Annotated in this window: 96 protein-coding genes and 4 pseudogenes (1 of these 100 running past the window's edge); 51 read left to right on the forward strand and 49 right to left on the reverse strand. The window is 46.2% G+C overall.

All coding sequences use genetic code 11. The annotated features are described in order from the left end of the window. The coding region (locus tag ACFW2W_RS07015) for a helix-turn-helix domain-containing protein (RefSeq protein WP_378173165.1) at nt 1-75 on the reverse strand (75 nt) is incomplete at its 3' end. A 331-nt stretch (nt 76-406) separates the two neighbouring features. Here ACFW2W_RS07015 and ACFW2W_RS07020 point away from each other — a divergent pair. After that, complete coding sequence (locus ACFW2W_RS07020; protein ID WP_378175201.1) at nt 407-580, forward strand: hypothetical protein; 174 nt, start codon at nt 407-409, stop codon at nt 578-580. A gap of 51 nt (nt 581-631) precedes the next feature. Here the strand turns inward: ACFW2W_RS07020 and ACFW2W_RS07025 are convergent, their stop codons facing one another. Beyond that, nucleotides 632-1,420, reverse strand: coding sequence for an S-adenosyl-l-methionine hydroxide adenosyltransferase family protein (locus ACFW2W_RS07025; RefSeq protein ID WP_378175204.1), 789 nt, complete (start codon nt 1,418-1,420; stop codon nt 632-634). Between the two features lie 179 nt (nt 1,421-1,599). Here ACFW2W_RS07025 and ACFW2W_RS07030 point away from each other — a divergent pair, with 179 nt between their 5' ends. From ACFW2W_RS07030 to ACFW2W_RS07050, 5 genes are all read left to right on the forward strand, one after another. Beyond that, entirely contained in the window at nt 1,600-1,926 is a 327-nt protein-coding gene (locus ACFW2W_RS07030) for a hypothetical protein (RefSeq protein ID WP_378175207.1), read from the forward strand. A gap of 2 nt (nt 1,927-1,928) precedes the next feature. After that, entirely contained in the window at nt 1,929-2,153 is a 225-nt protein-coding gene (locus ACFW2W_RS07035; protein WP_378175210.1) for a hypothetical protein, read from the forward strand. A 179-nt stretch (nt 2,154-2,332) separates the two neighbouring features. Next, on the forward strand, nt 2,333-3,091 hold the full coding sequence (locus tag ACFW2W_RS07040) for a Nif3-like dinuclear metal center hexameric protein (RefSeq protein WP_378175213.1): 759 nt from the start codon (nt 2,333-2,335) through the stop codon (nt 3,089-3,091). A 19-nt stretch (nt 3,092-3,110) separates the two neighbouring features. Beyond that, on the forward strand, nt 3,111-4,952 hold the full coding sequence (locus ACFW2W_RS07045; protein ID WP_378175216.1) for an ABC transporter ATP-binding protein: 1,842 nt from the start codon (nt 3,111-3,113) through the stop codon (nt 4,950-4,952). A gap of 124 nt (nt 4,953-5,076) precedes the next feature. Then, nucleotides 5,077-6,138: a DUF3466 family protein gene (locus ACFW2W_RS07050; RefSeq protein ID WP_378175219.1), complete on the forward strand. Its 1,062-nt coding sequence runs from the start codon at nt 5,077-5,079 to the stop codon at nt 6,136-6,138. Nucleotides 6,139-6,324: 186 nt separating this feature from the next. On the opposite strand, the gene ACFW2W_RS07055 is transcribed toward ACFW2W_RS07050, so the two are convergent. Together ACFW2W_RS07055 and ACFW2W_RS07060 are read right to left on the reverse strand one after the other, a co-directional pair. After that, nucleotides 6,325-7,638, reverse strand: a complete 1,314-nt coding sequence (locus tag ACFW2W_RS07055; RefSeq protein WP_378175222.1) for an FAD-dependent oxidoreductase — start codon at nt 7,636-7,638, stop codon at nt 6,325-6,327. Between the two features lie 23 nt (nt 7,639-7,661). Beyond that, nucleotides 7,662-7,850: a hypothetical protein gene (locus ACFW2W_RS07060; protein ID WP_378175224.1), complete on the reverse strand. Its 189-nt coding sequence runs from the start codon at nt 7,848-7,850 to the stop codon at nt 7,662-7,664. Nucleotides 7,851-9,311: 1,461 nt separating this feature from the next. Between ACFW2W_RS07060 and ACFW2W_RS07065 the strand changes: the two genes are divergently transcribed. Continuing rightward, nucleotides 9,312-9,461 carry a hypothetical protein gene (locus tag ACFW2W_RS07065; RefSeq protein ID WP_378175227.1) on the forward strand — a complete coding sequence of 50 codons (150 nt, stop codon included), beginning with the start codon at nt 9,312-9,314 and terminating at the stop codon, nt 9,459-9,461. Nucleotides 9,462-9,732: 271 nt separating this feature from the next. Here the strand turns inward: ACFW2W_RS07065 and ACFW2W_RS07070 are convergent, their stop codons facing one another. The 3 genes from ACFW2W_RS07070 to ACFW2W_RS07080 all read right to left on the reverse strand — a co-directional run bounded on the left by ACFW2W_RS07070 (nt 9,733) and on the right by ACFW2W_RS07080 (nt 15,084). Beyond that, on the reverse strand, nt 9,733-10,614 hold the full coding sequence (locus ACFW2W_RS07070) for a hypothetical protein (protein ID WP_378175230.1): 882 nt from the start codon (nt 10,612-10,614) through the stop codon (nt 9,733-9,735). 38 nt (nt 10,615-10,652) lie between these two features. Further along, nucleotides 10,653-11,258: a DUF1517 domain-containing protein gene (locus tag ACFW2W_RS07075; protein WP_378175233.1), complete on the reverse strand. Its 606-nt coding sequence runs from the start codon at nt 11,256-11,258 to the stop codon at nt 10,653-10,655. A gap of 106 nt (nt 11,259-11,364) precedes the next feature. Continuing rightward, a complete protein-coding gene (locus tag ACFW2W_RS07080; RefSeq protein WP_378175236.1) occupies nt 11,365-15,084 on the reverse strand; it encodes a PAS domain S-box protein in 3,720 nt (1,239 codons plus the stop codon). A gap of 150 nt (nt 15,085-15,234) precedes the next feature. Between ACFW2W_RS07080 and ACFW2W_RS07085 the strand changes: the two genes are divergently transcribed. The 3 genes from ACFW2W_RS07085 (at nt 15,235) to ACFW2W_RS07095 (ending at nt 18,188) form a co-directional block, all read left to right on the forward strand. Continuing rightward, a complete protein-coding gene (locus tag ACFW2W_RS07085; RefSeq protein WP_378175239.1) occupies nt 15,235-15,912 on the forward strand; it encodes a response regulator transcription factor in 678 nt (225 codons plus the stop codon). A gap of 733 nt (nt 15,913-16,645) precedes the next feature. Further along, nucleotides 16,646-16,876, forward strand: coding sequence for a hypothetical protein (locus ACFW2W_RS07090; RefSeq protein WP_378175242.1), 231 nt, complete (start codon nt 16,646-16,648; stop codon nt 16,874-16,876). Between the two features lie 496 nt (nt 16,877-17,372). Further along, complete coding sequence (locus tag ACFW2W_RS07095) at nt 17,373-18,188, forward strand: protein rep (RefSeq protein WP_378175245.1); 816 nt, start codon at nt 17,373-17,375, stop codon at nt 18,186-18,188. Between the two features lie 44 nt (nt 18,189-18,232). Here ACFW2W_RS07095 and ACFW2W_RS07100 read toward each other — a convergent pair whose 3' ends face one another. The 3 genes from ACFW2W_RS07100 to pdxA form a co-directional block, all read right to left on the reverse strand. After that, the gene (locus ACFW2W_RS07100) at nt 18,233-18,694 is read right to left on the reverse strand and encodes a hypothetical protein (RefSeq protein ID WP_378175248.1); all 462 of its coding nucleotides are present in this window, start codon (nt 18,692-18,694) and stop codon (nt 18,233-18,235) included. A 544-nt stretch (nt 18,695-19,238) separates the two neighbouring features. Further along, a complete protein-coding gene (locus ACFW2W_RS07105) occupies nt 19,239-20,306 on the reverse strand; it encodes a phosphodiester glycosidase family protein (protein WP_378175251.1) in 1,068 nt (355 codons plus the stop codon). 55 nt (nt 20,307-20,361) lie between these two features. After that, entirely contained in the window at nt 20,362-21,531 is a 1,170-nt protein-coding gene (gene pdxA / locus ACFW2W_RS07110) for a 4-hydroxythreonine-4-phosphate dehydrogenase PdxA (RefSeq protein WP_378175665.1), read from the reverse strand. Between the two features lie 49 nt (nt 21,532-21,580). On the opposite strand from pdxA, the gene ACFW2W_RS07115 reads away from it, so the two are divergent. The 11 genes from ACFW2W_RS07115 (at nt 21,581) to ACFW2W_RS07165 (ending at nt 38,003) form a co-directional block, all read left to right on the forward strand. Beyond that, nucleotides 21,581-21,694, forward strand: coding sequence for a PetM family cytochrome b6-f complex subunit 7 (locus tag ACFW2W_RS07115; protein ID WP_378175254.1), 114 nt, complete (start codon nt 21,581-21,583; stop codon nt 21,692-21,694). A gap of 245 nt (nt 21,695-21,939) precedes the next feature. Beyond that, complete coding sequence (locus ACFW2W_RS07120) at nt 21,940-22,917, forward strand: SDR family oxidoreductase (protein ID WP_378175257.1); 978 nt, start codon at nt 21,940-21,942, stop codon at nt 22,915-22,917. 119 nt (nt 22,918-23,036) lie between these two features. After that, nucleotides 23,037-23,954 carry an NAD(+) kinase gene (locus ACFW2W_RS07125; protein ID WP_378175668.1) on the forward strand — a complete coding sequence of 306 codons (918 nt, stop codon included), beginning with the start codon at nt 23,037-23,039 and terminating at the stop codon, nt 23,952-23,954. 180 nt (nt 23,955-24,134) lie between these two features. Continuing rightward, complete coding sequence (gene glpX, locus ACFW2W_RS07130) at nt 24,135-25,172, forward strand: class II fructose-bisphosphatase (protein ID WP_378175260.1); 1,038 nt, start codon at nt 24,135-24,137, stop codon at nt 25,170-25,172. 142 nt (nt 25,173-25,314) lie between these two features. Beyond that, complete coding sequence (locus ACFW2W_RS07135; RefSeq protein ID WP_378175263.1) at nt 25,315-26,601, forward strand: glutamyl-tRNA reductase; 1,287 nt, start codon at nt 25,315-25,317, stop codon at nt 26,599-26,601. 74 nt (nt 26,602-26,675) lie between these two features. Beyond that, entirely contained in the window at nt 26,676-29,663 is a 2,988-nt protein-coding gene (locus ACFW2W_RS07140; RefSeq protein ID WP_378175266.1) for a UPF0182 family protein, read from the forward strand. Nucleotides 29,664-30,344: 681 nt separating this feature from the next. After that, entirely contained in the window at nt 30,345-33,140 is a 2,796-nt protein-coding gene (locus ACFW2W_RS07145) for a SpoIIE family protein phosphatase (protein ID WP_378175269.1), read from the forward strand. A 134-nt stretch (nt 33,141-33,274) separates the two neighbouring features. After that, nucleotides 33,275-35,218, forward strand: a complete 1,944-nt coding sequence (locus ACFW2W_RS07150) for a PAS domain S-box protein (RefSeq protein WP_378175271.1) — start codon at nt 33,275-33,277, stop codon at nt 35,216-35,218. 120 nt (nt 35,219-35,338) lie between these two features. Next, nucleotides 35,339-35,923, forward strand: a complete 585-nt coding sequence (locus ACFW2W_RS07155; RefSeq protein ID WP_378175274.1) for a DUF6272 family protein — start codon at nt 35,339-35,341, stop codon at nt 35,921-35,923. 40 nt (nt 35,924-35,963) lie between these two features. Next, the gene (locus ACFW2W_RS07160) at nt 35,964-36,308 is read left to right on the forward strand and encodes a hypothetical protein (protein ID WP_378175277.1); all 345 of its coding nucleotides are present in this window, start codon (nt 35,964-35,966) and stop codon (nt 36,306-36,308) included. A 75-nt stretch (nt 36,309-36,383) separates the two neighbouring features. Continuing rightward, complete coding sequence (locus ACFW2W_RS07165) at nt 36,384-38,003, forward strand: adenylate/guanylate cyclase domain-containing protein (protein ID WP_378175280.1); 1,620 nt, start codon at nt 36,384-36,386, stop codon at nt 38,001-38,003. A 150-nt stretch (nt 38,004-38,153) separates the two neighbouring features. Here the strand turns inward: ACFW2W_RS07165 and ACFW2W_RS07170 are convergent, their stop codons facing one another. From ACFW2W_RS07170 to trpB, 4 genes are all read right to left on the reverse strand, one after another. Next, nucleotides 38,154-38,903 carry an amino acid ABC transporter ATP-binding protein gene (locus tag ACFW2W_RS07170; RefSeq protein WP_378175283.1) on the reverse strand — a complete coding sequence of 250 codons (750 nt, stop codon included), beginning with the start codon at nt 38,901-38,903 and terminating at the stop codon, nt 38,154-38,156. Then, entirely contained in the window at nt 38,869-39,135 is a 267-nt protein-coding gene (locus tag ACFW2W_RS07175) for a hypothetical protein (RefSeq protein WP_378175286.1), read from the reverse strand. Before ACFW2W_RS07175 ends, ACFW2W_RS07170 begins: the two co-directional genes overlap by 35 nt. Nucleotides 39,136-39,248: 113 nt before the next feature. Continuing rightward, on the reverse strand, nt 39,249-40,526 hold the full coding sequence (locus ACFW2W_RS07180; RefSeq protein WP_378175289.1) for an ABC transporter substrate-binding protein/permease: 1,278 nt from the start codon (nt 40,524-40,526) through the stop codon (nt 39,249-39,251). Between the two features lie 249 nt (nt 40,527-40,775). Then, complete coding sequence (gene trpB / locus ACFW2W_RS07185) at nt 40,776-42,026, reverse strand: tryptophan synthase subunit beta (RefSeq protein WP_378175292.1); 1,251 nt, start codon at nt 42,024-42,026, stop codon at nt 40,776-40,778. Nucleotides 42,027-42,406: 380 nt separating this feature from the next. Between trpB and ACFW2W_RS07190 the strand changes: the two genes are divergently transcribed. Beyond that, nucleotides 42,407-42,775: a translation initiation factor gene (locus ACFW2W_RS07190; protein WP_378175295.1), complete on the forward strand. Its 369-nt coding sequence runs from the start codon at nt 42,407-42,409 to the stop codon at nt 42,773-42,775. 367 nt (nt 42,776-43,142) lie between these two features. Here the strand turns inward: ACFW2W_RS07190 and ACFW2W_RS07195 are convergent, their stop codons facing one another. Further along, entirely contained in the window at nt 43,143-45,314 is a 2,172-nt protein-coding gene (locus tag ACFW2W_RS07195) for an ATP-binding protein (RefSeq protein ID WP_378175298.1), read from the reverse strand. Nucleotides 45,315-45,714: 400 nt separating this feature from the next. Here ACFW2W_RS07195 and ACFW2W_RS07200 point away from each other — a divergent pair, with 400 nt between their 5' ends. Continuing rightward, nucleotides 45,715-45,873 (forward strand): YqaE/Pmp3 family membrane protein, encoded by a 159-nt coding sequence (locus ACFW2W_RS07200; RefSeq protein ID WP_378175301.1) that lies wholly within the window; start codon nt 45,715-45,717, stop codon nt 45,871-45,873. A gap of 40 nt (nt 45,874-45,913) precedes the next feature. Here ACFW2W_RS07200 and ACFW2W_RS07205 read toward each other — a convergent pair. Together ACFW2W_RS07205 and aroB are read right to left on the reverse strand one after the other, a co-directional pair. Continuing rightward, nucleotides 45,914-47,194: pseudogene (locus ACFW2W_RS07205) on the reverse strand (glycosyltransferase). Nucleotides 47,195-47,268: 74 nt separating this feature from the next. Next, nucleotides 47,269-48,369 (reverse strand): 3-dehydroquinate synthase, encoded by a 1,101-nt coding sequence (gene aroB / locus ACFW2W_RS07210; protein WP_378175304.1) that lies wholly within the window; start codon nt 48,367-48,369, stop codon nt 47,269-47,271. Between the two features lie 95 nt (nt 48,370-48,464). On the opposite strand from aroB, the gene ACFW2W_RS07215 reads away from it, so the two are divergent. Beyond that, nucleotides 48,465-48,560 (forward strand): cytochrome b6-f complex subunit PetL, encoded by a 96-nt coding sequence (locus ACFW2W_RS07215; protein ID WP_190411348.1) that lies wholly within the window; start codon nt 48,465-48,467, stop codon nt 48,558-48,560. Between the two features lie 131 nt (nt 48,561-48,691). Here ACFW2W_RS07215 and ACFW2W_RS07220 read toward each other — a convergent pair whose 3' ends face one another. The 3 genes from ACFW2W_RS07220 to ACFW2W_RS07230 all read right to left on the reverse strand — a co-directional run bounded on the left by ACFW2W_RS07220 (nt 48,692) and on the right by ACFW2W_RS07230 (nt 50,651). Then, nucleotides 48,692-49,210: a hypothetical protein gene (locus tag ACFW2W_RS07220; RefSeq protein WP_378175307.1), complete on the reverse strand. Its 519-nt coding sequence runs from the start codon at nt 49,208-49,210 to the stop codon at nt 48,692-48,694. Between the two features lie 239 nt (nt 49,211-49,449). After that, nucleotides 49,450-49,845, reverse strand: coding sequence for a hypothetical protein (locus ACFW2W_RS07225; protein WP_378175310.1), 396 nt, complete (start codon nt 49,843-49,845; stop codon nt 49,450-49,452). Between the two features lie 656 nt (nt 49,846-50,501). Further along, the gene (locus ACFW2W_RS07230) at nt 50,502-50,651 is read right to left on the reverse strand and encodes a hypothetical protein (protein ID WP_378175313.1); all 150 of its coding nucleotides are present in this window, start codon (nt 50,649-50,651) and stop codon (nt 50,502-50,504) included. A gap of 1,204 nt (nt 50,652-51,855) precedes the next feature. Between ACFW2W_RS07230 and ACFW2W_RS07235 the strand changes: the two genes are divergently transcribed. The 6 genes from ACFW2W_RS07235 to ACFW2W_RS07260 all read left to right on the forward strand — a co-directional run bounded on the left by ACFW2W_RS07235 (nt 51,856) and on the right by ACFW2W_RS07260 (nt 57,570). After that, the gene (locus ACFW2W_RS07235; protein WP_378175316.1) at nt 51,856-52,080 is read left to right on the forward strand and encodes a hypothetical protein; all 225 of its coding nucleotides are present in this window, start codon (nt 51,856-51,858) and stop codon (nt 52,078-52,080) included. A 311-nt stretch (nt 52,081-52,391) separates the two neighbouring features. After that, on the forward strand, nt 52,392-54,098 hold the full coding sequence (locus ACFW2W_RS07240) for a serine/threonine protein kinase (protein ID WP_378175318.1): 1,707 nt from the start codon (nt 52,392-52,394) through the stop codon (nt 54,096-54,098). Nucleotides 54,099-54,181: 83 nt separating this feature from the next. After that, nucleotides 54,182-54,859, forward strand: a complete 678-nt coding sequence (locus ACFW2W_RS07245) for a hypothetical protein (protein ID WP_378175321.1) — start codon at nt 54,182-54,184, stop codon at nt 54,857-54,859. A gap of 137 nt (nt 54,860-54,996) precedes the next feature. Next, nucleotides 54,997-55,695 carry a Uma2 family endonuclease gene (locus tag ACFW2W_RS07250; protein WP_378175324.1) on the forward strand — a complete coding sequence of 233 codons (699 nt, stop codon included), beginning with the start codon at nt 54,997-54,999 and terminating at the stop codon, nt 55,693-55,695. 340 nt (nt 55,696-56,035) lie between these two features. Beyond that, nucleotides 56,036-57,214, forward strand: coding sequence for a M20 family metallopeptidase (locus tag ACFW2W_RS07255; protein ID WP_378175327.1), 1,179 nt, complete (start codon nt 56,036-56,038; stop codon nt 57,212-57,214). Between the two features lie 101 nt (nt 57,215-57,315). Then, nucleotides 57,316-57,570 carry a hypothetical protein gene (locus ACFW2W_RS07260; protein WP_378175330.1) on the forward strand — a complete coding sequence of 85 codons (255 nt, stop codon included), beginning with the start codon at nt 57,316-57,318 and terminating at the stop codon, nt 57,568-57,570. A 222-nt stretch (nt 57,571-57,792) separates the two neighbouring features. On the opposite strand, the gene mgtE is transcribed toward ACFW2W_RS07260, so the two are convergent. Together mgtE and crcB are read right to left on the reverse strand one after the other, a co-directional pair. Continuing rightward, nucleotides 57,793-59,184 carry a magnesium transporter gene (gene mgtE, locus ACFW2W_RS07265; RefSeq protein ID WP_378175334.1) on the reverse strand — a complete coding sequence of 464 codons (1,392 nt, stop codon included), beginning with the start codon at nt 59,182-59,184 and terminating at the stop codon, nt 57,793-57,795. 217 nt (nt 59,185-59,401) lie between these two features. After that, the gene (crcB, locus tag ACFW2W_RS07270) at nt 59,402-59,800 is read right to left on the reverse strand and encodes a fluoride efflux transporter CrcB (protein ID WP_378175337.1); all 399 of its coding nucleotides are present in this window, start codon (nt 59,798-59,800) and stop codon (nt 59,402-59,404) included. Nucleotides 59,801-60,014: 214 nt separating this feature from the next. Between crcB and ACFW2W_RS07275 the strand changes: the two genes are divergently transcribed. Next, nucleotides 60,015-61,136, forward strand: a complete 1,122-nt coding sequence (locus ACFW2W_RS07275) for a WG repeat-containing protein (protein WP_378175340.1) — start codon at nt 60,015-60,017, stop codon at nt 61,134-61,136. 301 nt (nt 61,137-61,437) lie between these two features. On the opposite strand, the gene hisB is transcribed toward ACFW2W_RS07275, so the two are convergent. Continuing rightward, nucleotides 61,438-62,082: an imidazoleglycerol-phosphate dehydratase HisB gene (hisB, locus tag ACFW2W_RS07280; RefSeq protein ID WP_378175343.1), complete on the reverse strand. Its 645-nt coding sequence runs from the start codon at nt 62,080-62,082 to the stop codon at nt 61,438-61,440. A 133-nt stretch (nt 62,083-62,215) separates the two neighbouring features. Next, nucleotides 62,216-62,992 carry an enoyl-ACP reductase FabI gene (fabI, locus tag ACFW2W_RS07285; protein ID WP_378175346.1) on the reverse strand — a complete coding sequence of 259 codons (777 nt, stop codon included), beginning with the start codon at nt 62,990-62,992 and terminating at the stop codon, nt 62,216-62,218. Nucleotides 62,993-63,092: 100 nt separating this feature from the next. Between fabI and ACFW2W_RS07290 the strand changes: the two genes are divergently transcribed. From ACFW2W_RS07290 to ACFW2W_RS07305, 4 genes are all read left to right on the forward strand, one after another. Beyond that, on the forward strand, nt 63,093-63,278 hold the full coding sequence (locus tag ACFW2W_RS07290) for a hypothetical protein (RefSeq protein ID WP_378175349.1): 186 nt from the start codon (nt 63,093-63,095) through the stop codon (nt 63,276-63,278). A gap of 93 nt (nt 63,279-63,371) precedes the next feature. Next, nucleotides 63,372-64,043 (forward strand): global nitrogen regulator NtcA, encoded by a 672-nt coding sequence (ntcA, locus tag ACFW2W_RS07295; RefSeq protein WP_378175352.1) that lies wholly within the window; start codon nt 63,372-63,374, stop codon nt 64,041-64,043. A gap of 235 nt (nt 64,044-64,278) precedes the next feature. Then, a complete protein-coding gene (locus ACFW2W_RS07300; RefSeq protein ID WP_378175354.1) occupies nt 64,279-65,880 on the forward strand; it encodes a DUF3084 domain-containing protein in 1,602 nt (533 codons plus the stop codon). 66 nt (nt 65,881-65,946) lie between these two features. After that, nucleotides 65,947-66,339: a pre-16S rRNA-processing nuclease YqgF gene (locus tag ACFW2W_RS07305; protein WP_378175357.1), complete on the forward strand. Its 393-nt coding sequence runs from the start codon at nt 65,947-65,949 to the stop codon at nt 66,337-66,339. Nucleotides 66,340-66,380: 41 nt separating this feature from the next. On the opposite strand, the pseudogene ACFW2W_RS07310 reads toward ACFW2W_RS07305, so the two are convergent. Further along, nucleotides 66,381-66,446: pseudogene (locus tag ACFW2W_RS07310) on the reverse strand (DUF3146 family protein); the annotation flags it as partial. Nucleotides 66,447-66,490: 44 nt separating this feature from the next. After that, the gene (locus tag ACFW2W_RS07315) at nt 66,491-66,754 is read right to left on the reverse strand and encodes a DUF3146 family protein (protein ID WP_378175360.1); all 264 of its coding nucleotides are present in this window, start codon (nt 66,752-66,754) and stop codon (nt 66,491-66,493) included. Nucleotides 66,755-67,027: 273 nt separating this feature from the next. Here ACFW2W_RS07315 and ACFW2W_RS07320 point away from each other — a divergent pair, with 273 nt between their 5' ends. Continuing rightward, a complete protein-coding gene (locus tag ACFW2W_RS07320) occupies nt 67,028-68,434 on the forward strand; it encodes a GTP-binding protein (RefSeq protein ID WP_378175671.1) in 1,407 nt (468 codons plus the stop codon). 515 nt (nt 68,435-68,949) lie between these two features. Here the strand turns inward: ACFW2W_RS07320 and ACFW2W_RS07325 are convergent. After that, nucleotides 68,950-69,624 (reverse strand): A/G-specific adenine glycosylase, encoded by a 675-nt coding sequence (locus ACFW2W_RS07325; RefSeq protein ID WP_378175363.1) that lies wholly within the window; start codon nt 69,622-69,624, stop codon nt 68,950-68,952. A 174-nt stretch (nt 69,625-69,798) separates the two neighbouring features. Next, nucleotides 69,799-71,532: a mechanosensitive ion channel gene (locus ACFW2W_RS07330; RefSeq protein ID WP_378175366.1), complete on the reverse strand. Its 1,734-nt coding sequence runs from the start codon at nt 71,530-71,532 to the stop codon at nt 69,799-69,801. Between the two features lie 277 nt (nt 71,533-71,809). On the opposite strand from ACFW2W_RS07330, the gene ACFW2W_RS07335 reads away from it, so the two are divergent. Beyond that, nucleotides 71,810-72,265 carry an SRPBCC family protein gene (locus ACFW2W_RS07335; protein ID WP_378175368.1) on the forward strand — a complete coding sequence of 152 codons (456 nt, stop codon included), beginning with the start codon at nt 71,810-71,812 and terminating at the stop codon, nt 72,263-72,265. Here the strand turns inward: ACFW2W_RS07335 and ACFW2W_RS07340 are convergent. The 5 genes from ACFW2W_RS07340 to ACFW2W_RS07360 form a co-directional block, all read right to left on the reverse strand. Then, entirely contained in the window at nt 72,262-73,089 is an 828-nt protein-coding gene (locus tag ACFW2W_RS07340; protein WP_378175371.1) for a SirB1 family protein, read from the reverse strand. The genes ACFW2W_RS07335 and ACFW2W_RS07340 overlap by 4 nt on opposite strands. Nucleotides 73,090-73,197: 108 nt before the next feature. Next, nucleotides 73,198-74,508, reverse strand: a complete 1,311-nt coding sequence (locus ACFW2W_RS07345) for an HlyD family secretion protein (protein ID WP_378175374.1) — start codon at nt 74,506-74,508, stop codon at nt 73,198-73,200. A gap of 86 nt (nt 74,509-74,594) precedes the next feature. After that, nucleotides 74,595-74,810, reverse strand: a complete 216-nt coding sequence (locus tag ACFW2W_RS07350; protein ID WP_378175377.1) for a hypothetical protein — start codon at nt 74,808-74,810, stop codon at nt 74,595-74,597. Between the two features lie 67 nt (nt 74,811-74,877). Further along, nucleotides 74,878-75,171: a hypothetical protein gene (locus ACFW2W_RS07355; protein ID WP_378175380.1), complete on the reverse strand. Its 294-nt coding sequence runs from the start codon at nt 75,169-75,171 to the stop codon at nt 74,878-74,880. A 790-nt stretch (nt 75,172-75,961) separates the two neighbouring features. Further along, nucleotides 75,962-76,405 (reverse strand): retroviral-like aspartic protease family protein, encoded by a 444-nt coding sequence (locus ACFW2W_RS07360; RefSeq protein WP_378175383.1) that lies wholly within the window; start codon nt 76,403-76,405, stop codon nt 75,962-75,964. 258 nt (nt 76,406-76,663) lie between these two features. On the opposite strand from ACFW2W_RS07360, the gene ACFW2W_RS07365 reads away from it, so the two are divergent. The 3 genes from ACFW2W_RS07365 (at nt 76,664) to ACFW2W_RS07375 (ending at nt 80,511) form a co-directional block, all read left to right on the forward strand. Further along, nucleotides 76,664-78,229 carry an FAD-dependent oxidoreductase gene (locus ACFW2W_RS07365; protein ID WP_378175386.1) on the forward strand — a complete coding sequence of 522 codons (1,566 nt, stop codon included), beginning with the start codon at nt 76,664-76,666 and terminating at the stop codon, nt 78,227-78,229. A gap of 186 nt (nt 78,230-78,415) precedes the next feature. Continuing rightward, nucleotides 78,416-79,120 (forward strand): actin-binding WH2 domain-containing protein, encoded by a 705-nt coding sequence (locus ACFW2W_RS07370; protein ID WP_378175389.1) that lies wholly within the window; start codon nt 78,416-78,418, stop codon nt 79,118-79,120. A gap of 659 nt (nt 79,121-79,779) precedes the next feature. After that, nucleotides 79,780-80,511 carry a hypothetical protein gene (locus tag ACFW2W_RS07375; RefSeq protein ID WP_378175392.1) on the forward strand — a complete coding sequence of 244 codons (732 nt, stop codon included), beginning with the start codon at nt 79,780-79,782 and terminating at the stop codon, nt 80,509-80,511. Nucleotides 80,512-80,524: 13 nt separating this feature from the next. Here ACFW2W_RS07375 and ACFW2W_RS07380 read toward each other — a convergent pair whose 3' ends face one another. Continuing rightward, nucleotides 80,525-82,669 carry a peptidase domain-containing ABC transporter gene (locus tag ACFW2W_RS07380; RefSeq protein ID WP_378175395.1) on the reverse strand — a complete coding sequence of 715 codons (2,145 nt, stop codon included), beginning with the start codon at nt 82,667-82,669 and terminating at the stop codon, nt 80,525-80,527. 428 nt (nt 82,670-83,097) lie between these two features. Here ACFW2W_RS07380 and ACFW2W_RS07385 point away from each other — a divergent pair, with 428 nt between their 5' ends. Next, nucleotides 83,098-83,385: a hypothetical protein gene (locus ACFW2W_RS07385; protein ID WP_378175398.1), complete on the forward strand. Its 288-nt coding sequence runs from the start codon at nt 83,098-83,100 to the stop codon at nt 83,383-83,385. Between the two features lie 525 nt (nt 83,386-83,910). Then, complete coding sequence (locus ACFW2W_RS07390; RefSeq protein ID WP_378175401.1) at nt 83,911-84,120, forward strand: hypothetical protein; 210 nt, start codon at nt 83,911-83,913, stop codon at nt 84,118-84,120. 56 nt (nt 84,121-84,176) lie between these two features. Here the strand turns inward: ACFW2W_RS07390 and ACFW2W_RS07395 are convergent, their stop codons facing one another. From ACFW2W_RS07395 to cysS, 3 genes are all read right to left on the reverse strand, one after another. Then, nucleotides 84,177-84,995: a hypothetical protein gene (locus ACFW2W_RS07395; protein ID WP_378175404.1), complete on the reverse strand. Its 819-nt coding sequence runs from the start codon at nt 84,993-84,995 to the stop codon at nt 84,177-84,179. A 425-nt stretch (nt 84,996-85,420) separates the two neighbouring features. Continuing rightward, complete coding sequence (locus ACFW2W_RS07400) at nt 85,421-86,785, reverse strand: arsenic transporter (RefSeq protein WP_378175674.1); 1,365 nt, start codon at nt 86,783-86,785, stop codon at nt 85,421-85,423. Between the two features lie 397 nt (nt 86,786-87,182). Continuing rightward, on the reverse strand, nt 87,183-88,661 hold the full coding sequence (cysS, locus tag ACFW2W_RS07405) for a cysteine--tRNA ligase (protein WP_378175407.1): 1,479 nt from the start codon (nt 88,659-88,661) through the stop codon (nt 87,183-87,185). Nucleotides 88,662-88,983: 322 nt separating this feature from the next. On the opposite strand from cysS, the gene ACFW2W_RS07410 reads away from it, so the two are divergent. The 3 genes from ACFW2W_RS07410 (at nt 88,984) to ACFW2W_RS07420 (ending at nt 96,760) form a co-directional block, all read left to right on the forward strand. Further along, on the forward strand, nt 88,984-91,908 hold the full coding sequence (locus ACFW2W_RS07410) for a filamentous hemagglutinin N-terminal domain-containing protein (protein WP_378175410.1): 2,925 nt from the start codon (nt 88,984-88,986) through the stop codon (nt 91,906-91,908). Further along, a complete protein-coding gene (locus ACFW2W_RS07415) occupies nt 91,883-93,952 on the forward strand; it encodes a ShlB/FhaC/HecB family hemolysin secretion/activation protein (protein WP_378175413.1) in 2,070 nt (689 codons plus the stop codon). The genes ACFW2W_RS07410 and ACFW2W_RS07415 overlap by 26 nt, the downstream gene beginning before the upstream one ends. 123 nt (nt 93,953-94,075) lie before the next feature. Next, nucleotides 94,076-96,760 carry a CHAT domain-containing protein gene (locus ACFW2W_RS07420; RefSeq protein WP_378175416.1) on the forward strand — a complete coding sequence of 895 codons (2,685 nt, stop codon included), beginning with the start codon at nt 94,076-94,078 and terminating at the stop codon, nt 96,758-96,760. A 475-nt stretch (nt 96,761-97,235) separates the two neighbouring features. On the opposite strand, the gene ACFW2W_RS07425 is transcribed toward ACFW2W_RS07420, so the two are convergent. Next, a complete protein-coding gene (locus ACFW2W_RS07425; protein ID WP_378175418.1) occupies nt 97,236-99,488 on the reverse strand; it encodes a caspase family protein in 2,253 nt (750 codons plus the stop codon). Nucleotides 99,489-100,089: 601 nt separating this feature from the next. Here ACFW2W_RS07425 and ACFW2W_RS07430 point away from each other — a divergent pair. Together ACFW2W_RS07430 and dtd are read left to right on the forward strand one after the other, a co-directional pair. Continuing rightward, nucleotides 100,090-101,223 carry a CobW family GTP-binding protein gene (locus ACFW2W_RS07430; RefSeq protein ID WP_378175421.1) on the forward strand — a complete coding sequence of 378 codons (1,134 nt, stop codon included), beginning with the start codon at nt 100,090-100,092 and terminating at the stop codon, nt 101,221-101,223. Nucleotides 101,224-101,336: 113 nt separating this feature from the next. Next, on the forward strand, nt 101,337-101,792 hold the full coding sequence (gene dtd / locus ACFW2W_RS07435; protein ID WP_378175424.1) for a D-aminoacyl-tRNA deacylase: 456 nt from the start codon (nt 101,337-101,339) through the stop codon (nt 101,790-101,792). A 146-nt stretch (nt 101,793-101,938) separates the two neighbouring features. Here dtd and ACFW2W_RS07440 read toward each other — a convergent pair whose 3' ends face one another. Further along, entirely contained in the window at nt 101,939-103,297 is a 1,359-nt protein-coding gene (locus ACFW2W_RS07440) for a DUF2330 domain-containing protein (protein WP_378175427.1), read from the reverse strand. Between the two features lie 114 nt (nt 103,298-103,411). Further along, the gene (locus ACFW2W_RS07445; RefSeq protein ID WP_378175430.1) at nt 103,412-104,404 is read right to left on the reverse strand and encodes an RnfABCDGE type electron transport complex subunit D; all 993 of its coding nucleotides are present in this window, start codon (nt 104,402-104,404) and stop codon (nt 103,412-103,414) included. A gap of 786 nt (nt 104,405-105,190) precedes the next feature. On the opposite strand from ACFW2W_RS07445, the pseudogene ACFW2W_RS07450 reads away from it, so the two are divergent. Together ACFW2W_RS07450 and ACFW2W_RS07455 are read left to right on the forward strand one after the other, a co-directional pair. Continuing rightward, nucleotides 105,191-105,741 (forward strand): annotated as a pseudogene (locus tag ACFW2W_RS07450) (MBL fold metallo-hydrolase); the annotation flags it as partial. Nucleotides 105,742-105,746: 5 nt separating this feature from the next. Continuing rightward, nucleotides 105,747-106,091, forward strand: a complete 345-nt coding sequence (locus tag ACFW2W_RS07455; RefSeq protein ID WP_378175433.1) for a hypothetical protein — start codon at nt 105,747-105,749, stop codon at nt 106,089-106,091. A 124-nt stretch (nt 106,092-106,215) separates the two neighbouring features. Here the strand turns inward: ACFW2W_RS07455 and radC are convergent, their stop codons facing one another. From radC to ACFW2W_RS07470, 3 genes and pseudogenes are all read right to left on the reverse strand, one after another. After that, nucleotides 106,216-106,947: a DNA repair protein RadC gene (radC, locus tag ACFW2W_RS07460; RefSeq protein ID WP_378175436.1), complete on the reverse strand. Its 732-nt coding sequence runs from the start codon at nt 106,945-106,947 to the stop codon at nt 106,216-106,218. Nucleotides 106,948-107,096: 149 nt separating this feature from the next. Continuing rightward, a complete protein-coding gene (locus tag ACFW2W_RS07465; RefSeq protein WP_378175439.1) occupies nt 107,097-108,038 on the reverse strand; it encodes a phosphoribulokinase in 942 nt (313 codons plus the stop codon). 317 nt (nt 108,039-108,355) lie between these two features. After that, nucleotides 108,356-108,550: pseudogene (locus ACFW2W_RS07470) on the reverse strand (hypothetical protein); the annotation flags it as partial. Nucleotides 108,551-108,636: 86 nt separating this feature from the next. Here ACFW2W_RS07470 and ACFW2W_RS07475 point away from each other — a divergent pair. Together ACFW2W_RS07475 and ACFW2W_RS07480 are read left to right on the forward strand one after the other, a co-directional pair. After that, on the forward strand, nt 108,637-108,894 hold the full coding sequence (locus ACFW2W_RS07475; protein WP_378175441.1) for an HAD family hydrolase: 258 nt from the start codon (nt 108,637-108,639) through the stop codon (nt 108,892-108,894). 38 nt (nt 108,895-108,932) lie between these two features. Continuing rightward, nucleotides 108,933-109,967, forward strand: a complete 1,035-nt coding sequence (locus ACFW2W_RS07480; protein WP_378175444.1) for a polysaccharide pyruvyl transferase family protein — start codon at nt 108,933-108,935, stop codon at nt 109,965-109,967. A 241-nt stretch (nt 109,968-110,208) separates the two neighbouring features. Here ACFW2W_RS07480 and ACFW2W_RS07485 read toward each other — a convergent pair whose 3' ends face one another. From ACFW2W_RS07485 to ACFW2W_RS07510, 6 genes are all read right to left on the reverse strand, one after another. Beyond that, nucleotides 110,209-110,901 carry a DUF1796 family putative cysteine peptidase gene (locus ACFW2W_RS07485; protein WP_378175447.1) on the reverse strand — a complete coding sequence of 231 codons (693 nt, stop codon included), beginning with the start codon at nt 110,899-110,901 and terminating at the stop codon, nt 110,209-110,211. 84 nt (nt 110,902-110,985) lie between these two features. Continuing rightward, a complete protein-coding gene (locus ACFW2W_RS07490; protein WP_378175450.1) occupies nt 110,986-112,122 on the reverse strand; it encodes a hypothetical protein in 1,137 nt (378 codons plus the stop codon). 101 nt (nt 112,123-112,223) lie between these two features. After that, a complete protein-coding gene (locus ACFW2W_RS07495; RefSeq protein WP_378175452.1) occupies nt 112,224-113,099 on the reverse strand; it encodes a glycosyltransferase family 2 protein in 876 nt (291 codons plus the stop codon). An 11-nt stretch (nt 113,100-113,110) separates the two neighbouring features. After that, nucleotides 113,111-114,325: a glycosyltransferase family 4 protein gene (locus ACFW2W_RS07500; RefSeq protein ID WP_378175455.1), complete on the reverse strand. Its 1,215-nt coding sequence runs from the start codon at nt 114,323-114,325 to the stop codon at nt 113,111-113,113. 39 nt (nt 114,326-114,364) lie between these two features. Continuing rightward, entirely contained in the window at nt 114,365-115,180 is an 816-nt protein-coding gene (locus ACFW2W_RS07505) for a hypothetical protein (protein ID WP_378175458.1), read from the reverse strand. 30 nt (nt 115,181-115,210) lie between these two features. Further along, a protein-coding gene (locus ACFW2W_RS07510) for a hypothetical protein (protein WP_378175461.1) crosses the window boundary here: on the reverse strand, nt 115,211-115,343 show its final stretch. Its footprint extends 737 nt past the window's final position; the window shows 133 of its 870 coding nt (coding positions 738-870); its start codon lies off the right edge, out of view; it ends in the stop codon at nt 115,211-115,213.

A 115,343-nucleotide genomic window follows, 5' to 3' on the forward strand; every position in this document is an offset into this window, starting at 1 on the left:
GCCCATCGTCCTCTTGAGCAAGGTTTCTTGCTCAGGAGTCGGATAGATGCGGTACTTGAAGGCTTTCTGCGTCATGTCTCACAGTGTACCAGATATTTTGTGAGACGCTTAAGAGATTGGCGCTACCACGCCGTCGCTATCCCTCCCTGTGCTAAAGCAGCAGGGTTTCCCGCGAGGTTTCGATGATAATTCACCAGAGGCTATTTGCGATAGCCAAGATTTGTGAAAGCGATCGCCTTCTTCGCAGCGCTCACTCTTAACAGCTTCCTCGCTTCTTTAAAACTTAGTCGCTGTGAGAACATCTCCCCCTGTGATGATATTTAATTCAGCACAGAGAAGGGGACGCTACAACAAACCAGCTAGTTATGCTTTGAGAGTACACCTGAATCGGAAGGAAACAGCACCTATGAACAAGGCACTACTGACGATTCTATTATTCGCGTTCATCGTCTTATTCATTACCTCTCCCTTTGCTGGGCTGGCGATGTTGATGTTTGTTGTCTTAGGAGCGGCATTTATTTCGGCGTTTTGGAATTTGGTGCAAGCGCTGATCGGCAATGCTCCTAAAGAGCCGCTATAAAATTAGAAATGCCAAATTAAAAATTAACAAAGGGTAATTTTTAATTCCTTTTTAGAGTCGAGTCACTACTTGATTCACACGGGGTTTGCCGAAGCGTTCCCAAGCATTGCCGCCTCGCAAAAATAACTCCATCCAACGGATAGGCTTTCCATCATGTGCGGCATTCCAGCCGGAACTTCCCGGTGAAAACGCCAAAGTTCCTTGCGGTACGCGGAAACTGCCATCACAGTAGACGGCATCGCTCACGACATCCCCGACACGAATGACTACTTTTTCTTCCGGTTTTAGGTTGAGGGTATCGGCAGGGATTGTAGTTTTGATGTTACCGTAGCCATCGATCCAGGCAACGCGATCGCTCGGTGCATCGGGGATTTGACTGGCGTTCAAGACTTCCCCCAAATAGTTAGTGTCTCCCTGAGCGATCGCTGCCGCTGCATTAGGAAACACATCCCGCGAACGGAACTGCGATCCGCCTCTAGAAACTTTTACCGTTTGCAAAACTTGAGCATGATCTTTGATAAAAGAGAGGGTGTAACCAGCAAATACACCCACCACTTTGACGCCGTTAGGCAGCAGCGCATAAGTTAATCCCTCGCCTTCATTGTTTTGCCGTGCTTCCGGGTCGTCTTGGCGAGGAGCGCAGTTGTGATAAATGAGACGCTCTTGGGGACCGGGGTTGAGTCCGAGTTGAGCTATCCAGAAACCAGTCGCCAAGGTACTGAAGGGAGGAACCGAGAGGCAGTAAATCTGGGAGGAAGGTAGAGCCATCAAAAGACGTTGCGTGACCTCTGCAAAAGCTGGATCGCCGGTTCCGTAGTCTGCAATCAGGCTGATGAACATAGCGCCTCTCTATCGGGGTTTGCTACAGCAATGGTACCCTGTAGCTGGCTTTATTGTTGAACACAAAAGCGATCGCTTTTGTGGATGCTACTTTTAACCAATTTCTCCTTACCAGACCATCAAGCGATCGCTTTTGTTATCGGATACACTCATGACACTGGGAACAAAAGGCTGAGTAAATGTCCGATATTTATGTCACGATTCGCAATCAGGAGAATCATGCCCTGACTTCAATTGATGGCATTGCCTTTATTACTTTACTTGGGCAAGATGGGCAAGCGATCGCTCAAGAGACAGTTGACCTGATTCATGCAGATGCGGGCTTTGATGACCTGCCAATTGGGCAATACACTGTAGTTGTGAAGCATGAACGGGTTGTACCGCCAGCAGTCACTTATGATGTAACAATCAGTACTAACGACAAAGTAATCATACTGATATTTGTCTATCTAGAGCCAGCACGGGTACTTCTGGGCATTCAAGCTTCTGTAGAAAAGAGATTGTAACCATGACTGTTAAAGCCATCCCGTCATACTCCATTAAAATGTTCCGCTATCGAGTGCATTGTCTGTCGCGGGATCTTTGGCAAGCAAAAGATCCCGTATGTCGGGTGAATCTGGCTTTACAGCTAGCGGACGCTGCTACATCCCTGGCTAGGCTAGAAGTGCTGGAAGCGCAAAAATTGCAGCAAGTCTCTCCGATTCATCCGGTTTCCAGTTCTACTGAGCCATAACTGAGCCATAAGTGAGATAGGCTACCAGTTTAAGGGGGGACGGTGGAACCTTTGACTTTATATAGCAATCCTCTTTGATTTGTAAGACTTTTTTTGACGAACCGCCAAGGACGCCAAGGACGCCAAGAAAGAGAAAGCAGAGGATTTTATGAAGCACTTGTACAAGCTAGATTTTGCCCATGAGTACAGTTGCATGGACTGGAGACGCGATCGCGCTAAACGATCTTGCACAATTTTTAGATCGATTCTTTGCCGTTCATCGCTTTGGTGATGACCAAGGTGGCATTTATCAGCCCTCCTTGCGCCCTATCCGTCGGATTGGATTAGCGCTGGAACCTTGGGCGGGATTGCCTGAATGGGCGACATCTCAACACTTAGATGCCCTATTTTTCCATCGTCCCTGGAAGCTGGAGGCGGGACAACTAGCACCCGATGTCGGCGTGGTGGCGTATCATCTGGCTTTTGACGAACGTATGACACTGGGTTTTAATCCTCGACTTGCCGATGTGCTGGGGATGTCTGCATTGGAGGTGTTGGGTGAAAAGGAAGGACGACCGATTGGTACGATCGGGGAAATATCTGCACAGAGTTTTGTGAGTTACTGCGATAGCGTTCGTGAAATCTTTGGCGGATACGATAAAACACTTGCTAGTAGTGGAAGCGACATCCAGCGAGTGGCTGTCGTTGGGGCAATGACCGATGCGCTAATCCGCGAGGCGGCAATGCGGGGTGCCGATCTATACATTACTGGACAGTTGAGACAACCAGCGGCAGCTGCTGTGGAAGCAACAGGAATTCGCGTTATCGCCGTCGGTCATCGTCGCAGTGAAGAATGGGGATTGCGATCGCTTACGGGAGTGTTGCGCGATCGCTACTTCGATCTAGAAGTTGTTTTACCGCCTGTAGGGGCGATTGCATTTGCTCCTTCCGATGCCTAGACGACGTTATAAATAGATTATGAGTCGTCACCAGAAATTTAATGTCTTCAGGCTGATCGGGCACCGCTTACGCCAATCTCTAGCAGTTTTCCGATACAGCGATCGCGCGATTAGTTTAGTCTGGACTACTAGCCGCATCCTCACGATCGTTCTTGCCACTTTAACCTTATTTGCGGGTTTGCTACCAGCGGCTGTTGCCTATGTCAGCAAGTTAATCGTCGATGGGGTGGTTTTGGCTTCTCAAACCGGCTTGCAAAGCGATCGCCCGTCAGCGTTAGGTTATGTAGGATTGGAAGCGATCGCTGTCCTGTTGCTGGCAGGTAGTCAAAGGGGTCTATCCGTTTGTCAGTCCTTGCTGCGAGTGTTGTTAGGTCAGCGGGTGAATGTCTTAATTTTAGAAAAGGCACTCACACTCAACCTCACCCACTTTGAAGATTCCGAGTTTTACGACAAGATGAATCGGGCGCGACAAGAAGCATCCAGTCGTCCCTTATCGCTAGTCAGCCGTACTTTCAGCTTAATTCAGGGTGGTCTGTCGCTTGTCACCTACGGCAGTTTGCTGCTGCAATTCTCCATTTGGGCAGTCGTGGTACTGGTTGTAGCCGCCTTGCCTGCTTTTATCGCCGAAACGCGCTTTTCTGGAGAAGCTTTTCGCTTGTTCCGCTGGCGATCGCCTGAAACCCGCCAACAACACTACCTGGAAACACTGATTGCGCGGGAAGATTACGCCAAAGAGGTGAAATTGTATCAGTTGGGACCGATGTTACTGCAACGCTACCAAGACATCTTCTCTCGACTGTACGGCGAAGACCGGGATTTAACGTTACGGCGAGGATTCTGGGGTTACTTGCTGGGGAGTTTGAGTACCGCCGCCTTCTATCTCGCCTACGCCTGGATTGTCCTAGAAGCGATCGCGGGTCGGATTTCCCTTGGCGACATGACAATGTACCTGATGGTGTTTCGGCAAGGACAGTCTACCTTCTCCGCCGCCCTCACTTCCATTGGGGGAATGTACGAAGACAACCTGTATTTATCCAACCTTTACGAGTTTTTAGAACAAGACATCCCCAAATCCTGGGGAATGGCAACTAAGGGTGTACTTCCGAATGATGGGGTGCGTTTTGAGAATGTCTACTTCACCTACCCAGGAAGTCCTCAACCTGCCTTAAATGGAGTCTCGCTACACCTGAAACCGGGAGAAAAACTGGCGATTGTCGGTGAGAACGGTTCTGGAAAAACCACGCTAATTAAACTTTTAACTCGATTGTACGCACCCGATTCTGGGCGCATCTTACTCGATGGCTTGGATTTGCCGGAATGGGATATTGAAGTGCTGCATCGACGGATTGGCGTGATTTTCCAGAACTTCGTCCGCTACCAGTTCACGGTAGGAGAGAATGTGGGCGTTGGGGATGTCAACTACTTAGAAGACGAAAAACACTGGGAAATTGCCTCAGAAAAAGGCATGGCGAAACCTTTTATCGAAACGATGTCAGACGGGTTTCAGACTCAGTTAGGACGATGGTTTAGAGGAGGAACGGAACTTTCTGGCGGTCAGTGGCAAAAAATCGCCCTTTCCCGCGCTTTTATGCGAACTAAAGCAGATATCTTGGTATTGGATGAACCAACGGCGGCGATGGACGCAGAGGCGGAAGTGATGATTTTCGACCGCTTTCGGACAGTTACAAAAAACCAGATGGTTCTCCTAATTTCCCACCGCTTCTCGACGGTGCGAATGGCTGACAAGATTGTAGTTTTGGAAGCCGGAAAGGTGATAGAACAGGGAAGTCACGAGGAATTATTGAAAGCTGGGGGACGCTATGCTCGATTGTTCACGTTGCAAGCAGCGGGATACCAGTAGAAATAACTAATCCTCTTGGGGAATTCCGATCGAATTAGCAACTATCGCTGGCGATCGCTAGTCGAGGAGAACGGGCACAACCGATATTTGCCTTTCCCTTGAATTTTTCAGGTATCGCGTCATCATGAATTTTACTAATAAAGCGATCGCTATTTTAGGAATTATCACAGCACTGGGTGGATTGGTTGTTGCTGCCCGCGTCACCCTTCACTCATCAGGCAATGCCCAGCCATCACAGACACAAATTCCCGCAGGTCAACGCTACAGCATCGTCAATCTTGACACCCTCAATAGCCGTGCCAGCGTTGCCAAAAAAATTAATAATAACGATCAAGTGGTTGGATTTTTTAACCCTAACGACAGTACCCAAAAAGCCTTCATCTATAGCAATGGCAAAATGAGTGAAATTAACAGTCTTAAGAGCCGCTACAACGCCGCTACGAGTATCAATGAGAACGGGGAGATAGTCGGTGTAATGACTGCCAATGAAAATTATCACGCCTTCTTTTACAAAAATGGCAAAACAACCGACCTCGGCACCCTTGGCGGTAAAAGCAGCGATGCCAGAAGTATTAATAGTAAAGGTCAGATAGTCGGATTTGCCGACACTAGCAACGATAAGGCGCACGCCTTCCTGTACAGTAACGGCAAGAAGATTGACCTCGGCACCTTCGGGGGTTTGAACAGCTACGCGAACGACATCAATGAAAACGGGCAAGTAGTCGGTTTTGCAGAGAATCGCGATCGCATTCCCAAAGCTTTCCTCTACAGCGGCGGTCAAAAAACTGACCTCGGTACTTTAGGCGGACAAAGCAGCACCGCTAATGCTATCAACAACCAAGGTCAGGTGGTTGGGGTGGCAGACACTGCGAATCATCAACCTCAAGCCTTCCTCTACAGGAATGGCAAAATGATGGATCTCGGCACTTTAGGCGGACAAAGCAGCATCGCTAACAGTATCAACAATCGTGGGCAAGTGGTCGGTGAAGCGGAAAATGCCAGCCGCATTCCTCGCGCCTTCCTTTACAGTGGCGATCGGATGATTGATCTCAATCGCGTCATTCCGGCTAATTCGGGTTGGAATTTAACCAGTGCTACCGACATTAGCGATCGCGGAGTCATTGTCGGCATCGGTACTTATAACGGCAAAACTCAAGCTTTCCAGCTAACACCCTTTGCACGCTAATACCGTTTCCTCACATCTTCAGGACTTACGCAAAGCTTATACATATAGCGTTCTTGTCGGTTCAATCCCTCTGTGGTTGCCCTCAGATGTGGTGCTGTTGCGTAAGCCCCGATCTTGCACCAAGCCTCAGAATGGAATTCTAGGGCGATTGCATTCCCAGTCCCAAAAGCGCGGACTAACCGAAAATTAAGGGTTTTGTAACCTGTCGGGAGCAGGTTTCGTTTGTGTAGCTGCGGTTTCAACTGCTAGGATGCTTTTCTTGATGCGAACAGGCCATACGCCAAAGGCAATTAACCGCGCCGGAATGTCGCGCAAAATGGGTAAACGAAGGAAGAATGGCGGCTTAAATGCCTGGGTCGAGTCAATCGCCCTCGCAATAACCTGCTGCTGAACCAAAGACTGAAATGCTTGGATAATCCGCGTCGGTAACTCCCGTTGGCGCTGTACTTTCGCCAAGTCGCTTTCTTGCAATCCTTTTTTCAGCGGCTCACCCAGCACATTTGCAGCGACCACTGCATCCTGAATCGCGTAGTTAATGCCAACTCCACCAACTGGCGACATGACGTGAGCCGCATCGCCAATCAGCAGCAAACCAGGGCGATACCAACGCTTGACGCGGCTTGACTCAACTGTGAGCAGCGCCACTTGAGTCCAATCATGCAATTCTTGCATCCGGTCTGCAAACAGGGGTGCTATCTCAGCAACAGACTGACGCAAAGTTTCTAAACCTGCTTCCCGCAGCTGTTGATAGCTACCCTTGGGAATTACATAGCCAACCTGCCAATAATCAAAGCGGTTGAGCAGAACCAAAAGGCGACCGCCAGCAACGCGCCCCATTGTATCTTCGGGATCGTCGGCTTGGCGAGGTAAGCGAAACCAAAGCACATCCATTGGCGGCGAAGTCTTGATCGGCTCCATCCCGACTAATTGCCGAATGCGAGAGAAGCGTCCGTCTGCACCGACAGTCAGTTGACTTCGCACTTCATGCCAGCCGCCGTGTCCCCGGTAGCGTACACCCTGGATGACCCCGTTTTCCTCAATCAACTCCTGCACGTTCGCCCCCATCACCATCTGAAAATTTGGATAATGTTTCGCCTCTTCTGTGATGAATTGCAGGAAATGCACCTGGGGGAGCATGGTGATATAGGGGTACTTCGTCTTCAAATGACTGAAGTCAACAAATCGAAGCGGCCCCTCGGTCGTCATCAGGGTAAGGTTGGGAACCTTTGTGTGACGCATCTGCAACAAGCGATCGGCCAAACCGATTTGATCCATGATTTCCATCACCGATGGATGAATGGTGTCTCCCCGAAAATCGCGGTCAAAATCCTTGTGTACCTCCAGCAACATCACTGGGATGCCTTGACGGGCTAGGAGAAGCGCTAGGACAGCCCCCGCAGGTCCTCCACCGACAATGCAGCAGTGTGTTTGCTGTACATCAAGAATGTCGTGGGTTGTGGCGGGTGTCTCGGTCTGCAAAGAAGTTGGAATTGCGTTCATCTTGAACACCTCTTGAAATGAGTTCAACTAGAGGCGATCGCTTCTGTTTCTAAAATCGGCTGGGAAAGAACAGAGGCTTGCATTCCCATCGTTGCAACTAATTCTTTGGGTGCATTCACCCGACTGGGCGATTCTAAATATTCTCCAGTCACAATTGGCGACACCGGCTTCATTCGATGGGTAATATTGAGGCGAAAAGCACAAGGTCGCATCGGTAAAGATTGTGTTTAAGAAAGGGCAGTTTCGGCTCTGGGTGTAGAGGTTCCAGCGATCGCGTCTTTTAACCTCTGGGTTGGCAGGGCAAACAGCGATATACCTACCAAAGCAGTAAACTCATTGAGAGTCGATTATTTCATCTGAAAAACTTGTAAACGATAGCTGCTGTTCTAAATGCCAGCAGTTCATCAGATGTTTCCAGCTAGAGGTTAAGTTTCAGCGTCACCAAATCCAGCCCTAACAACCTAGACTGAGACTGGATTGGAGTTCGCTGTACAGGAAGACGCGGCATAAATTTATGGTCTTTTTACCTAAATTTGCTCTGATTTGGCACAGAAACCCGTCTAGTACTCGTTAAGACAAACATCAACAGCAAAAGCTGGACTTGCCAAGGTAAAAAGAGCAAACATAGAATCAAGCTGACAGATGCTGCTGATGCAGCAAGCAAGGCAACTTCATCGTGAGAATTCTCAAAGATGACGAAGGCCGATGCTATCGAGATTGCTAAAGGGATTAGAAACAGCAAGGACATATCCAAAACCTCTTGAAATCGAATATGTAGGCTACTTGGTTGTCAAGTTGCCTGGTTTAGGGTCACTACATCAAGCTATTACCATGTTTCCCTCCTCACCTCCTTTCCACATCACCCTAATGGGTAAACTTTTATTAGCAAAAATACAGGGAATCACCTGAGGGATTAGTATAGATCGGATTTAGAATTTACGCCCTAGGTAGTCGCCAATTTGTAGAAACAAATTTAAATAAGAACGATAACGGCTATCAAATATAGCATTGCTACGACCGAAACTGCTGATACTATTTTGGGCGAATTCCCTTTGGATAACAGCGACGCTGGAAAAATTCAACTAACTAAATGACAGGGATAGGAAGGCATTCACCGATTGGATGAAGGCGGTGCAGTTAGAAAGCCTGAAAGACTATCCTAATCTCGGTTGTGTCGGCTCCCTTTGAGATCGCGTTCCCCAGCACTGGTGCGATCGCTTGGTGTGTCTCTCAGGCATCTCTTTACTCTAGGCTGTAGCTAGGTTTCACGCGCATCGCTTTGTCTGGATTGACTGCAAGCATCCTTCAACCCTCCTGGTGGGTAAGATCCAATACGGTTCACTCCCAAATAGTTGTAGGTTGGGTTGAGGAACGAAACCCAACACGCATAAGCATTTGTTGGGTTTCGTTCCTCAACCCAACCTACTAGCGCGTCTACTCTAAAATGTTGGGGAAGCAAAGTTAAAAAGTGTTGGTTGCTATTGCTTTCATCAATACACAAGCCAGTAATTTAGGCTAGACGCGCTACTACGCAGATTTTGGATTTTTAGCTCTAAATGAACCGTATTGAGGTATATCGCCCTCTGCACTTCCCAGGAAATGTAAAGTTTTATAACAATCTCTCTTAGGGGTGGGGGGTCTAACCCCTCACTGGGGTATATTGAATTTAGTAGATGCACCCTGATGATCGACGCCCTCAAGTTTTTGTTGGGCGTTTTTTGTTTTTGGGGCTAGCGATCGCTCAGGGTATGCGCGGAGTGCAGATCGATTCTCAGAAGCTGCTAGACGCGCCTTCTGGTGGCAAAGAGGAATCACAGATGTAGCGTTAATAAACTGAAAAAGCTATTGTGAAGTTTTATAACAATCTTTTTTTGAGGTGAGGGGTCAGACCCCTCAGTGAGTTAAACTAATATTTAGTAGATGCACCCTGATGATCGACGCCCTCAAGTTTTTGTTGGGCGTTTTTTGTTTGGCTTAACTTCATCCCACAACCGCAGGGTCTGACCGAACATGAGATGAACGGTCAGACCCTGCGGCTGAGTCCCCCTCCCGGAAAAGCGGGGAGAGGTTTCGGGATGCCCATCCTCCCGCTAATTAGCGGCGTCTGCCACCAGAACCAAAAGCTCCCCGACTGCGACTGGGACGCGATCGCCCTCCGCTGCCAAAACTGGGACTTCGATTAGCGCGGCTGGGAGTCGATCGGTCAGACCGACGCAGCGTGCTGGAACCATAACCCGACCCAGTAGAACGGTTTCCGTTTTGCGGCACTCGACGAATGGTGGTCGGTTGACTGGATGAAGGCGATCTTAAGCGCCCGGTCGTCCGCAAGGTTTGACGATTTGTAACAGCAGGTGGCGGCGCTTGGTAGCGGGTTTGGTATTGCTGAACCGCTTGACCATAAGTGTTGCCATATCCGCCGTAACCTCTCAAAATTCCGCCTGGTTGATACACTGGCGGCACATAGTAACGCGGCGAAAACAACAAGCTGCCTATCGCTTGACCCGCCAATGCTCCTGCAAAAGGCGTCCAGAAGCTTGATTGCTGACGCACTACAACCGTTTGGGGTTGACCTGTTTGAGGGTCGGATCGAGTTTCAGTGACGTTGTGAACGTATTCTATTTTGAAGTCTTCTGGAATGTGTAGAGATGCCTGACCGTTAGCTGTTTTCAGATAACCCTTCTGACCCGACTTAATTTCTTCGTCTGTCAGACGCGCCATTTGCAAATCTGTACTGCGATAAACAGCCGGTGTGCCCGGAGGGGTATTGAGCAACATGACTGTGTATTCCCCATTGGCATCATTGTAGGTTGCCTGTTGCACTGGATATTGTCCTTCAGGCAGCCGAGTTTGAGCGGTCGTTGTGTTGAAGTCTCGATTCTGAGATGGGGCTTGGGTTGTCGTTGTAGGGCCACCACAAGCTACGGTGGTCAAACACAACGTCAGGGACATGAAAAGAATGGTCAATCTACGTAACATAAATTGATTAATAGTTTTGATGAGGAAGATATTAGCCATTAAAGGGGAATCAGTTCTGGAAAATTCAGCAACAATTGATCGTTTGTCAGTTCATCACCCAACTGCGCTGGAGAAAAGTGAACTTGTATTGCTCGCAGTTTTTCCTGATAGTGCAGATTAATCAAGGTTTTTAGACCTTCTTTGAGCGCACTAAGATTGGCGAGATCGCTTTCGAGTACGGGAACTTCTCCCTCGTAAGCCACCGTAATCATCACAATCAAGTTGCGAGTGACCGGCAATGATAAGGGTTCATCTTTTCCATGAGAGGATTGACTGAAGTCTGGTTCGCTCAAATAGCGTTCAGCAGAGTCTGTGAACAATTCATTCACGTAGTCTCCAGCTTCACCTTCATCCCAGAAAACGTCGCCTTCATTTGCTGCGGATTGCCAGTAAGTATCGTACTGTAAGAGGTTTTGGCAAATTTCAACCAGTCCTTCGCCCAAAATTTGCAGATCCCCGTCAGCTTCGACTGCTTCTCTAGCAGCACGATTCAGAACTCCCAACAGAGGCGCAACCTCTGCACCTGCTAGATGGATAAACAAACGACAGACTACAAAGCGGCTTTTGCCACTGATTTGATTGAAGCGATCGCGCCAAGAAGTCATGACTTATCTTGCTATTAAATGCCAATCTTAGTCAATTGAGCTACTTTTCTTACTTTACTAGGTGGGTGCGCTCGAAGCCGTCTACCCTCAGAATGGTATAACTGCTCTAGCCGAGATCGAGACTCCCCATCCCTACAGCGCCCTTTAAAGGCAATCTCACAGTGGAGGTGGTTCCCACCCCGACTTGACTCTTCACCGTAATTGTGCCCCCGTGTAAATTCACACACTTTTTAGTCACGGTTAGCCCTAATCCCGAACCAGCGATATTGCCAACATTTTCCCCTCGATAAAACGGCTCAAATAGATGGGGTTGGTCTTTTGGCGGAATGCCAATACCTCGATCGGTAATTTCGAGGATTGCCACTTGGCGATCGCAAACGAGGGAAAAATGAATCTGACTGCCTTGGGGTGAGTATCTAATCGCATTGGAGAGTAAATTGTTAACAATTGAGCGCAGAAGTTTTTCATCTATTGCTGATTCTGAACTATCCCCTTGGCTAACAAAGATTATTGAATTTTTACTGCCAGCAATTAACCGCATTTCTTCCGTTAAGTAGTAGCAGATTTTTTTGAGATCAATAGACGAAGGGTGGAATTCTAGTTTCCCGGCTTCCGCTCTATTAATTATCAGAATATCTTCTAATAGCTGAACCATGTGTTTAGCACTAGCTTGAATGCGAACAATATTCTTCACCACTTTTTCTTTTGACCATCGCTGGAAGGAATGTTCTAGGGATTGGGCAGAGAGTAAGATAGTGCTAATTGGAGTGCGAAATTCATGAGAAACCATCGAAAAGAAGCGCTGCTGAAGTTGACTCAGTTCTTTTTCTCTTTCTAGCGCCAGACGCATTTCTTCAGCCTTCTTAAGATCGGTGATGTCTACCCCTGTACCCAGGATCTGTTCGGGTCTGCCGTCAGCGGTTCTCGTAAAAACAACTTCACAGATATGAAACCAACGCCATTCACCCCTGACGTTTTTCATGCAGTATTCTTTTTCGACTACTTGACCCTCTTTAGTGGCGGCAAATTCTTTGTAGAATTCATCAAGTTTAGAAAAATCTTCTGGGTGTAAAAAATCTGATAAAATCCGCGAACCTAATGCTTGGATTTCTGCCTGGGTGCATTGAAAAAAATCTTCCGTTCGGCGATTGGCATAAACGTTACAATCTTGAATCAGGTCATAAATGTAGAGCCAATTGGGAGTTGTATCGGCAATCTTCTGGATGAAACGTTGGCTTTCTCTCAGGGCTTCCTCGTTAGCTTTGCGCTCAGTGATGTCGAGGCAGGTGCCGATATAACCAGCAAAATCTTCTTCTGTTGTAAACCGGGGAACTCCTTTATCTAAAACCCAACCGTATTCGCCATCAGCCTGTCTCAACCGATATTCTATACAAAAGGACATTCGGGCATTGAAAGCCGATAAGTAGGTATCTAAACAATGCTGAGTATCTTCAGGATGCACGCCTTCCAACCAACCATTACCGATTTCTTGCTCTAGAGTCCGTCCGGTAAAGTTTAGCCAAGTCTGGTTGAAAAACGTACAAAGTGCGTCATGATCGGACATCCAGATCATGACGGGGGCGCTATCAGCCATCATGCGGAAGCGAGCCTCGCTCTCCCGCAGCGCTGCCTCCGCTTGCTTACGCACGGTGATGTCGCGTAGCACCGATAGATGTCGCCCAGGAAGAAAATTGGCTTTAGCCGCATACTCAACTTCTCGCACGGTTCCATCCGGATGCAGGAGACGCAATTCTCCAGTTGCCTGCCCTTGTTTTTGGAAGTTGTGCCATGCCTGTTTAAAATCAAAACTAGGCTCCATAAAGTCTGCAATCCGCTTTCCCAGAAGTTCTGAAAGTTGCAGTCCCAACAGTTGACAGGCGGCTGGATTCCCTTCTACATATGTGCCCTCGTCATCTGTAATTAATATCACTTCGAGTGCGCTCTCGAAGATTGCTCGCAGTTGTTCTTCCCTGGAACGGATGTCGGTAATATCCATCGCTGAGCCGGTAATGCCAACAACTTCCCCCGTGGGATTACGCAACGGCTCTACGGTCAAATCGTAGTGGCGAATTTCTCCGTTAACTGTAATAAATGTCTGTTTGCGCGTTCCGATTCCGGTTGTCAACACTCGGCGCTTAATCGCTGCCAGCCGTTGGGCATCTTCAGGCGAAAGGGCTTCTGATTCTAATTTCCCGACTAAAATTTCCTCAACGAGCCTTGAAGTGGGATGATGTACCCAGGTGTAGCGTAAATCGGTGTCTTGATTGAAGACAACCATAGGTGAATTTTTGAGCGCAATCCGAAAGCGTTCCTCACTAATTCTCAGTGCTTCTTCAGCAGCTTTGCGATCGCTAATATTGGTGGAGATGCCGCAAATTGCGTAGGGAATCCCTTGGGAGTTATAAATGAGAAACTTCAGCGATAAGTAAGTGCGGATGCCGTCGCGGCAAGGAATGAGTTCTTCAAACTCAAAGGAACTTCCAGATTCAAGCACTATTTTGTCATTCGATACCAACCTATCTGCGATTTCCTGCGGAAATATATCGTAATCGTTCTTACCGAGAACTTGCTCTCTGGTGACGTGCAATAAATTTTCAAACTGGCGATTGACCAAAATGTATCGGCTAGAAGTGTCTTTAAGGTAGATAGCTGCCGGGGAGTTATCTAGAATTGCCTGTAACCGTTGTTCGCTCTCTCGGAGAGCTAATTCTGCTTGTTGGCGATCGCTAATATCGCGAGCAAAAAAACTAGCGTACTCTTTGCCCTTAAACTGCAAGTAATTGCCTGTTATCTCCACAGGGAATATCCTGCCATCTTTGCGACGATGATGAGACTCCAGAGAGAGAGAACCGCGTTGCTTGATCGCTTGCCAAATATCTGGACAGACTGCTGGGGCAATGTCCGGATTTACGTCAGGTAGGCTCATTGAGAGTAATTCTTCCCGTGAATAACCGACTGAATGGCAAAGGGCGTCGTTTACATATACAAACCGCGCCTGTAGATCGATCCAAGCGATCGCATATACCGCCCCATCGACACAAAATTGGGTCAGATGTAACGCCTCTTCGGCTCGCTGGCGCTCGATAATTTCAGCCAGCAGTAATTCATTGGTACTAGCTATCTCTGCGGTTCGTTCCTGAACTCTGATTTCTAGTTCCTCATTAACCTTTCGTAGCGCCTCCTCTGCGCGTTTGCGCTTCGTATTTTCGCTATAAAGAAGGAAGTAGACCCAGCATAAAAGCAAAAATATCGAGCCAGTGCCCATATAATGCATCAAGATTATATTATGGGCGTTGGTTGATACTGCTAGCGATCGCTGCTGTAAAAACTCTTGCTCGTCGTTCTGCATCTGCTGGATTAACTGGCGCTCACCCTGACGCTTTTGCTCCTGCTCGAATAGGGCAATCTGTAACGCCGGATCGTTGCCATTGTTCTGCCGCAGGGAAATCAACTTTTTGAATACAGCGAGTTTTTTCGCCACTAAGGATTCAAGCACATTTAGCTTAGTTTGTTGCTGGGAATTATCAACACTCAACTTTCGGAGCTTTGGGATTTTTGAGCCAATTTCCTGACTAGCAGCAAGCTCGACGTTCAGCCAATTTTCGTTGCCCGTTAGGATGTAGTTGCGTTCCTTTGCTTGAATATCCTTCAGCGGGGAAAAAATTTCTTCAAGGTTCTGCACAACTTCGTCAGTCTGCTGTACCCATTCATAGCTTTCAATCAGTCGAGTCATGCTCCAATATGAAGCTGTACTCGGTGCAACGAGTAGCAACAATGCCAACCCTAAACCGCCGATCGTAATTGTTTTTTTAGTAGACCCTTTCATAACAGGTACTTTCTGCTGAAACGACTGTTTATGTCGAGCTAATTTTTCCAACAATAAATGATATTGTATTTATAAGGCAGGTTTGTCAGCAAAAGACTTTTTGGGTCGTCTTTGTTTCCATTCACTATATAATTAAAAAAAATTTATGCAATGAGAATCCTTCTCATAGAAGATGATTTGCATCTTGCGGAAGCTTTAGTAGAAGCTCTTACTGACCAAATTTATGTGGTTGATGTGGTTACAGATGGAGAAACTGCTTGGGAGCAAGTCCAAATCCTTACGTATGACTTGATTTTGTTGGATGTAATGCTTCCTAAGCTAGATGGCATAAGCCTTTGCCGTCGATTGCGCTCTCATGACTACAACCAGCCAATCTTGATGATTACCGCCCGCGACACCAGCGCGGATAAAGTCACCGGCTTAGATGCTGGAGCGGATGATTATGTCGTTAAACCGATCGATTTGCCAGAGTTATTAGCCCGGATACGGGCTTTGTTGCGTCGAGGGAGTTCCTCCGCATCTCCGGTGCTAGAGTGGGGCAGCTTGCGCTTTAACCCTAGTACCTATGAAGTTAGCTATGCTGAGCAATCCTTGCACTTAACCCGCAAGGAGTATTCTTTATTGGAGCTGTTCCTTCGCAATGGTCGGCGCGTACTCAGCCGCAGTAGTATCATCGAACACGTATGGTCTCTTGAGGAACCCCCAGAGGAGGAGACTGTCAAAGCCCATATTAAAAGCCTTCGGCAGAAACTCAGGGCAACAGGAGCGCCTCCCGATTTTATTGAGACAGTTCACAGTATCGGGTATCGCCTTAAACAGCTATCGTAACCTGATGCTTTGTTGAACATCACTAGCAAAATTTTCTTGACATAACTTTACCTTTTTTTCCCGATTTCTTCCCGATTTATTCCCTAGTTTTTTACATTTGAAACGTAATCTTAAATTCAAAACAGGCTAGAGTCTGTTTCCCAATCTGACGACCTCCTTTTAATGCAGGCTGGGTTAGTCGGCATAGGCTAGAAGCGATTAATCCAGTATGCTCTCTCTGGACTTGATAAAATTGATATTAATCCAATTTAAGGTGAGTTTCATGTTAATACTCATGCCTTGAACTTACAAAACAGCCGATGTTAACAAAACCCTCTAATCAAGAAACTCTTAAATTTTATGTTTAGGGGAATTTATTACCTATTATCCAGCTTATAGGTACTATTTTGGTCTCTTCAAAAGCAACTGAATTTTATCTGCCTCTTTACTTAGAAACCTTTTAGAAAATGCGAGTGGGTATATTTAGTTTTAAAATCAGCAGTTTTGGACAAAACTTTGATATTTTAAAAGTAACAAACTGAATAAACTTAACTTTTAGCAATAGCCATAAGTTATAAAATTAATTAGACAAAACCAGAATGTTAATTTGAGAAAAAGTGAGGTTGAAATGGCTGATCGAACCATCAATTTAACAATGTTATGGGTTGCCGATGAAATTGCTAAAATTTTAGATAATGAACAAGAGTATTTTGAGTAAGGAACTTTTTTAAATTCTAGATTATATAAAGAATTAATGACCTATACCTTGAGTCGAGTTCCTAACGTATACGCTGTGATTGAGGATGGTCAAAAAATTTCAGAGCAATGCAATCGTCGTTACTGCTCTGGAGAAAGAAAGCTGCACATAGAAACAGTAATTCGCCAAGGAATTTTCGAGGTTATCCAAAAGAAGAGAGATTGGATTAAACATCAACTTTCTAACTCATCTGAACAGAGTTTTTCTCCATCTACTTGGTTTACCTAATTTGCAAAGGTTTAAGCAAAATTTATTTAGGAGCGGATAGACAAGGTTATTGAGCCGTACTGTCTATAACACTTCTAAAGGCGAGATTCCCGACTTCTCTAAGAAGTCGGGAATCTGAACTGCTGGCTCACAACTGAGATAGAATTGCTATAGATATCTATTGCCACGACTTGAGACACCATCCATTTTAATCAATACGGTTTTTAGCAACACGAAGTTTTAAAAAAATGTATTTTGACATTTAATAGGGTTTATTTACAGTTAAATAGTGAGTTATAGGTAGATGCGATCGCGCTTTTTTATTGGTGCTAGATGGTTAAGCGATCGCGCATTATCAACTTAGAAAAATTTTTTTAACTGTACCAGCAACGGTGTTATCCCATACAGGAGAAAAGTAATTCAGCGGATTGATTTACGTATTTCAACGGATGGATGAATGTAGAACCCCCTGATAGTTTGAGTTGATCGCAGTAAATCAAACATAGCAGGGGGGTTCATGTCTGATAAAGCCGCAAACGGAAGCTTGATTCCTTTTAGTGTCTCACCTCAAGACAAGTGTGAACCAAGTACAGATGCATTAGGATTATCTGATATCTCCCCAAAAGGCAACACTTGGGAAAAGCACCGAGCAAATGCGGATATAGTTTCTAAGCACTACGCTGGCGCTGGAAATGGTGGTTTCAATCGCTATGCTCATCGGGTTAGTACCTGTTCCGAGTGGCTGGAGTTTCGATTAGTGCCAGCATCCGAAGGTTCGCTCAACTTTAAGCTATCAAATACCCGATTTTGTCGCGTTCGTCATTGTCCGGTTTGTCAGTGGCGGCGAAGTCTCATGTGGAAGGCGAAAGCTTATAAAATTCTCCCGAAAGTTGTCGCTGATTACCCCAAATACCGCTGGCTTTTTATTACTCTGACTGTAAAAAACTGTCACATTGAGGATTTGCGGACAAACTTGGATGGGATGAACAAAGCTTTTAAGCGATTAACTGAGTTAAAGGCATGGCCTGCAAAAGGTTGGATAAAGTCTGTAGAGGTTACTATAGGTCGGGATTGGGTATCTGCTCACCCACATTTACATATTTTGGCTCTGGTACAGCCTTCATACTTCAGTCATGGCTATCTTTCGCAAGCTAAGTGGGTAGAACTTTGGCAGCAGTGCTTGCGGATAAATTATAAGCCAGTTATCGATGTCAGAGCGATCGCTAAGCATCACGACCCCACATTGCTAATCCCCGAAATCCTCAAGTATCAGGTGAAGGAGTCAGACTTGGTAGCAAATCGGGAATGGTTTCTAGAAAGTATAGAGGGTTAACGGAGATTAGCCAACGAGAGAATTAAAGAGAGGATATAAGGACTTCAAGACGTTTGAAAGGTAGAAACAGGTCTTGAGAGTAATGTGAGAGTACGATTACAATAAGCGTAGCAGTAGCTAGAAGGGAAAGGGAGTAGGAGGAGATTTTTGCCAGATTTTATGACTGATGAATGCGATGGGTGGAGAATTCCATTGCGTGCAAAGGGGTAGAGATAAACCAAATTATTTCTTTGATACCAACTGACAACATAGACTGGAGCTTGTTTAGATTGTTCACGCAGTTGTGCTTTTGCATCACCTACAATTGCTGAATCAAAACGAGTAGATGAATAGGATCTCACCTTTGATTCAATATAATAGGCAATTTGACCTGATGGTTTAAAGATAGTGGCATCCCATCTGGCATACTTATAAGCCGTAAATTTTACTGAATAAGTTGGATTGAGAACTCGAACCAAATCTAAAACCACTTGACGATTGAAAAGTTCGTTTTGGGAGAATGCCATGAGTTTTGCCTAAGAATAAAGTTGACAAGAATTCCCCTTGATAGCAATAGCTTCAAGGAAATTAGTTTGGGAATAAAAGCTGTAAAAAGCCAGAAAAAAACCTCCTAGTAAGAAACCAGGAGGTTAAAAGAGTGATAAATTTCGTACTTTTGCGGCGCGAGCCGTATTGAAAGGATTGGGGTAAATGAGTATAGTGAATGAAGCTTCACCCCCCTCTCAACGCGAAGCGCACACTCACCAACTATTGGGAAAGCGAGTAATACCAACTCAGACACTTCCGGCGCGAGCCGGTTGTCTATCAGCGAAGCGAGTAATCCCAACTCACACCGACCAAACCTAAGCGAAGCGAGAGATGCTTAATTCACAACTCCCCGGTTCGCGCCAGGGGAGCTAGATGTGGAATTGGCAGAGGAATAACTTCACTCGAAACTGAGAAATAACGGCGGTGATGAATTTGTAAAATAAAAGTAAATAAATAAAGAAAACCATAAGAGCGATCGTACTTTTTTACCATCGATATAGAGACGCGATCGCCTCCTTATTTCTACCTACTCTTAGCTCGCGGAGCGCTTACCACACCGATGGTTTGGGGAATGGTTCTTGTAGATTTAATATAATTTTTACCCTGAGCCAGCAACTGTGAAGATCCGCCACCATCGAGCATGACTACTTTATCTGCACCAAACTTTTTTAGTGTCTCCGCTGCATGAAACTGAGTCGAATCACTTGAATTAAAAATTAAAACTGTTTCATAAATACCGTTAGAGTCGCCATCTCTAACTCCCATAAAAGTTCTACCAAGATTTTTATTAATAGATTTATTTGCATTTTCGCTCAAGCCAACAATGATATTAGGAGCTGAAGAAGAGTAAAGAGGATTTTTGCCCTTAAAAGCGCTAATTTTTGCACGAGTCTTCCAAACTTCAAGCATCAGCTTTTGGCTAGCAAATTCACTTTCTCCCGCATAGCCGTTACTAATGATGGTTCCATTGGCTTTAACTGGAAAGGCTAAGTTAGTGATGGTGGCGGAGTTAGTATCATTTCTGAAAAACTGACCATTAGTGATAGAAAAAGCCTTTTTATTTAAAGAATAGAAATGATCCCAGGCTTGTGTAAGCGTTTGGCGTCTCAACTTAGGATCGTTTCCGCCATAAGCGCCTTGTCTCTTACCCAGATTGGTAATCTCACCATAAAGAAACTTTACAGACGCGCCTTGGCTCAAATCAACAACTTGCACATAATCAGAGTTTTGGTTATAAAGCGTAACTCCTGGCGCACTTCTAACAACTTTAAAACCAAGAGGAAATAATTTTTGATTGCGATCGCTTTTAACAAATAGTGTCTGTGAGGAGATACCGTTTCTAGCATCCCACGCTGGAGAATATCCCTGGTGAATAGAATTCGCGGCTACATAAGCAACACGCAAAACGGCAAAACCCCTCTGTGCGGTTTTTAAATACCTTGAGTTTGCGAAGGCGGAGTTCGTTGGTACTGTTGAGGCTGCTATTCGCTCGGACTTGGCTCGATCGTTCTCAGATATAGATGCAGGAAGGTTTGGAGCGCTCAAGTGGATGCTTTGAGCGATCGCGGTAAAAATAAAATATGCAAACATGAACGATCTCTTTTCTATTTGACCTGGTTGACGATACCTGATTAGCTAGCTAGAGCTACATGGAGTTCGCTGCTATCCTCCGATCTGCTAATTCAGCCCCAAGTTGAATCGCTGCTTTCATACTGGTAGCATCGGCAATTCCCTGACTAGCGATATCAAAAGCAGTCCCGTGATCGGGGGAGGTGCGGATGAAGGGAAGACCGATAGAAGTATTCACAGCTCGGTCAAATGCCATCAGTTTAACGGGGATTAAGCCTTGGTCATGATAGAGTGCCAGGTAAGCATCGTGAGCTTGGGAGATGCCATTGGAACCGAACCAGGCTTGACCGGGCTTTACCCACATCGTATCTGGGGGAATCGGGCCATCCAGTTGCAGATGAGGTCGCCGTCGCTCCTGCTCTAGCCAAGGGATTAACCAGTCTATTTCTTCTCGTCCCAGTTGCCCTTGTTCGCCGCTGTGGGGATTTAAACCCGCGATCGCTATCTTCGCCTTTTCTATCCCAAAATCTGCCTTTAAGCATTCCACCAGCAAATCAAGTTTATTCGTCAGCAGCTGCGGTGTCAGCACCTCAGCAACTTGACGGAGGGGAATATGGGTGGTAGCAAGTAAAGTGCGGAGTGTCCAGCCGGTATGAGGCGATCGCGCCACAAATAACATCCCAAATTGCTGGACGCCGGAACGCTTGGCTAATAGTTCTGTTTGACCGGGAAAATCATATCCAGCGGCTTTCCAAGCAGATTTCGCAATCGGGCCAGTCACAATGCCGTGGAACTCACCCGAAAGAGTGTGAGCGATCGCAGTTTCCATATAAGCAAAACTTGCCGCGCCACTAGCAGCATTCCCAGTCCCAATATTAATTTGCCGCTCTATTTCCCCGTCCAGCGGGACATCAAGAATTGATAACTGTGCCGGGTTTGCCAGCGGTGCTGACACCAACTCAGATGCCTCCCCACCCGCTTCTAAAGCCTGCGGAGGCAGGCTTTGTTCGTGTAGCCGCGACTTTAGTCGTCCGGTCAATCGATGATAAGTTTCTTGTAACAGTGCCCGACTGCCAACTACTGTAATCTGGCAATTTTGGATAACCGTCGGATCTGCCAACGCCTTCAGCACTACTTCTGGCCCAATCCCCGCCGGATCTCCCAGTGTTACAGCTAACCGAGGACGGTCTTGCCGTTGCGTGAGATTGACAGGTGTTTGTGTAAAGAAAGTTTTCACAGCTTTCAGCTTAAAATACTCTAAACTTTTTAATTGATTCCCAAGGAGCCTACAACCGATGAGCGGTGAGATTTTTAATGCAGCTATATTGTCCTTTACCCTGATTTTAGTGGGTCTGGGCTTGGGCTTTTTGTTACTCAAAATCCAAGGGGGCGAAAACGAGTCCCTCTAAGGACAACCCCTGAAAGCAAGGACAGGCGGCGCGAGTGGTGTTCCATCAAAAATCGCACTCCCTGTCCCTTGCCGGTTGCCTTATCATCTAGCGATTCAGTATTTGGGGCATCCTGACCCGATTAGCTAGTGGTGTCGGAAGTGAGCGATCGCTATCTTTATTAATTTTGTAAACTTTCTTTGCGTTAAATCTGAGATTTCTGATAACATCTTATAGAAAGTTTAAGATTCCTTACTAATTACTAGATGACTTTATTAATTGTCGGTGCCACCGGCACCCTGGGCAGACAGGTGGCTCGTCGGGCAATAGAAGAGGGCTATCAAGTTCGCTGTATGGTACGGAGTGCGAAAAAGGCGGCATTCTTAAAAGAATGGGGTGCCCAGCTAGTACCCGGCGATCTCACCAATCCCGAAAGCCTAAAAGCAGCCTTTGAAGGTGTCACAGCAGTGATTGATGCGGCAACTTCACGACCCACAGACTCCACCAGTATCAAACAGGTAGACTGGGATGGCAAAGTAGCGCTGATTCAAGCCGCCGCCGCTGCCAAAGTTGAGCGTTTTATCTTCTTCTCCATTTTGGATGCTGAAAAGTACCCCGAAGTCCCGCTGATGGAAATCAAGCGGTGTACGGAACTTTTCTTGGCAGAATCGGGGTTGAATTACACCATTCTGCGACCTTGCGGCTTTATGCAAGGGCTGATCGGTCAGTATGCAGTGCCGATTTTAGATGGGCAAGCTGTGTGGGTGACAGGTGACACCTCTCCGGTGGCTTACATGGACACTCAGGATATTGCTAAGTTTGCACTAAAAGCGCTTAAGGTTCCGGAAACCGCCAACAAAACCTTTCCGGTTGTGGGTTCTCGTGCTTGGGGTGCCTATGAAATCATCCGCCTGTGCGAACGTCTTTCCGGGCGGGAATCTAAGGTAACGCGGATGCCTTTGGGTTTACTGCGGACAGTGCGACGGATCGCTCGCTTTTTTGAGTGGGGCTGGAATCTAGCAGATCGGTTGGCTTTTGCAGAAGTGGTAGCGACAGGCAAACCCCTGAATGCGCCGATGGATGAGGTTTATCAAGTCTTCGGGATAGACCAAGCCCAAATCACGACTTTGGAGGCATACCTGCAAGACTACTTCAGTCGCATCTTGAAAAAACTTAAGGAAATTGATTACGAAAAATCAAAAAATAAAAAGCAGAGCAAAAAAAAGATGCCATTTACATCTTGAACTGATTACAGCCTTAAAGAAAAGTGAGTTGTTAGTTGTTGGTTTTTAATAGGTTACATACCTAAAAACCAACCATTGATCGCTAACAATTAAGAATGAACTACTACCGGACTCGAAGCGTGCCCAAAGCAGGGATTATATACAATGACACCAAACCTGTAGCTTGTCGCGTTGCCACAGAGTTAAATGACAAGCTAACAGCCGCTGGTTGGGAAGTTTGCATGACAACGGGTTCCGGTGGGATTTTGGGATATTCTCGCCCCGATCGTCCGGTGTGTCATACCCCAATTGATTCCCTGGCTCCCCCTGGATTTGATGAAGAGATGAGCTTTGCGGTGGTGCTGGGGGGAGATGGCACGGTTCTGGCGGCATTTCGCCAAGTGGCACCTTGTGGGATTCCCTTGCTGGCGGTGAATACCGGGCACATGGGTTTTCTAACTGAAGCTTATGTGAACCAGCTGCCGCAAGCGCTGGAAATACTAATGGCTGGGGAGTATGAAGTTGAAGAGCGAGCGATGCTATCGGTGCAGCTATTTCGAGATAATACCCGGCTGTGGGAAGCGCTGTGCCTGAATGAAATGGTGATTCATCGGGAACCGCTCACCAGTATGTGCCATTTTGAGGTGCTGATTGGGCGTCACGCGCTGATGGATATTGCCGCAGATGGGGTGATTATCTCGACTCCGACTGGCTCGACGGCTTACTCACTGAGTGCTGGGGGGCCGGTGGTGACGCCTGGGGTGCCGACATTACAGTTGGTACCGATTTGTCCTCATTCACTGGCGTCTAGGGCGTTGGTGTTTGCAGATAGCGAACCCGTGACGATTTTCCCAGCGAATCCTACTCGGCTGGTGATGGTGGTGGATGGGAATGCTGGGTGCTATGTATTGCCAGAAGATCGGGTGTATCTGGAGCGATCGCCCTTTTCGGCTCGATTCATCCGCTTGCAATCCCCTGAGTTTTTCCGAATTTTGCGAGAAAAACTCGGTTGGGGTCTGCCTCACATTGCGAAACCTACCTCGGTTGAATTGCCCTAAAGAAAGTCAGGAGTCATTAGTTATTCACCAACTAATGACTCCTGACCCATGACTAATTACAAAAGTTAACATAAACCAAGCCGTTAATCTCCAGCTTTGGGTATCCCCCCTCTGATAGACTTCTAACTGGAATCGCCAGATGAAACGACGCTAAATCAAGCAGTTGAGAGGATAGTTTTTGTGGAAAATACGCTGGGATTAGAAATTATAGAGGTAGTTGAGCAAGCTGCGATCGCATCCTCCCGGTGGATGGGCAAAGGCGAAAAAAACATAGCTGACCAAGTCGCTGTGGAAGCCATGCGGGAGCGGATGAACAAAATTTATATGCGGGGTCGGATCGTCATCGGCGAAGGCGAACGGGATGATGCCCCCATGTTGTATATCGGAGAAGAAGTTGGTATCTGTACCCGCGAAGATGCCAAAAATTACTGCAACCCAGATGAATTGATAGAGATTGATATTGCCGTTGACCCCTGCGAAGGCACCAACCTCGTTGCCTACGGTCAAAATGGTTCAATGGCAGTTCTGGCAATTGCTGAGAAAGGCGGTTTATTTGCCGCTCCTGACTTTTACATGAAAAAGCTGGCAGCGCCCCCAGTGGCACGCGGTCATGTTGATATTAACAAGTCCGCCACCCAAAACCTAAAGATTCTCTCCGAGTGCCTGAGTCGCTCGATTGAGGAACTGGTGGTCGTGGTGATGGATCGCCCCCGTCACAAAGAGCTGATTCAAGAAATCCGGCAAGCGGGAGCTAGAGTGCGACTGATCAGCGATGGTGACGTTTCTGCTGCCATCTCCTGCGCCTTTTCGGGTACCAATATTCACGCTTTGATGGGAATTGGTGCTGCACCCGAAGGCGTCATCTCAGCCGCCGCTCTGCGCTGTCTGGGTGGACACTTCCAAGGTCAGCTGATCTACGATCCAGATGTGGTGAAAACTGGATTGATCGGGGAGAGCAGAGAGAGCAATATCGCACGGCTTAATGGAATGGGCATCACAGACCCAGACAAAGTTTACAACGCTGACGAACTAGCCTCTGGCAAGACGGTTCTGTTCGCAGCTTGTGGCATCACCCCCGGCACACTCATGGAAGGCGTCCGCTTCTTCAAGGGAGGCGCACGCACTCAAAGCTTGGTCATTTCCAGCCAGTCGCAGACGGCTCGGTTTGTTGACACTATCCATATGTTTGAAGAGCCGAAGCAGCTGCAATTGAGGTAGTCTGTGGGTAATTGGGTTGCAGGTTGTAGGTTGCAGGGTGAACTTTCAACCTTCTAATCTTCAACCTTGTAATCTTCAACCTTCAATCTTCTAATCTTTTAACCTTCAACCCAATAAGCAATTAGTAATTAGCAATTAGCAAATGAATATTGCAGTCGTAGGTCTTAGCCATAAAACAGCGCCGGTTGAGATTCGGGAAAAATTAAGTATTCCAGAGCCAGCGTGTGAAGGTGCAACTCTTGCCCTCATGAGCTACCCCCACATTGCAGAAGTCGCGATTCTTAGCACCTGCAACCGCCTGGAAATTTACATCGTTGCTCATGAAACCGAACAGGGAGTTCGGGAAGTTACCCAATTTCTTTCCGAACACAGCAAGTTACCCCTGCATCAACTACGGCAACACTTGTTTGTTTTGTTGCATGAAGATGCAGTCATGCACTTGATGCGGGTGTCAGCAGGTTTAGATAGTTTGGTGCTGGGCGAAGGGCAAATCCTGGCGCAAGTGAAACATACTCACAAACTAGGACAGCAATACAAGGGCATCGGTAGCATCCTGAATCGGTTGTTCAAGCAAGCGCTGACTGCTGGGAAGCGAGTCCGGACGGAAACCAGTATCGGTACGGGTGCTGTCTCAATTAGTTCAGCCGCTGTAGAGTTAGCCCAGATCAAAGCCCAGAACTTGGCAGCTTGTCGAGTGACGATTTTGGGTGCTGGGAAAATGTCCCGGCTGTTAGTGCAACATTTACTGGCAAAAGGAGCGGTTCACATCTCGGTTCTGAACCGTTCTATCCAGCGGGCGCAGGAATTGGCGAATCAGTTCCCAGAGGCGCAGTTGCAACTGTATCCGCTGTCGGAAATGATGTCAGCGATCGCTACGTCGGACTTGGTGTTTACCAGTACCTCTTCTACAGAACCACTGTTGAATCGGTCGAAACTGGAAATTCACCTGGAAGCGCACCGAGGTTTGATGATCTTTGATATTTCTGTCCCGCGCAATGTGGATGGGGATGTTAACGAGCTGGACAACGTGCAGGCGTTTAATGTCGATGACTTAAAGGCAGTGGTGGCTCAGAATCACGAAAGCCGCCGTAAGATGGCAATGGAAGCCCAGGGGCTGCTAGAAGAAGAGGTGGAAGCCTTTGATGTCTGGTGGCGATCGCTCGAAACCGTTCCCACCATCAGCTGCCTGCGTGATAAAATGGAAACGATTCGCACTCAAGAGTTAGAAAAAGCTTTGTCTCGCTTGGGTACGGAATTTGCCGAAAGACATCAAGAAGTTATCGAAGCACTAACGCGCGGAATTGTCAACAAAATTCTGCACGATCCGATGGTACAACTGCGATCGCAACAAGATATCGAAGCCAGACGCAAAGCGATGCAGGCACTCCAAACTCTGTTTAACCTGGATATAGGCGAACAATTTAGCTAATCGTTCAGAGTTCATCGTTCAGGGTTCATGGCAACTTCTATGAACAACGAACAACGAACAATGAACAATGAATAATGAATCGAATTTTTCCAGGGATTGTACTGCTACTAGGACTGTGGCTAGCCTTCGATCTAGTCGCTTACCTAGTAGCAGATGTTTTTTGGTTTCAGGAAGTCGGATATCTACCGGCGTTTCTTCTCAGGGTAAGAACTCAGCTGGGGTTGTGGGCGATCGCATTTATTGTCACAGCTGGCTTTTCACTGGGTAATTTATATCTGGCTCATCTTCTTAAGTATCCTAAAGAGATCCCCCCAACCCCCCTTAAAAAGGGGGGCTTTGATTCCCCCTTTTTACTAGGGAAGCGGCGCGTTAGCGCGAGGGTGAGGGGGGATCGAGTCTTAACCGAAGAGTATAAGGGAGAATCCTTTTTTTCAATCAGTCCTCAGTCGTCAGCACTGAAATTGCGATCGCTTTTGCCTGGGATAGGGGTACTTAGTGTGCTGATTGGGTTGATGCTGCTGCACTATGGTCAAATAGCAGCTAGTTATTGGCATCCTAATGTTAGCTTGCCGAGTGTATCTCCCCTTTTGCCAGTTTGGTTTCAGCCTGAGTTGATATGGCAGATGGGTAGAAAGACGCTTTCTAGCATCTGGCAAGTTGTCGTGGTGTTGGTAGCGGCGGCGCTGGTGTTGATTTATCCGCAGTTTTTGTTAACAGCGATCGCGCTTTTCCTCAGTTTATTCTTTGGACTGGTGCTGTCAAGTCACTGGGCGAGAATCTTACAGTATTTCCATACCACCAGTTTTAACAACACCGATCCCTTATTTGGGCGAGATATCAGCTTTTATGTATTTCAGTTGCCAGTTTGGGAGTTACTAGGATTTTGGGTTTTCGGACTATTTTTGTATGGTTTTGTAGCAGTCACCCTGATATATTTGCTGTCTGGAGATAGTTTGAGTGAGGGCAGATTTCCAGGGTTTTCCAAATCCCAGATGCGTCATTTGTGCGGACTCGGTAGTTGCCTATGTGCTGCTTTTGCTCTCGGTTATTGGTTATGGCGCTATCAATTGTTGTATTCCACCACCGGCGTTACCTATGGTGCCAGTTACACTGATGTCAGCGTGCGATTGCCACTGTATACCGGATTGAGCGTATTCTCACTAGCGATCGCGCTACTTTTGTTCTGGCAGACAATTCAATTTAAAATAAAAAGTTTTAATTTTAAAATTATTTACATTGCCTTTTTAATATTTAATTTTTCATTTTTGATTGCCTTACCCACCGTGGTGCAATGCCTCATCGTTCAACCCAATGAATTGGCGCGAGAACGAACCTATATTGAACACAGTATTGCCTTTACCAGGGCAGCATTTAATTTAGAGAATATTGAAGTTAAAACCTTCGACCCTCAAGGGAATCTTACTGCCGCAGACATCCAGCAGAATGAACTGACGATTCGCAATATTCGCCTTTGGGATAAGCGCCCACTTCTACAAACAAATCGCCAGTTGCAACAAATCCGTCTCTATTACAAGTTTCCTGACGCTGACATTGACCGATATACCTTGAAGATAGCAGCTTCAGAGGAAACCAGGCAGACCGAAAGGCAACAAGTGATTATCGCAGCTAGAGAGTTAGACTACAGTGCTGTTCCCCCGGAAGCAAAGACTTGGGTAAACAAACATTTGATTTATACTCACGGTTATGGATTTACCCTCAGTCCGGTCAATAGAGTTGGTTCTGGTGGACTGCCAGACTATTTTGTTAAAGACATAGCCACCAATCCCGATGCTGCTAACAACAGCGCCTTAAATGTATCTAGCGAACGGATTCGGGCCAGCATTCCGATTGGGATACCCCGGATTTATTACGGCGAAATCAGCAATACTTATGTGATGACGCCAACCAGAGTCAAAGAGTTAGATTATCCCAGTGGCAACGAGAATGTTTATAACACCTACGATGGCACTGGCGGCGTCTCCATCGGTTCGTGGTGGCAGCGTCTTTTATTTGCCGAGTATTTGAAAGACTGGCAAATGATGTTTACGCGGAATTTCACACCGCAAACCAAGGTGTTGTTTCGTCGTAATATAACACAGCGAGTTCAGGCGATCGCCCCTTTCTTGCGGTTCGATAGCGATCCCTACTTGGTAGTTGCCAAGACCGATGCATCGAACGAGCAAAATTACCTTTACTGGATTATCGATGCTTATACAACAAGCGATCGCTATCCCTACTCCGACCCTGGCGAAAAGCAATTTAATTACATCCGCAACTCCGTCAAAGTTGTCATTGATGCCTATAACGGTTCGGTTAATTGTTACGTTGCCGACCCCCAAGACCCGATTATTACCTCCTGGTCTGCGATCTTTCCCGACCTGCTAAAACCATTAAATGCTATGCCCACTTCCCTGCGGAGTCATCTTCGCTATCCAGTGGACTTTTTCAGCATTCAGTCAGAACGGTTGCGGACTTATCACATGACCGACCCGCAGGTGTTTTACAATCGGGAAGACCAGTGGCAGGTTCCGACTGAGATTTATGGTAGCGAACCGCGACCCGTGGAACCTTACTACCTGATCATGAAACTGCCGACGGCCCAGGAAGAAGAATTTATTCTTCTCCTTCCCTTCACACCCAGGCAACGCACCAACTTAATTGCCTGGTTGGCGGCACGTTCCGATGGAGATGAATATGGCAAGTTGTTACTCTACGAGTTTCCCAAGCAACAACTGGTTTACGGAACCGAGCAAATCGAAGCTTTAATCAACCAAGATCCGGTCATTTCTCAGCAGATTTCTCTGTGGAATCGGCAGGGTTCACGGGCAATTCAAGGTAATTTGTTAGTAATTCCGATAGAGCGATCGCTCCTCTACGTCGAACCTCTTTATCTAGAAGCCGAACAAAATAGTTTGCCAACATTAGTGAGAGTCATTGCTGCCTACGAAAATCGCATCGTCATGGCAGAAACTTTAGAAGAATCACTTCAAGCAATCTTCCAGACAGAAAAACCAGCTACCCCAGCAATTATCCGTCCAGTCGAACCGTTGGGCACTCCTTAAACGAGTAGTTCAACATAGGAAACTTGACCGAATGTGGGCTAAAACTGAGAGCTTGCATCTTCAGTCCACTAAGCGTGGACTTGATTCTATTAGCCCGGTTGAGTTCCGGGCGGGATTGGCGACTTGTTGAGAATGGTGCAAGATGTGAGCTAAAAGCAACTTAAGTATTCTTATCCCATTCAAGGATATATTCTCAACAATTCATCGCCATCCTAATTTATCTGTGAACTCCTCTTCCCTCTTCTTCTCTTCTCTCTTCTCTCTTCTCTTCTCTTCCCTCTGCGTCCTTGGCGTCCTCTGCGGTTCGTTAAAAAAGTCTCACCAATCAAATAGGACTGCTATAGTTCCTACTTTATCGTTCATGACAACTCTTCTTCAACGAACAGATGAGCAAGTGTATCTAGAGAAAATAACTTAGTAGAACCCATGAAATTACCGAAGCCGAAAATAGGTCTGTGATGCAATACTTGCTAGAACAGCGTTGTGTTGAAAACGTGCGGCTATTTGCGTATCCAACGATTTACAATGGCATCAGTTTGCCAGTACTCAAACAGAAATAGTTCGACATATAAATTAAAAGAAAGTATCCTACTGCGATTAATTATCCTAAATCTCCATAACGCGATCGCTCTCATTGTCAAGCGCTGAAAATAAATTGACATAAAAACACTAATAAACCTGATGACCTCAACACCATTGCCGACAATAATAGACTCTGCCCCTCCAAATCGGTACTCAGCCCCGCGCTTACCCCGCAGTCTTAGCTCTCTAGAAACGTGGGGCTTTGGTCTGACAGCTCATATCTCGTGGCCTGCCATTGCCCCCGCACTGCACGTTGCTCTGGGAACTGGGGCTATTTTCGTCTGGTTGCCAGGAACAATCCTCGGCATCTTGCTAAACCTGCAAGTAAAACGCTTAGGCAGGCATTTTCCCGACGTAGCCGGAGGAACGCCCAACTATACCACCCGGTTGCTAAAGCACTATCCGGGGCTAGCCCGTTACGCAGCAATTGGTTACTTCTTCAGCTGGGTCTCAACGCTGGCGATTAACGTAGTTGTGCTTACAGAACTGATTAAGGTAAACCTGGAGCCTTTAGGGATTGCTTGTCCCGATACTCTCGTAAAAATTGGCTTTACGCTGATCACTTTTATTTTGGCGTTTAGCGGCACCCGCGCCTTAAGTATTCTGCACTTATTTTTTGTCATCCCGGCAATTGGACTTTTACTCGCTTTTTGCCTATTTGGCATCGGCTGGTTAGCCACTTCCCCAGCCAGTCCTGGCTTTTTCCCGACCACTTGGTCGCATCTCTCTTTTGTGGATTGGGCGAAGTGGTTATTCTTCGTCACCTACACGACCTACGCTTGTGAATCTGCGTCTGCATTTGTTGCCGATAGCCGCCGTCCTGATGAAACGTTGCGGTTCCTAACTATCTCATCTTGGATCATGCCGCCCATCTTTCTGGGGGGTTCCTGGGTACTGATGCGCTTAGCCACCGACCCAAGTCTGGGCGGTGACACCTTCTTAAATTTGTTAGCGGTTTCCACGCCATTCTGGGGAAAGTCGGCAGCTTTCATCGTTACCTTTTTTCTTGCCGCTGGTTCGCTTCTCTCGTGCGCGACGGTGGTTTCCAACTGTCCCCGGATGCTGTACCAACTTGCCGTGGACGGACATTTATCTCCCGTGTTCGCTGTGGTGTCCCGACGGGGTGTATTCGGTCCCGCCTTGGTGCTGACGTTGTTGCTCAGTCTGATTTGTCTAGCTTGGGGAGATGTCCCCCGGATTGCGGTCGTGAGTAACACCGGCTGGTTTGTATCGATCATGTCGGTGCATTTAGCACTGTGGCTGCGCCGAAAGAGACCGGAGGTATTTCTGCCTTGGTGGTCGGGTGTCTTGTTTTTGCTGGAAGTCGTTGTCTTGGTGGTTGGGGGTTTGGCTTGGGGTTGGAAAGACTTCTTGATTGGGTTGCTATTTCCCCTAGGGATTTTGGCAGCAGATCGGGTGATGCGCCACATCCGGTTGGCACCCTTTCATCCCGCTTGGTGGATTCAGCATTACCGAGGGCGATCGCAAACTAAAATATCCGATTTTGTCGCCTTTCAGGTGGTCATCCTGATCTTACTGATCTGTAGCGCTGCCACCATTAGCTGGGTGTTTAGAGCCAGAGTCGGAATGATAGACGTTGGTCATAACAGCAACAATCTGTATGTGGTGCTGCTGCTGACGATTGCTTTTGTTGGGGTAGCGATCGCTTGCTGGACAAGTTTGCCCCAAGTCACGGCAATCGTCGAAGCCAGAGAACAGTCTGAGCATTTGTTCAATATTGCCATTGACGCGATTCTCGTAGTCGATGAAAACGGCGTCATTCGTCAAGCCAACCCAGCCGCCGAGCAACTATTAACAGCGATCGCTCCCCATCTCCTGGGATATCGTCTCAACCAGATATTTCCCGCCTTGGCAGGTCAGCCAGATGATTGGTCGAGCCGAAGCGAACATACCCTAAAAACGCCCGAACATCCTACCATTGTTGAGGCAGCCGTCTCCAACCGTTTCAATCAAGACTTCCAAGAATATGTGATCCTGGTGCGCGATATTACTGAGCGCAAGCAAGCTGAGGAGGCGGTGCGGAATTACAGCTACACTTTGGAACAAAAAGTTGAGGAACGCACCAGCGAACTCGCTCACGCCAACGGCGAGATTCTTGCCCTCAACGAGCGTCTCCAAGCCGACAATATCCGCATGGGCGCTGAGTTAGCCGTGACGCGCCGACTGCAACAGATGCTATTGCCCAAACAGCAAGAACTTGAATCGATTGCCGGACTGGAGATTGCCAGCTTTATGGAACCAGCCGAAGAGGTAGGCGGCGACTACTACGATGTACTCAATTACGAGGATAAGGTCAAAATCGGGATCGGCGATGTAACCGGACACGGACTCGAAAGCGGCGTCTTAACGATCATGGTGCAGACAGCAGTCCGGACGCTACTGGAAAACAACGAAACCGACCCCAGGAAATTCTTGGACGTACTCAACCGAACCATTTATCACAATGTGCAGCGGATGAATTGCGATAAAAATCTCAGCCTCTCCTTACTGGATTACCAAGCAGGAACGCTGCGCCTGACCGGACAACACGAAGAAATGATTGTCGTGCGTTCCGGCGGTGAGGTGGAACGGATTGACACGGTTGATTTAGGCTTCCCGATTGGGCTAGAAGCAGACATTACCAATTTCGTCGCCCAGATTCAGTTGCAATTGCATTCAGGGGACGTAGTGGTGCTGTACACCGATGGCATCACTGAAGCCGAAAATAGATTCAGGGTACGATACGGGTTAGAGCGGCTGTGTGAGATAGTCAGCCGCAACTGGCAACAGACGGTTGGGGAAATTAAACAAGCCGTAATTGACGATCTGCGGCAGCATATCGGCGAACAGAAAATTGACGATGACATCACTTTGCTGGTTCTCAAACAGAAATAAGCCGAGTTTGCAGGAAAATGTTCTGTAAAGTTTGTTAGAAAAGTTACTGAGAAAGGGAATATTTAAATAGCGATCCAAAATTCTAAAAATATCCCTTGCTAGGGGAAGTCATTTTCTGGCAAAAATAAAAACCTATGGCAATCGAGAAAGAAAAAGCATTAACAGAACAGCTCTTTTTGAGGATAGAAAGCTTGTCCCAAGAACTGGAAGACTTGAAAAGAGAAAAGGCTGACCTGGAAATCTTGCTGGAGAATACGACAGAACATTCAGATACGGTTACAGCTCAGTTGTATGACAAGGCAGTGGAGGCGGGCAAGCAAAGCGATCGCAGGCTGGCGCAATTTCTGGAAGCTCTGCCAGTGGGTGTCTTCGTGGTTGATGCTAGCGGTAAATCCTACTACGCCAATCAGACAGCACAGCAAATCCTGGGCAAAGGTATTATGTCAGAAACCACTCTTGAGGAATTGTCAGAGAGTTATCAACTCTATGTCGCAGGCACAGAGCAATTGTACCCCAGCGATCGCCTGCCGCTCGTGCGGGCGTTGAGAGGCGAAAAAGTAGCCGTTGACAATTCGGAGATTCACCAAACAGACAAATTGATTCCTATAGAGGTGTGGGCGTCCCCAATTTTTGATGACAAGGACAATATTGCTTATGCTATTGCCGCCTTTCAAGACACCACCGAGCGCAAGCGAGCCGCAGAAGCGCTGCAACAAGCGGAAGCTAGGTATCGCAGTATTTTTGAAAACGCTATTGAGGGGATTTTTCAGATTACATTGGACGGACACTACATCTGTGTGAATCCGGCATTGGCAAAAATCTACGGCTATGAGTCTCCTGAGGAGATGATGAATAGCATCCCAGAAATCAAATATCAAGTTTATGTTGACCCGAAATGCCGTGACAATCTCATAGATTTATTAACCGAGCAGGGTGAAGTTAAGGGATTCGAGTATCAAATTTATCGCCAAGATGGCAGCATCATCTGGATTTCGGAGAATACCCGTGCGATTTGTGATGCCAACGGCACCTTACTCTACTACGAGGGAACCACCATTGATATCACGGAGCGCCAGCAGATTGAGCAATCTCTCAGGGCAAGCGAAGCGCGAGAACGAGAAAAAGCTCAACAATTAGAGCGATCGCTGCGCGACTTGCAGCAAGCTCAAGTTCAATTAGTACAAAGTGAAAAAATGTCCTCTCTTGGGCAATTGGTCGCCGGAATTGCCCACGAAATCAACAATCCAGTTAACTTTCTATCTGGCAATCTCGCCTATGCCTATGACTACACCTGCAATTTACTCAGGTTGTTAAAACTTTACCAACAGCATTATTCAAATCCAGCACCGGAAATCCAATCAGAGGCACAAGCTATTGATATTGACTTCTTAACCGAAGACCTGCCTAAAATACTTTCTTCTATGAAAATAGGCATAGACCGCATCCATCAAATTAGCGTGTCTCTGCGAACCTTCTCTCGTGCCGATACATCCATTAAGACACTTTTTAATATTCATGATGGGATTGATAGTACTCTACTGATTTTGAAACATCGCCTGACTCCTAACGGAAATCGCCCGGAAATTAAATTAATTAAAGAATATGAAAACATCCCGCTTGTAGAGTGCTATGCTGGACAACTAAATCAAGTGTTTATGAATCTCATTGCCAATGCCATTGATGCGCTAGAAGAAGCAATGGCATCTGGAACGTTAGTTTTCAGTAACAATCAAAACCCCGTGCCTACTATTTGGATTCATACTGAAATAAAGTATGGAGAACCAAGGATAAAGGATGAAAACGGATTGGTTAATTCTTCATGTTTGGAACTTAATTTTTCTCATATCGCGATCCGGATTGCCGATAATGGAGCTGGAATTTCCGAAGAGGCAAAGCAACAGTTATTTAAACCTTTATTTACAACTAAACAAGTCGGTAAAGGCACCGGATTGGGTCTATCAATCAGTTACCAAATTGTGGTAGAAAAACATGGGGGACAGCTTAGATGTATCTCTGAGCCAGGACAAGGAACAGAATTCTACATTGAGATTCCGATTGGCTGTGTAGAGGAAAATTAATGAGCAAATGCTCTAAAATGTTCAAACAAAAATCGGTAATCGTTAATGAGTGTTAAGTTAGAAGAATATTATTTAATTCAAACTTAAAAATATTACCAATTACCAAATGACAAAATTGATATGATTCAAATATTCGGAGACTTCAGGGACGAGCTGCCGAGCAGTCAGGAAGGCTTGACAATTGTATTTTCGCCTACCTCCATCCCGCTAAAGCAACGCTGGCGCAACAATGGTTTGTCGGCTGATTTTATGGCTGACTATTTTGCAACTTTCTTTCCTGGTAATAAGAATAAGACCGAAACCGATCCAAAAGCAGAGATCAAGAGTGCTGTTAGTTTTATCGCCAATGAGTTGCTAGAGAATGCTATGAAATTTAATGATGACACATCGCTGCAATCTATCAGCATTCGGCTACAAATGCATAGCGATCGCCTTGTATTCCTCGCCACTAACAATATCAATCCAGGCGCGATCGCTAAGTTTCAGACATTTATCACACACTTAACCACCTGCGATCCCAGTGAGTTGTATCTTCGTCAGCTAGAAAAAAATGCAGAAGACGAGAGCGAGAGCGAATCTGGGTTAGGCTTTTTGACAATGATGAACGATTATCAGGCTAAGCTAGGCTGGAAGTTTGAGACTATCCAAAAAGAGCTGGAGCCGGAAGCGATCGCCGTGACCACAATGGTGCAGTTGGCAGTATAGCTTACCTAGTCGCTCAGAATATGCAAGGAGTTGATGCGTAATGGATATTAAGACTGAAGATTACAGCATTTGGTACGACTCAGTTACTGAAACAGCAATCTTCCAAGGTTCCCTCCGACTCAGTGGAATGGAAGAATATGCACCAATTGTGAAGTTACTCAATGATTTAGTTGACTCAGAGCCACCAACAATTACCCTGAACTTGCGGGAACTAGAATTTCTAAATAGTTCGGGAATCAATGTTCTGTCGAAATTTGTCATCAATGTGCGTCAAAAAGAAAGTATTCAGATGATTGTACAAGGCTCTAAAAATATCCCCTGGCAAAGTAAGTCATTGAAGAATTTGCAGCGGCTAATGCCTTCTTTGCAGCTGGAATTGGCATAAAAACCCCTACAAGGCTAGGTACTGGCATTTAAAACTAGATAAGTTAATTTTCGTCAAAGTGCAAATCCTAAGGCGATGCAGAAAGAACAACCCTCAACAGAACATCTGCTTTTAGAAATCGCCAGTCTGCGCCGGGAATTGGAAGGCTTGAAAAACAAAAAAGCTGACTTGGAAATCTTGCTGGAGACGACTACAGAACACTCCGATATGGTTGAAGCTCAGTTGCATCAGTCCAATCAACAACTACAAGCCGAAATTGCCGAGCGCCAGCGTACCGAAGAAGCACTACAAGCTAGTCAAGCAGCACTCCAGTCTCTTTTGACAATCGTTACTAGAGATAAGACCGATTTGGAAATTTTGCTAGAGACGACTACGGAACACTCTGATACGGTGGAAGCCGAGTTGCATAACAAGGCAGAGGAGGCAGTGCGTGCCAGCGAGAGAAGGTTGGCTCAATTTCTAGAAGCCGTGCCGGTAGGTGTTTTCGTGATTGATGCGAGCGGCAAACCCTACTACGCCAATCATACGGCACAGCGGTTACTCGGCAAGGGCATCGCCCCGGAAGACACCACCGCTCAACTGCCAGAAGTTTATCAAGCTTATGTGGCAGGGACAGATAGGTTGTACCCGACTGCCCGACAGCCGCTGATGCTGGCGTTGAGCGGCTCCTGCTCGACTGTTGATGATATGGAGGTTCACCAAGCAGACAAGATTATCCCGATAGAGGTGTGGGCAACGCCAATTTTTGATGAAAAGGGCAAAATTGTGTACGCGATCGCTGCCTTTCAAGATATCACGCAACGCAAACAGGCAGAAGCAGAACGGATAAATTTGATTAATCAACTTTATCAACTCAACATCGCTTACGAACGGTTTGTACCGCGTGAATTTCTTCAGTTTTTGAAGAAAGAAAGCATTGTCGATGTCACATTAGGCGACCAAGTGCAGCAGGAAATGTCGGTGTTATTTGCCGATATTCGAGACTTTACTGCACTTTCGGAAAAAATGACGCCGTCAGACAATTTTCAATTTATTAATGCCTTTTTGAGCCGCATGGAGCCTGCGATTACCAAGCATAATGGCTTTATTGATAAATATATCGGTGATGGAATTATGGCACTGTTTAGCGGCGGTGCAGATGATGCTATTAAAGCAGCGATTACCATGCTACATAATCTTGCCGAATATAATCAGCATCGCGCCCAAGCTGGTTATCCTCCAATTCAGATCGGGATTGGCATCAATACAGGCTCTTTGATGTTGGGCACAGTGGGAGGAAACAACCGGATGCAGGGCACTGTCATCAGCGATGCTGTCAATTTAGCCTCCCGTATTGAAGGATTGACGAAAGAGTATGGAGTGTCATTATTAATCAGTCACCAGACTTTTTTGCAGTTACAGAATTCCTCTGATTATTTCATCCGTATTATCGATCGGGTGAAAATTAAAGGGAAATCTGAAGAAGTAACAGTTTATGAAGTATTTGATGGAGATTTAGCGGAATTAAAAAATGGTAAATTGACCGCAAAAACAATATTTGAAAAGGCTTTGTTATTCTATAAAAATCAAAAAATTAGTGAGGCTGCACAACTCTTTCAAGATTGTCTATACCACAACCCGATGGATAAAGTTGCTAAAATATATTTAGAACGCTGTAAATTTGTATCTACTACTTTCAGGATGAGTGGAGAGTAATCGAAGCAGAAATCTCTTGTTCTTGGGGCGAATAAGTCAAGCACATACACTTTGACGTGATGCCTCGCACCCCAAATATGCCAGTAGGAAACCTCAAGTTACTTATTTATCTAAGAGTACAGAAGTTACTCAATCAACTTCGGATATCTTTTACAATATTTTATCAAGAAATTGCTTAGCGCGATCGCTCTTGGGATTGATAAAAAACTCCTTCGGCGGTGAATCTTCAGCCAGTCGTCCCCCATCAAGAAACAAAATGCGATCGGCAACTTCCCGCGCAAACCCCATTTCATGGGTAACAATTGCCATCGTGATGCCAGTTTTAGTCAAGTCTTGCATTACTTCTAACACCTCTTTCACCATTTCTGGGTCGAGTGCGGAGGTTGGTTCGTCAAACAACATGATATCTGGCTTCATTGCCAAGGAACGCGCGATCGCTACCCGCTGCTTTTGTCCCCCCGACAACTTAGAGGGATAAATATCTGCTTTTTCCGACAAACCTACCTTTGATAACAATTCCAGTCCTTCTCGCCGCGCCTCCTCCTTAGAAACGTGCTTCACTTTCATCGGTGCATACATCACATTTTTCAACACCGTCATGTGAGGAAATAGATAGAAATGCTGAAATACCATGCCGACATTTTGGCGAATCTTCATAATGTCGGTTTTCCGCGTCGTGATGTCTACTCCTTGAATATAAACGTGTCCCAAAGTTGGCACTTCCAGTAAATTTAGGCAACGGAGAAAAGTTGACTTACCCGACCCAGAAGGACCAATCACCGCCACAACTTCCCCTTGTCTAATCTCAGTAGAAATTGCTTGCAAAACTTGGAGATTTCCAAAGGATTTATGCAGATTTTCCACCTTAATCGCTACGCTGTAATCGTCGTTCAAGTGCATAACCTCCTAAAGTGAGAGTCATAATCATCAAATAATAAATAACAGCCGCAAATATCAAAGGTTCAAAAGCAATATATTTTTCGGCTCCCACAATGTAGGCACGGCGTAACAGGTCAGTCACGCCAATCGTTGAAACCAGCGAAGAATCTTTAAGCAAAGCACTACTTTCATTTACCAGCGCTGGCAAAATATTCTGGCTCTTCCGTAGTTGGTATGCTAAATTTATAGTCAAGAAGCGCCACAAGCTATACTAGCCATGAATTTAAGCCAATTTAGCGTTTATTAAATAGAAAATACAGTCCAAAATCGTTATACCTTGCTAGGTAAGCCTTTCAAGTTTTGGAATCAACTTTTTAGCATACCAAGTAATGAAGAGCCAATATTCTTTAACGCCTGTGGCAAAATAATATCTAACATCATCGGTTTGTAGGGAATACCCAGCGACAGAGAAGCTTCCCGTTGTCCTTTGTCAACTGCAAGAATTCCGGCGCGAATTGTCTCAGAAATGTAAGCTCCTGAGTTGAGAGTAAACGCAATAACGCCTGCTTGCAGTGGGGAAATATTGTAGCCAGTTAATTGAGGCGTTGCGTAATATATTATAAATAATGTCACCAGCAGCGGTACGCCTCGAAATATAGATGTGTAAGCTGTTCCAAACCAAACCAGTAGCTTGATGCTAGAAATTTTCAACAAAGACAGCACTGTACCCCAAATGAATCCTAAAACTGCCGATATAGCGGTAAATTGTAAGGTAATTAATACCCCTTGAAGAATGTAAGGAATACTGGGTGCTATCTTAGCAAAAGATAAGTTTGAAGTGCTGGCGTTTTCGGTTTTTCCACTGTTGTCAAACCACTTTTTCACCAGCGTTTCTATCTCGCCGCTTTGTTTTATTTGCTGAAGCACTCGGTTGAAGTCATCAACAAGCGGCGAACCTTTAGGGAAAGCGATCGCAGAACCAGCTGCCTCGCCATTGGAAATGGTATTCAATTCCAGCTCTGGATTGTTTGCTACAAAACCCTTGGCAATTGTATCTTCGAGAATAGCGGCTGCAATTCGATTTGACTTAATCTCTTGGATCAAATCGCCAGTTTTATTTAGTGCTACCAGATTGACGTTCTTAAATTTACTAGCTTCTTTTTCTTGAGTCGTCCCCAACTGGACGCCGACTTTTTTACCAGCTAAATCTTCTGGTTTCGTCAGGTTGCTACCTTTTTTGGCAACAATGGTGTTTTTTGCTTCATAGTAAATATCGGAAAAATCTATATTTTTCTTACGTTCTTCTGTAGGGGTCATACCAGCCATAGCAAAGTCAGCACGACGCGACTGCAAGGCAGCAATCAAACCGTTAAAGTCTGTATCTTTAATTTCAAGTTCATAGCCTAGTTCTTTAGTAATATATTTGGCAATGTCTACGTCAAATCCAATAATTTCATCTTTGCCAGTAGCTGTGTCTCGAAATTCATAAGGTGGATAGTCAGCAGAAGTCACCATCACTAATGTCTTTTGACCATCGCCTTCCTGTTGTGCGGCAACTTTATCAGTTCGGATATATCCCAGGAACACAGTAATCGCCAGCATCGCAGAAAATAGAATAGCAAATAACCATTTGCTTTTTGGCATAGCAAATAATTTCCTAATTGCTTTGGCACTCATTCATTAAGTGTAGTGGATGAGTAGTAGGTAGTAGGAATAGGCAAAGTTGGTAAACTGTCACACATTTAATTTGCACACAGTAAATACCCAAAGCAGAGACGTTGTATGCAACGTCTCTACAACTTCGACTGGATTTGACAATTTTTAATTAGGCATTTTTAATTGCTTAACCACCTGCTACCCATGACCCATGACTGACTTGGAATATGGCTAATCTTAATGATTGAGGAATTTAGCAACTGTCTGCACATCCTTATCGCCGCGTCCAGAGCAGTTGATGACAATGCGGGGATTGCCAATCAGTTGAGGGCAGAGAATATCGAGGTAAGCGATCGCGTGAGCCGTTTCCAACGCTGGAATAATTCCCTCTAGCTGCGACAGGCGCTGAAACGCTGCCAAAGCCTCTTGGTCAGTTACGCTGTAATATTCAGCCCGACCCTCGTCCTTGAGATAACTATGCTCCGGGCCAACACCGGGATAATCTAGACCGGCGCTGATAGAATGCGCCTCCACCACCTGACCATCCTCATCTTGCAGCAAATAGCTCATCGCCCCGTGCAAAACCCCCACCCGTCCCTTAGTGAGAGTGGCAGCGTGTTTCTCGGTATCAACACCCTCCCCAGCCGCCTCAATTCCAATCAGCCTTACCGATGGCTCCTTCACAAACTCGTAGAAGAGTCCCATCGCATTTGAGCCACCGCCGACACAAGCCAGGAGAATATCCGGCAAGCCGCCCCATTTCTCCATCGCTTGAGCGCGAGTTTCTTGACCAATCACTGCATGGAAGTCGCGCACCAGCATCGGATAAGGGTGAGGTCCTGCAACCGAACCTAAGATGTAGTGAGTCGTTTCGACATTCGTTACCCAATCCCGAATCGCTTCCGACGTGGCATCTTTGAGCGTTCCCGTTCCCGCCGCCACAGGGCGCACCTCTGCCCCCATCAGCCGCATCCGGAACACATTCAGCGATTGCCGTTCCATATCCTGGACGCCCATATAAATGACGCAATCCAGACCAAATCGGGCGCAAACCGTGGCTGTAGCGACGCCATGCTGTCCGGCACCCGTTTCCGCAATAATCCGCTGCTTGCCCATTCGCTTCGCCAACAATACCTGAGCCAAAGCATTGTTGATTTTGTGAGCGCCCGTATGGTTCAAATCTTCCCGCTTCAGATAGATTTGCGGTCCCGTACCATCTGGCTTTGCATAGTACGTCGTCAAACGTTCGGCAAAATAAAGGGGACTGGGGCGACCCACATAATCCCGCAGCAATTCTTGAAGTTCCTGCTGGAAAGCGGGTTCGGCGCGGTATTGCTTAAAAGCAGCTTCCAACTCGCTCAACGCTGGCATCAACGTTTCCGGCACGTACTTGCCGCCAAATCGTCCAAATCGCCCTAGTGCGTCGGGTTGTTGTGCAGAAGCGTTAGCAGTTTCTTGGGAATCAGGAGAAATGGGAGTACGTGTCACAGCGAATTGTGGGAATTACAACATAAACTTCATTATAGTTTCGATGAGTTTATCCAAAGCAAAATTACTGGCATGGAAGGTTCTGGCGTCTCGGAGATAGAGTAGGACAGGGAGGTGCAGCCGTTACGATGAAGACTGGAGTAGCATCTGAAGACCGTAGGGGCGACTGGTTCGATTTTGGCGGCGATCGCGATTTAACAAAGTTCGGTAAAATTGCCCTACATGGTAGATAGGTGCGCTCCTACAGATATATCTCACACTCTCATTCAGGACTGCTGTATCTGAATAAATCACACACAAAAGCGCACAAATTTTAGAGATATTTCCGACTCCTTCTCGATCTAATCTGTTCTTGAATAACTTTTACCCGACTCACTGTTATGTCTTCTTCCAAGGGCAAAGCATCCAGTTCTAAAACACCCGCTCAAAATCGCGTTATCTACTCCGAATTTGGAAACACCGATAATTCAGATGCCTTAGAACGACCCGTGCCAGAACTACCCTCCAATCAGCAAAACCTCAAGGTTCAGGCATCCCGGAAAGGAAGAAAAGGCAAAACCGTAACTGTAATCAGTGGCTTTCAGGTAAAACCAGAAACGCTGGAAGTCCTTGCAAAACAGTTAAAAGCTCAGTGCGGTACGGGGGGCACAGTGAAGGAAAATGCGATTGAAATTCAGGGCGATCATACTCAAAAACTTGTCCAAGTTCTCGCAACTTTGGGCTACAAAGCTAAAATCAGTGGCGGCTAATTTATCTTTGATATCAAGTTCGGTTGATTGCCCATAAAAAATAATTTTTTCAACGCAAAGTAACGCCAAGGTACGCAGAGTTTGGGCTAACTTCTGGGGTGGATCTCAATGCTTGCAAATATACGCTCACAGGCTTTGAACGCAATAGCCGCGAATTAACTCGCTCTGGCGTTTTTACAAGCATTGAAATGCATCCAACCGTACCTACCTTTGCGTTTACCTTGGCGTTACTTTACCAGGACTTACGCAAAGCTTATACATATAGCGTTTTTTCGGGTTCAATCCCCCTGTGGTTGCGGTGGCAGACGTGGTGATGTTGCGTAAGTCGTGTTTGCGTTAAAAAACTATTCTTGTGAAGGCACATTTCTCAGGGAGATTCCGCTTCGGCAAGAACCGCAGGATTCAGCGGCAATGACACTGTAAAGCAAGTGTGATTGGCAGTACTTTCCAGATGAATCGTGCCTCCTAAATTGGCGACCAATTTTTGTGCCAGCGCCAGTCCTAAACCAGTCCCGCCTTGTTTCCAGGGATTGGCGTCGGGAATGCGGTAAAACTTTTCAAATACTCGTTCGCGTTCGGCTGCTGGAATTTCCACGCCGGTATTGATTACGCTCACTTCCATCCTGTCTGCGGCGCTATGTGCTTTTACAGCAATGCGTTCTGCTGATGGTGTGTATTTGCAGGCATTGTTGAGTAACTCGCTTAATATGCGTCCTAAACTGGTGCGATCGCATACTAAAGGAGGCAGTTCGGACTCAAGGTGAATTTCTAAGCGGCGATCGCGTTCTTGGGCTGGCTTTTGAAAAGGTTCTACAATTGTGGGAAGCCAATCTTGTAGCTGAATGCTTGTCAGTACCAAAGGCTGAATCTCTGCATTGATTCGCTGCCACTCCAGAAGATCGTTGATCAAGTTGGTTTCTCGCTCGCATTCGTTATGCAAAATATGGAAGTAGCGAGCCACTTTGTTTCTTTGGGCTGGCGGCTTAGATAGTTCGGCGAACAGTCCGTGGTCTTTATTCAAGGCAATCCCCAACATCTGAATCGCCATTTTCATGTTGGCAACCGGAGATCGCAATTCATGGGGAACGGTACTGAGGAAGTCATCTTTGAGGCGATTAAGTTTTTCCAGTTCCGCTACTTGCGCTTGCGCTGCCTGGTAGAGTCGGGCTTGTCGAATTGCGATCGCGCATTGAGACGCCACTTGCTGCACGAGCTGGATTTCTAGCTCGTTGAAAGCATCCTCCTGTCGTTTAAATAACCACAGCTCCCCGAACACTGCTTGGCTATCAAAAATCGGACAAGCTAGGATAGCCACCGCTCCTCGAATCCCAGGGATTAGGTAACAAAACTGGAAATACTGACCTTGCCGCAATTGAGCATCGTCTTTAAACAAGTCGGAAATTGTTACGGTTTGCCCTAGTGCAGATGGCAATCCTTGGGTGTATTCGTGAGCGATTGTCGCCGTGGTTTGATTGGCATCGTACAAAGCAATATCGCCGCCTTCAATCCCCAACACCCAGGTTAATTCTGCGACGGCAGTTTGCAAAATATGGTTTTCGTCGAGGCTATCGCGGACTTTGTTAGTAATGCGTTTGAGCATTGCTTCAAAGTCGAGTATCTGTTGCAAGTGAGTTGGGCGATCGCTATTTAGATACCCGTGGGGTTGCTCGTGCAGCCTTTTTTGCAAGCTGGTATCCTGCACCCCGCTTTCACTCTGGGCAATTTGTTCCTCAACTGGATTTTCTAAATCGCTATCGCCGCACTTCCACTTTGTCTGTGAAAAATCCACCGCCGAAGCGTCTCGACATGGAGTCATTTGTTGCAGCAGCCAGCGCAGACCCACGACTTGCAGAAATTGCGGCTCTTGCACTGGCTCGACAGTGAATATAGCGGTAAACGTCTCACCCTGCCTTGTTTGCAGGCAGATTTCCCAGTTTTTGGCAACAGATCCTTGTTGCAGGGCGCTGAGCTGAGTCTGAAAGTCGCCGCGAGCATCCGTTGCCACGAACTCCACCAGCGGCTTACCTACCAAGCTTTCTGGAACGCTTTCGAGCAACTCACCGCTTGTCCGGTTGGCTGACAAAATTACTGCTTCTGGATTTGTCACCAAAAAGCCCATCGCCCTTCCCTGGGAAACTGCCTCTGAGTTGCTATAGGCAGACCCGATTGCCTGCAAAGCTTTTTGCTGAGCGGAATTGGAGATAAACTCACCTTCGGCTGGGTAACGCTGCTGTTCTTCGAGTCCTGCGTGATTTTTGTCGGCGAGTTCTTCCTGAATTTGTTGGCGCAGTTCCTCTATGACGATCTGCATTTCTTGCAGCTGGTTCGATAGTTCTTTCAGAGCATCCACGAGCGGCTCCTGGTGAGACATCGGTAACTTTTCAGTACACTGCCACAGCTGCTCAAGTCGCTGTAGGGAATCTTCAATCTGCTGGTCTAGGTCATTTACCATTGCATCCTTAATTCGCCTGGACAACGTTTCTCTATCAGCAGTAATACCCATATCAGCGACGATTAGATTTTGCCGGATTTGCTGCAATAATAGCCTTACTTATTTTTGCCTTTATTTTTTAATAGGATAACTTCATATTGTTCTTGGCGGTACGCATCCCAGACCGATCTGCCCCCAAAAACGTTCCTGCCTTGCCAATAAATATGCAACGCAGCCTGATGTTAGGAGAATTTTCGTTATGGTTTGGCACAAAGCAAAGCATTTAGGCGATCGCCCGCAATTCCCGTTCCAGAAATCCCTCTATACTTAGATTTACTTAATATTTTAAAATAATTGAAAATAATCAGCGTTTTAGTAGCAAATATAACAGTAAGTTTGTTTTATCTACTCATCGATAGATTGACAGTTCTATCGGAATAGAGAGAGCTATCTCCCAAATTAATGGCATTCTAGTAAATATTCCCGATAATTCTCAAAAGGTGTTTTTATGGATTTCTTCCGTATCCTCATCGCTATTTTTCTTCCCCCGTTGGGTGTTTTCTTGCAAGTTGGCATTGGAAGAGACTTTTGGATCAATCTCGTCTTGACTTTTTTGGGTTATTTTCCAGGAATTATTCATGCGGTGTGGATTATTGCAAAAAAATAGCGATCGCTCCCCGCTTTCCCCGATCCAGCTCTAATAAGGTTTATTTAACACAAGCCAATACAGGCTTTCCTGTAGATATAACCTGTTCGATAATATCGGCGGCGCGACTAACTCCACCGGCTCGTCGAATCGCTTCTTGTAGCCTGGAGGCATTCTGCTTGTAGGAATCCTGAGTCAGCACCTGCTGTACAGCAGTTCGGAGCTTGGGGACGCTCAAGCGAGACAACGGCACCACCTCCCCGGCACCCGTCCAAGCGATACGCGCTGCTACTCCCGGCTGGTCGTTAGTAATCGGAATTGCCACCATCGGCACCCCGTTACTTAAAGATTCCAAAGTGGTATTCAATCCTGCGTGGGTGATAGTAAGAGTAGCTTTTTGGAGTAATTCTAGTTGGGGCGCATATCCGACAACTAGAGGCTTTCCGGGCAGTTCTGGCAGCGATTCTGGGATAGTTGAACCACCCAGAGAAAGCACCAACTGGGCATCCAATCCATTACAAGCTTCTGCAATATTCTGGAAAATGTCCAGCAGGCGATTTTGTATAGTCCCCATAGAGGCGTATATCAGGGATTGCCTGGTCAATTTCTCAAACGGGAAAGCAACAGGTTCCCGACTAGCTGGGTTATGGTATGGCCCGGTGAAATGGAAGTAGGGGGGTAAATGCTGCCTTGGAAATTCAAATTCAGCAGGTTGTTGACTTAACTGAGCGAGTTGAGAATATTGATCGTTGGGGTGAGAATGGGGCGGCAACTTCCACTTTTGGCGATATTCGCTCACCACCTCCCGGATTGGTTGCCCGATGCGATTGAACAAAGCGTAACCAGCTTGGTTCCGCAGATGCGCCCACCAAGCAGGGTTATAGCTCCAGGTTGTAAAAAAGGGAGGAACGCGATCTTCTTGATTCAGCAGCAAAGCACTGCCTACGCTAATGAAGGGAATGTCTAGGTATTCGGCAACAGTCCCTCCCCCTGGTGAAACCTAGTCTACTAGCAGTGCCTCTACACCTGCTTGTTTGATGGCGGCTGGAGCATCTCGAAGTAGCATAGCAGCCGACTGTGTTACCAAATTGACTGTATACCGCAAGGCAGCCAAACCGCTCAGTTTCCCTAGCTGTGCCAACGCTTGTGAGGTTGCGCCTTTAGGAAAGTCTAACTCTGCGATCGCCCAGAAGTCTAATCCTGCCGCCAATGCTTTAGGTTGGGCATCGGGAACCCCGAACAGGGTGACGCGATGACCGCGAGAAAGCAATTCGTGTCCTAAAGTAGTCATCGGGTTGAGATGACCAGTTGATGTAGGACAGATAAGACCAAAGTGAGTCATAGAAAAGTCCTGAAAAACAGAAACGTTGCCTGAAAACCGATGGCTAAGTCCAGCTTTTCGCTCCCTACAATTAATTAAGAGCAAGTAGACATTTGCCGCAGAACGGTACGTATTACATCTGACGGCACTTGATCGGTCACAGTTACTGCCCCAATCTGCGTGGGGAGGACAAACCTTACCTTTCCCGCTTTCACTTTTTTATCGGTTTGCAGCGTATCAATAATTGCTTCGATGTCTAGTCCTGCTGGTAGCTGGGTGGGTAATCCAGCTTTTTGAATTAGCGCATCTTGACGTTGGGCGTCTGTTTTGTCCCACATCTGAAGGTTAACCGCAATCTGACCCGCCGCGACCATGCCAATTGCCACCGCTTCCCCGTGATTGACGACGCGGTATCCGGTTAAGCTTTCTACAGCATGACCGATGGTGTGACCGTAGTTGAGAATGGCGCGAAGTCCGGCTTCTTTTTCATCTTTGCCTACCACATCGGCTTTAGCTTGGCAAGAGCGAGTCAGGATTTGTTGCAATAAACTAGAGTCTAGACGGAGTGAGTCGAGATGTGGCGATCGCTCCATCTGCTCAAACAACTCAGCATCCCAGATGATACCGTACTTAATCACCTCTGCCATTCCCGCCCGAAACTCTCGCATCGGCAAGGTTTTCAGCACCTCTGGGTCAATTAAAACCAGTCGCGGCTGATGGAAGGCACCAATTAAATTTTTTCCTTGGGGATGATTAACGCCGGTTTTGCCGCCAATGGCAGCATCAACCATTGATAAGAGTGTTGTCGGAACTTGTACGAAGTTAATCCCCCGCAGCCAGGTAGCGGCAGCAAAGCCAGTCATATCACCAATTACGCCACCGCCTACCGCGACAAGCGTTGAAGAGCGTTCTAGGCGGTTTTCCAGAGCCGCGTTGTAGATTTTTTGGACGGAGTTGAGGGTTTTGTAGCGTTCGCCAGCGGGGAGAGTTAGAGAGGTAACGTCAAAACCAGCTGATTTGAGAGATGCGATCGCTTCTTGACCATAGTGCCGAAAAATTGTCGGGTTAGAAACAACGAGAACTTTCTTCCCCAGATTCAAATTTGTCATCCCAGCGCCTAGTTGCGCTAGACCCGATCCGGCGATCGCAATTTCGTAAGCCTGCTGCGGTAAATTAACCCAAATCACCGATTCCATAAGCCAAACCCATCAACCAACAAGCGCCCGTGGGCTGTATTCTACTCCACTTGATGTTTCAATGGTGGATATTGCGTTCTATCGGAAACATGGAAATCTCTGGAGCGATCGCTTACTTCTTACTTTTGGGTGGTGCTTTTGCTGTTGCTGTGGGGCTGTATTTCGGTCTCCGCGCCATCAAGCTGATCTAATCACCAGCCTCCTGGCGAAGGATGAAGGATGAAGGAATGGTTCGTTCGTACTTCTGTTTTCCTACTTCATCCTTACTAAAAGCGGGTTACAGAAGGATACAAGAAGACGAATAAATGAATTCTCTCATCCCTCATCCTTCTGTTAGGCTTAACACCTGTGCTGTAGATTGCTTTGGGGGACTCTCACAGGGCTTGTTAGTCGCTCGACGCGCCATTTGGATTGTTTTTGGCAAAACTCCCACCAATTGAGCCAGAATCTCATCCGGCATCTGGGCAGTCGCTTCCAAACCAAAGTATTTTTCAAATAAAACTAAAATGACACGGGCACGCTGCAAGGGCACGCAATATTCCATTGCTTTTTGAGTAAAGCGAATCCATTGTTGCCGAATTTCATAAGCTTTTTGTCGCTCGGAGCGAGACTCAGGGCAAACCACTGACGGGTTGCCAATGGGAATCACCCGACTACAATTAATATCAAACAAACTGCCAATACCTGCACCAGGACCTGCCAATTCTGCATGGTGGCGATGACAGATAATTAAGGCACTGCCGCGACAACCATTGACCCGGAGGAGCTGTCCACTGTGCAACTGACTTAAGATTTCTGTGGGTTGATTAATCGGTTTGGTGATGAGGGCTTTGTCTGGCATCGTAAGTCACAGAATCCTCTAACTTGAGTATCTTGCATTTACTTATACCCCTCAGTGATCGAATCTGTTTAGGGGGTGTGATACCCATCTGACTCATTAGTGATTCTTATCACCGTAAATCCTGTGACTCACTAGATATGAAGATGTTTACCATTCAGGATCGGACTTGTAGCACAATGCTTCAGAACGTTTCGCTCGTCTGTCTAGCGTTGTGTCCAGCCAATCGTCTGGCAGCATCTTCAGCTTTTCAAAGGAGTCAGAGTCGCCAGAGGTAATATCGCTGTTTTAGCTTTGTCGTTGAGTAGCAGTTTGCCAGCCGCATCGACACTAAAGTCTTTTCCTGGCATAAATCCTTTGCAAATCAAACGCTTACCAACAGCTACTGAAGTGATGGTGCGAATTTCTTGCATCACATCGGCAGGAATAAGATTCTCTATCGTCCAGAACACTGAATCGGTGTTAAACCACATTAAACGTTCGATACTCACCAGCATCATACCAGCGATCTCTTCAAGGGTCATCTGACTTCTCAAATTAGCTATCAGGTCTTTCCCAATCTGGCTATTGTGGGTCATCATCGCTCTAGCCATCTTGGCAATTTCTTGTTCTAACTCTAAGGAGTTCATTCCTGACATTTAGGTTTCCTTCCTAAGTGTGTTTGCGGTTCTGCCAAGTATACCTAAAGAAGGAGTAAAATATATCCCCAGGAGGATGAAAAAGTAAATTAATTTAGAAAACATAAGCGAAACCTGAGAATGACTGCGCGATCGCAACAGCAGCGATCGCAAGAATAGATAGAGGCGGTACGAAGATAGCTTTACAAAACTTCGACAAAAAGTAGAAATCTGAGAAATTTCTGAGCAATGCGAGTGCTGAGCGCATACCGGGAATCGTAAGCAGGGGTAAAAAAAACCCCTAAACAGGGGTCATTTTGGTCTCTACTGAAGAATATTTATCGAGATTCAATCCGAAAGCGTCAGGGGATAAGTCTAACCTCGGTTTTTAATTAAGATTACTTGCACAATCTGCACCGCTTGAACTTTGTTCTGAGTACTGTTCTGAGTACTGTTCTGAGTATTGAATACTTTGTCGAACAAACTCATCGCAGTCTACTCCTGAGAGGGATAGCAGGTATTTGCTTGTCCTACACGATTGATGCTGATGATTCCGGAAGTCTGTCAACTTCAATTCGCAGCTTGGTTGAGTGTGACGCGAGTGCTAGATGCGTACTTTTAACAGTCAAACTATTTCAGCCAGAACTCTCAGCCAGAACTGCTCAATGAGAACCGAGTTACCGTGACGGGATGTTGTCGCTAGCTTTTTCAATCTTGTCGATCGCTACCAAACCCAGGTAAGAAGCCGCAAGGAGCAAGATAACTGAAGCTAAATAGGCGTTTTCAAGCATCCGTAGCGCGGTTTCAAAAGTAATGTAGGTCGTCATTGTTTAGCCTTCTCAGCTCTAGGCTGTTGTTGTTCTTCCCTTATTACTCCACAAGTTGGCTACTAATTTCCTCAGAAGAATCACTAGATTTAGGCTAAGAGTCACAAATTTCCCGGTAATTACACGGGTTAGACTCAACAGCCTGGTAAGTTACATGAAACTATAAATACCAAAGTTGACCCCAAAAATACTGAAGCGATCGACGAATTGACTGATTTAGCGAAGCTTCAAATTTGCAGTGTTTTATTTTTTATACTCTTTTGCTTTTTTTTGGTTCCTTAAAGCCTCAATACTTTCCCCGATCAGGCAAACCTAACCCTCAATCTCCTTCCTGGCTAATTTTTAGTACTGGTCATCTATGTAGAAGGCTTGACGATGCAATGCCAACATTGCTGTGAAATCTTTAAGTTCTTACTAAAGACAGATGAATTATATAATTTTTGCTTAGTATCTCATAAGCGGTACAACAATGGAGTAGGCGATCGCGAAGCGCTCCAAAAAGCCAGTTCGCGCACTTCAACTATTCCTCCCTTTTTGGAATTGCTCCTGATGTCGATTCTTAGTTCAAGTCCCCTCAAAACTTGCAATTGCCACAAAAACAACTTTCCCGAAGGAACTGATAATGTCGAGTTTCTAATAGACTTTAGTTTTTATCTGATTGCTAATTGCCTTTATTTTTTTAATTGACTAAATAAGAGTTTCCCTTGATTGGCAAGATATTGAGGCTTTTCTATCTGGAGGTTAATTGCCTCTTTTATTACTGGTTCGCCGTTTCTGGTTATAGCTATTGCTAGTTAAATGAATTTATTTTTTTTAGTCTACAATTATAGGTTGTTGATTTATAACTGTATTTTCGGTTATAAATATTGTATATATTTTACATTAGAGATTTTTATGTAATTCTGCTGTCTGTGCTTGCTGTAGACCCCAACATAGGAGTAACATGGGGAAAGTAAGTTAACTGAGAATATCAATTTGTTAGATTATCGGCAAATTGTAAAATTGGTAACAGATACTCCAATTTTAACTTTATCTACAAAAAATTGAGCTTGGTTGAAAAATATAAAAAAACTACGATATATTGTATTTAAAAGCACGAAATAGCTTAATACTTAGATGTTTTTTTATATAATTAATCCTTCCTTTTGATAGAAGCAAGAGTTAAAAACATGGATTAAATTAGTAAAAGAATCACAGAAAAAGGATGGCAATCATGTTTGCTATAGGGGATGATGTTCTTAATCAAAAAACTGGGCATACTGGCAAAGTAGTTGGTTACGGACATGAAATGGTTGATGGGGTTTATTTACCAACCATCAAAGTGCTTATAGCTGAAGATTTAAATACTGGAAAAAAGGCTTTTGTAGAGGAGGACTTGCATTCGACATGGATTCAACGGCAGGCAGTTAGCAATCTCTCTCCCAAATAGTCTTTGGTAATAGATTAAAGGAGCGTGACAAGTGAGAACAAAGCCGGAGAGTCGCTTCTCCGGCTTTGTTTGGATCTAAACCCTTTAAATTGTTAGATTGCACCCGATACCGCCCAAATGGATATCGTTTTAACCATCACCATGCCCCTATCAAGCACTCAGTCAGTTGTACAACAAAGATAAAGTTCCTCAAGGGCTGGATAGTATCGTATTTACTTATCGGTGGTGAAGATTATCCTTGCGGGTTTTCCGGTTAGTCTGAGGCGTCGGGTAGAATCGAGGGAGCTTGTGTTTTCATCTGACTCTAGTCTGTGACCAGTGCTGCCTACTGCATTAATCCCGATTGTTCGCGTCCCTATCCCCAACCTTGGGGAAACAAATTTTGCAACTGTTGTGGGGCACCGCTACAGCTGAACAATCGCTATATTCCTCTACAGACTCTAGGATCTGGGGGGTTCGCTGCCATTTATACAGTCTGGGATTTGCAGTTGGCAACAGACCGGGTGCTGAAGGTATTGCTGGAATCTTCATCGAAGGCGCAGGAACTGTTTGAGCAAGAAGCATCTGTTTTAGCAAGTCTGGATCATCCGGGTGTCCCTAGCGTCGAGCCTGATAGCTATTTCGTGGTGAATTTGGGTCATCCCTCTTACCGGCGTCTGCCTTGTCTGGTAATGGAAAAAATCAACGGTCAGACATTGCAGGATATCCTAGATCGCCACTATCCTCAAGGGTGTCCGGAGTCGCTGGTGACGAATTGGCTGGAGCAAGCGCTCGATATTTTACAAGAGTTGCACCGGCGGCAGATTATTCACCGAGATATTAAACCCTCCAACTTGATGCTGCGCCAAGAAACCGGGCAACTGGTGGCGATTGATTTTGGCGGGGCGAAACAGATAGGCACTGTCCAAGTGGGTCAAGAGGCAAGTTCAACGCGGTTGATTTCTCCCGGATACAGTCCGCCAGAGCAGATTTCTGGTGGTGCTGTGGGACCGGCGGCAGATTTCTATGCGTTGGGTCAAACGATGATTCACTTGCTCACGGGTCGATATCCCCCGGAGTTGGAAGATCCAGCGACCGGAGAGTTACGGTGGCGTCATTGCGTCCCAGTGAGTCCCGCCTTCGCCGATTTGCTGGATGATATGGTGCAGGCTGATGTGCGCCAGCGACCGGCAACGGCTGTGGAAATTCAGCGGCGTCTGGGTGGGGATTCTTCAATGAAGACGAGAACCAGTCAGATTCCGCAGTCTTTCTCGGATGCGATCGCTACCATCGCTCTCAATAGTCTGAAGCTGTTGTGGGTAGCGATCGCATCTATTGTGACGCTAGTCGGTCAAACGACTCTTTTCGTTGTTCGAGCGATCGCTAAAGTTGTGACAGCTAGCCTGGATACGCTTTGGGAGATGCTTGTCGGCGGAATTGGTGCCAGCGTATTTACCATAACTGGATTTTTGTTAGCTTATTTTTCCCCACTGGGCGATCGCGTTAACGCTTTTTTCTTCCACGTTCTGCCCCAGATTAATTCCAGTATCCAAACGCCAGTGGGGGCGCAAATTCTTCTGTTTGCCGCCGCTGGGTGGGGAACAGCTTGGGGTTTGACTGAGGCAGGAGGTTTTGGTCAGCGCAAGCGTCGTTTGGTAGCTGGATTGATGGGCGTTTTCGGCTATGGGCTGGGGTGGTTGGTTTGGCAAGCAGCAACGCCTCAGGCATCGCTGCTGCCTTTGCTGGGATTTCTGGCAGTTGCAGTTGGTCCTCTCACCCTCGGTCTTGGTTTGCCGAGTCATCAACTGGTTCACGCCGTTGTTGCCGCAGCTGGCACGGCGGGCTTTTTTGTCAGTCTGGCAGCATTGGCTTTGCCTCCCGATTTTTTGTTGCATCTGTTCTCTTTTTCTCAACCTAGCGGGCAGATTTTCTTATACTGCCTTGGTTTTTTCAGTCTCTTGGGTGTCACCATTGCCTTCTGGCTGGGCGTGAGTTACTACTTGGTTGTGCCTTTTCTGCGTTGGTTGGGTTGGCGTTAACGGCGTGTCGCCTCCTAAATCCCCGGAATTCGCGATCGCGCCTTGGAAGCACTACTTCAGCAGACAGATTTAATTAGTAACTGATGATAAAAAAACTTTCCCTATTGGCAATGGTTCTGATGTTGGGTGCTTGTACTTCTACAACGAATTCCAACCAATCCACAGCGACAAATTCCCCAACTCCATCAACAGTGGCTGAGTTACCAGATTTGCAGTGTCAAGGCGAAGTCCCGCCACCTGTAAAAGCCACGTTAGGCGAACACCGCCTCGCCAATGAATCCGATTTTGTGCCGTCAATTCGCAACTTTAAGTCTAGTGAAACTCCGAACAAGAAGTTTACTTGCAGCATCTTCTCGGCTGATTTTAATCAAGATGGTTTGAAAGACTATGCCATGTTGTTAGTGGCTGAAGAAACGGCTGACTTCCGGTTTCAAGTCGCGCTGAATCAAGGCAATGAAAAGTTTGCGCGATCGCTCGTGAAAGATTACAAGCGCACCACGAAGCCAGAAGCCGGTGTAATTTACACTTCAATGGACTTCAAACCCGCAGGAGAAAAAGGTTTAGCTAACCGCAAATATAGTCCTTTGAAGTCGGAATCGCCAGAAGAAAAAACCTATATCAATACACCAGCGATTGAATTGTGGAAAGTTAGTAAGACCGATGAACCACCCAAACAATTAGATGTAGATTCTCTCGCTTACTGTTCTGAGGCTTTATACTTAGTAGATGGCAAACAAAAGACTTTTGCAGTCTGCGATTAAAAATCTGTGTAGGTAGGGTTGTTGCCTCTCACCCAAACCGAAAAGTTGGGTTTCGCTACCACTCAACTCTACCTACAAATTATAATATTTATCTCCACCTACGTATCATAGAGTTAGTAGTCCAGGGGAAATCTGTCATGTTAGAGTACAAGTCACCAAAATATTTTCCTTCTTCCGAAGAACTACTCGACTCTGACGAAACACCTGTGGATAATGAACTGCAAGATTTAATTCCCGGTTTGCTGAAAGCTATACTAGCTATGGCTTGGCCAAATCGCATGGATTGGTTCTTTGGCGTTGACATGGGGATTTACTACGATCCTGACAAACCAGCCATCGTACCAGATGGATTTCTTAGCTTAGGAGTCGAGCGGTTTTTTGACGAAGAACTGCGCTTAAGTTATGCGATTTGGGAAGAAGAATGCGTCCCCGCTATGGTGTTGGAGGTTGTCTCCCAAACTTATCGGAAAGAATACAGCCAAAAAAAGCTAGATTATGCGAATTTAGGGGTGTTGTACTACGTAATTTATTCTTCCCGTCGTCGCAGAAAGCCGCATTTGGAAGTGCATCGCTTGGTTGATGGTGAATATGTGTTGCAGCCAGGAAATCCGGTTTGGCTACCAGAAATTGGATTGGCGATTGGCGCAGAACGGGGAATTTATCAAGGAATAACGCGGGAGTGGTTGTACTGGTACGATGATCTTGGGCAAAGATTCTTAACACCAGAAGAACGCGCCCAAGTTGCCGAACAACAAGCACAAGTTGCCGAACAACGCGCCCAACGTTTGGCGGAACAACTTCGTGCTATGGGGTTAGATCCAGATTCTTTAGTTTAAATTAAGCTATTGGAGATTCTCTTAATTTGCGCGATCGCTTCCGGCGATTAAAGTTTTGTCAGTCAATCAGATCCCAGGGTTATTAGGGATAAAAACCAAGTAATTTTTAAATTTATTTTGCGTTAGATTTATATGCACTAATTAAGTTAGCGTAAATAAACCGAATATCTAGAAAGAAAGCCGGGTTTTCTAAAAAAATGGGTTTCTTAAGACAAATCTATTGGTTACAGCTAATGTTATAGGTTTGTGTCTTCTTGATAGCGATCGCTTCTGTTCGGCAACATCCCAGAAAAATAAAAAGGGGGTGAACTAAGGCTGTAGTGCGAGTTAACATAACTTTATGCTGAACCGTATTAAAGACATTGCTGAAAAACTAGCGCCTCGCCTGATTGAAATCCGACGACATATCCACGCTCACCCAGAACTAAGCGGTCAAGAATACCAAACTGCTGCCTATGTTGCTGGCGTACTGTCTTCCTGTGGGCTTCACGCGCAAGAAGCAGTGGGTAAAACTGGCGTAGTTGGAGAATTAAAAGGACAAGGCATCGATGAGCGACTGCTGGCAATTCGTACTGATATGGATGCTTTGCCCATTGCAGAACGCACCAGTTTAGATTATGCCTCGCGTCTTCCGGGAATTATGCACGCCTGCGGTCACGATGTCCACACCACAGTGGGTTTAGGCACGGCGATGGTACTATCCCAGCTAGGAGAAACCTTGCCGGGAAATGTGCGCTTTCTGTTCCAGCCAGCCGAGGAAATAGCCCAAGGAGCTGGGTGGATGGTTGCAGATGGGGTGATGGATAATGTCAGCGCGATTATGAGCGTTCACGTTTTCCCTTCTATTCCGGCGGGATCGGTGGGAATTCGTTACGGTGCTTTGACAGCAGCCGCAGACGATCTGGAAATTATTATTACAGGCGAATCTGGGCACGGGGCGCGTCCTCATGAGGCAGTTGATGCAATTTGGATTGCGGCGCAAGCGATCGCCTCTCTTCAGCAAGCGATTAGCCGGACACAGAACCCGTTGCGTCCGGTCGTGCTAACGATTGGTAAAATCGAGGGTGGACGCGCCCCAAATGTGATTGCCGATCATGTGCGATTATTGGGAACTGTGCGATCGCTGCATCCGGAAACTTATGCCAGCTTACCCCAGTGGATCGAGCAGATTGTCTGCAATATCTGTAAAACTTACGGTGCTGGCTGCGAAGTCAACTATCGCCGGGGAGTCCCTTCTGTGCAAAATGACTCAGCGCTGACTCAGCTGGTGGAAACAGCTGCCAAAGAAGCGTGGGGAAGCGATCGCGTCCAAATTTTGCTGGAACCCTCTCTCGGTGCGGAAGACTTTTCGATGTACTTGGAACACGCTCCTGGTACGATGTTCCGGCTGGGCGTGGGATACCCGGACAGAAAAAACTACCCGCTGCACCATCCCCAATTTGAGGTGGATGAATCTGCCATTATTATCGGCGTCGTCACCCTCGCCCATGCTGTCTGTAAATATTGGCACCATCGCTAAAAGCATTTGAATTCCCTCGATTTTCTAACTCCAGAAGGATTAGTCTCTGGAGCAAATCTCAGTATGCTGCAAATAATACAACTAAAGAAACAAAACTACTTATGACCTCACCCACACCTCTCAAAGGTTTAGAGCTGGTTGATTGTGCTAAAGCAAATGCAAAACAGGGAGTTGAAACTGCGGCTCATCTGTCTGGCTATGGTGAGGATTTAGGCACCTTTAAGCGAGAACTGAAGAAAGCTTGTGACGATATGGGCGTCACTTTTCATGAGTTGAGTGATTTGATTACCGATCAAGACGCCTTAATGAGTATGGAAGGGGAAATTGTTGCTCCAGATACAGCAACAGAATTGTAGAAGCGAAAAGTTATCCGAAACGTTTAATTCCACGCATATCAAATCCGTTTGAATAGCCATCATTTGGAACCTCATCCCCAAACCCTCTTTGCCAGCGGCGAGGTGCAGTTCTATGCGCTTCCGGCACGCTAAGCGAACGGGAAGGCGCTGGTTCAGCAAGCGGATTTGATCTCACCTACTGATGACTTGCCGATCTTGCTGACACCCATTTACTCGCTACTTCTACAACTTCAAAATTAGCCGCGCCAAATTAAAGTAAATCAGCACGCCCAATACATCAACCGCCGTTGTAATAAACGGCGCTGACATCAAAGCCGGGTCTAACCCGACGGCGCGGAAGATGAACGGAAGACCGGAACCAGCAATCGATGCCAAAATCGAGATAGCCACCAAACTAATCCCCACAGCAAGCGAGACTGCCCAATCTCCATTCAGGAGCCAGAAAGCCCATAACGTTGCCACAGTGCCTAACATCACTCCCAGGAGTGCCCCAGCGATCGCTTCTCGCACCACCACCTGTACTGGCCCCATTTCTCGAAGTTCTTCGGTATTCAAGCCCCTAATCACCACTGTCGATGATTGAGAACCTACATTGCCGCCAGTGCCAGTTAGCAAGGGAATAAACGCCGCCAGCGACACCACCTGCCTAAGAATTTCCTCTTCCGCTTTGATAATCGTGCCAGTGACAGTATTGGTCAGTAGCAAAACGAACAACCAGACTACGCGCTTGCGAGCCACCGTGAGTAAATCCGTTTGGAAATAATTGTCGCCCCCCGACTGGAGACCGCCCTGTTTGTAAATATCCTCCGTCGTTTCTTGTTCTATGATGTCAATCACGTCATCAACGGTGACAATGCCCACCAAACGTTTCTCCCGGTCTACCACCGGGACGGCGAGAAAGTCATAGCGCCCGATCAGCCGCGCCACTTCTTCCTGGTCATCGCTGGTATAAACGCACACCACATCGCGGGTCATAATTTCCCCAATCTTCTGATCGGGATGAGCGATTACCAAGTCGCGTAAGGATAAAATGCCTGTCAAGTGACGGGCGGCATCCGTAATATAAAGGTAATAAATAATCTCCGTGGCATGGGCTAAACTGCGAATTCGCTCCAGCGTTTGCGCCACCGTCATGTTTTCTTTCAAAGAGATATACTCTGGTGTCATCAGTCGTCCAGCAGTACCCGCCTCGTAACCCAACAACTGCGCTGTCGCTTGGCGTTCGGCGGGGCTGAGCTGTTCGAGCAGACGACGGACAACTGTAGCGGGCAGCTCATCAAATAGTCGTGCCCGGTCATCTGGCGACATTTTATCAACAATGTCCAGAACTTCCTGCCGCCGGAATTCCTCGATTAGCGCCTGCTGCACGCTGGAGTCGAGATATTCATAAACTTCGATCGCCTCATCTTTGGAGAGCAAACGAAAGGCGATAGCTTGCATCGCCTCTGGCAACCCTTCAATTGCTTCTGCAATGTCCGCTGGTTGCACCGGCACAAGTATCGATTTTGCCCCCTGAAGGTCTTCCGCCTCAAGCAGCATTTGCAGCTGCGTTCGGACGAGCTGCCGGAGTTCACTGCGCGAGACTGTCTGGAAGGGAGTATTGGTGTCAGTCAAAGTAGACCCTCTTAATCCAGTGTTAAGTTTGTTGCTGCTTTTAGTCTAAAGGGCATTGGTACGGATATTTTTGCGCGATTTAGGAGTAAATGCAGCACAAATGGGAGCCAACCGCCCCATTTAATCAATCGTTGATATTTTTCCTGTACCAGTCTAGTCTCCAAGTATCTAGAACTGAAGACTCTGGGGATGGCGTTTAGCAGTCATGGTGTTTTTTCTACCTCCCGAACCGAGCTAGAAGCGTGCCTAGCTGAACGCTGATAATTCCGAGTATGGCGCTCGCTGCCCAGTAAATACCGACGGCGGCATAACTGCGATCGCGCAGTAGAGTATATGTTTCTAAGCCATAAGTTGAGAAAGTTGTGTAAGCTCCTAAAAAGCCAGTCGTCACCATCAACCGCACATCAAGGGGAATATTCGCCACCCGTTCTAAGGTCAGAGTGACAAAAAAACCCATACCAAAGCAACCCGTAAGGTTGATAAAAAAGGTGCCGTAGGGAAAACTGGTGCCGAAGCGTTGGGCAAACCAGAGGGTGAGATAGTAACGACTCAATGCTCCGGCGATCGCTCCTAAACTGATGGCAATGGGATGACGAATCGCGGGGTCTTGCAGCATCTAACTTGAAAATTGGACTCTCAGACTGAGGGAATCAAGGGTCTCAAATCCAGCGGTTTCTCATAGCAGGTCAGGTTGCTTAACCTCTACCTTCGCTGTCGCGTTCTCCCCCACAACCCTCTGAGATTATACCGATAGACTGAAGAAAATATACTAGGATCATTAATAAATATTTATTACTCAAATTTTGGCTGCTATTAGATAGGGAATTTTTATGAAAATTGCCACTCACAACAGATTGCTTGTCGCGGCTGCTAGCCTCCTGTTTGGATTAGCGATCGCTCCAATTTCTGGATGTGAAGCAATATCAACTTTTCGGACTTCTCAAATAAATTCTGATGCAACTGGGAAAGCCCATAATCCGCAAATAGCTATCCCGCTTAAATTTAGCTGGGCTGATTCATTTTCAGAAGAGCTAGCAGCGGTCAAAATAGACGGCAAATGGGGCTATCTTGATCAGAATGGCAACTTCGCAATCAAACCGCAATTTGATAATGCCGAGTCTTTTTTCCAAGGGCTAGCGCCAGTCAAAATGGAGAACAAGTGGGGCTATATCGACAAAAGTGGCAACTTGGTAATTAAATCACAATTTGATTTAGTTAAGGCTTTTTCTCAAGGGCTGGCAGCGGTAAAGATAGATGACAAGTGGGGATATATCGATAAGAGTGGCAACTTTATAATTAAACCACAATTTGATGAAGCTAAAGCTTTTTATATTAGCGATCGCAGTGCGTCTGCCCTAGAGCTTGCGGCGGTAGAAATCGGGAAAAAGTGGGGCTATATCGACAAGAAAGGCAACTTCGTCATTCAGCCCCAATTTGATGAAGCTGAATCTTTTTCGATTAGCGATCGCAGTGCGTCAGCCCTAGGACTTGCGCCGGTCAAAAAAGACAACAAATGGGGCTATATCGATAATCGGGGCGACGTTATCATTCCGTTGGAGTTTGATGAAGCTAAGTTTTTTTCTGAAGGACTAGCCGTGATATCCAGTAATAATAAATGGGGCTATCTTGACAAAACGGGAGATATTGTCATTCTACTGCAATTTGATTGGGCTGGGGACTTTTCCCAAGGACTGGCAGGGATAGCGATAGACAATAAGGTGGGCTATATTGATCGGGCAAGCAATGTTGTCATTCCCCCACAATTTGATAACATTTATAACTTTTCCGAAGACCTAGCAGCAGTAAAGAATGGCGACAAATGGGGCTATATCAATAAGAGTGGCAAATTCGTAATTAAGCCCCAATTTGATAGCGCTCGATCTTTTTCGCAAGGGCTATCAAAAGTCAAAGTTGGTAATAAGTATGGCTATATCCGTAATCCTCTCCAATGAGTCCTCCTACTCTGAAAAATAGAGGAAAATTGAGAGTCTCACATCTTGCACCTGGCGGTTGAAACCGCAGCTACACAAACTCGCACCTGCCGCCTACGCAGGTTACAAAACCCTTGATTTGCGGTAAGCCAAGGTCGGCGGACTTGGAATGCAATAGCCCCAGAATTCCATTCTCAGGGCTTGGTGCAAGATGTGATGAGTCTAACTAGCGGTAGCGGAGACTTCAGGAGAGTGAAGCGAGAGTCGGGTGGGTATTGTCCCGACTGTTGCTGCCTTTATCGGTGTGTATCTGCGAGAAAACCTATAACACGCCTTTAGAACTGGGGATCGTAGCGCCACGGCGGGGATCGATTTCGATTGCCATGCGAAGCGATCGCGCAAACGCTTTGAACGTCGCTTCAATAATGTGGTGCGAATTAATTCCATCCAGTTGGCGGATGTGCAACGTCATCTGGCTGTGATTTACCACCGCCACAAAAAATTCCCGCACCAGCTGGGTGTCATAAGTCCCGACTCGCTGCGTGGGAATCTGCAAGCCATAGCTTATGTGGGGGCGTCCGGAAAAGTCTAACGCTACCTGAACCAACGCTTCATCTAGAGGGGCGAGGAAATTACCAAACCGGACAATGCCTTTGCGATCGCCCAGTGCTTGATGCAACGCCATTCCTAGGGTAATTCCCACATCTTCATTGGTATGGTGGTCATCAATTTCCAAATCTCCCGTCGCGGCTACATCCAAATCAATCAAGCTGTGAGAGGCGATTTGATGCAGCATATGGTCTAAAAACGGAATGCCGGTTTTGGCGTTGCAAGTTCCATTCCCGTCTAATTTGACGGTGACGATGACATCCGTTTCGCCCGTCTTGCGCGGAACCCTTGCCATGCGAGGAGACAAAAGCTGTTCAATGCTTTGAGAAGGTGGAAATTGGCGATCGCGTGCCTGCATCGCAGATGCTCACTCAAGAAAATAAAGTTAAGTTTATTATCCTACGTTACCGAAATTAAAAATGCAAAATTAAAAATTAAAAATTAGAAGAATCTTTCTTTTTTAATTTTTAATTTTTAATTTTTAATTCTTTCTACATCCCCATAATCTCGTATCCAGCATCGACATACAGCACCTGACCTGTAATGCCACTTGCCAAATCGCTACACAAGAAAGCAGCCGCATTTCCCACTTCTCGCTGAGTTACAGTACGTCGCAGCGGTGCTACTTCCTCAACGTGATGGATCATATCCAGAATGCCACCCACCGCCGACGATGCCAGAGTGCGGATGGGACCCGCCGAGATCGCATTCACGCGAATATTCTGCGGTCCTAGTTCAGATGCCAAGTAACGGACACTCATTTCCAACCCAGACTTAGCAATTCCCATAACGTTGTAGTTGGGAATCACCTTAACGCCGCCTAGATAAGTCAGCGTGACAATACTACCGCCTTCTGTCATCAGCGGTTTTGCTGACGCTGCAAGTTGTACCAGCGAATAGGTACTAATTTCCAAAGCCTGAGTGAAGCCAGCCCGTGTAGTGTTGCTAAAATCACCTGATAAATCTTCCTTGTTCGCAAAGGCAAGACAATGGATCAGGATGTCTAGCTTGCCCCACTTGTCGCGGATAGCGTCAAATGCAGACTGAATTTGGGTCTCATTCTGGACATCGCAGGGTAAAAACAAGCTGGGGTTTAGGGGTTCTACCAACTCTGCCACTTTTTTTTCAAAGCGACCTCGGTCGTCCGGCAGGTAAGTAACTCCTAGATTCGCACCCGCTTGGTGCAGTTGCTGAGCAATGCCCCAGGCGATCGATCGATTGTTGGCAATGCCAGTGACAAGGGCGTTTTTTCCGGTTAAATCTAGCATGGATGTCGATTTTGAAGGCAATATTAGAGGATATCCGATTTAGGGGAGTATTCAAGATCGCGATCGCCCGGAGCGAGACTGTCCAGTACGGGTAAGGGCCATGCCTCCCTACTCACAATGCATCACACCCGATGGCGCAGATCCTGTCAAGATATCAACATTTTCCGTAACAATCTTACTTGCCCTGAGCAGTGAGAGAACTGAAGAACGTGGCAAGGGAGACTACTTTAAAATTATGTATCAAATAGCACAAAAACCGCCGGGAAGTCAGTTTATCTGTGTCTAATGTCAGAAAACTCTCATAGTTGTTTTGCTATGGTTAAAGTTCCTCCGACAGTAAGTTGCAGAAGTCTGTAGGGCAGCATTTAGGAAAAAGGAAGTGGTAGTGACGCAAGATAGACCGCTAGCAGCTGTATTCCGTCAATTGGGAGGTGGAGCGTTTCCACCAGTGGTGGAAACTTTTGAGCGGGGCAAGACGATCTTTTTCCCAGGAGACCCGGCTGAACGTGTATACTTTTTGCTCAAAGGTGCAGTCAAGCTGTCTCGCGTGTATGAAGCCGGGGAAGAAATTACCGTGGCGCTGCTGCGAGAAAACAGCGTTTTTGGGGTATTGTCCTTAATTACGGGGCATCGTTCGGATCGGTTTTATCACGCCGTAGCATTTACGCCAGTGGAGCTGCTTTCGGCACCGATCGATCAGGTAGAGCAATCACTCAAGGATAATCCAGAGCTATCGATGTTGATGCTGCGAGGGCTTTCTTCGCGCATTTTGCAAACAGAAATGATGATTGAGACATTAGCTCACCGAGATATGGGATCGCGCTTGGTGAGTTTTCTGTTGATATTGTGCCGCGATTTTGGTGTACCTAGCGCCAATGGAATTACGATCGATCTGAAGCTTTCTCACCAAGCGATCGCTGAAGCAATTGGCTCCACCAGGGTGACAGTCACCCGCTTACTAGGAGATTTGCGGGAGAAAGAAATGATTTCTATCCACAAGAAAAAAATTACGGTACACAACCCAGTTACACTGAGTCAGCAGTTTACTTGAAAACAGCCAGAGGCTCTAGTCAGGTTGTAGGTTGAAGCGACATGGTAGCTTAGCAGGTTATCGGGTTTTAACATTTAGCCTAGACTTCAGTTAAAAGTTGCCAGTTTTTAAGCTGATAGTTTTTCAACCTTCCAACCTTTAACCTTGCCGATTTCAGCTTCGATCTTTAATTCCTGTTAACTCTTTCTCTAGCCTGCTATGCGATAGGCTGTAACTGGAATGACTGTAGCAGACAATGACCGACAGTGCGCTCTTCCTGATTTTGTCTATTTTAGTGTTGGGAAGCGTCATCGCAACGGTAGGCGATCGCATTGGCACGCGCGTGGGAAAAGCACGGCTGTCGTTGTTCAATCTGCGTCCCCGCAAAACAGCTGTTTTGGTAACAATTCTAACGGGTCTAACGATTTCTGCCTCAACACTGACGATCATCTTTGCGACAAGCGAACAATTGCGGATTGGAGTTTTTAGACTCCAAGAAGTGCAGAAAAAACTCAAAACAGCGAGTAAAGATATTGCCAAAGCGAACGAGCAGAAACGGAAGACCGAAAGCGAACTTGCCAAAACCGTCGCCCAAAAAGAGCGAGTTGAGAACGAACTCGCTCAAGCTCGCACCCAGCAATCGGTTGCCCAGCAGCGCTTAGATGCGATTAATCGGTCTTTGGCAGCCGCGCTGGCTAAACAAGGTCAGACAGAGGCGCAACTGAATCAAACTCAAAGCGAACTGAGTCGGGTTGCCAGCAGCTTTCAGCAAACCCAAAAACAGCTCGCATCTGTCTCTGGACAAGCGAAGACGCTACGTTCTGAAATCCAACAACTTCAAGCAGAACGCCAAGAACTGCTCCAGCAGCGAAATCAAGTCAGAGCTGAAATTACTGAATTTAAAGCGAAAGTGACTCAGCGCGACCAAAAAATTGCCCAGCAAGACCGAGCGATTAGCCAACGCGACGAGCAAATTGTCCAGCGGGATCAAGCCCTTGTCCAACTTGATGAGAAACTTGCTGCCTTTAGGAAGAGCCTAAGCGATCGCGATGAGCAAATTGTCCAGCGAGACAAAGCCCTGTCTCTACTTGACGAGAAAATTTCTGGACGAGATGAGGTGATTGCCCAGCGTGAAACTCGCCTCAAAGAACTCGAAAAACAACAAGCTTCCCTAGAGCAGGAAGTGGCAACCTTAGAACGATATTACCAGTCCTATCAAACCTTGCGTCAGGGTAGTCTAGCGCTCCTGCGCGGTCAGGTTCTGGCTGCTGGCGTTTTTCGCATTGTCGATCCAGCCGCAGCCCGACAGGTCGTCGAGCAACTGTTACGAGAAGCGAATCGGACAGCGATCAAAGCAACTCGACCCGGTGTCAACAAGGTGGTGAATGAACGGGTCGTGCAAATTACAGAGGCACAGGTAGAGCAACTGATCGACCAGATTCAAGATGGTCGAAACTATGTCGTGCGAGTTTTTTCGGCTGGTAACTATGTCCAAGGAGAAAAGCAGGTACAAGTCTTTGCAGACGCCGCGCCTAATCAAGTTGTATTCCGCGCTGGTGATGTCGTTGCTGCTACATCTGCCGATCCTTCAAACATGACCGACCAGCAAATTCGGCAGCGGATTGACCTGCTGCTTGGAGCATCCCAGTTCCGAGCCAGCCGTGCGGGGATTTTGGGTGATACAGTTCAGGTTGGCGACAATCGAATTGTTAGCTTGATTCGCTTTATCGAGCAGTTGAAAAAGCACAATAAGCCGATTTCTCTCAAAGCAGTCGTGGCAGAGGACGCCTATATTGCAGGACCAATGAAATTAAATCTGGAGGCGGTTGAAGATGGAGAAGTTGTGGTGAGGCTGTAAGCTATTAGTTATTAGTCATTAATCATGAGTTGATGACTAATCGCAATTAACCATTAGTCAATTCAGATGATTTTAGGGTTCGATCCAGGGCGCGATAAGTGTGGTTTAGCCGTAATGGGGAAAGACAATTCTCTGCATTACCACCAGGTTGTACCAGCAGAAGCAGCGATCGCTACTATTCAAACCTTATGGCAACAATTCCCTATCGATACTCTGGTGATGGGCGATCAAACCACTTCCAAAAGTTGGAAAAAGAAACTTCAGCAAGAGTTCCCAACATCGGTGCCGATTGTCCTGGTAGATGAGCGCTACAGTACCTTGGAAGCACGCGATCGCTATTGGCAAATGTACCCTCCCCAAGGTTTAGGACGCCTGATTCCTCAAGGAATGCGGACTCTACCCCGACCGATAGATGACATTGTTGCCATCCTCCTCATCGAAAGATACATGAACAATTAAAAATTAAATTATTCAATTTTTAATGCAAGCATTTTTAATTTTTAATTCTCTACGTCCCCTCCAGGCTCTAGCTGGTAATCTTTCGGTTCTAAAAATCGACCCAGAGGAAATTATTCAATTTTTAATGCAAGCATTTTTAATTTTTAATTCTCTACAATTCTGCCCTGATTGTAAACGCATAGTCCCCTCCAGGCTCTAGCTGGTAATCTTTCTGTTCTAAAAATCGACCCAGAGGTTCCTGAATTAAAGCGCGTCCCAAAGAAGGTGTCACCGACAATTGACCCTGTCGGAAACACCACTGGAACTGCCATTCATATTCCGCCGCCGTGACTTCCCCTGCCAGAAAGCCCCGTTGCCAGGAAAGATGGGTAATTCGGACGTAGGCAGTGGTTTGAGGTAAACGCTTAGAACTCACAATCGCTGTGCCGATCAAATACCTTTAGCAGCAACAATACTAAACTTATGGCGATCGCCTTCGAGATAACATCATTCTCGCAGCTGATACTAAGCTGGCGCGAAGCGTGTCAAAATCTCCCTCTGGATATGGAAGTGCCAGACTAGATAGGTAATGACTAGGATGAAAGAAGAGTAACATCTGAGGACAAAAGGTGCAATTTTGAGTCGTTTATCGTCTGACCGAACCCCAAATGCCAGCCAGTTCCCTTTACAAACCCCGAACGCAACAGATTTGGATCGGGAACTAGACAACGCCATTTTGAGCTTTGATGACATCCAAGCCGAACTGAATTACAAAAAGGCGCAAAATGCTCTGCGAGACTTGGTGGATAATCTAGATCTAACTCCTCAAGAGCGGACGGGACTGGAGTCTGAGATTAACGATTTGGCAACGATGCTGGAGAAGTTAGATCGCTCAGTCGTCCAGATTGCCGCCTTTGGGATGGTAGGACGGGGCAAATCTTCGGTACTGAATGCCTTATTAGGTCAGAACGTCTTTGAAACAGGCCCGCTTCATGGCGTCACCCGCACCCATCAAGGTGCCAGCTGGCAACTGACTCAGGAGAATCAGGCGGGAAGCGTGAGCGATATCCTGCGAGTCACGCTGCCGAGTGCTGGCAATTCCCAAATTGAGCTAATTGACACCCCTGGAATTGATGAAGTAGACGGAGAAACCCGCGAAACCTTAGCCAGACAAGTTGCCAGACAGGCAGACTTGCTGCTGTTTGTCATTTCTGGCGATATGAACAAGGTGGAATACGAGGCGCTGTCGCAATTGCGGGAAGTCGGTAAACCGATGTTGCTGGTATTTAACAAAATTGACCAGTATCCGGATGCCGACCGGATGGCGATTTACCGCAAAATCCGAGATGAACGGGTGCGGGAATTGCTCTCACCGGATGAAATTGTCATGGTTGCTGCCTCTCCCCTGGTGGCGCAGGCGGTTCGCCGTCCTGACGGAACGAGGGCAGTGCAGCGACGACTGGGAACGCCCCAAGTTCTGGATTTGAAGCTGAAAATTCTGGAAATTTTGCACCGGGAAGGCAAGTCTCTGGTGGCGCTCAACACCATGCTTTATGCCGATGATGTGAACGAACAGCTGATTGCTAGGAAGATGCAGATTCGCGATGAAAGTGCGAATCAGATTATCTGGAAAGGGGTGATGACGAAGGCAGTGGCGATCGCTCTCAACCCTGTCACTGTTGTCGATCTCCTCAGCGGTGCCGTTATCGATGTGGCAATGATTCTCACTTTATCTAAACTCTACGGCATCCCCATGACCCAGCCTGGAGCGGTGGGTCTGCTACAAAAAATTGCGATTAGTATGGGCGGAATTAGTGCCAGCGAACTCTTGGCGACTTTGGGACTTAGTTCCCTGAAAAGTCTGTTAGGACTCTCAGCACCCGCAACTGGCGGGGCGTCTTTAGGTCCCTATCTATCAGTTGCTGTAACTCAGGCGGGTGTTTCTGGTGTCTCTTCTTATGGGATTGGACAAGTCACCAAAACTTACTTGGCGAATGGCGCTTCTTGGGGGCCAGATGGGCCAAAAGCCGTGGTGAGTCGCATTCTGACTTCGCTGGATGAAGCCTCAATTTTGAATCGGATTAAGCATGAGTTGAGTGCAAAGTTAGTGAGTTAAAACAAGCGATCGCTCTTTTTCAAAACAAGCGATCGCTAGAACTTTTTAAAGTTAGTTAAATTCATCTAACTCACTTTTAAATACATCGATCAGTTTCACTGATCTTTTGCTTAATTTCGATCAAATATACTTATAATTAACTACTTGCTTTGTGCATAATAAAGCCATATTATGTGAATGTATTGGTCTAACCAAATGCTTGTTAAAAGTAAGTGGTTGGAGCGCAGAGGACAATGTCCTCTGCGCGAGTTTCAGGAAAACACACCTTTATAGGCGGATAAGTAAAATAAGTGATTTAGAGGTGAGGAGCGCGTGGCTTTGTGCCGAGTAGTTAAAATTTCCAAAAAGCTTTTGTAACATGGCGCGATCGCTCTATATAAAGAGCAAGTAGCGTTAAGGTATTAGAGCGATCGCAATTTTTTTAGCATAGAGTTAGCATACAAAATAAAAAACTCGGCAACTTTGAACAAACCGAGTTTCCGATCTAACGATTGACGACAATTGTAGCCTTTGCACTATGAGGCGCTAGATGCTTGGGCAAGGTAATTGCATTGTTGTCGTAGCGGACACTCAACACAGCGAGGATTTCTAGCTGTGCAAACGGCCGCCCCAAAGTCCAAAAGCGCTAAGTTCCACGTTCCCACTTGCGTTGTCGGTGCTGCCTGTTCTGCCGCCTCCCAGAGCAGCCGATCCCGCCCTTTCACCCGACCGCCCTGCAATCCAAAAAAGCGCTCCAAAATCCGGGCAACGTTGGTATCGAGTACGGCGAGAGGCTGTCCAAAGGCATTGGCACAGATAGACCGCGCCGTGTACTTGCCGACTCCCGGAAGCCGGAGCAACTCGGTTTCGCTATTGGGGATGTTTCCTACATCCTGTTCGAGGATGAGTTGCATTGACTGGCGCAGTCGCTCGGCTCTAAAAGAAAGCCCCAGGGGTTGCAAGAAGCTGGTAACTTCTTCTACTGGTGCGGCGGCAAGGTTGTGCAGCGTCGGGTATCGCTCGATAAACGCCTGGTAGATGGGTGCGACTAAAGCCGCATTCGTCTTTTGCAGCAGGAATGCCACGAAGATGGCGTAAGGATCTTTTGTGCGACGCCACGGGAAATCCCGGAGGTGCTGCTTTGCCCAAGCTTTGAGCTGACGGCGAAACCATTTCACTTGGCTCAAATCCAGAGGCTCTATAAATATCATTTCCTGTCTCCTCGGATAGTTAGAGCGATCGCTTTAGCACACCATCAAGTTAAATATGAAGAATTTCCCGCTATATGTATTGCGATTGCCGCCAGTCTTCTACAACCCATCTAACTTTGACTGAAAAGGGCGGACACAGATGCCCACCCTTGTTTAACTGACCGAGAAAACGTGTTATGTGCGAGGCGTTTTATCTTCTTTAAATGATGCCAGCCATTCTCGGACTTGCCCAGCCGCAACATCGCGGCTACCCAAACCGAAAGCAAGCGCGATCGCAACGGCGATCGCTCCCAGTAGCAGTCCAAAAGCTAAGTTAACGATATCGCTAGCAATTCCCATCTGTTGCAGCGCCATTGCTGAAACGAGGGCGATAATCGCAATCCGAGCAGTTTGTCCGAGTATCCGCGATTGGCGAGTACCGGAACTGGTAATCAAGTTAAAGGCGAGGTTAGCAAGATACAGACCAATCGCAAACACCACCAAACCGGCGAGAATGCGACCTAAGATCACCACAATGCCACTTACCAGGAGAGTCAGCGCCGGAATTTGCAGAATGTTGGTTGCTGCTACTGTCGCAAACAGCATGATACCAACCAATACCACAATCCCGGCGAGTTCTGACGGCGTGCGGGTGGGAGGCGTAGGTTCCTGAAGGACGGTTTGTTGTCCGGGAGGCGGCATCTGTGCCTCTGGAGCCGGAGGTAGAATTGGCGTGGCGCGGGTGTAAGGTCTAGGTTGGAGTCCCAGCCAGTAGAAAATATTGTTGAATCCGATGCTGGTGAGGATGTTGGTCACTAACTCTGAAACAAAGTGTCCAACCACATAAGCGATGCCTAGAATCAACGCCGCTGTAAAGATTAGCGGAATCGCGTTGAGAATTTGGGTCAACATGGCGATCGCCGGAACCGAAATTGCCGCAATTCCCAAAGCATTCAGAGCAGCGATCGCGGTCGGAATTAAAATCAGAACAAAGACAACTGTCCCGATTAGCCAGGAGAGCGTCTGTCCGCCGGTTGCCCGTGAAATTCCAAACCTCGCACCCAACCGATCCGTTCCGGTTGCTGTCAGCAGATTCGTGACAATCCGCCGCACCACCTGCGCCAGCAACCATCCCGCTGCACCGATGACAATAGCCGTCAGAATCTTGGGTACTGCTGCCAAAATTTGATCCAGCAGGTTATTAACCGGACCGAGTGCCTGCTGTAGCTGTAGGGCATCTAAGATCAGCGGCAGAAATAGCAAAAAGATGAACCAGTACAGGGCGTTGCCTAAGGTGTCGCTCAGAGAATACTGGTTTGTCGTTGGGGTCGTACTCCCCGCTTGCTCGCCCAACCGTTCGTCTAATCGCAGCGCCCGCAGTCCCCGCGTCACCACTAGCTTTGTCAAAGTTGCCAGTACCCAGGCAATTCCTACAAGAACCGCTGCACTGACCAGTTTGGGGATGAACTGAGTAACTTGCTCTAACAGACTGTTAAGAGGGCCAGCCACCGCTGTTAGTTTTAAAGTCTGTAAACTAGCAACGATGGCAAAGAGCATAATCAGCCAAAACACCACGCTGGAGATCCATTTCTCCACAGGTGGTCCTTCTTCAGCCCCTTGGCGACCCGTAATCCAAGCTGCTAAACGATTATCGATGTTCGTGCGATTCAGCAGTCCTCGCACCGCCGCCGCCGCTAGTGACGCCACGAGCAAGCCAGCCACTAACGCTAGGATCGCCTTAATCAGATCCACTAGCGAACTGCCTAGATTGAGTCCAAGGCTTGAGAAAATATTGTCAAACGAAAAATTATTCGTTGCAGGAGCGGGTTCAGCCGCCGGTATGGGTGTATTCTGCGCTAACAACCCGTTCAACCTGAGTGGCACCTCTCGAAAGAGAGTGAGTGTAATTCCTTGCCAAGTTCCATTCATGGTGTTCTAAGTTAACGTCAGATGGGCAAATATACAAAAAGTTACGCTGCTTAGCAGGAATCGCCAAGACTTATCCTACACGCTGCTAAATTCTCTAGCTGCTGCATTGGAGAATCAAAAACCGACTAAGACAGGATGAGATAGATATAGACCAACGTTCTCAGTTTTCAATCTATCTTTATAGATAAATAAGCCGAAAAAGTCGGATATTTGCGATTTTTAGCGGTGCTTCCCGATTTGCGTTTCTGTAGCGTTTACTCCCAGTAAGCTGTATATTATGTCCCCTACTGAAGTTTTCGAGCAATCTATCCAAATCAATGCCAGTGCAACGGTGGTTGAGCGCTGCATTACCGACAATGCCTTGATGCATCAATGGCTGAATCCGGCGTTGCGGTGCGAACCAGTCGGAGAGTGGCGAACGGATGTGGGGAGTCAAAGTCGGTTTATTATTCAAATTCCCCTATGGCAACCAACTCTGGAAACGGTAGTTGTAAAGCGAGAACCGGGGCTAATTGTCTGGGGATTTGAAGGATTTTTTAAAGGACGCGATCGCTGGGAATGTCAGCCAGAGGCAACGGGAAAGGGCACGCGCCTGCTGAATCGCTTCGAGTTTGAAATTCCCAGTCCCTTAGTGCGTTGGGGTTTTAATACCTTCGCCGCCGCCTGGACGAAAGCCGATATGCAAGCTCAATTGCGACGGCTCAAACGAGTAGCAGAGGAGATGGATCGCTAATAGATATCTTGTTCTATTTGTGTCAGTAACTGGCGAATCACGCCAGCATCCTCCGCATTGGGAAGTATCGCCAGATAAATGTTTAAATCTTGGGATGCCTCTGCCCAGCGCCCCATTTGGAAGTAGAGAAGACCGCGATCGCGCAATTCCATCGGTGCATCTGGGAACAATAGCAAAATCCGTTCCACTGTGGCAAGCGCTTTTGGCAACTCCTGCTGGTTCAGATAAATCATTTTCAGATTCGTCAGCATCCGGGTCAAAAAGCGCCGAGAACTCACGGGTTCTACGAAAGTCGCTTGCAGTTGCACAGATTGCTGGTAAATCTTCGCAAGTCTATCTCTGCAATCTTGCTCAAACAGAATCTCACCGCGATGGAAGGCATCCACGAAGATTCCCACATTCTCAAACTGCGGGCGAATCAGGAAATGTCCCGGCATCCCCACCCCAACCATCGGAAAATCAATGCGTCGTGCAATCTCTAAATAAACTAACGATAGAGCGATGGGGATGCCAGTGCGCCGGTCAATTACATCATTTAAAAAGCTATTGCGGGGATCGTAATAGTTCTGGTTATTTCCAGTAAAACCTAAGTCGTCGTAAAGATATCGATTGATAGTTTGAATCACCCGCAGGGGATACCGTTGGGCAGGTAGGCGTTCTTGTACCTCCGCTGCCATTGTATCGAGGGCATTGAGGTATTCATCCGGGTCGAGGTCTGGATATTCTTCCTGAGCAATGTCCAGAGCAGCTTTTGCCAGATTAATTTGCTCATCTGGCTGATTAATTTCCTGATAAAATGACAGGCGACCCAGCGGCAAGTTCATGGCAATTCAATTGTTTAGCGAAACTATCTCTTTGATTGTAGAAAACAACGCGCATTCTCGAACAGCAACTCAAGGATAATTAGCAAGTCATCAGTGCTAGCCGTCTAATTACAAATCGGTGAGCAGCCTTGCCTTTCTAAGCATAAATGTCAGTACGGTTTCTTCTCTAGAAATAATCTCTGCGGCAATTTCCATCCCTGGTTGAATCGGATAGGGGCGATCGCCTTTGATCAGATTTGTTTTTTCTGGCTGGATGGTTACTTCGTAGGAGGGCGCAACCACAGGGGCGTTGGCGTTGTTACTTTCAGGGGCGATCGCATCAGGAGCGATCGCGCTCACTTTTCCGGTGAGGGTTCCATAATCAGGATAAGGATAGGCAGAAACCCGCATTTGTACCTTTTGCCCCAAAGCAACTTTCCCAATATCCTGAGCCGCCACCCGCGCTTTCACGACGATTGGCGTGTTGCTGGGAGCAATTTGGGCAATCGGTTCCGCTGGACGCACCACCTGAGAGGCATTTCGCAGTTCTAGTTTGAGAATGGTGCCAGATGCTGGGGCGCGAATCACGCTTTTTTGCAGTTCCATCCCGATTTGTTTGAGTTCGCGGGCGTCACCGTTAAGTTGATTTTGGATTTCAATTTGACGCTGAATTAGGGTTTTTCGTTCTTTGTTCAACGTCGCTAAGGTAGATTCACCCTTGGCTCTTTCTTGAGCGATTCGCTCATTGGCAATTGCTACGGGTGCCCCACTAGGATTGAGCGTGGCTTTTGCCCGTTGCAGTCTCGCTTGAGCGGCTTTGAAAGCTTCTTCTTTTTCCTTGATTTGCAGTTGAGCGATCGCACCTGTATTTGCTAGCTGTTGATATTGATTCATCTGCGCCCTTGCTAAGTCCACAGATGCCTGCGCTTCTTGCACTTCTGCCTTAGTTGTAATTTGTTTCTCTTGATAGTCTCGTTGGTTGCGACCCAGATCCGCTTGAGCTGAGGCACTGTTGCGATTCATCAAGTTCCACTCCGCCTTTTGCTGGCTGTCCAGGGCGCTGATTTGAGCCGCGATTTGACTCAGTTGCTGTTGGTTGTTCTGGATATTACCTTGCAGTTGGCTTTTTTTCGTCTGGAGTTGGGAGTTATCCAAGATAGCGATCGCATCCCCCTGTTTCACGACCTGATTCTCTTTCACAGAGATGCTTTTAATCGTTCCTTCTGTTGACGCTTGCACAATTCGCAACTCACCTGTAGGACGCACAACGGCAGCAGCTTTAACAGTAACGTTGTACTTCGTATAAGCGGCAAGCATCACCGCTACCCCAAAAGTACCGACTAAAAACAATCCCCCTAGCGTTGTCCATCGGCTGATGGGAGGGAGAAATTCGTCGCTTGAAACTGAGCGGAGAAAGTCGGGGTTGCTGTCTCTAAGCATGATTAATCCATTCAGTTAATGAGTGTTCTCTATTATGATTGCATTTACTTTAAATAAAGTTTAATTTCTTCGCAATCGTTTATAATTTAAGTGGTCAATGGCTTTTTACGACTTGCCCGCTGTTGTCTAAACTTAACTGATTCATCTGGTGATAAAACTAATACCATTTCTATAATTGATTGTATTGCAACGCGAATTGATGCGATCGCTCTTTCCAAAAATGCTGGGTTTATTGCCCGCTCGACAAGAAAATCTCGTCGCTTGGGACTGGGTTCGTTCAGCAGAAAGATGAAAAAATCCACCCTAATTTTAAATCAGGGTGTGATAGACATGGTTTGACTGAATAGTTGCAGCTACTAAATCGCCGATTCAACTGCTAGTAACTGTCAAATTTCCTCCAGTTCCAGTCAAATTTCCATCTACTAGTGATATTGTTGCTGGCTCTGCTAGTTGAGCTGTATATTTTTTATCGTCAATCGTGAAACTGATGCTAAATGGACTGAGATTGAAAGTGCCATTGGGAATCTCAGACTTCAAATCGTCAAAGTCAAAACTGAATAAATCTAAACCTCCAGCCACCGCCTCTTGTTCCTGTTCGGACAGTTCTGCGAATAGGAATTGGTCTTGAGGTTGCAGATTTGGTTGGTTTTTTGCACCTATCATGATGTTGCCCTCAAAATAAACTTGGCTCTTCCGTAGTTGGTATGCTAAATTTATAGTCAAGAAGCGCCACAAGCTATACTAGCCATGAATTTAAGCCAATTTAGCGTTTATTAAATAGAAAATACAGTCCAAAATCGTTATACCTTGCTAGGTAAGCCTTTCAAGTTTTGGAATCAACTTTTTAGCATACCAAGTAATGAAGAGCCAAAAACTTTGAAGCCTTGGAAACTTGTGCCGTGCTTAAAACTTACGTAAATCAAAACACCTTTTCCTCCCACTTTTGGGAGATTAGCATTTGTCACCGTTGGTTGTAATAACGCAGTCGGCTTTGTTTGCGTAGTAAAAACGCCGGACGACTCGCATTCGCGGTTATACAAACGAAGCCTGCCGGGAGCAGGCTATATGACTATATGATAAGCCTGCGAAGGTAGGCATAGTCTATGGAGCATTGAGGCAACAGAGCCTGTGGACGTATATTTGCACGCATCGGGATGCTCCCGAAGTCAACAAACTGGCTGACGCCCTACTGTCCATTGGTTAACCACTGAAGCAAAAGAACCTTCCTCCGACATCATCAGCGATGGAGGAAGCGGTAATCAAGGCTTGAAAATCTGCTGTGACAGAATAGCGATCGCGCTTTTTGTCATCTGTCGAAAGATATTCTACTCAAACAGCGTATGAAGAGTTGTTAGTGTAAACACCTTTGCGATCGCATCCCGTCTCATCTGTCTGTCATCAGTGCGTAGCGAAGCCGCTGCGCTAGCAGCATCGCTTTCCCTTTTTTCCCTAACTAAATTCTTAAATAACTTGCCGTCGGACTCATGGGCAAGAGGATCATCTGTTGATTTTGTAAATCCAATTCAATTCCCAACGCCTCAAGTGGAATTACTCCCAGCAAGGGATCTGCCCCTCCTGGCAATTCCAAACATTCAAAAGTTCCTTCCCGTCCCATTAAAGATATTTTGGCATCTTCAAAAATGCGTGCCCTACCAATCCCAGTTGCAGTTGCTACAGGCACTTCTTTAAGAAGTGTTAAACCAAGTTGGGCAATAATATCCTGTGGCAGACACAAAGTAGTAGCGCCAGTATCCACCAGCACATTTTTCACTACAAGCGATCGCACCTCATCTGCGGTAATATAACCCCGTTCAGTTAAACCTTGATCTAACCGATTCGTGACTAGCAAGGTTGTAGTAATTTTGCCCATTAAATCTTGATTAATAATTGACTGCATAATGGTACCCCTACCCATTTCAATCTAGGCTAACAGAACCAGTGACAAAAGATTTTTGAGTGCGCGATAGCGAAGCGCTCCAAAGAGTCAGTTCGCCCACCTTCCCCTCTTCTTCCCTTGTCCTATAGCGAACGCTCTGTTCGCTCTCGCGCATCCACGCCGCTACGCGAACGCTAACGTGTCTAAAGCGAACAGAGCGCAACGCTAACGCGGTTCATACCATACGATTAAATTGGGAGCATATGATTGCAAACATCCATGAGCCTAACCAAACAGATTCTATCTCAGCTACCTGGAAATCCTCTCTTCGGACTTCGTAAAACCGATAGCCTTTGGCAAGCCATCAAGGAAGACACCACACCGATTCCGATGGTGGTGAAAGAAAGCCAAGAACCTCTGGGAAGCGTAGACTGGGATGCGGTAATCTGCGGCGGCACTTTGGGAATTTTAATCGGTGCTGCTTTAGCTCAGTTGGGGTGGCGAGTTGCCTTAATTGAAAGAGGGATATTGCGCGGTAGAGATCAAGAGTGGAATATCTCCCGCCAAGAGTTAGAGGTATTTTTGGAGCTGAATCTGCTTACTGAAGCAGAATTAGAACAAGCGATCGCTACCCAATATAATCCCGCCCGCGTCAGCTTTTTAGGGGGTTCTGATATTTGGGTGCGCGATGTCCTGAATATCGGCGTCGATCCCGTTTTTCTGCTAGACACTCTCAAATCAAAATTTCTTGCCGCTGGCGGACAGTTGTTGGAAAATACCCCCTTTGAAGGGGCAGTTGTTCATCCAGATGGCGTCAGAGTGGAAGCATCAGGCGGCTTGAAAACACGGTTGTTGATCGATGCAATGGGACATTTCTCACCCATTATCCAACAAGCTCGACAAGGAGAAAAACCAGAGGGCGTTTGCTTAGTCGTGGGTAGTTGCGCTAAAGGCTTTCCTCGCAACGAAACCGGCGATCTCATCGCAACTTTCACATCTATTCAAAATCAATGCCAATACTTTTGGGAAGCTTTCCCCGCACGAGATGGCAGAACTACCTATTTATTTACTTATCTGGATGCTGACAAAAGTCGCCCCAGTTTGGAATTTTTCTTTGAAGAATACTTGCGCCTGTTGCCAGAATATCAAGGTGTGGAAGTGTCCCAGTTGCAATTTCAACGGGCGCTGTTTGGCTTCTTTCCCTCTTATCGCCACTCATTAAAGATGCCTTGGAGTCGCATTCTGCCCGTAGGAGATAGCAGTGGCAACCAATCTCCCGTCAGTTTTGGCGGGTTTGGGGCGATGGTGCGGCACCTGAAACGGTTAACAGAAGGCATTCACGAGGCTTTACAAATAGATGCTCTCGACAAGAATGCTTTGGCACTTTTGCAACCTTATCAGCCGAATATTGCCGTAACCTGGCTATTTCAAAGAACAATGGGTGTGGGAATCGAGCAAAAAGTTGACCCAAATCAAATCAACCAGTTGCTTAAGAGCGTATTTCAAGCGATGGAACAGCTGGGAGACGAGGTATTACGCCCATTTTTACAAGATGTCGTCCAGTTTCCCGCCTTATCAAAAACCCTGTTGAAAACAGCCTTTACTCACCCCGGATTAGTGGCTGGAATTATTCCCCAAGTGGGAATCCCGATGCTGCTAGATTGGATGGTTCACTACCTAAACTTGGGAGTTTACACCGCTTTATACCCTTTAGCAACAGCCCTGAAACCGTGGATAAAGACATTGCCGCCACTACCTCGATACTACTGCGATCGCTTCCTCCAAGCTTGGAAATATGGCTCCGGAAGCGATCGCAGTAGCCTGAAGGATGTAAGGCTTATGTAGATCGTTGAGCGGTATGCTAGCAGCTTGAAAGCATCTGTGGCATTGGTAGGATCGCGTTTTTCAGGACTGCGAACAACCCAATATCTAAATATTTCCGGCTAAACTCGAAAAAGCTAGGTTAAAGACTGTAGATCATCCCAAGTTTATTATTAAACGTCTTTTGGCTCTGAGTGCGGAGATAACACCATGATTAAACGAGAATTTCCAGCCACCCACTACTTTACAGTCTTAATGGGGCTGCTGCGCGATCGCCAGGGATTTATGGAAGAAATTCGTCAAGGCGTCAGACTTCCCAGTAAAATCATCTCTCTGCTCGTTTGTAGTTCCCTATTTTTTGCCGTCTATGGCGCGATTATCGGTTCATCTCATAGCCTTTTACAAGCATTGTCCTCTGCTTTTAAACTGCCCTGCTTCTACTTAATGACGCTCATCCTTTGCTTGCCCACTTTATATTTTTTCAGCATTATTTTTGGCTCAAGTAGAAGTATTGGACAATATTTCGCCATGCTTCTGACCTCTGTCACCGTGATTAGCGTTCTACAATTTAGCTTGGCACCCGTAGCGCTATTTTTTCTAATTACCGCTCGCAATTACCAATTCTTTGTGTTGTTAAATGTGGCTATCTTTGCCTTAACAGGATTCACTGGCGTCAGTTTCCTGTATCAGGGGATGCAATTTATGTCTGTACAAGATAACGAAGCTGGACAAGAAACCCGCACCAGTATTTTGAAATTTTGGTTGATTCTTTATGCTTTAGTTGGCTGTCAATTAGGTTGGACACTCAGACCATTTTTCGGAACTTCCGGAGAATTTGTATTGTTTCGAGCGATGGAAGGTAATTTTTATCTGAGTATTTTCAAAGCAATTGGAGAACTTCTAGGTTTTAATTGAAACCCCACTCAAGTAGCACTCCACTACTTTTGGTTTTATTTAAAATATATATCGATAGACACTTGACAAGTGTAATCTCTGTTGTCAATTGTTACTGTTTTTAGTAAAATAATTTTGGCTAGATAATATTAAAAACTGATTACTGTTCGCGATTAATATCAGAAAATGAAGCGATCGCTTGCGGGATTGCGATTAATTCATGGAAACTTCATTTAAAGTCCCTAAATTATGAATTTAGGATAAAGGATTATTTCATCAGTGATAATACTGATAGTAATATCCTCAGGTCAGCGGTGAAATCTACTCCTTACAGTGGCTAACCTAGGGTACGTTGAATTTGGGTATTTGAGTGTGGGCAGAGAACACTGACATTTATAAAGTTTTTATAAGCTTTGTCTCGCCCCGTAAGATGTTGCAGGTTTGTCAAGCGATGAACATTTTTAGAAGTGGTGGGTAAGAGAAACAGCGAGCGATCGCCATTGAAAATCCCGCAACCACTAATTTTTTCTGTCTTCTGCCTTAAGTGCGATCCAAAATCCCCTGAGCCAATTTTGGCATTAAAGCTCAAAAACAACCTGCGTCATGCTAGACCAACCCTCAAAAAAAATTATAAACATCGGCTTTTTACTTACGAGATCGTCATCAAAGGAAACAACCCTATGAAAAAAGCTCTAGCCGTCCTTACCGTTGGCTTTACCTTACTGATGGGAGCCAATTCTGCTAACGCCGTTCCTCTGTACGACGGCGTATCGAAGCCAAATCAAACGCCCGATCAACAGGGATGGCAGTATCAAGAAAATGCTTTTAAATCTCCTGCGCCTACGGCAACGTCTACCAGTGAAGGCACTGTTTTGAATACGGGTAATAGCACTAATCAGGCAGGCTACTTCAAAGTATCGCCAGTGCTGCTTAACCGCAGTACTGGATATAGCATCAGCTTCAGCGTCAAGATTAGTTCAGAAACTCACCTCAACAACAATCGTGCAGGCTTCAGCCTGATTGTGATCAGCGATGGCGTCTTTGGTGAAACGCAACCCTATGGACTGGAATTGGGTTTCTGGCAAAATAGCGTCTGGGCGCAAAACGTTGGTTTTACTCAAGGCGAGAAAGTGACTTTCAACGTCCAAAAAACCATGAATAACTATGTCTTGTATGTGAAAGACAACCAGTATCAACTGTTTATCAACGGTTCTACCTTTCCCATTTTGCAAGGCGAACTGCGTCAATATACCGGATTTATACCGCCTCCCGGATATCCCAACCCTTACACAACTTCCAACCTGATTTTCTTTGGCGACAACACGGCATCCGCCACGGCAAACGTTACCATAAAAAGTGTTTCTGCATCCCCTGCCAGCAATGTTAACCTCACCACTGGCTATGGAAACTAAGCACAGTTTCATTTCAGGGAATCAAAAAGTCCAAATGATCGCCAGTTTGGGCTTGTAAATCCTCCAGAGAACCTTGCAATTTTAAGTGACCTTGCTCCAGAAAAACAATCCAATCAGCTCGATTAATCACTCTGGGGCGGTGGCTAATTAAAATTGTGGTTCTGCCTTGGCGGTAAGACAGCAACTGCTCTAAAACTTGCGCTTCGCTCACCGGGTCGAGTCCCCCCGTGGATTCATCTAAAATCAGCACTGGCGGCTCGTTGACAATCGCTCTGGCGATTGCCAATCGTTGCCGCTGTCCGCCAGAAATATTTGCCCCGAATTCACCCAAAACGGTTTGATATTTGTCGGGTAGCTTGCTGATAAATTCGTCTGCACCCGCAATCTGGCAAGCTTTCACAATCTGCTCAAATGCAACGTGAGGAGAACCTAAGCGGAAGTTTTCCACAATTGAGCGACTCCAAAAGTGAGGCTCTTGGGGAACGAGAATCACCTGTTGGCGCAAGCAATCAAGTGATAAATCTTGCAGATTATAGATGCCAATGCGGAGATTTCCAGAATGCGGTGAATATAACCCAGCGAGCAATTTTGCTAGGGTGCTTTTACCGCAGCCGGATTTACCAATGAGTGCTATAACTTTCCCTCCAGGAATTGTTAGAGAAAAATCTTCTAAAAGGTCAATTCTGCCAGCGTGGTGAAAGTTAAGATTGGTGCAAATAATATCTGCATCTCCCGTAATTTTAGCAAAGGGTCTTTTGTCATCGACTGGATTTTCTGGTGTAGAGTCGATTACTTCCGTAAGGCGCTGGGTGGCAGTTTGAACGCGAGTCAGTTCATCGACAAATCCTACTACCGCCCCAATAAATGCTAGAAAATTTCCATTCATGCCGTTAAAGGCTAACAGTTGCCCAATGGTTAATTCTTTGTTAATCACCAAGCTACTGCCAAACCAAAGTAAAACGACGCTACCGATACTAGAAACTAATCCAGAAAAGGTACTGTTGATAATGACAATCTGAATCGTGCGGAAGGTGATGTTGGCAAGGCGACCGAAGCGACTCTGAAATTCTTCCCAAAATTGCGGCGCAGATGTAGTGGTTTTGAGAGTCAGTGCCCCTTTAAAAGTTTCAACTAAAATTCCTTGATTTTCTGCTTCTAAGACTAATAAGCTGCGAGTTTTTTGTTGCAGTGTCGGCAGGAAAATAATTGTAGAAATTGTCATAACAACAGCAATGCACAAAGCAACGATTGTCAGTTTCATGCTGTAGAAAAACATGAAACTAAAAGAAACTATGGCAATAAATAGCTGACTCGGCAAACTAACAACCACTTGGGAAACTAACTGATTAATTTCTTGAATATCTCGCAAGCGGCTGACAATTTCGCCACTGCGACGAGCTTCATAATAGGAAAGCGGCAAACGCAAAATTGCTCTGCCAAATTCTAAAACTAACCCTAATTGGAGCCGTTGAGAAAAGTGGGCGATTAGGTTAGATTGCACCAGTCTGAGGCTACTGGATACAACGTTCATCACCATAACGGCAGTTACCACACCCGTCAGTAGCTGGGTATCCCCCCGAACCAACACATCATCAGTGAGGATTTGGATGAGAAAGGGGGACGTGAGGGAAAGCAACCCCAAGACAAGGTTAATGACAAATGCCTCAGCCAGAATCCCTCGGTAAGCCCAGACGGGTTTAAAGAAACGCCCAAAACCGCCAACTTTTTCATCGATTTGGGCAAAAAAGCGGACGGAGTCTGGCTCTAGTAACAGCATGATGCCATTTGTCCAGCCTGCCGCTAGCTCGTTTTTGGAGAGGTAACGGATGCCGACAGCGGGATCGGCGATCGCATATTTTCTGCCTTGTTGCCCGTATAAAACAACCCAGTGGTAGCCCTTCCAGTGAATGACGGCTGGCAGGGGTGCTTGCTTCAATTTGTCAAGAATCTCTGGTGAAGCTTTCACCGCTCTGGCATTAAAACCGAGTGCTTCTGCGCCCCGTCTGAGTCCTAGCAATGTGGTTCCCAGCTGCCCAGTGCCTACGGCTTCACGGATGCGGTTGAGCGTAAAAGTCCTTCCGTGATGTTTAGCGATCGCTGCAAGACAAGCCGCTCCGCAGTCTTCTTGGCTGTGTTGTAATACATGGTGGTACTTCATGCTTAATTCATGCCATAGTGTCAGGATTGATGCGGTTCGGTGACTAACACACTATAGGGGGAATCTAATCGTTAAATGAACGGTTAATCGCGTTTCTCTATTTGATTTGTAAGATTTTTTTAACGAACCGCCAAGGACGCCAAAGACGCCAAGGAAGAGAAAGAAGAGGATTTCACGAATTACTTAAGAGGATGTCTGAAAAGTAAAAAAGCTCTCATAACGATACCCTGTCAATAACAACATCTTCAATTCGACAGCGTTAAGAGAGCCATGACTCAATAACAAGCTAGTGAGGTCACGGCCCAGAGCGATCCCAGAAGTTTTCGGTCTACTGAAAGTTGTCAACCTTCTATAGGGGTTTTTTATTTAAAATCACAAGTATAAACTACACTCAGTAGGCAATCGTTTTTTACACGTATAGAGGGTTTATGTCTAACATCAAAACTGCTGGTTTCCAATCAAACCTTTTTGAAGAATTGAATGATGCAGATTCAGCGGCAGTCACAGGTGGTGGCATTGTTGGGGATGCGGTAGGTACTGTTACTGATACTAATTCAGCTCTTGGTAATGGAGGCCGACCTACATCAGGCGCTGTTATATTACTAGGAACCACAGCGGTGAATGCTGGGAACTACTTAATTAAGGTTGGTAATGGAGCAGAGTCTGGTCTTCAGGCTCTAAACGGAGGATTGAGTAAGACTGCGGGCAATGTATAGGTAAGGATTCCAGTAATCCATTAATCTTATATGTTCCCGGACTTGAAAGTAGGAGTTCTGGTAGTAATGGAACATGAACATACGCGCTTGCCCAGAACGCAGACTTAGATAGCCTTCTGGCACTAAGTAACTTTGCAGACTTTAAATTCAGGTCTGCAAAGTTACTCAGTGACCTCTACGAGCTTATAAAGGTTTTTGTCGGTTCCCGAAACATTGAACCACTTCCTTTTTAGGCAAAATTAGCTTGCTTCGTACTTTTTGATGTTGCTATTTGTACTTTAAGCATCATCACTTATATAAGTCATTCATCAAGCCCCTGTTCAAACTAGGGGCTTATCTGTTTGTTTGCAGTAAATAATCACTCTAGGAATTACGCATTGAGTAAGCTGGTGCGCTTACAATTTGCGAAGTCTTCCACTGGGAGTATCTCCGTGAAAGACTTCGCATAAATGCGCTCTTCTTGAGAGGCTGTTTTAAAAGTTGGAAAGTTGGATAGTCAGTAAAAAAGCTCACCATGGGACAGTCGTGCCCATCCAACATGGCTTTGCACGCAAGTATGCCCTAGGAAATCTCAAAGAAGCATCTCTACCGGAACTCGCTACTGATTGGCGTCGCAAGTGCTATCCATCTTTCCTAGAATTGTGCCGAAGTGTTTATGAGGAAGTGACAGCACCGGCTGAGCTTCCAATTATAAAATGGTATGAAGCGATCGCGCGTCAGGCAGAAGCGGTCTAAAAATCAGAGAGTAGCGATCGCTACTCCCTGATTGCCGATCGTTACCGAAGACTTGACTAACGACTGCGTTGAAGATAGCCTTCTACGTTACTAATCGCTCGTACCGCATACGAATCCCCAGGACGTGCATTCAGCGCCCTTCTAAAGTTAATCAAAGCAGTTTGGTAGTCCCTTTGTTGGGTTGCAGCGTACCCAAGTTTCATGTATTGAGTATAAGTCCCCTGCCGACCACTCCGTTGCGTAGCCCCAGGAGTAGTACCAGCCGGATTTTGCTGAGTTGTACCAGTTCCCGCCGGATTCTGCTGGGTTGTACCAGTTCCTGCCGGATTCTGCTGAGTTGTACCCGTACCTGCCGGATTTTGTTGAGTTGTACCCGTACCTGCCGGATTTTGTTGCCCAGTACCCGTACCTGCTGGATTCTGCTGAGTTGTACCAGTTCCTGCCGGATTTTGCTGAGTTGTCCCCGTACCTGCCGGATTCTGCTGGGTTGTCCCCGTACCTGCCGGATTCTGCTGGGTTGTACCAGTTCCCGCCGGATTCTGCTGAATTGTGCCAGTTCCCGCCGGATTTTGTTGCACAACTCCTGGGCTAATTACCTCATAGTTAGGTTGCCCAGTACCAGTACCGGCGGGAGTTTGTTGGTTAGTACCAGTACCAGTACCAGCGGGAGTTTGTTGGTTAATACCCGTACCAGTACCAGATGGATTTGTTTGTGTACCCCCTGGAGTACTCTGGGCTAATAATTGTTGGTTTCTCACATTAGAGTTGGAATTGATGAGGGCTAATGCTGGAAAACTGAGGAAAACACTAGCGCTAGCAACACTCATCAAACTAACAAGCTTTTTAATCGAATGTTTCTGATTTTGCGTACTCATGGGAATATCCTGAATTTTAGGCTAAAAAATACTGACCTTGGCAGCTTTCTTGCCAAAACCGAACAAATGTTGGTTGTAAAAAAAATGACCTTCAATCAGTTACGTCAGTTAGAAGTTTAAAGACATATTTCTTGAAGCTCTCTATTAAAACCCTAACTCTATTACTTTTTTAGCTCGTCTATCTAAAGAGTTGTACTAATATTAAGTTAGTCTCTCTAATTAGGTACAGAGTGAGCAAACTCCACTGAGCCGACGCAGCGTATATTTCATAGCGATCGCTGTAAGAACTGCTGTAAAGTCTCCACAATGGAAGTGTTGCGATCGCTGCCCTAAAATCTCACATTGGACAATGCTGTATAGTACCAAAATAGAGCAATCACCTCTTGTGTAGATCCCATTTGGTAGGCTTTTGCTGAATCTACTAATCAAGCAATCAGCCAAGGTAGCCAAATTGCTAAACTCAAAAGCGTTAGAAACAGCACTGGCAAAGTCAGGACGAGACTCATGCGAACATACTGCCCCCAGCTAATATAAAGTTTCTTCCTCGCTAGAATGTGCAACCAGAGTAGCGTTGATAAACTCCCGATGGGCGTAATTTTCGCCCCCAAGTCGCAGCCAATGACGTTGGCATAAACCATCGCTTCTCGGATATTTGCCTCAGTACCGCTGGTGCCTTGGATTGCCAAAGCGTGAATCAGTACGCTGGGCAAATTGTTCATCACTGAAGATAGCAGAGTTGCCAAAAAGCCAGTACCCATCGTGGCAAGGGTGATTCCCCAGCCAGAGAGATTTTCTAAGCTGGCGCTGAGGTAAGTCGTTAACCCCGCATTCCGCAAGCCAAAAACAACCAGATACATTCCCAAGCTAAAGACAACGACTTGCCAGGGTGCCTCCCGCAGAATTTTGCGAAGGTTAATGACTGGCTGGACAGATGGTTGGAACCAGCGCCCAGCCAGCGCTAGCAGGGCAAATGCCCCTAAACCGGCGATCGAGGAAACGGGTAAACCTAGAGGTTGCGCGAGGAAGTATCCGCCTAGTAGCAACAAGAGGACGATAAAACTGCACCGAAAAACCAGGGGATCGCGAATGGCGCTAGACGGCGTTGGCAGTCGCTCAAAGCTATAGCTGGAGGGAATTTGCTGATTAAAGTAAAAGTAGAGGACGGCTAAACTGCTGAAAATTGCTACGAAGTTCACCGGCACCATCACCAAGGCGTAGCGCAAAAAGGAAATCTGAAAATAGTCGGCAGAAATGATGTTTACCAGATTGCTGACGGTTAGGGGCAGGCTGGTGGCGTCGGCAATGAAGCCGGTTGCCATGATAAACGCTAGGGCGGCATTGGGGCCAAAATCGAGGAAGAGCAGCATTTCCATCACGGTTGGCGTCCAAATCAAAGCGGTGCCATCGTTGGTAAATACGGCGGTGACAGCGGCTCCCAATAAGACAATCAGGGAAAAGAGTAACCAGCCTTTCCCCTTTCCCCACTGGGCGATATGAAGTGCCAGCCATTGAAAGAATCCGGCTTCATCCAGAATTAGGGAAATCACGATCAGGGCTACTAGGGTGAAGGTAGCATTCCACACGATATCCCAAACTTCCGGGACGTTTTCCCAGCTGACGACGCCGGTTGCCAGGGCGAGCAATGCTCCTCCTCCAGCGCTGAAGCCGATACCCAGTCCTCGCGGCTGCCAGATGACGAGGGTGAGGGTGAGAAAGAAGATAGCGATCGCTCCTGCTGAAAACCCCGTCAAGGCGATCGCTCCTGCTGCAGCGTAGGCAGTTGCCGCTATGCTGATCAAAACTCTTCGCCTCCGCCTACTAGAAACTACGATTTTGAATTTTAGATTTTGACTGTACAAACTCAGTCTTTTCAACTGAGCAGCGATCTATAGAATTCCTAACTGATTTGTAAAACTCTCTATTTCTTTTCTCTGCGTCCTTGGCGTCCTCTGCGGTTCGTTAAAAAAAATATTTCACAAATCAAATAAGATTGCTATAGCACTGACTGAACCGTTAAATCAGGACTTACGCAAATATCACCACATAGTAAGGGCAACCGCCGGGGAATTGAACCCGAAAAAACGCTTTCAACAGGTTGAAATCAATATCCAGTTGAGCTTTAGCTAACTTTAGCGATGAGCCGCCTAATTTATTTCAGGGCGGAGCTTTTGACTGACAGCTGACGGCTTAGTTACGGTGCCATCGCGTACCATCCGGGCTATCAATTAGAGTAATTCCTTTAGCTTGTAGCTCATTGCGGATGCGATCGCTCTCCGTAAAATTTTTCGCAATCCTCGCATCCTGTCTCTGCTGAATCACCGCCTCAATCTCTGCATCGCTTAAACCATCACCAGAAGCAGCGGTTTCAACCTGTAGTGCGATGTCATCAGCACTCACTTCTAAGCCTAATACACTTGACAAATTAACTAAATTGTGCCAGCAAGCTTCTAATTGTTCGGGTGGGATCTCGGTTTTACCCTGATGAACCAAGATATTCCCCTGCTTGCCTAACTCTTTAGCAAGTTCAAACAATATCGTTAAACCGCCAGGAAAATTCAAGTCATCATCCACTTCTGCCTGAAATCTTTCCACAGCATTGTCATGTCCTGAACCGTCAACTGGGAGGTTTGTCAACGTTCTCATCCAACCCAGTTGGGAACCGTACTTATATCCAAACAACAGACCTTCCTTCAGCGTATTCCAACCGTTTGTAGCGGCTTGTATTGCTTCATCGGTAAAATCAATCGGCTTACGATATTGTGCTGTAAGAACAAATAATCGCACCGCCATCGGATCGACGGGTCGATCCAGTAACTCTCGAATGGTGATAAAGTTGCCCAGAGACTTGGACATTTTCTCCCCATTCACTGTCACCATACCGTTATGCAGCCAGTAGTTCGCTAACGGCTTGCCAGTCACCGCCTCCGACTGGGCAATTTCATTTTCGTGGTGAGGGAAAATTAAGTCAGCACCGCCAGCGTGGATGTCTATAGTTTCGCCCAAGCGATCGCGCACCATTGCCGAACATTCAATGTGCCACCCCGGACGACCCGCACCCCAAGCCGATTCCCACGCAGGTTCCCCCGGTTTTGCCGCTTTCCACAGCGCAAAATCAAACGGGTCTCTTTTCTTGGACGCTTCCGGTTCCACCTCCACCCGGTTACTCGCGCCAGCTTGCATATCTTCTAACTTGCGTCCCGACAGCTTACCGTACTCCGGAAATTGACGCACCGCATAGTAAACATCACCCGCAGATGGATAGGCAAAATTTTTCTCCTCCAACTCGTGAATCAGCCGCTGAATCCCATTCATCGTATGCGTGGCACGCGGATATTCATCCGCTTCTTTGATATTCAGCCGCGCCATATCCTCAAAATAAGCTTGGATGTAGCGTTCGGCAACTTCCTCCATCGACGAACCTTCTTGCCGTGCCCGGTTGAGAATTTTGTCATCAATATCAGTAAAATTCTGCACATAGCGCACGTTATAGCCGACAAATTGCAGATAGCGGCGCGTCACATCCCAGACGATGCAAGCTCTCGCATGACCCAAGTGGCAGTAATCATACACCGTCACGCCGCAGTAGTACATCCCGACTTTATCGGGTTCAACGGGTTCAAAGGGTTCCTTGCGACGAGTGAGGGTGTTGTAGAGTGTTAGGGTCATTCCTGAAACTTACAAAAATAAAGTGCATCTGTTAAGTATTTTAAATTCCCTGGTCGGCAAGCCATCTAGTCATGCCAATCAAAATTGCATTTTGTAGCAACCAGCTTCAGGCTACTCAACTTAAGCTGGGACAAGCCTCACCTTAGCTCAGTTCGGGTGACATTGAAAAAGTACTATAGCAAGCAATACGAGCGGAAAAGTTGCTCCATCTTACATCTATCTAAATAATTAAATATCTTAAATAAAAAACAGGATTATTAGTGAAATAGGGTTACAATCACCTGAAATTAAGTGCATAGCATATAAGATTAACGCCAACGACATGGTCAACAGCAGTCGGAGTTGGGGCAGACGACTCGGTCTAGTGGCTTGGGCAATGAGTGGAGCAATTCCCTTCAGCATAGTTTCGCTTGACGCATTTTCTGAGAATCGCGCTTTCGCTCAGGTGACACCTGATAGCACACTGGGGACGCAAGTTGACGACGGTTTGGTAATTACAGGTGGCACAACAGTTGGCGGCACAAACCTGTTCCACAGCTTTAGCAGTTTTAGCATCCCCAGTGGGCAGACGGCTGAGTTTCTCAACGCCCCCACCATCTTTAATATTTTGGGGCGAGTAACAGGGGGCACTCCATCGGATATTCAGGGAATAATTAAAGCCCAAGGGAATGCCAATCTCTTCTTGATCAATCCCAGTGGGATTATCTTTGGACCAAATGCCCGATTAGACATTGGCGGCTCATTTGTAGGAACGACCGCAAACGCTATCCGGTTTCCTAGCGGTGGCGAGTTCTCCATGACCTCACCCGTTGAGCCTAATAACCCCGTGCTGGCGGTAAATCCTTCTGCCCTTTTCTTTAACCAAACGCCAGCAGGAGCCATAGTCAATCAATCTAGAGCCACAGCTCCCAACGATTCAAACACTTTAGATGGTCTGCGAGTTCCCGACGGTCGTAGTTTGTTGCTCGTGGGCGGCGATGTGAGACTAGATGGCGGAATTATTAAGGCACCAGGTGGTCGAGTTGACTTAGGAGGGTTAGCAGCACCAGGAGAAGTAGAGATTATTGGCAACAATAACTTAGGCTTGCGTTTTCCTGATGGTGTAGCACGAGCCGACATTTCATTGACCAATCAAGCCGGGATTACTGCCAGTATCGTTAGCGGAGGGGGTGATGACGCTGGAATTGTAATTTTGCGGGGGAATAATGTTTCTCTTGATAACAGCCAAATCTTCAGTCAAATATTACCTGGTGGGCAAGGGAGTCCCGGCGGCATTCTAATTGAAGCTGGGTCACTTTCTCTATCAAATAATGCTGGGATAGCTAGCAGCAGTTTTGGCAGTGGTAATGCTGGAGCTATCTTCATAGACGTTGATGGTTCGGTTTCTCTTGCCAATAGTACCATCCAAAGCAATGTCGAAAATGGGGCGACAAACAGCAACGGTGGATTGGTTAGTATTACGGCTGGCTCGTTTTCCCTGCTCAGCGGCTCTCAGCTGCAAACCCTAGTTCGTGGAAATCAAGATGGTCAACCAGCAGGACAGGGAAATGCAGGGAGGGTAAAAATTGATGTCCGCGATACTATCACCATTGATGGAGAGGGATTTGTGGATGGTCAACTCCTTCCCAGCGCTATTTTTAGCAGAGTTGGTCTTGGAGCTAGCGGTAATGCTGGGAACATCGAAATCACCACTGGAGTTCTGTCCCTAAGTAATCGGGGAAAAATAGATACCAGCCTTTTTGGAGTCGGGACAGCCGGAAGTATATTTATTAAAGCGACAGACTCTGTCTCTCTGACAAATGAGGCGAGGATTGAGACCGTCATCAAGGAAGGTGCTAAACAAAGCGGGGGAACTAGCAGCCCCTTTGCTGGCAATATTGGTGCTGTTCTTTCGGGCAGGGGTGGCGATGTCACTGGCACAATCTTAATTTCTACTGGGTCGCTTTCCTTAAAAAACGGTGTACTCAATAGCAGTACCTTTGGAGACGGCAATGCTGGAGCTATAGTTGTAGCGGCTCGCGATGATGTCTCTATTAATAATGGAATCATCGGTAGTATTGTTGGGAAGCAGGCAACAGGTAATGCTGGTGCAATTTTGATGCAAGCTGAGTCACTCTCCATCACTAGCACTTCTAATCTTCCTGCTGGATTGAGTACTCAGGCTTCTGGACAGGGGAATGCCGGACTCGTATTTGTGAGGACTAAAGACGATATTTCACTCAAAGGCACTGGCAGCGTTATCCTCAGCACTGCGGGTTCACAAAGTACGAACACGGATAAATTTGGTGGCGCTATCATTCTCGACGTTAGATCCCTGTTCATCAAAGATGGAGCGACAGTGAGTGTTAATAATTTTGGACTAGGGGAAGCGGGTGGCATCGTCATCGCAGCTAAAGAAGACATTATTTTGAACAACGAGGCAAGGATTACAGCAGCCACGTTATTCGGTCAAGGCGGGAGTATTGTTTTAACATCAGGAGACTTCTTGCTGTTGCTCCGTGGCAGTCGCATAGCTACTCAAACACTCGTAACCACTCCGGTAATCGGAACTGGCGGTAACATTGACGCCGAAACCCGCTATATTATTGCTGCTCCGTTTAATGACAACAATATCAGTGCCGCCGCGTTCATCGGCAAAGGCGGCAGAATCGATGTCACAGCCGCTCGCCTCTACGACATTGACAAGCGAGCCGATGTGATTGTCTCTAATGACATCACTGCTCGTACTGAGTATGGCAGGGACGGTGAGGAAAACATTAATGCACTCAATGCTGACCCGACTCAAGGGCTATCCAACCTACCCGCCAACCCAGTAGACCCCACTACGCTAATAGCTGAAACCTGCGCTCCTCGGACTGGCATAGCCGAGAGGCAAAAAAACCAATTTATTGTCACAGGACCCGGTGGGTTGCCTCCCGACCCCAATGCAGCTTTTCCGGGTGAGGCAGTGGTGAATGAGTTGGGAACCCCTGATGAGGGAGAAGAAAACACTACGGACGACCCAAATTCTACCAACCCCACCAGTCCTACCCCAGATGCTCCGGCTGCTTCTGAACAATCAGAAATTGCCCCAGATGCTCCGGCTGCTTCTGAACAATCAAAGATGGTCGAAGCTCAAGGCTGGGTGTATGAGAAAAATGGCGCGATCGTTTTTACGGCTCGCTCCTCCACCGGCACCGTTACTCCTAACAATCCAGCACTGACACCTGCATCTACCTGCAATGCTTTATCAAAGTTACCTCAGTAGAGGTTCTTCCCTGTTGCGACTGGGGTTGTTGGCGCTAACCAGTTGCATAACCGTAGCGCCAAGTCAAGCGCAGACAGTTGATTTGCCTTTGGTGCAGAAGCGAGGTAGTAGCGGATTTAGTAACGGAGATAACGGATGGGTTGTTGGGTTGGGTTGGGAAAACTCAGAATTTACACCCCTCTCAGTAGATAGCGAGTCCAGCCTTGGACTGAAGTCCACGACTCATAGCTCAAGTCCATTGAAATGGACTGAAACTCCTGTGGAAACAGAGGAAATGTCTCGCGAGACGCTACTTGTGCCTGTCAAGATAATTTCTCACGGGCGATCGCTCGCAACAAACACTAAAATTCTCTCTTCCCCACTTGCCCAAATCCCAACAATTTCCCCTTCACAAGATATCCCTCCCCTGACGCCGGATCTACCTCCCAAACGCCCCTTGGAACCTCTGCCAGAACCGCAGATACCTGTCGTCCCTCTCCTCCCACAAGAAGTACTGCCGTCCCCACCTCCACCTCCCACAACAGCCGAACCCAAGCCGGGTGAAGTCCCTGAAACCATTACAGTTAAGCAATTTGAGTTTGAAGGCAATACAGCCTTCAGCGATGAAGAACTCGCTGAAGCCACCAAGGGTTTTACCAACCGTTCCCTAGGATTCGCTGAAATCTACGAGGTGCGTTCCGCTATTACCAAATTCTACAGAGAACGGGGCTACATAACCTCTGGTGCAATCATCCCACCCCAAACCTTCCGTAACACAGAAGGTGTGGTCAAAATCCAGGTGATTGAAGGGAGATTAGAATCTATTGACGTAAGGGGCACGCGGCGACTCAACCCTAATTATATTCGCAGTCGCATTGCTCTCAAAGCTGGCAAGCCCTTGAATCGGAATGCCCTGATCGAGGCACTGCAACTTTTGCAACTTGACCCGTTAATTAAAAACTTGTCTGCGGAACTAACGGCTGGGACGCAACCGGGATCGAGTTTGCTGATCGTAGAGGTTGAAGAGGCGAAAACCTTGCACCTTGACCTGTCGCTAAATAATAACCGTTCGCCCAACATCGGCACCTTTGAGCGCCGACTGGAACTTACTCAAGCCAACTTATTCGGACAAGGAGATGGTCTAAACTTTGGCTACAGCAATACCGAGGGCAGCAATACTTTCGATGCCAGCTATACCTACCCCATCAATCCTCGTAACGGCACCCTCAGCTTCGCTACCAGTTTCACCTTCTCTCAGGTAGTCGAACCTCCCTTCGACCGGATCGATCTTGATGCCGATTCGCGCTTCTTTGCGCTGACGCTGCGCCAACCCCTGCGGCGAAACTTGACTGAAGAATTCGCCCTCGGACTATCGATAACAAACCAGAGAAGTGAAGTCACGGTTTTTGAAGTTCCGGTCAGACTTTCGCCGGGAGCGGAGGAGGATGGAAGTACCACCGTTACTGCCCTGCGCTTTTTTCAGGACTGGATTGTGCGCCGCAACCGGCAAGTCTTCGCCCTTCGCTCCCAATTCAGTCTCGGTCTTGGCATACTTGGCGCTACAGTCAACGAAGATGCTCCCGACAGCACCTTTCTGGCTTGGCGCACTCAAGTTCAGTGGCTACGTCTTTTGGCTCCCGATACCCTGTTAATCGTCGGGGGAGACTTGCAACTCTCAACCAATCCTCTTTTGCGATTGGAGCAGTTTGGTCTTGGCGGTCGAGATACAGTCCGAGGCTACCGTCAAAATGTCTTGCTAACCGACAATGGGGCATCGGCTTCGGCAGAACTTCGGTTGCCAATTCTTCGCCTGCCTCGACAAAACGCTCTTTTGCAACTTGCTCCCTTCTTAGATTTGGGCTTCGCCTGGAACAGTTCGGGGAATCCCGATCCCGATCCCGAACCCAATTTTCTGGCATCTGCTGGACTCGGTTTGAGGTTCCAAATGGGCGATCGCCTTTCCGCTCGTCTTGATTACGGTATTCCCCTTGTAGAGGTTATTTCTACCGAAAGAACTTTACAAGAAAAGGGGTTGCACTTCTCTTTAATTTACCGCATTTTCTAACTATATAGAAATTAAAAAATGTTAAGTCAAATTTTCAATTTATTTGGTTTTAAAAAGTCTCGGAAGAATCAAGCAAAAAATCCAATTTTTCTAGACAAAAAGAACCACAAAAAACTCTTTCTTGTGGGATTATTTCTTAGTTCTTTCCTCTGCATCCAGGGATTAACTTGGCTATTGGGAGCAAAAAGCCTGCCTGTTGTCGCCCAAACTCCTGCAAAAGTAACGAATCCCCATGTAACAGCTCCAGAAGCGCTAGTGCAGGAAGCCAAGAAACTCTATCGACAAGAGCAGTTTCCGGAGGCATTAACTCGCTTGCAACAAGCTGAGGGAGCCTTTGTAGCCAGCAAAGAGACTCTCAAGCAAGCCATGACTCTTAACCTCCAAGGGCAAGTTTATCTCGCCCTCGGACAGCCAGAAGCCGCCGCAGAACGTTTTTCTGCGGCTGCCACCACTTACGAGCGAGGCAGAGACAAAACGGGCGCGATCAAAAGTCGGATTAATCAAGCGCAGGCACTCCGCAAGGCTGGGTTTTATCGCCGCGCCTGGGAAACGCTCGAACAACTCAATGCTAATCTGAACCAGACCGATCCCCAGCTCAAAGCGATCGCCCTGCGTAGCTTGGGAATTACCCAACGCTTAATTGGCGATCTGGATGACGCTCAAAAGGCTATAGAGGAGAGTTTGGAGATTGCCGAAAGCTTACCCTCACCAGCGCGTGAAGAGAATGAAAGCGCCGCTTATCTAATGTTAGGTAACATCGCCAAAGACCGACGCAACACCTCCAAAGAGCAAGTTAATAATAGCGTTGCCCTAAAGTACTTTGAAGAAGCGATCGCTTACTACGAAAAGGCTGCCGAAACTGCCACAACGCCAACAGAAAGAATTGAAGCCCAACTCAATCAACTCAGCGTGTTTGGAGACGCCGGACAACCTTTCACCGATCCAGAGCGAGAATTATTGCACCAAGTTCAACAGACACTTGACCAATTGCCCCTTTCCCGTACCACCGTTCATGCCCGAATTAACTGGGCACGCATGGTGATGCAACCAAATAGTCAGGCAAATGTCAGCCCTCAAGACATTGCTCAGCAACTGGCTATTGCTGTGGAACAAGCGAGAAAGCTGAAAGACCTGAGATCGGAATCTTACGCCCTCGGTCAGTTAGGAGAACTGCGCCAAAAGCTAGGACAGCTAGAACAGGCACAGGAGAATACCCAGCAGGCGTTAGCGATCGCTCAATCCATTGGTGCGTCAGACATCTCCTATCGCTGGCAGTGGCAGTTAGGACAAATCCTTAGAGAACAAGGAAAAACAGCGGGGCAGTTAGGAGAAACCCTTACAGAACAAGAAAAAACAGCGGAAGCGATCGCTTCTTACAAAGTTGCCGTCAATAATCTTCAGGACTTACGGGGTGACTTGGTGAACCTTAACCCCGACGCGCAATTCTCCTTTCGCAAAAGCGTCGAACCTGTATATCGAGAGTATGCGGGGATGCTGTTACAATCCAAAAATCCCGAAGATTTGAAGAACGCTCGTACAGCTATTGAATCCCTCCAGCAAGCTGAACTGGTCAACTTCTTTCGAGAAAATTGTATAACCTCCATACCCAAATCGGTTGATGAGATTCTGGCTGAGACTGACCAGAAAGCCGCTCTCATTTACCCAATTGTTTTGCCAGAAAGCTTAGAAGTAGTTGTGACGCTACCCGGCAATCAGTTGAGACACATTACTATTTCCAAACCGCGAGTTGAAGTGCAAGGCACCTTTACTCGACTGCGGAGTGCGATCGCTCCTGAGAGTGTTAAACCCACCCGCACGGCACCAAATGAAAACGAACCATTACCCGCCACCCCTCAAGAAGCTCAACCTAAAGGAAATGAACCCAATGCTGTAATACCTGGAGATGATACTCGTAGCGCCGAACCAACACTCATACCCACAGACGGGGGGTACTTAGTGCTTGCTCAAGAGGTATACGGTTGGTTAATTCGACCCTTTGAGGAAGACCTCAAAGCCAGTGGAGTTGAAACTCTCGTTTTTGTCCTGGACGCTCCCTTACTGAATCTGCCGATGGCAGTACTTCACGATGGCGAGAAGTTTTTAGTAGAAAAATACGCGATCGCCCAGACTCCAGGACTGAAACTGCTAGACACCAAACCCTTAGCACGAGGTGAAATCACTGCCCTTAAGGCTGGACTCTCTGAAGCTCGTTTACGAAGCCTTGGAAGTCCTCCCCAATCCGTATATTTTCCGCCACTACTCAATGTACAGCAGGAATTAGAAGGAATCCAGTTAAAAATACCCGGTAAATTAATCCTCAATGAGGAATTTACTACCGCTGCAATTCAACGGGCAATCAACTCGGTTTCTTACCCTATTGTTCACCTGGCAACTCACGGTAAGTTCAGTTCCAATGCTGAAGAAACCTTTATTCTCACTTCGGATGACCGTCTCAACATTAACCAGCTCAACCAACTTCTGCGAGGTAGAGAAGAAGACAGCAGAAAAGCCATTGAGTTACTAGTTCTTAGTGCTTGCGAGACAGCAGTTGGGGATGAGCGGGCAGCGCTAGGATTAGCTGGTGTAGCAGTCAAAGCTGGGGCACGCAGTACCTTGGCAACACTATGGCAAGTGGATGATGAAAGCACGGCTAAGTCAATGATTCGATTTTATCAGGAGTTAAAGGACACGAAGGTTAGCAAAGCCGAAGCTCTGCGCCGCGCTCAACTCTGGCTTATGCAGCAGGATAGCAAGTATAAGTCTCCCTATTACTGGGCACCATTCATTTTGGTGGGAAACTGGCTGTAATTGAGAACTTGTAAATAACAGGACTTACGCAAAGCTTATACATATAGCCTTTTGTCGGGGCAATCCCTTGCGATAGCGAAGCGCCGACCTGTCGGTTCGCCCTCTTAGATGTGATGTTGCGTAAGCAGGACTTACGCAAAGCTTATACATATAGCGTTTTGTCGGGGCAATCCCTTGTGGTTGCCCTCTTAGATGTGATGTAGCGTAAGCAGGACTTACGCAAAGCTTATACATATAGCGTTTTGTCGGGGCAATCCCTTGTGGTTGCCCTCTTAGATGTGATGTAGCGTAAGCAGGACTTACGCAAAGCTTATACATATAGCCTTTTGTAGGGGCAATCCCTTGCGATCGCCCTCAGATGTAGTGCTATTTGCGTAAGCAGGACTTACGCAAAGCTTATACATATAGCCTTTTGTAGGGGCAATCCCTTGCGATCGCCCTCATAAGTAAGGTGCGTTAACCCACCCGACTGAAGTCAATCCACCACCTCAACTACAGTCGAAATGGCAGCTAACACGCTTGTAGATACCGCTTGAGTTCCTTTAGAGAGCAGCGAAGGTGCAGCCTCACTGGAGCGGGAATTATTATCGATGTCCCCCAGTAAATTTCCAATGATATCGACTGACTCATCCTCATTCACATCAATGGGATTTCCATTGCGAGTCCCGCGACCTCTGGCGATGCTCTGTAACCCCTTCAAAGCGTTGCGTAACGGAGCAACACTTGCCAGAATTAGTACCTCAAACGTGCCAGCCTTCTCCCCCACGTTCCATACAAAATTATCCTCTGGCTGCGGTACGGCAATCGATTGCCCAGGAGGGACTAAAGCTTTTTCCTCTGGGGCATCCCAGTCTAGAGGAAACAGGTTGATAATTTCTCCAGACCCAGTAATGAAAAGCAAGCTGGCATAGATATTGCGACTTTCATTGTTTTTTACCTGAGCGAGTATGTTTGTTCCCCTTTTGAACTGTAGCTTTTGAGTATTAGTCGCTCCGGGCGGGAGAGTTGATTGAGCATTTCGGGTGCCTCGACTGCTAACAGTGCTGGAAGTTTCTTTGCTATCCACAGCTTGAATTGAAGTAGTGACATTTAACTGAGAGGAATCACCATTAACCAGGCTCTTCAAAATGCGCCCAATCAACAATACCTTGAACTTCGGTCGCAGTCGCACCACCGCATTCTCTGCCGATTCTCCCACCCGACCAAAAGAATCAGAGACTGGCACTTGGGTAGAGGTAAATAACCCCAAGGCACCTACGGGTGGAGGATTGGAAACACCTTGCTTTTGCCAAGATTGGAAATCTTCTTGTGTTACTCGTCCTAATAAGTAGTCAGTGACGGCTCGTTGTTCGACTGCAACAGGTTCAATCCTTTTTTGCTTTTGAAGTGCTGCCAGTACCTGTGCTTTCTCTGCACTAGGGATGTCATTTACACCAATGCGTAGGGTTAAATCCGTAGGCATTCCCCGCACCAGTTCTCGCAATAATGTTCCTTCTTTAACTATCCCTGATTGAGAAGTTGGAATAACTTTGCCGTACCCGACTAATCCAACACGGGATTCTTGCTTGATTTGTCCCTGTTCCCGTCCCTCATCATCAATAATTGAGAAGATTGCTGCATCTTTAAACGCTTCTAGGCTTTGGGAGGCTATCCCACCCAACCAAAACTCCACGCGATCGCCAGTCACTTTCTGAATCACTGCTTCGGCGGCGGGTCGTTTTTTCTCCAAGAAGTAAAGGGGTTTAGAGCCATTGTTACTTCCCGGTTTTTCCTCAAATTCTGGGTTTTGGATTATGTTAGAGGACATAGCCACGTCTTTGGTGCGACGGGCTAGATTGACAAAGACTGTGTCAAAGGAACTGTTGCTACTTTCTTGCCAGAGATAGCGAGTTAGTAGATAAGTAAAGGCACCCGCATGAAATCCCTCAAATTCAGCATCTGCCGCCTCTTGGTCGCGCCTTGCCGAGGCGATGACTACTCCCTTAGCCACACCCTTGTGGCGGCGATCGCGAAACTCGTCTTGGGAAAGCTCCAGCTTAGAGAGCAACTGCTTTTGATACTCAAATTCTTCCGGACTGGCATCAAGGGTGACACCCCTCTTTAAACGGGCAGCTCTCACAACCACGTTACCGCGCTTGCCTCCCCCGGAATAGCAGCTATCTAGGACAACGGTGAGGTTTTCGGTGGGAATGGCAGACATTAACAGGAATAGGGTATGACCCATGATATCCGGGACGGAGTTAGCCGAGCCGGTGACAGAATCAGCCGGACGATCAATTGGCACCATTGTGCTATTAAATGGATCGTCCCCAATCGGGTTGGGGTCACGTACCCGCGAACCATGCCCGGAGTAGTGAAAGACTACTACATCCCCAGGTTTTGCCTGTTTTATAAGATGCTCGTTAAAGGCTGTTAGGATTCCTTCACGGGTGGCTTGGGCATCTTTGACTTCAAGAACGTCATTGGGATTGAAGCCAAAGCGGTGAACCAGGAGTTCTCTCTGCATTTCTACATCAGTGATGCACCCCTCTAATGACCCTAAAGCGCCTTGATACTGATTGATGCCAACTAACAAAGCCAGTTTGCGCGGGGTGCTTTGAGCCAGCACTCTGGCACCCCGAAGCGCTTCGCGCCGCCAGCTAACGCCTTGAGGCATCAAGTCCAGCTGGTTCATTCCCAAGCTGGCGAAGAGCGAGCTGCTAAATTGTAGAAAATGACGACGTTTCATAAGTTCTCTAGATAAAACTATTTGCAGGTGAGATGATCGGAGGCTGGTTAATCAAAAGATTATTTTTCTAATCATCTCTATCTCTAAGCGCCGAGAGGTTATGTAAAAACTACTGGCTCTGTCGGACTTATGGCAATAAGCTTTACTAATACAAACGCCTGAGACTCCTGGGCTGTAGTCAAGATTTCGGCAGCTCTCTTCGGATCGAGGCTAGGGCGTGTCTGCTTGCCTCATAACCACAGAAGGGTAGCAGCGACAACGTCTGCCAATTTTCTGCTATAGCAATGAGTTGCTTGCATTAAGGATAAACTACTACAGTCAGTTGATACCAAGCGTCCTAGAAACGCGCTACCCGTAATGGGTGGCTGAGACTGACCTTTTGCTAGAAGCATGGGGAAATGCTGATTTGGAGTCAGGTAAGCTGGAGAGAGCGATCGCGCCAAGCGCGTATGCGAAGCTGTTCGCTTGCTATAAAGTAAAAGGTTGGGTCATTTCAATCCCGAACAAGGATTGACACCTACACCCATTTACCGCTTAGACTTCATACCAATTTACGGATAAGTCTACATAACGTTATTTAAGAAATTCTGAAAGTCGCACTATGCAACCAGTCACCACTCCCAGTCAATCTCCAGAGATAGATGCTCCGATCTCCGGCTTGCCCGTGACAATCATTACAGGTTTCCTTGGCAGCGGCAAGACCACTCTCCTCAACCACATTTTAAGCAATCAGCAAGGCGTCAAAACCGCTGTTCTGGTTAATGAATTTGGTGAAATCGGCATTGATAATGAGCTGATTGTCACCACCAGCGAGGACATGGTGGAGTTGAGTAACGGTTGTATCTGCTGCACCATTAATAACGATCTCGTCGAAGCAGTCTACAAAGTTTTGGAACGCGAAGAAAAGGTCGATTATCTGGTAGTCGAGACAACCGGACTCGCAGATCCCCTGCCAGTGGCACTCACCTTTTTAGGTACAGAACTGCGAGACATGACCCGCCTAGATTCGATCATTACGGTGGTAGATTCGGAAAACTTCAGTCTCGATTTATTCAATAGCGAAGCCGCCGCCAGCCAGATCGCATACGGTGATATCATTCTGCTCAACAAGGCAGACTTGGTGGATGAAGCAGACTTAGACTCCCTAGAAGTCAGAATTCGGGATATGAAAGGCGGTGCTAGGATTATGCGAACCACTAAGGGACAGGTTCCGCTGCCGTTACTTCTCAGCGTCGGTTTATTTGAGACTGACAAATATTTCCAAAACGAAGAGGCAGAACAGGGTCACGACCATCACCACCACGACCATGACCACGATCATCACGATCATCAAGACGATCATAGTAGTTGCGATCATGAGCATGACGTTTGCACTCACGACCATCACGACCACGATCATCATTCCCACCACTTGGAAAATGACGGGTTTACCTCAATTTCCTTTGAAAGCGACAAGCCTTTTGCTATCAAGAAGTTTCAAAATTTCCTAGATAATCAGCTGCCCCCGACCGTCTTCCGTGCCAAAGGGATTCTTTGGTTTGATGAAAGTCCTCGGCGTCATATCTTTCACCTATGCGGCAAACGCTTCTCCATCGAAGATGAAGATTGGAAAGGACAACCAAAAAGCCAGTTGGTACTGATTGGTCAGGATTTAGATAAAGAAACCCTGCAACAGCAAATTAAAAGTTGTGTCTGTTTGCCTTCTACTACTCGCGGTAAAGGCTTCGGAAAATAGTTTTTAGTCATGAGCAATTAGCTAAATATTAATTGCTCATGGTTCATAGTTCATGGCTTGATTAAGGATAAACTATGAACCATTAGCCACTAGCGTAGAACTAATGACTAATTATGCGAGTTGTCATCCAGCGAGTTAAATCCTCACAAGTTGAGGTGGCAGGTCAAGTCGTCGGCAAAATTGGGCGCGGGCTTAATTTACTCGTAGGCATTGCCGAAACGGATACCGAAGCCGAACTTGACTGGATGGCTCGTAAATGTCTGGAATTACGCTTATTTCCAGATGAGCAGAATGGTACCGGGCGTTGGGAGAAATCCGTCTTAGAAATTGGGGGCGAACTGCTGGTAGTCAGCCAATTCACCCTCTACGGAGATTGTCGCAAAGGACGCCGCCCCTCCTTTGATAAATCTGCTGCTCCTGCGATCGCTCAAAATCTTTATCAACAGTTTATCGCTAAGTTGCGCCAGAGTGGTTTGCGCGTAGAAACAGGCGAATTTGGGGCGATGATGCAGGTAGCAATTGAGAATGATGGTCCTGTTACTTTGCTGCTAGAGAGAGAAGCGACTTAACTTAGTTTATTGTTAGTGTCATTAGTTTTTTACCACCTATATTTTGCTTTTTACCATTCCCCGTAAAAAATATTTATTCCCTAACCCTCTCTTCTTAGGAGAGGGTTAGGGAGAGGTAGCAAGGAAATTAGGCGCTTAGGTGATTATTAAGGCCAGATATTTTGCCACCAAGGTCTAGAATTGCTTTGTGCAACAGGCATTTTTTTCCGAATATCCTGAATACTCCACCCAGTCAGTTTGGCGAGAGTTTGAGCCTCTTGTTCAAATCGTCTAGTCAAAGACTTTTTGTACTGTTGACCCGCTTGACATTTCACATCTCCTGTAAAGGGATGACGTAGAACATAACGACCCTGAAAATTTTGTTCATTTGATGTTTCTTGAAACACCAAATCTTCCGGAAATTTATCGCGGGTGTACCGGACATGGAGACGGGTGATAAAAACATTATTAGAGGGAACAAGGGATCTACGGAAAGGCGCTGACTCGTGCATACCTGAATAATCTAGCCAAAAAACACCGGCTTTCTTCAGTTCTTCTGAATTTAAAGGTTCGGCAGAACACGGATCGCAATTTCCCATGTTCCAGGCATATTCCAGAAAGGCAACCTTTTTATCTTCACGAGTGTATGAAGTTTGAAACATTGCTTTGTAGAAATCGCCAAATTCGTTTTTGACGAATACTGGAATTTCAGCATCTGAGGGGACTTTTACGGTTCGGTAATTGGTAACTTCAGCCTGACCTTTAGGCGATAAAACGTAAACAATCAAATCCTGTACGCTGGTAGAGTTAATCATCCCTAGACGAATCGGCAACATAAATTTAGGCGATTCGTAAGCCATCTGTAGGGGTCGCAGAAATTGAGAACCGGAATTTTGAAATTCTTTAAGATTTACTTTCGCAACAAAGAATTTCATGTTTTGCCGGATGTAGGGTTGCAGCAGTTGTTTTGCACCCCGTGGAATCTTATATCCGTTGCGATTTAGCCAAGTTTCTAGACCGTTTGATTCCTTTGCACTTAAGATTACAATGTCATATTCTCCCACATTGAAACGAGCTTCTACAGTGACACCCAAGGTACTCTCTTCATCCATTCTACCCCCCCTTAGAAGAGCGCCTGACTCCCGTGCGGCTGATGGTGCAGCGACTCTATCGTACATGACAGGATTACAAGGATCTTCGTCAAAATATTCCACCAGTCGCGGCGCACTAAAAGCATCCAATCGTTCGATAATTTTAGGATCGCCAACGTGAACCTGCTCTTTCTGAAGCACTGTCGGAACAGGGACAACCAAGGCAAAGTCTTTGACATCACCTTGATAGTCATTCGCCATCGTTAAAACAGTGCGATCGCTCTCACGAGCAATTACCACTTGCGACGCTTTATTGTAAAGCTTTGTATCCGCTTTTGCCACATAGAAACCACAAAATCCCCAGGCTGTCGGAGCAAAGCAAATAACAGCCAGAAACGTTATAACTAAAGTTTTCCAAATCCGAAATAGCTTCATTGCAACCTCTTCTAGCTTGGTAAAAATTTAAACTTGTCAATACGACTTGGATTCCCTACTTTTCAGTTAAGGCTTACTCCTCCCTAGCTCCAAAAAAGAAGGAACATCGCTCCCCTAAAAAAGGGGGGTTGAGGGGATCTCTGTAAGCGTTGCAACGCTCTCTTCATGAGCTGAAATTGCTAACCGAGATGTATTAGACTCTGATTCAACATCATCAGGTTTGCTATTATCTAAATTGCTAAAAACAGTTGAGGGAGTTTCTCCCCAGGAAAATCGGGGTGCTGACCAGATAAAATCCAGAAGTATGGTCAAGGGTGCCAAAGCAAATAAAGCCCAGAAAACGGCGGTAGATACAAAAAATTGATTTCGCAGGGTAAAAGTGAACAAAGCGATAGACATTGCCCATACTAAACGCCCGCTCCTGGCGTTAGGAATAGAACGAGGATCGGTAATCATAAATAGGGCGAATAACAACAAAGAACCGCTCATCAATCGATGTAAAAATACATCCCACGTCCAGCCAAGCCAAATATTGCGAATTGCTTCTAACAAAGCGTAGGAACCTAAAAAAGCAGCGGTTGTATCCCAGCGACCAACTCGTTTTAAAATCGTGCCCCCGGTGCCTGCAAATAACAGCGCATACCACCATTCATCTCCCCATTGTCCAGGTGAAACCCAGGCATCTTTTGTCAAGATAAGCGCTGCAATAATGCCAAAATTAGCAGGATTAAAAAAATGCTTATTCCGAAATTTAAAAATAAATTTACTTACAATTGCTAAAGCTCCTGCCAAAATCATGGTGCTGTAACTATCGGCTCGCAGCAGCAAACTCAGACCTAAAGCCGTAATAAAGGCACTGCGTAATGAAAGATTGACGGGAGCATTTGCTAAACCAGAATCAAGTTCATTTGGGCAATTATCTTGTACTGGAAGCAAATTGAATAGATTTTGTTTAATCGATACTGCTAGCCACTGAGTCGCTAGGCAAGTTACCATCACCACTAAAATTAGATCCGGTCTTAGCGTCCAGTCTCGTGTCCAAATACCCAAGAACAGGAACAAGGATAGAAACAGAATTTGATAATCTCGGACATCTTTTAGCAGCATTGCCGATTAATAGTAGGATTACCCGTATCTTTCTCCTGAATTTAAACGCAATAGGATACCAACGGGGCTTCTGTTACAGAAATTGTTACAAAGATGCTCCCTTAGCAGGGGCGGTTTTTACCAACTCCTCTAAAAATGCGATTCTAGGTGTCTCTACAACAGACACTTTGGCTCAATCAAGTCTTTTTAAAAATTAGGCTCAAATTTGATACAACAAGAGCTTCTCACTTTTATATCTTGACGGCTATAGATTTTACAAATAAATTGACCTTACTTCTATAATTAAACATCATTCTTTTGGAGCGATCGCTTGGATGAAGACTCTCTTACTTGTTCATCAGCAACATCTACTCGTTAATGGGAATGGCAACCGAGTCGATGATTGTAGTAAAAGAGGTCAACAACCAGAGAGTGGTACAACTCTATTAATAAAACGGCTTCACTAATATCAATTTTTGTCTTCAGGTTATGGTGAAACCTAACAATCAAATAACGTAGGCTATCTCTTTGGAGAGCTAAAATCCAGCTATTGGGCTTGGTAAAACCAGAAAAAACAATGACCCAAACTAATCAATCTACACATTGCCCAGAAAGCCTTTTAGAGGATGTCGAGCCAGCCTCTACGACAAGCAATTTTCAATTCACCATTATTGGGAAACTGGGTGTCTCTGAAAAAGGGCTGTGTCTTGTGTGTCGAGATTCGACCCAAATAGCTGTCACCCAATCTAAAGCAGAATACCCTGCGGGGGATATGCTCTGGAGCGTTATTCCTAGCAGCGATTCCACTGCTTCCAAATCGAGATTGGCCCTTACGAAATTGTATTGGATTGCGGTACTCGTCCCAAAGGCTACGATCCCCTACCAGCACTGGATTACCTCAAAAACCCTAACTTACTGCTCATCTCCCACGCTCCTTGCTGACCACATCGGTGCTGCGCCTGTCTTTACACAAGCGATTCCCTGGCGTGCGGATGATTTGCACTCTAGGCACCAGAGAAATCGCTCACGTCATGTTGCAAGATTGCCTGAAGGTACAGCAATTGAATGAAGACTCGCCAGAGTTATTCGATGAAGCTGACTTGTCTCGCACCCTGTTTCGGCTGGAGACGGAAGCCATTGGCAAGGATTTTGAGCCGTTACCGGGGCTAAAAGTCAGGTTTATCAATGCGGGTCATATTCTCGGAGCCGCCTGCATCTATCTTAGGTATGGGGAACGAAGTCTGTTGTACACGGGCGACTATAATACCAGCAGTTCCAGAACTACAGAAGGACTGCGCTTGGCTGACCTTCCGGAAGCGGATATGTTAATCACCGAGTCTACCTATGGTGGCGACACTCGCAGATGTTAGCCGCCAACGGCATACTCACAGCCAAGTGGGACGGGATACATCTCAAGCTAAGTCCCCTGAACGAGCAGCATCTGGCAATCGAGGCGGCGCAAGTTTCAGGAGTTAATTGCTGTGCGACGTGCCAGCACTTTAACGACAAGAGAAGCCAATGCCAATGTTCTGATAGCCCCTTATCAGGATTAGTCGTTGATCCCGCCGGACATTGCTTAGAATACGCCTCTTTAGACGACATCATCGTTTTAGAAGACTTCACCGACTTAGACGATTTAGAGGAAGAACCTGAAGATTTTATCGGCAACTTAGACGAAATGGAATCAAGATTTGGGATTGGCAATTAGTCAGTATTCTAAAAGAACCTCAGCCCCAGCTCCTCATCGAAAAGCGGAGAGGGGAAGAGAGGCGGGGTGAGGTTCCAAATGATGACTATTCAAATGGATTTGATATGACTCTTCACCCATTACCTTAATCTCCCTGCGGATACTCATCCCATAATGTTGTTGTCTGGCGCAGACTCAAATAGTCGCCATTCCCTAAGATCAAATGATCCAGTAACGGAATGCTTAAATATTGCGCTCCCATCAACAACTGGCGCGTCAAATCGATATCTTCCTGACTGGGTTCAATACTCCCAGAGGGATGATTGTGTGCGATAATCAGCCGCGTCGCGCCCTGGCGAAGGACTTCTCGGAAAATCTCGCGGGGAGGAGCCAAAGTTTCAGTCGCCGTGCCAATGGTAATCACTTGAGTACCCATCAAGCGATTCTTCACATCCAATAGCACGACGGCAAACCGTTCTTGCATCTGCCACATCAACTCATGACTGAGAGCAGCAGCAGCGGCAGCAGGACTATCAATCATGGTGCTAACTCCGGGGCGAGATTGAAACGCCCGTTTTCCTAACTCAACCGCTGCTAGGATTGTGGTTGCTTTTGCTGGCCCCACACCTGGAATTTTTATCAACTCTTGAACGCTGATATCTCGTAACATATCCAGCGGATCGCGTTGGTGTTGACTTAATTCCTGTAATATGTATTGTCCAAGACCGACAGCAGAGAGTTTCCCTGCCCCTTGACCCGTGCCCAGCAGAATCGCAATTAGCTCAGCGGTTGCTAGATTTTTGGCTCCCTGAGCCATTAATCGTTCGCGAGGACGCTCGCTATGGGGTATATCTGCAATTCTGAGACAATAGGTCATAAATGCACTGGGAAAGACTATATCTAGTTTTCCCGATAGTGCCGCGAGAGTTGCGATCGCGCCAAGAACAAAATAATTAAAAATTAAAAATGCAAAATTAAAAATTGAGAAATTCCATTTTTAATTTTTAATTTTTAATTTTTAATTCCCTACTGGTGAATGTTGGCAGCTTTGAGCATATGATACGCAATCAGTAGCTGGCTTAGAGCCAGAGGATAACTCTGGAGCGTTTCCCCAGTTGTCCCAACCAGAGTACCCAGATTGGGGGTGCCTTCCAAACTACAGAAAGGCAGTAAGTCGGGGATGTCGTTACACAGCATCCGCTCTAAATCTCTGACTTGTTCGCTCGTTGCTTGACCATCAATTTCTAGGACATCAACCGGCTTGCCCATATCCCGCTCAAGCTCCAGGCTAATTGCCGGTTTATAATTAGGACTGCTTGGGTTCAAAATCTTGGTCAAGTCTGGATGTGGAATCGTCGGTCTGAGTACCAATTGCACATTCAGGTGTGAATTGCTCTCTTCTGGCGTGTGTGTAGGTGGGTAGAAACTCACCACGATATCTGCCCACTGGCGCTGGGGACGGATGAATTCCTCTGAGTCTGATTCGCGCTTTCGCAATTGTTCGCGAACCTGTTCTTCGGTATAGCCCCGTTTCATTGTATCTCGCTTGATCTTCCACTCAGCGCGTAGAGATTCAGGCGGTGCCAGATAAACTTTTACATCGTGATACTCACGGGTTTTCAAGGTTGAATAACCGAGAAGTCCTTCAACAATCACAAACTTGTTCGGCTTGATATACTCAGGCGGATCGAACATACCACTATCGTGGTTGTAAATCGGCTTCAGGATGGGCTGTCCGTTTTGAAGCAGGGACAGGTGTTGCTCCATGATATCCAAGTAGTTGCAGTCGGGATGTAGCGCTGAGATTCCCTTGTCTGCACGCTGAATCCGGTCGTACTTGTGATAGTCATCGGTACAGATAACTGTGACATTATCTTCACCTAATATCTGAGCAATTCCCCGTGTTAGTGTTGTTTTACCAGCGGCACTGTCACCAACAATGCCAAGAATAATCGGACGATGGCTCATTTTCCCTCCCGCTCAAAAGCAAGTCCTGCTGGACATTCTGAATTGTTCAATTGTAGAGGGAATAGGGATCAACTCGATCGCAAGAATGCCTGCTGTTTGGGCGTTGGTTCTCAATGCAGGTTGCTCCAAGCGTGTCTTTTTATAGGAACACGCTTGGTAAATTAATGTAAATTAATCACGATGCCAGTTGACATCCTCTACAACCTAGCTTCGCTCTTGGTCGCAGATTCCTTCCTCTCCTCTTTCACAGGCACTTGGCTAGACGTTACCGCCCCCGCTAGGTTAGCCTCTAGAGGCAATTTCTTCTACCGTGTGCCCCACGGCGGATAATCCTCGATAAAGAGAGTGTGTTTACCCAGCATTCCTTTTGCCATGATTCGGAAGTCCAAATTCTCGACAAAAATCATGCCAGCTTGGTCGCAGTGATGAGCCTGCTTAAAGTGAAAGTTCTTGCGAGTGTCAGAAATTCGCTTTGGCAATCTTGCAATCTTCTGATTGAGTTTGGCGCGATTTTGACATTAGGTGTTTCACTTTTAAGTTGGTATTGTTTGGAGCAGCCTATTCTTAGGCTCAAGACTTATTTTCCATCGAAGCGGGAATGCCAAAAGGAATCTCCAAAAGCCCAACCCTCCTGAAATTTATTGAGGAGATGAGGTTAAATGCCGAAAACGCGATCGCTTGCGGAGATACTCTCAACGATGTGTCACTATTTGAGACGGGGTGGAAGGGAATCGCTGTGGGAAATTCTGATCCAAAATTAGTTGAGAAAATTCAAACAATGGAGAATGTTTACTACAGTCCTTATCCTGGTTTGATGGGGATTTGGGGAAGGATTAACTTTTATTTCCCTTTTTAGTAGTTGTCTAAAATAGAAGTATTTTCTAAGGTAGTCAAATGATAAATAATTCATTTCTAAAAAATATTAAAGATACTTTACACAAAGGTTTAGGAAATATCGGCTCATTTGAACAGTGTTCTCTACTAAATTATCCTGATTATCTCAATATTGGCGATCACCTTATTTGGTTAGGGACGGTATTTTATTTAACTGATGTTTTGAAAACAAAAATCAAGTATACTGCTGCGGGAATCGCAGATTTCTCTGAGGAACTGATGGAAAAACAGGTTGGTAAAGCTCCTATAATTCTTCAGGGTGGAGGGAATCTAGGAGACCTCTGGAGCAATCATCAAGAATTTCGCGAACATATAATTTCTAAGTATCGAGATCGACCAATTGTAATTATGCCACAAAGTATTTACTTTGATAGTACAAGCAATTTAAAAAAAGCTGCTGATATATTTAACTCTCACCCCAACTTAACTTTATTTGTTCGGGAAAATTATAGTTACGAAATTGCCATGAATTGTTTCGACAAATGTCAGATCATCAAAACACCTGATATGGCTTTTCAACTGTTAAATACGTTAAATATAACATCCAATAATAGGGATAAAAAATCTTCCATTTTGTATCATTGTAGAACAGATAAAGAATTGAAAAAAGATTTCTCTCCTGCTTCTATCTTTGAACTGCCTAATTTAATTGTAGAAGATTGGGTTTCGAGTGAATGGAAAACCTGGCGTTCATCCAAATCAATCCTGAAAACTTCTCAACCTTACCCGGATCATACCCCAGCTATATTTGATAGCCTTTACGACCCTAATATACATCGCACTTCCTGGATTCTAATGCACAAAGGAATAGCTCAATTTAGGCAACACCGTCTAATTATTACAAATCGCTTGCATGGTCATATTCTCTGCATTCTTTTAGGTATTCCTCACATTTTTTTAGGTAACTCTTACTATAAAAACGAGTCATTCTATGAAACCTGGACTCATCAAGTTCCCTTTTGCAGATTTGTAAAAGATTCTGCACAAATCAAAATTGCTGCACAGGAATTGTTAGAACTGTACTCGAAAGCCTAATACTATTTGATAGGACTAAGTAAGACAAAAATACGTGTACTATCCTCAATAGCGCGATTGAAGACTGTATCAATATTATCCGTTGTAAAAGCAATTTGGGATCCAGCAGGCTGATTGTTTAAATTGTTTTCTTGAAATCCGTTAGTCAGATGAGACTTGGCTAGTTCATTATTTTTTCCTTTGAGACCGACTATTTAGTCTAGCCTCTGGATAATCGCTTATAATCACTTTATCTCTTCTTCTAACCGAAGCGTTCCAAGCTCGGTAGATATAGTCTCTCAACGTATTTTGAAATAATATGCCCGATTCTATTTTCAAATTTTCTTCCCAAATCCGAAGAGAAATGCTGCGGCTCCCACCAAGCGTAGTTATCAGACGGAAAAGGGAGCGCATAATAGTCGATTTCTTTGTGATAGGTTTCAACTGGATAAAAGTAAGACATTAGAGTCTCTCTTGGAAAAAAAGTGTTTAAAGCGACTATTTTGTAGGTTAGTTGAGGAAAGACAGACTTGATAACCCAATTCAACCGACTTGGATATTCTTTGTATTGACAAACAAACAAAATATTATCGTCTGCAATATACCGATAGAAATTAGTAATACGTGCCTCATATCGCTCTATAAAATTTGCAAAATTATTGGCTGAATATATCTCGTACTTGCCATTCATTGATTCGTGATTAAACATCACATTGTATTTAGTATGCTCAATGTAGTTGTCCTGTGTTAATATCAGGAAATCAGGGTTACAATAATCCTTAAATTTTGACTTAATAATTTTACACAGGCCATAATAACTATGTATAGATAGATCAAAAGGTAATGTTAGTTCTCCTTGACTTTTTGTCTGCTTATATCCTTGGCGTGTAAGTATAGTGCGTGGAAGGCAGCTATATCCTAAAGAAATTATATGATTGTAATTTAGTTGTCTCACTATTTCCTCCTTGTAATTATATTACTTAGTGTTTTAAAAGCAGATAATTATCAGTATTTAACCTAGAACACTTCTGAGGTTTGCTCAATTATTCCCTTTTTCAGCAGCCCCAACCAGGCTTATGCACCCCTGATTGCGTCTTACGAATTTTTCTAAGATTGTCACCCATGAATCAGAGATAGAATTGGCTTTGGCATCTGCCAAAAGGAGAGCATAATCAGTCAATAGAGTTTTTTTCAAAACCTGTAAAATTTCTTCATCAGCAACATCTTGGTCAAAACATGGGGGTAAGCCGAGTCCAACGGCGCGGAAATTCAGAATAGTCTGAATACATTTCTCGCAGTGTCCGCAGTTTCCGTCTTTTTGATCACCTTCCCAACACACTCTGAGATTTTGTAAAGCTTCTCGCCACTGGGCAATCTGCTTCACTTTTTCGGCACGGGTAAAGGCTGCACCATCATGAACGATTGCAAAAGTACGGCTCGACAGTAACGGATCGGTGAGTGGATTTGATCCCCAGCGTAGAACGAGAGCATGATAAGGAAGAGAACTGGGGATTAAACCTTCCGAGTAGCCACCCTGTAACAGCATCAAGCAAGACGCAACTGCAACTCCGTGAGAGTCCTCCCAATCTTGCTCGAATTCGCGGAAGTTAGTTACCATCGGAATTAGTTCTAAACCCAAGCTGGCGAGTGTCAACCTAGACTTTTGCGCCGCACGGTTAAAGATTTGCGGCTCTGAAAGGGGAATATCCAGCCCGTGAACCATCAATCCTGCTTGTAAAGGGCGCTGTACCCTGCTATGCCCTTCTTGGCTGTGGCGAAACGCTGTTAAACAACTATCCACCCCACCAGAGAAAGCAGAAATTACTCTATGTACCCTATTAGCTACGGGCTGTTCTCGCTCAACTTCTGCGGTGATTTCAACTTGCTTGTAAAGCTCTGATCGCCAGCACGCCCAAGCTGCTTGGAACTCTGCTAAATTCTGCAATAAAGAAGGAGAAACTTCGCCGTGAACCACCATATCAGTGCCGTGCTTCATGGCGATGAAAATGGTGGCAACAACAAATGGGTCGCAGCTTAGTGTCAGTAGAGAACCGTGTTCCGCTTGCACTCGATACCACAAACGATTTTGTGCTTGGTTGGGAGTCTCTATTGTGGCGCTAACAGTGGTTAAGCCATTTACTTCAACTGCCTGTTCTTGCCAAAGATGGGTAGTCATGCGTTACACTTGTTTTCTGGTAATTTTTTAAGGTTTAGCGATCGCGCACGCCTGCCTTGACAAAACTTTTAATACAACTGCTTGTTAGAATACTCTCTCAACTACCTTTTAACAAACGGCTCCCATATTGGTGCGGCTAAACTGGGTTTGAGCCGTCCGTAAATCCAGAATAAGCGATAGATTGGTGCACGTAAAATCCACTCGTAACTTTTGCCATTTTGGAGGATGAAGCGAATGTCCGCTAATACTGACCTGCGCCATTTACCTAGAGCCTGGTGCAAGCTCATTTTTTCCCCGTAAATCAACTCAAATGCCAGCGCTTCTCTGTAAGCTCGCTGATATACCTTCAGAAGAGGCTCGTTGTGTGAGTGATATACTGCTGCCTCAGGTTCATAGACGATTTTGTAGCCCAGCCTTAGCATCATCCATGCCCACTCCCTATCCTCACCCCCAGTTAGTGTTTCATCAAAACAGTGCTTCTCCCAACACTGGCGACGAATAGCAGAATTAGCATTGGAAAAAAAGTGTTCGCTAGGATTATCCGGGTTTGTCTGAATTCGTAGCTGGTCTCCATAAAATGTTAGGTCTCGCTGAACTGATGGCCAAGCATCAGGTTGAGAAACCTGTTTGCCGTAAACTCCCGCCACTTCAAGGTCATCAAAGTGCTTAACTAGGTTTTGCAACCAGTAGCGATCGCAGGGAAAAGCATGAGCGCTCAACGCTATAACGATTTCTGCCTCAGTAGATTTAAAGCCAATGTTCAAAGAACGACCAAATGTAAATTCTTCAGGCTGAATTTGAATTAGCTTAACGTCACTCCACTGCTTGACAATATTAACTGTTTCATCGGTAGAGCCAGAATCCACCACAACAATATCGTTGGGCTTTAAAGACTGACTTGTCACTAATTTCAAAGTTTTTGATATGTCTTGAGCTTCATTTTTCGTGCGTATTAGTATGCTAGTTGTAATACTCATGGGATACATTCTCAGTCGGCATAAATGTTCCTCTCAATAACTTCCATTACTTGTTTCATACTCTGTTCTTCCCTAAACATTTGTTCCGCTCTTTGCTTACAAGCTTTACGAATAGACTGACGCTTTTGGGGATTTATAACCCACTCTTGAATTGTTGCTACCAATTCTTTAACTGTGGCTTGCGGATCAACGTTGGGGTCAGGAAGTAATTTGCCAGTGTTACCCAATTCTTCTGGAATTCCACTGACTGCTGAAGCAATTACCGGCAATCCCTTTGCCATTGCTTCCATAACACACAAAGGCATTCCTTCTAATTGTGAAGGAAACACAAAAATATCAGCAGCATTCAGCCAATCTGATACGTCAGAACGGTTCCCCAAAAATATAACCTTGTCAGTTATGCCCAGTTGCTCAACTGCTTGTCGAATTTCGATTTCAAGTTGCGGCTCAAAAATTCCACCTCCTGCCCACACAAAGTAAAGTTGATTCCATACGGGGCTGAACATAAGCTGCTTAATTGCTTCTAACTGATACTGGTAGCCTTTTCGCAATTCTATGCGAGCCGCTGTGAAGCAAACTACAGCATCTGTTGGTATGTTAAGCGATTGGCGCAGGCGATCGCGCACGCCAAAATCGCAAGGAGTGAAATATTCTACAGGTCGTCCATTATAAATAACCTTTCCTTTATTTTTAGGAAGCTTGAATAATTTGTGTAATAAACCTAAATCATCATAGGAAACAGCAATAACTGACTTGGCTTGAATGTAGTGATGTGATAGCTCATCTAGATATTCAACGAACCGAAGAGCCATATCTGGCACAACCAGATTCTCGATTACAATGTATGGTATTCCCAGTTGAATAGCAATTTGTTGAACGGCAAAGTTGGCGAACGGATGGGTGTTACTACAAATAATTAAACCCGGTTTTGGGGAGCTATTTGTTAAAGTCGGTTGCCAACTTTCAACATCAAAGCCTCGTGAATTGTTTTTGTTCTTAGCTTCTACCCATAGGTGCTGAATACCCAACTGCTTTTGGAAGCTAATTACCCTATCATCATAGGCTGGGGGTTGTACACAGGTTACTTGATATCCCAATCTTGCTAATGTACACATAATTAAGTGATTGTTTTGTGCAACTCCGCCAACCCCTGAATCAAGTGTATACAAAAAAATATGTTTACTCATATTAGTGATAGTTGTAACATCGGAATCTGTACTCCACAAGTTTTTTGTCTCTGGTTCATATATCACTTTGAAGAACACTCATTGGTTTGATTCTGTCACTAACTGTTCACAGTACTGGTTGACTAATTCTCCTTTTGTTTGTAAAAGCTTTTCAATCACAATTTCGTAGACTTGATCGTTCATATCTATTCCTTGATAGCTAGTATTTCTAAATGAGGCACACAAATTTGCTCCGTAAATAGGGAATCCCAATAGTCTGACATACTCTTGAGTAAAATACCTTTTTTCCTGAGCAAGAGCATACATATTTAAAGGACTAAAAAGCCCTATATTATTAAAAAGATGCAAAGGAAAAATTTGATGCAGATTAGTTAGAAATCTAGTACCAACTTCAATCGAAGAAAGTTTACCTTGATTATTCCTAACAATTTCTTTGCAAACATAAATGTAAAAATCTAAAAAGCTATTATTTTGAGTAAATATAGTCAAAGCATTATGAATTTTACTACTAGAAACAATTCTACTTTCCTCTACTGTACTTCCTGCTTCTAGCTCTATCCAAGCTTCGCGACAAAATAAATATTCTTCTCTCGTACTAATATCTAACTTTTCTGGCTGAAAGATCAGAATGTCAGCATCTATCCAAACAGTTCGCTCATATCCTTTTAGAAGAAACTCTTTCGCCAATTCTAGTCTAGCTAAATCACTAATTGGCTGTATTTTTCCCTGCGCCTTTTCTTTATACCAATCCGGAACATAATCAAACAGTTTATCATCGATCATTTCATAATCGAATCCCTTCAGTGTTGCCCACTTCTTAACTGTTTGCATACAGGTATTAATCCAACTAGGTACATTGTGGGTACGATAAGACTGATAAACTATGGTTTTCATTTTTAAACAAGGAAATAACTCATTAGAGGATTATTCAACTTCGGCAAATATGGCAATTAAGCGATTTGCTGCTTTAGCTATAGGAACGTACAAATCTGATGGTATAGTCCAGGTATCACTTGGTTTGTTGGGGTCAAGGTAGTACTTAGAGAAACCTGCAATA

Origin of the sequence: Coleofasciculus sp. H7-2, assembly GCF_042747725.1 — a bacterium.
Classification (GTDB): Bacteria; Cyanobacteriota; Cyanobacteriia; order Cyanobacteriales; family FACHB-T130; genus FACHB-T130.

Excerpts from the sequence above, each read along its gene's own strand:
- ACFW2W_RS07020 (WP_378175201.1), top strand. The coding sequence starts at position 407 with ATGAACAAGGCACTACTGACGATTCTATTATTCGCGTTCATCGTCTTA.
- ACFW2W_RS07025 (WP_378175204.1), bottom strand. The coding sequence starts at position 1,420 with ATGTTCATCAGCCTGATTGCAGACTACGGAACCGGCGATCCAGCTTTT.
- ACFW2W_RS07030 (WP_378175207.1), top strand. The coding sequence starts at position 1,600 with ATGTCCGATATTTATGTCACGATTCGCAATCAGGAGAATCATGCCCTG.
- ACFW2W_RS07035 (WP_378175210.1), top strand. The coding sequence starts at position 1,929 with ATGACTGTTAAAGCCATCCCGTCATACTCCATTAAAATGTTCCGCTAT.
- ACFW2W_RS07040 (WP_378175213.1), top strand. The coding sequence starts at position 2,333 with ATGAGTACAGTTGCATGGACTGGAGACGCGATCGCGCTAAACGATCTT.
- ACFW2W_RS07045 (WP_378175216.1), top strand. The coding sequence starts at position 3,111 with ATGAGTCGTCACCAGAAATTTAATGTCTTCAGGCTGATCGGGCACCGC.
- ACFW2W_RS07050 (WP_378175219.1), top strand. The coding sequence starts at position 5,077 with ATGAATTTTACTAATAAAGCGATCGCTATTTTAGGAATTATCACAGCA.
- ACFW2W_RS07055 (WP_378175222.1), bottom strand. The coding sequence starts at position 7,638 with ATGAACGCAATTCCAACTTCTTTGCAGACCGAGACACCCGCCACAACC.
- ACFW2W_RS07060 (WP_378175224.1), bottom strand. The coding sequence starts at position 7,850 with ATGCGACCTTGTGCTTTTCGCCTCAATATTACCCATCGAATGAAGCCG.
- ACFW2W_RS07065 (WP_378175227.1), top strand. The coding sequence starts at position 9,312 with ATGCACCCTGATGATCGACGCCCTCAAGTTTTTGTTGGGCGTTTTTTG.
- ACFW2W_RS07070 (WP_378175230.1), bottom strand. The coding sequence starts at position 10,614 with ATGTTACGTAGATTGACCATTCTTTTCATGTCCCTGACGTTGTGTTTG.
- ACFW2W_RS07075 (WP_378175233.1), bottom strand. The coding sequence starts at position 11,258 with ATGACTTCTTGGCGCGATCGCTTCAATCAAATCAGTGGCAAAAGCCGC.
- ACFW2W_RS07080 (WP_378175236.1), bottom strand. The coding sequence starts at position 15,084 with ATGAAAGGGTCTACTAAAAAAACAATTACGATCGGCGGTTTAGGGTTG.
- ACFW2W_RS07085 (WP_378175239.1), top strand. The coding sequence starts at position 15,235 with ATGAGAATCCTTCTCATAGAAGATGATTTGCATCTTGCGGAAGCTTTA.
- ACFW2W_RS07090 (WP_378175242.1), top strand. The coding sequence starts at position 16,646 with ATGACCTATACCTTGAGTCGAGTTCCTAACGTATACGCTGTGATTGAG.
- ACFW2W_RS07095 (WP_378175245.1), top strand. The coding sequence starts at position 17,373 with ATGTCTGATAAAGCCGCAAACGGAAGCTTGATTCCTTTTAGTGTCTCA.
- ACFW2W_RS07100 (WP_378175248.1), bottom strand. The coding sequence starts at position 18,694 with ATGGCATTCTCCCAAAACGAACTTTTCAATCGTCAAGTGGTTTTAGAT.
- ACFW2W_RS07105 (WP_378175251.1), bottom strand. The coding sequence starts at position 20,306 with ATGTTTGCATATTTTATTTTTACCGCGATCGCTCAAAGCATCCACTTG.
- ACFW2W_RS07115 (WP_378175254.1), top strand. The coding sequence starts at position 21,581 with ATGAGCGGTGAGATTTTTAATGCAGCTATATTGTCCTTTACCCTGATT.
- ACFW2W_RS07120 (WP_378175257.1), top strand. The coding sequence starts at position 21,940 with ATGACTTTATTAATTGTCGGTGCCACCGGCACCCTGGGCAGACAGGTG.
- ACFW2W_RS07135 (WP_378175263.1), top strand. The coding sequence starts at position 25,315 with ATGAATATTGCAGTCGTAGGTCTTAGCCATAAAACAGCGCCGGTTGAG.
- ACFW2W_RS07140 (WP_378175266.1), top strand. The coding sequence starts at position 26,676 with ATGAATCGAATTTTTCCAGGGATTGTACTGCTACTAGGACTGTGGCTA.
- ACFW2W_RS07145 (WP_378175269.1), top strand. The coding sequence starts at position 30,345 with ATGACCTCAACACCATTGCCGACAATAATAGACTCTGCCCCTCCAAAT.
- ACFW2W_RS07150 (WP_378175271.1), top strand. The coding sequence starts at position 33,275 with ATGGCAATCGAGAAAGAAAAAGCATTAACAGAACAGCTCTTTTTGAGG.
- ACFW2W_RS07155 (WP_378175274.1), top strand. The coding sequence starts at position 35,339 with ATGATTCAAATATTCGGAGACTTCAGGGACGAGCTGCCGAGCAGTCAG.
- ACFW2W_RS07160 (WP_378175277.1), top strand. The coding sequence starts at position 35,964 with ATGGATATTAAGACTGAAGATTACAGCATTTGGTACGACTCAGTTACT.
- ACFW2W_RS07165 (WP_378175280.1), top strand. The coding sequence starts at position 36,384 with ATGCAGAAAGAACAACCCTCAACAGAACATCTGCTTTTAGAAATCGCC.
- ACFW2W_RS07170 (WP_378175283.1), bottom strand. The coding sequence starts at position 38,903 with ATGCACTTGAACGACGATTACAGCGTAGCGATTAAGGTGGAAAATCTG.
- ACFW2W_RS07180 (WP_378175289.1), bottom strand. The coding sequence starts at position 40,526 with ATGCCAAAAAGCAAATGGTTATTTGCTATTCTATTTTCTGCGATGCTG.
- ACFW2W_RS07190 (WP_378175295.1), top strand. The coding sequence starts at position 42,407 with ATGTCTTCTTCCAAGGGCAAAGCATCCAGTTCTAAAACACCCGCTCAA.
- ACFW2W_RS07200 (WP_378175301.1), top strand. The coding sequence starts at position 45,715 with ATGGATTTCTTCCGTATCCTCATCGCTATTTTTCTTCCCCCGTTGGGT.
- aroB (WP_378175304.1), bottom strand. The coding sequence starts at position 48,369 with ATGGAATCGGTGATTTGGGTTAATTTACCGCAGCAGGCTTACGAAATT.
- ACFW2W_RS07220 (WP_378175307.1), bottom strand. The coding sequence starts at position 49,210 with ATGCCAGACAAAGCCCTCATCACCAAACCGATTAATCAACCCACAGAA.
- ACFW2W_RS07225 (WP_378175310.1), bottom strand. The coding sequence starts at position 49,845 with ATGTCAGGAATGAACTCCTTAGAGTTAGAACAAGAAATTGCCAAGATG.
- ACFW2W_RS07230 (WP_378175313.1), bottom strand. The coding sequence starts at position 50,651 with ATGACGACCTACATTACTTTTGAAACCGCGCTACGGATGCTTGAAAAC.
- ACFW2W_RS07235 (WP_378175316.1), top strand. The coding sequence starts at position 51,856 with ATGGCAATCATGTTTGCTATAGGGGATGATGTTCTTAATCAAAAAACT.
- ACFW2W_RS07245 (WP_378175321.1), top strand. The coding sequence starts at position 54,182 with ATGATAAAAAAACTTTCCCTATTGGCAATGGTTCTGATGTTGGGTGCT.
- ACFW2W_RS07250 (WP_378175324.1), top strand. The coding sequence starts at position 54,997 with ATGTTAGAGTACAAGTCACCAAAATATTTTCCTTCTTCCGAAGAACTA.
- ACFW2W_RS07255 (WP_378175327.1), top strand. The coding sequence starts at position 56,036 with ATGCTGAACCGTATTAAAGACATTGCTGAAAAACTAGCGCCTCGCCTG.
- ACFW2W_RS07260 (WP_378175330.1), top strand. The coding sequence starts at position 57,316 with ATGACCTCACCCACACCTCTCAAAGGTTTAGAGCTGGTTGATTGTGCT.
- crcB (WP_378175337.1), bottom strand. The coding sequence starts at position 59,800 with ATGCTGCAAGACCCCGCGATTCGTCATCCCATTGCCATCAGTTTAGGA.
- ACFW2W_RS07275 (WP_378175340.1), top strand. The coding sequence starts at position 60,015 with ATGAAAATTGCCACTCACAACAGATTGCTTGTCGCGGCTGCTAGCCTC.
- hisB (WP_378175343.1), bottom strand. The coding sequence starts at position 62,082 with ATGCAGGCACGCGATCGCCAATTTCCACCTTCTCAAAGCATTGAACAG.
- fabI (WP_378175346.1), bottom strand. The coding sequence starts at position 62,992 with ATGCTAGATTTAACCGGAAAAAACGCCCTTGTCACTGGCATTGCCAAC.
- ACFW2W_RS07290 (WP_378175349.1), top strand. The coding sequence starts at position 63,093 with ATGCCTCCCTACTCACAATGCATCACACCCGATGGCGCAGATCCTGTC.
- ACFW2W_RS07300 (WP_378175354.1), top strand. The coding sequence starts at position 64,279 with ATGACCGACAGTGCGCTCTTCCTGATTTTGTCTATTTTAGTGTTGGGA.
- ACFW2W_RS07305 (WP_378175357.1), top strand. The coding sequence starts at position 65,947 with ATGATTTTAGGGTTCGATCCAGGGCGCGATAAGTGTGGTTTAGCCGTA.
- ACFW2W_RS07325 (WP_378175363.1), bottom strand. The coding sequence starts at position 69,624 with ATGATATTTATAGAGCCTCTGGATTTGAGCCAAGTGAAATGGTTTCGC.
- ACFW2W_RS07330 (WP_378175366.1), bottom strand. The coding sequence starts at position 71,532 with ATGAATGGAACTTGGCAAGGAATTACACTCACTCTCTTTCGAGAGGTG.
- ACFW2W_RS07335 (WP_378175368.1), top strand. The coding sequence starts at position 71,810 with ATGTCCCCTACTGAAGTTTTCGAGCAATCTATCCAAATCAATGCCAGT.
- ACFW2W_RS07340 (WP_378175371.1), bottom strand. The coding sequence starts at position 73,089 with ATGAACTTGCCGCTGGGTCGCCTGTCATTTTATCAGGAAATTAATCAG.
- ACFW2W_RS07345 (WP_378175374.1), bottom strand. The coding sequence starts at position 74,508 with ATGCTTAGAGACAGCAACCCCGACTTTCTCCGCTCAGTTTCAAGCGAC.
- ACFW2W_RS07355 (WP_378175380.1), bottom strand. The coding sequence starts at position 75,171 with ATGATAGGTGCAAAAAACCAACCAAATCTGCAACCTCAAGACCAATTC.
- ACFW2W_RS07360 (WP_378175383.1), bottom strand. The coding sequence starts at position 76,405 with ATGCAGTCAATTATTAATCAAGATTTAATGGGCAAAATTACTACAACC.
- ACFW2W_RS07365 (WP_378175386.1), top strand. The coding sequence starts at position 76,664 with ATGAGCCTAACCAAACAGATTCTATCTCAGCTACCTGGAAATCCTCTC.
- ACFW2W_RS07370 (WP_378175389.1), top strand. The coding sequence starts at position 78,416 with ATGATTAAACGAGAATTTCCAGCCACCCACTACTTTACAGTCTTAATG.
- ACFW2W_RS07375 (WP_378175392.1), top strand. The coding sequence starts at position 79,780 with ATGAAAAAAGCTCTAGCCGTCCTTACCGTTGGCTTTACCTTACTGATG.
- ACFW2W_RS07380 (WP_378175395.1), bottom strand. The coding sequence starts at position 82,669 with ATGAAGTACCACCATGTATTACAACACAGCCAAGAAGACTGCGGAGCG.
- ACFW2W_RS07385 (WP_378175398.1), top strand. The coding sequence starts at position 83,098 with ATGTCTAACATCAAAACTGCTGGTTTCCAATCAAACCTTTTTGAAGAA.
- ACFW2W_RS07395 (WP_378175404.1), bottom strand. The coding sequence starts at position 84,995 with ATGAGTACGCAAAATCAGAAACATTCGATTAAAAAGCTTGTTAGTTTG.
- cysS (WP_378175407.1), bottom strand. The coding sequence starts at position 88,661 with ATGACCCTAACACTCTACAACACCCTCACTCGTCGCAAGGAACCCTTT.
- ACFW2W_RS07410 (WP_378175410.1), top strand. The coding sequence starts at position 88,984 with ATGGTCAACAGCAGTCGGAGTTGGGGCAGACGACTCGGTCTAGTGGCT.
- ACFW2W_RS07415 (WP_378175413.1), top strand. The coding sequence starts at position 91,883 with ATGCTTTATCAAAGTTACCTCAGTAGAGGTTCTTCCCTGTTGCGACTG.
- ACFW2W_RS07425 (WP_378175418.1), bottom strand. The coding sequence starts at position 99,488 with ATGAAACGTCGTCATTTTCTACAATTTAGCAGCTCGCTCTTCGCCAGC.
- ACFW2W_RS07430 (WP_378175421.1), top strand. The coding sequence starts at position 100,090 with ATGCAACCAGTCACCACTCCCAGTCAATCTCCAGAGATAGATGCTCCG.
- dtd (WP_378175424.1), top strand. The coding sequence starts at position 101,337 with ATGCGAGTTGTCATCCAGCGAGTTAAATCCTCACAAGTTGAGGTGGCA.
- ACFW2W_RS07440 (WP_378175427.1), bottom strand. The coding sequence starts at position 103,297 with ATGAAGCTATTTCGGATTTGGAAAACTTTAGTTATAACGTTTCTGGCT.
- ACFW2W_RS07445 (WP_378175430.1), bottom strand. The coding sequence starts at position 104,404 with ATGCTGCTAAAAGATGTCCGAGATTATCAAATTCTGTTTCTATCCTTG.
- ACFW2W_RS07455 (WP_378175433.1), top strand. The coding sequence starts at position 105,747 with ATGTTAGCCGCCAACGGCATACTCACAGCCAAGTGGGACGGGATACAT.
- radC (WP_378175436.1), bottom strand. The coding sequence starts at position 106,947 with ATGACCTATTGTCTCAGAATTGCAGATATACCCCATAGCGAGCGTCCT.
- ACFW2W_RS07465 (WP_378175439.1), bottom strand. The coding sequence starts at position 108,038 with ATGAGCCATCGTCCGATTATTCTTGGCATTGTTGGTGACAGTGCCGCT.
- ACFW2W_RS07475 (WP_378175441.1), top strand. The coding sequence starts at position 108,637 with ATGCCAAAAGGAATCTCCAAAAGCCCAACCCTCCTGAAATTTATTGAG.
- ACFW2W_RS07480 (WP_378175444.1), top strand. The coding sequence starts at position 108,933 with ATGATAAATAATTCATTTCTAAAAAATATTAAAGATACTTTACACAAA.
- ACFW2W_RS07490 (WP_378175450.1), bottom strand. The coding sequence starts at position 112,122 with ATGACTACCCATCTTTGGCAAGAACAGGCAGTTGAAGTAAATGGCTTA.
- ACFW2W_RS07495 (WP_378175452.1), bottom strand. The coding sequence starts at position 113,099 with ATGAGTATTACAACTAGCATACTAATACGCACGAAAAATGAAGCTCAA.
- ACFW2W_RS07505 (WP_378175458.1), bottom strand. The coding sequence starts at position 115,180 with ATGAAAACCATAGTTTATCAGTCTTATCGTACCCACAATGTACCTAGT.